This is a genomic window from Paenibacillus sp. FSL P4-0338 (assembly GCF_038002365.1).
In the GTDB taxonomy this organism is placed as follows: domain Bacteria; phylum Bacillota; class Bacilli; order Paenibacillales; family Paenibacillaceae; genus Paenibacillus_AQ.
Genome location: NZ_JBBOCG010000001.1, coordinates 1,845,487 through 1,960,829, shown reverse-complemented (window position 1 = coordinate 1,960,829; position 115,343 = coordinate 1,845,487). Strand labels below are relative to the sequence as shown.

The following is a 115,343-nucleotide window of genomic DNA, read 5'->3' as shown; positions in this document are numbered from 1 at the left end:
AGTTGCGGGTCAGGCGGAATTCACTGACGGCTACCGGATCATAACCGCTGAACAAGGTCTGAATATGATGGCGGATCACATCTTCAATGAATACGAATTGCCGTTTCTTGCTGTTCGCGCGGTGCGGCAAGGGAATGCAGCGCGGCAGATTGGACGGAATCTGCAGAATGGCGAAGTAAGGCTCTTCCTCCTGGCTGTTCTTGCGTGTCAGTACGACAGCCAGATAGATGAACTGGCTGTGGACCAGCGGGAACGGACGGCTCTGGTCGACTGCCATCGGAGTCAGCACAGGGAAAATAATATCACGGTAGTATTCCTCAATCGACTGCTCCTGTGCCGGTGTTAAGTCTTCATAATCAACGAACACAATGCCTTCTTTATGCAGGCTGCGTGAAATATCCTTGAAGGTGCGATACTGGTCTGCGACGATTTTGGTGACCCGTTTGCTGAGGCGTTTATAGAGGCCGGAGGGCGTGTAGCCGGTGAAATCTTTTTTGGTATATCCCGCCCGGATCTGATCCTGGATGCCCGCTACCCGGACACTGATGAACTCATCCAGATTACTGGACACGATGGCCAGGAATTTAGCCCGCTCAATCAGCGGGTTCTCCGGGTCTTGTGCCTCGCCGAGCACCCGGCGGTTGAACTCGATCCAGCTGAGGTCACGGTTAAGATAGGCTGTTGCAGGACTGATGGTGTTGATTTTTTTCTCATCTGTATTCACGTTCATGGACCCTCCAAGGTTGCTTCAATGTCTAGTTAAGATATCGTATTCTTTCATTCTACTATTTGCTTGAGTGAGAAATGTTAAAACTGTGTAAAATTTTTGCGAATATTCAGGAAACATGGCATATTTATACCGGGTCCCTTAATAATGATTAAGAATATGTAATATTTACATTCTTGATAACGCTTTATTTAGGATAATTATTTCCAATTGCCACAAAAACATAGCCAATGGTTACAAAGTTGTGATATATTCATTACTGTTAGTTTACAAACCTGGCGTCACCATTGAAGGAGGCAATTCATGAAACTCAAGATCAGAGCCATCACCGCCCTGGCGGCCGTACTGGGACTCGGCACCTTGCTTCACGCAGCTCCCGTTCAAGCCGACAGCGTACATATCGCTGGAGATACTACTACCTATTATACTCTATCCAATCATTATGGCATAAGCGTTGATGAGCTTATGAATGCGAACCCGCAGATTTCAGCGCTAAATATCTATCCCGGGCTGAAATTCACCATTCCGGGTGATGTTCAAGCCAAGACTGTGGCAGTAGCCAATACTGCAGCAGCTTCAGTAGAAGCTGTGGACGCAGCAGAAGTTCAAGCCCTGAGTGTGCAGCCGGCAACCAACACAGTTCAAGCCTGGGGCAAAGAATTTAATTATGCCAAAGTGCTGCAGGTCAAAGCTTCCGCCTATTCCTCGGCAGCCAGCGAGAATGGCAAGTGGGGAGCGGTCGATTATTTCGGCAATGCGCTGAAGCTCGGAACCATCGCCGTTGACCCGAGCGTGATTCCGCTGGGAACGAAGGTGCTCGTGACCGGGTATACCCATCCGGGCCTTCCGAAGCAAGCCTTCGTAGCGACAGCGACGGATATGGGGAGTGCGATCAAGGGCAACCGGATCGATATCTTTATTCCGGGCAGCCAGAGCTTTGTAGCCGATTTCGGTTATCAGTATGTACATTTATATATTATTGAATAAACCGATAATGAATCTTTGCACCATAGTAAGCGCAATACGTAATCATGAAAAGGAAACAAAACCAGGCAGCTTCCGCCGGTTTTGTTTCCTTTTTTAAATTATAAGAATTTATATGTTACACACGATAACTTATCCTTATATTTCTCGCTGAAACGATACCTTCCTTAAAAAGGACGGCAAAGCCGTTTCCGCTTGTTAGGACTCTAATGATCAAGCGGTTATTTGCTCTTGCTGACCTGGAGCATCTGGGGAACGGTCACGAAGCTGTATCCCCGCTGCCGCAGAATGCCGATGATCTCTGGCAGCGCCTGCAGCGTCCCTTGGAGGTTACTGCCTCTGCCGCCGCCCCCGTGCTGAAGGATAATAGCCCCTCTGCCGGCCCGGGAGAGGATATTGTGCTTGACTTGGGTTTTGGACAGTCCTCTCCAGTCGAGCGAGTCAACGTTCCAGTTCACCAGCTTATAGCCATGTGACTTCGCCCACTTCACCTGCGGCTCGTTGATATCGCCATACGGCGGGCGAATCAGCTTCGGCTTGTATCCGGCCAGCAGCTGCAGAATATTCTCCGTGCGGATAATCTGGATGCGGAAGGCATTCATACTCAGCTTACTGAACTGGGGGTGATTATAGGAGTGGTTGCCGATGGCATGGCCTTCGCGGATCATCCGTGCTACCAAGGCAGGGTGCTTCTCCGCACGGCTGCCGACCACGAAGAAGGTGGCTTTGACTTTATATTTACGCAGCACATCCAGGAGCTGCGGGGTGAAGCGCGGATCAGGCACATCATCGAAGGTAAGAGCGATCATTTTACGGCGGGGACCCTGGGTCTTGAGGGTCTCCGGGTATTTGCGCAGCAATTGGCTGAGGGAGAGGCCCTTGCTCTTTTTATGGCGGCTTACTGAAGATTGGGAGGCTGACGATCCGGCCGGCACCGCCGTTTCGTCTTCAATAGAAGCTCGGGGCCGGGAAGATGGCAGGATCTCTTGTGCCGGCACTGGCGCAGGACTATCTGCCGCTGCTGCTGCAGAGACAGATACTAGCTCAGCAGCAGGTGCAGACAGGGCCAAGGCAATGACAGATATAAACAGCACAATGCGGCGGAATATTGTCAGTTTCATCAGGACGATGCCTCCTCCAACCACGGGTCCGGTTAGTTTAGAATATAAGGGTTGTTATTTCCAAGCAGCCGTGAATTTATGCCGATGCCGTACCATCTGCAGAGTATTCAAAGATTTATCACTTTCCCAAATCGTTGTATACTGAGATGGATCATAGATACGGGAAGGATGAGACAAGCATGGCTGATTTGTTTACACCTTATGAACTTAAGGCTTTAACCCTGAAGAACCGCGTGGTTATGCCGCCGATGTGCCAGTATGCGGTTGAGAAGCAGGACGGTGTTCCCACAGACTGGCATCATGTGCATTATGTCAGTCGTGCTGTCGGCGGGACAGGCTTTATTATTGTAGAGATGAGTGGAGTTCACCCCGATGGACGGATCACCAATCAGGACACCGGGATCTGGGACGATGGACAGATTCCGGCGTACAAGCGGTTAACGGAGGCCGTTCATGCCTTTGGAGCGAAGATAGCGATTCAGCTCGGTCATGCCGGTCGCAAAGCTGTCGATGCCGCCCCGCCGGTTGCTCCTTCAGCGATTCCGTTCGACGGCAACTATGCTATGCCCAAGGAGCTTAGCCGTGAAGAGATTGCGGAGCTGATTATCGCCTTCCGGGAAGCGGCGCGGCGCGCGGTTGAAGCGGGATTCGATACTGTCGAGCTGCATGGAGCCCATGGATACCTCATCCACCAGTTCCATTCCCCGCTCTCCAACGTCCGGGATGATGAGTATGGCCAAGACCCCATCTTGTTCGGGGAACAGGTGGTAGAGGCAGTGCGTGAGGTACTGCCGGCTGAGATGCCGCTAATCATGCGGGTGTCCGCCAAGGAATATGTGGAGGGCGGTTATGATGAAGCTTATGCGCTGGAATTCTGCCGCCGCTATAAGGATGCAGGCGTAGACCTGTTCCATGTATCCTCGGGCGGGGAGGGGCCGATAGGCTCGAATGGCGGCCCTAATGCAGGATCAGCTTATCAGGTGGAGCTTGCCGAGTACATACGCAGTGGATTACAGGTCCCCGTTATCGCTGTAGGACGCCTGGAGTCCTATGAGGAAGCGCAGGCTGTGATAACGGAAGCGAAGGCAGAGCTTGTAGCTGTAGGCAGAGGCCTGCTCAGTGACCCGTACTGGACGCTTCATGCTGCTGAGGCGCTGGGCGGAATTGATTCGTCCGATCTGCCCGCACCCTATGTGCGCGGAATCTGGAACAAGAAATAGAGGGCATCATTTGTGAATAATGTCACAGATTTTAAGTTCCTTCTAAGGCATGGTTAATAAGATTAAATTTGAAGGAGCTTGATAACGTGGCGACGGTGATTAGTAATGAGCGGCTGGCTGAAGGAGTATACCACCTGGTAGTTGAAGGGGGGAACAGCGGGGAGATGGGTCAGTTCTACATGCTGCGGGCATGGGGAGCCTATCCGCTGCTGTCAAGACCCCTTAGCATACATCAGGTGAATGATAACGGTGTTGAATTCTTGTATCACATAGTAGGCGAGGGTACTGAGATCCTTGCCGGATTGAATCCGGGCGATCCGGTGGAGCTGGAGGGGCCGTTCGGTACAGGCTTCCCGCAGGTAGAAGGTAAGGTTGCGTTAGTGGGCGGGGGGATCGGAATTGCTCCGCTGTATTATTGTGCGCAGAAGCTTCCGCGAAGCGATATCTATCTCGGCTTCAGCCGTGAGCCATTCCGTACTGAAGCCTTCCGTCCTCTGGCTGCTGAGCTGACCGTCGATGTAGGCGGACTGATCCTGGACAGCGTGGATTTCTCGGCGTATGACAATATCTTCGTCTGCGGCCCGCATCCGATGCTGAAGGCTGCACAGCTCAAGGGCATAGCCCTAGATACCGCAGGTAAGCGCCCAGACGTCTATCTGTCCCTGGAGAACAGGATGGCCTGCGGCATCGGCGCTTGTCTGGTCTGCAGCGTCTCCTGCAAGGACGGGCAGCGCAAAGCCTGTGCAGACGGTCCTGTCTTCCTGGCTGAGGAGGTATTATTCCATGATTAATACAACTGCAACGATTGCCGGTGTATCCTTCAAGAACCCGATTGTGATGGCTTCCGGCACCTTCGGTTTCGGCCGTGAATATGGCCGGTTATATGATGTTTCACTGCTTGGCGGAATCTCCGGCAAAGGGCTTACGCTTCATGCCAAAGCCGGTAATCCCGGAATCCGCGTCTATGAGACCCCTTCCGGGATGCTGAACAGCGTAGGACTTGAGAATCCTGGTGTAGAAGCTTTTCTGGCCAAGGAACTTCCGTATTGGGAGACACTGGATACCGCACGTATCGTGAACCTTGGCGGCAACACGCTGGCGGATTACGTACTGGGTGCTGAACTGATTCAGCGTGATGCGGATGCCCGTCTTCTGGCCGGAAAGCCGGCCGTGGATATGATTGAGCTGAATATCTCCTGCCCGAACGTGAAGGAGGGCGGGATTGCTTTTGGCATCAAAACTCCGGCAGCCCAGGAAGTGGTTCGTGCGGTACGGGCGGCTACAAGCCTGCCGCTGGCCGTGAAGCTGTCGCCGAATGCCGAGGATATCGCAGAGATGGCAGTGATGTGCGAAGCAGAGGGCGCGGACGCCGTCTCTCTGATCAACACGATCTCCGGGATGAAGATTGATGTCCGCCGCCGCCGCAGTGTGTTCAATAACCTCTATGCGGGACTGTCCGGACCGGCGATTAAGCCGGTGGCTCTGCGTATGGTGCATCAGGTATCCCGCAGGGTAACCATTCCGGTAATCGGTATGGGCGGCATCACTTCGGCTACGGATATTATTGAATTTATTATGGCTGGGGCCACTATAATACAGGTTGGAACCTACAACTTCATGAATTTGCGGGCGGGCAGTACGCTTGTAGAAGAATTGCAGCAGTTTATGGAGGAAGAGAATATTTCCTCACTGGATGAGATCCGTGGTATTGTATAGGCAGCAAGCCGGTATACAATGATCTTTTTGCCGCAGAATGAGAGATCTCTACAGCCTATGGTTAATATAAAGGGAGGGGAGTTCAGCTTGCCAATGAATCCGGTGCATCCTGATGATATTGTGTTATCCGAGACCGAGGTGGGCCGTGATCTGCTGCTGCTGATTACCGGGGGTGTGCGCCATATCGGTGCCGCAAGTACAGCGTACATGGACGGAGACCTCGTGCGGGTGATGACCTCTGCCGTTCCCCATCATAAGGAGCATACGATCAGTGAAGCCATTGCGCTTAAGGCTGCTGCCGCATTGAACCGGACAGTCACGGTTGTGATGGGCATTCACTATGACGATCTGAGCAAAGAGGGCATCCTGGAGGTCGTAAATATTGTGAATGATAAGGTGGAGCAATATTTATTACAGAAGACCGGAACAAATTTTTGAAACGATCCTCTTCTCTCTGCGTAAAAGATACCATTGAACCACTAACTTTACTTTTGGAGGAATGAACCATGTCTATATTTAAAAGATTGCGTGATCTGACCATGTCCAATGTGAATGCGATTATTGATAAAGCAGAAGATCCGGTTAAAATGACCGACCAGTACATTCGTGACATGACGGAGGATCTGGAGGATGCCGAGAAAGCGGTAGCTGCCCAGATCGCTATTGAGAAGAAATTCAAACAATTGTACGAAGAGCAGGAAGCGCTGGTGAACAAGCGTAATCAGCAAGCTCATGCAGCCGCTCAAGCCGGTAACGCCGATCTGGCCCGCCGTGCTCTTGAAGAGAAGAAATCGGCTGAAGCCAAGCTTGTAGAGTACAAGGCCAGCTTCGACCAGAACAAGGCTTCCGCCGACAATCTGCGCGGCAAGCTCGACGAAATGCGCAAACAGCTTACCCAGATGAAGAACAAGCGGGAGACACTCGTTGCCCGTTACAACGCTGCGAAGGCGCAGACCGAAATCAACAAAGCGATGAGCGGCTTCAGCTCCGACTCTGCTTCTGCCGGACTCAAACGGATGGAAGACAAGATGCTGCAGGCCGAAGCACAGGCAGAAGCCAGCAACGAGATGAGCTCGGGCAACAAATCGCTGGATGATGAGTTCGAGAAGCTAGGCAAAGACCAGGCGGTTGAAGATGAGCTGGCTGCGCTGATGAAGCAATACGAGAAACAATAACATATTGGCATAAGCCGGACTTCAGGCAATTGTCCACAGGCGAAGGGGAGACAGAACCAGCGGTTTCTCCTTCGCTTTATGTTTGTCTTACCGGTTAGGAAATATGAACAAGCGGGGGCTGGAGTAATGGATTTCGATACCCTGGTGTCCATGGTAGTATGGACGGTCAGCGGCGCAGTGCTGCTGTGTGTGCTGATGCTCGTGGATTCGTTGTTTACCCGTTATAATGATATGGAAGAGCTGAAGGCGGGGAATATGGCCGTGACTACCCGGCTGGTGTTGAAGCTGCTGTCACAAGGCTATATTTTATCGGCATCCATTGCTGCGGCGAACCGGCTCGGGACCGCCCTTATAGTCTCTATAGTATCTTTTGTCCTGTTATTCGTGCTGGAGAAGACGGTAGAGCAGCTCCTGAGCCGGTGGGGGAATCTTGAACTGGATCATGGCACCCAGCTTGGCAAGGTCGGCTACGGCCTGATGGCAGGCTCGCTGCATGTGACCGGAGCATTGATTATTGCGGCCTTTATTCGCGGATAAGAAAGATTAACGTACCAATCTGTAGGAGGATGATGGCTTTGGGTCTTTGGAAAAGAATCGGCAATCTGTTCTCGAAGCCGGAGGCGCCTAAAGCGCCCGCAAGCATGCTGACTCTGTCTCCCGGAGATATCTGTGAGGTCTCCCTGGTCACCTATGAAGTGACGGGCCGGACGAAGACGAGCGGCCGTAATGCAGTTGTACTGACACTGCGCGACGGGAGCCGGATCGCCTATCTGTATATAGAAGAGCGGGAAGAGCTGCAATACAGATTGTATCACCCGATAGACGGGCGTCTGGACAGTCCTTCCGAGGTCCCGGCTACCCTGGAGCTGGATGACCGGACCTTCTACCTGGAGGAAGAATATGAAGGGTATGCCGCCGTTACCGGGCAGACGCCTTATATGAACGGCGGGGAGCAGCATGTCTGGCAATACCAGTCGGATGATTCGCGGCTGCTGCGCGTGGAATGGCAGAATGGACGGTTCATGCTGTATGAGGGTGAAAGTGTCCTTTCGGCTGACGTAAGAGTGATCCGCGCATCTTAAGCTTGAACTGGAGCAGGGCAGGGCTGCTGGCAGCAGACAATTGAATAGAATCGGGATTGAATAAGGGGTGCATGCGCTTGTTACAGGCCAGTGCATCCCTTTTGCCATGTCTTCATGTTAGAATGGGGCATAATTGGCTTAATGAGCAGCAAACCACCGGATGGAACAGAAGGAGTGAATTCAACAGTGATTAACCGAGAGAACCATAACAAGGACTATAGCAGGGAGAATAACAAGGAATTTAACAACGAATACAGTAATGATAAATTTCAGCGCGCAGCGCTTCAAGTTACAGTGGCGCAAGGCAGGCTTAAGCCTTATGCTGCGCTGCTTGCGCTGGAAGCTGTACCCCTGGATCGCAGCAGCGGGCGGTATCTGGGTGAATCTATTGCTGCACCGCATCCTTTTCCGGCATTTGACCGCTCCAGCATGGACGGCTTCGCCGTGATTGCGGCAGATACTTTAGCGGCAGGGGACCCTGACACGGTCTGGCTTGAAGTCGTTGATGTCATTCCCTGCGGCGCAGTAGCCTCCAGAGAGATTACGGCTGGCACTGCTGCGCGCATTATGACTGGCGCTCAGATTCCAGGCGGCGCAGACACCGTGATTATGATGGAAGCTACGGAGAGCCGGATGGAGGGCGGAGTCACTTATGTCGGTATCCGTAAGCCGCAAGAGCGGGGGTTGCATATTACCCCTTGCGGTTTGGAGCTTAGAACAGGTGATCCAGTGCTTCCTGAAGGGACTCTAATCGGCGCTGGCGAAATTGCTGTTCTGGCAGCGCTCGGGGTGGCGGAGGTTCCTGTCCGCCGCAGACCCAAGGTGGCTGTCTTCGCTACCGGAACTGAACTGCTGGAGGTGGACGAGCCGTTAGTCCCGGGCAAAATCCGCAACAGCAACTCTCCCATGTTGGAGGCGCTAATCCGGGAAGCGGGCGGTGAGCCCGTGATGCTGGGTGCGATCATCGATGATCTGGAGCTGGCCCGCAGTAAGGTGCAGATGGCACTGGAGAGCTACGATCTGGTGATTACTACAGGCGGCGTATCTGTCGGGGATTATGATATTATGGGGGATTTGGTCCGTGAGCAGAGTGGAGAGATGCTGTTCAATAAAATAGCCATGCGCCCCGGCAGCGTCACTACGGCAGCCGTTCGCGGCGGGAGCATCCTGCTCGCCTTATCCGGCAATCCGGGCGCCTGCTTCGTAGGATTCCAGCTGTTTGCCCGTCCGGTCATCGGACTGATGCAGGGGGCAGCACATCCGTATCTGCCGGAATGGACAGTAGTGCTGGGTGAAGATTATAAGAGAACCAACAGCTTCACCCGTTATGTCCGTGCCCGTCTGGAGATCCGCGAAGCAGTGCTCTATGCTTATCCAGCCGCTGTAGACGAGTCATCCGTCACGGTTACGATCAAAGACAGCGACTGCCTGATCGTCATCCCGCCGGACAGCGGACAATTATATGCCGGGGACAAGGTAACTGTGCTGAAGCTGCCGGGTGAGATCTGGGGGTGAGTTTTGACTAAATGAATTGGGGAGCATCAGAACTTAAGAGGTGAGTTCATTTAGAAGTGAGATGAGGCGATGGATGGACGGATGAATGACTGAATGAATGACTGGAAGAGGTTCGCTTGAGGCGAGCTTTCAGGGATAGATGTATTCTGTACAATTAAAAACGGTAAAAGCAAGGAGTTCCTTGACTAATTGTAGTCTGTACAACTAAATTTGCCCGTATGGGCGAGAATCGAGCAAAGAACTAACCAACTAAATCTTTATTATTTAATTTCATCATATGAAAAATTCATAATAGTTATTATGGATTAAGGTAACTAATTGTATTTTCTGCAATAGAAAACGCATAGTTGACCGTGAAATGAAATTCTATTGTACTTCATACATTAGAATGGTGTGTTTTGGATGAAAAAGGGCCTTTGTTCAACATTCGATTGTACGGAATACAATAGATTCTATTTTGAAGCCGTTATTACCGCATTCTATTGTACTAAGTACAGTTGCTATCTTTCCAGCGCCCACAGCATCCGACTAACTGCTGCTTTGAACTCAAAAGTATTTAAAAATTCAACACATGAAAAATTCACAATAGTAAGTTCAAAACACTAACCAGCACCCAACAAGCAGAATCACCCAATCGCGCGACAGCATCCAACGCCGTAACCGCAAAACCCGGTCACAAAGGTAACAAACAGAACCCTCCAGTATTCTATTAGGGGACAGTCCCTAGACAGAAACGGGAGGGCTTTTAGGATTCATAAGGGGACAATAAGGTCTAGCCTATGTGTTAAAGTCGACTACAATGATTACTGGGCCGTTAAAATCAGCGGTCCATCTGCGGTGATGGCAATGGTGTGCTCATACTGCGCGGATAGTTTGCCGTCAGCCGTTCTCGCGGTCCATTCATCATCGTCTATGGAGATCTGGTATGTGCCTTCGTTAATCATGGGCTCAATCGTAAACACCATGCCTTCTTTGAGGCGGATGCCTTTGCCTGCGGTGCCGATATGCACGTAGCTCGGCTCCTCATGCAGGCTTCGTCCGATGCCATGCGCCAGCAGATCACGCACAACCGAATAACCGTGTGCTTCGGCATGCTGCTGGATAGCCGATGTGATGTCACCCAGCCGTCCTCCCGGAACAGCCCGGGCGATGCCCAGGTCGAGGCATTCCTTCGTAACCTGCATTAATCTCTGCGCCTCCGGCCCGATCTCACCCACAGCGTAGCTCATGCATGAATCTCCGAACCAACCTCCGTATTGCGCCACAATGTCCAGCTTCAGCAAGTCACCTTCCTTCACGACCCGCTTGCTGGATGGAATCCCGTGAGCAACCACATCATTAATAGATATGCAGGTCTCGGCAGGGAAACCGTTGTAGCCTTTGGTAAACTGCTTGCCGCCGAGCTTGGTGATATGTTTGGCCACAAAATCATTAATTTCAAGCGTGGTGATACCGGGTACGATCCGTTTGGACACCTCACGGTAGCAGTCGGCAACAATTTGGCTGGCTTGCTTCATCTCTTCAATTTCTCTGGGGGATTTAAGAATAATCATGTTGTGTGTATCCGCTCCTTAATCTTTCAATAGTTTCAATATTTTATAGTTTAAGAATTCTGACGATCTCCGTTGCATCTTCATTAAGCTGCCCTCTGCGGAGGGACAATGCAGCACAGCCGACCAGAGCGGCTAACAGCATCTCCGTGTGCTGCAATTCATGCTGTGCATCGACAGTTGCTCGCTCATGAGACACTAAGACCTCCGTAAGTCCGGTGCCAAGCAACGTGGACAACGGGGTCAGCACCTCCCGGCGGAACTCGGCAATGAGCGGGGAAGAGCGGGCTTCAGGCAGAGTAGGGAATCCCTCACCCGCCTGCTTACACAACAGATAGATAGCGTGATCTTCCGCCCATAGCTGCAATAGCCGCACCCCGGCGGCAGAACTGACAAGCGGTATCTTTAACGGCAGCTCCGGCTCTGCCATATGCAGGGACTTCAGCCATTCCCCGGCCCGGTCGAGCGCATCCCATAACAAGTCGTGAAGCAAATCGCCCTTGTTGCTGTAATAATGATAGACCGTACCATAACCGAGACCGGCCTCCACAGCCACATCCCGGATTTCTAATAGAGGCCCTTTATTCAAAAATACGTCCGCTGCTGCCTTGCGGATCTGCACCAGCCGCCGCAGCCGGATATCTTCGTTCTGTTCCTTCGTGCGGGGAGTCATCTTATCCGTTCACCTCGTTTATTTTAGACCTGCTGTCATGTCAATATAAAACATCAGCAGGCAAATGGCAAGGGGAAAACGTTGAATAAATATGCTGAACATCACAAAAAAACCGGATAGAACATCATCCGGTTTATTCATCTCAAGCCCAGTGCTCTGGATGCCTTAAGGATTCTGGCAGCTTGGTGGACGGGCTGCCTTGCGCAGCTTGCAGCTGTGCCTGAGTCAGGAAGAGGCTGCCCCGCAGATCGGCTCCGCTTAGATTCGTGTCGCGGAAGTCCGCGCCAATCAGATCGGCGAACCGCAGGTCAGCGCCGCTGAGATCCGCAGCGATCAGATATGCGCCGCGTAAGCTGAGGCAACGGAGGTCGGCCCCGCGCAGCTTGGCCCCAATCAGATCGGCCCCGCGTCCATAGTTCTTCTGGCGCTTCGGAGCCGGGGCAAGCTGCTTGCGGGCAGCGGTGCGCGCTAGCTCGCTAGCACGCAGCAGCAGCTCGTTGACTTCAGCGCGGTGCACAGGCACTTCGAGCTGAAGCAGCTTTTCCGGACTGAGCAGGGTGAGAGCCTGTGTCTGATCCAACATTTTGATAAGTGAATCATGCAGGGTCTCGGTCCCGCGCAGCGCCAGTGCCTCGTGCAGATACCATAGCAACTCATGCAGCTGGCGCATAACAGGAAGAACCTCGAACATCTGTCCAGCAGTCTCGGGAGCCTGACGCCAGTCGCGTCCGCCATAGGTTAGATTGGAGATTTTCTGCCCGGCCCCGAAGCAGTCATATACCGTACATCCCCGGAAGCCGCGTTTTCTCAGCTCAGTATGAATGCCGCAGAGGAAGTCCTCCCGCAGATTGGGACAGGGCTGTCCGGCAGGCTTGTCTATGGCGAAGTCTGAGGAAGCAGAGAAATGAAGTGCTGCGCAGCATAGTCCGAAGCAGTTCAGACAATCCGATTGCAGCTCCGGCAGTCCGGGGTTCGTAGTATGGGATTCAGAAAATGAATGATTGTCTAACAAATGTATTCCTCCAAAAAATGAATAGGATTAACATAGCGGTTCATGCAGATTACTGCGGCGGTTCATTGTCCATACGGCGTTCAATCGCCTCAGACATCGTTTTATCCGTGAGATGGGCATAGATCTCGGTAGTCTCTGTAGAAGCATGGCCCAGTTGTTCCTTTGTCCGGTAGATGTCATTCTGCAGGTAATAATCGGTGGCAAAAGAGTGCCGCAGCTTATGCACCGTCAGATAAGGCTTGCCGAACCGTTTGGCGTATTTGATGATCATCTCCTGGATCGCCCGTTTGGTCATCCGTTTGCCTTCTTTGCTGCCGTTGGGCAGGGCAATGAAGAGGGCTTTTTCCCGTTTCGGCGTCTTATACCTATTCTGGCGGAGGCTTAGATACAAGCTGAGATCATCCTTCGACTGTTCCCGGAAATAGACCGGGGTCTTGAAGGTCTCGTCGTTATGACCCTTGCGGAATACATAGAGCAGCTTATTAGTGACATCTATATCATCCACGCTCAGATTAACCACCTCGGAGACGCGCAGGCCGGAATTCAGGATCAGACTGGCAATACAGGCATCCCGTTCACGGTTAAGCTGCCAAGAATAATAAGCCTGCTTATTGGCTTCCACATCTGTGCCATATCCTTCATAGATGTAGCCTACGAACTCCAGCAGCTCCTCGTCCTCCAGAATTTTACCTTTGAGCTTGGCGGCGGTATCCTTCGGTTTGTGAATGCGCTTGATCTCAACCTTGGCCATAATATTACGCTTCAGCAGCGGGTAAAAGTTCTCATCCTCAGCAATCTGGCTTAAGTAATGGAACAGGGAGCGCAGCGCAGACAGCTTACGGGATACGGTCACCCGCGAATTGGCATTCTCAGCCCGGGTGGACAAGTGCAGACGGTAGCCGACAATGCTGTCCATATGCAGGGTCTCAAGCTCAAGGAGTGTGATGTCAGCATTGCTGGCCGCAACAGACAGACCTTCACCCCGCAGCCAGCCGAAAAAGGATTCATAGTCACGGATATACTCCAGCAGCGTGGAGGGGGACAAATCCGGCCGTTTATAGTCGATAAACTGCTGGACAAACCAGGGCATTTGCGGCAGCCGCTGATCCAGGTTTGCCCGGTCGGCCGCTTTTTGAATACTGATGTGCTTCACCTTCTTTATAGTTTCCCCAAGGGGGAGGGCTGTCCTTCTATCTTACCATGTTTCTGGCAAACCTTGCTCCTGATGAGACATATAATATAGGCTAATTTTAAAGCTCTTGGAAAATCCTTGGAGACACTGAGAAATCTTGCTGTTAAAGGGTTTTTGTTAGAATTCTATTTACTGATTATTACTGATTAGTGACTAGAAGAAGGCCGTTTTGATTGCTTTTGTGACCTAGTTGTGATTTCTCATTTGAGTCAAGGCATGTGATAATGCTAGCTAAAAGCTTAATTTATCAGTTTTTTATTTGTGACTTTCCGAAGTGAAAAATGCATTGAAAAGTTGATAATTGAAAAGCGTTTTTCTTGATTGATATTTGTACATCTACCTTACAGATGCATGTACTTTTTTACTGGATTTAACGAATTTAAATAAAGAAAAAGCCCACTTGTGAGTAGGCTAATAAGAAGAGTTACTAATATTGTATGGTGGTAACAATCCCATCTTCTAAATAAATATATCTATAGTTTGAATAAACCCATTGCTCAGATACTCCATATTCCGTAATTGTTTTGTTTACATCTTTTGGTGAACCCCATCTCGAATTAATAACATCATTTGCAGTCATTCCGATAGAGGGGGTAGGAAATGTTGATTCGGCTTCTTTCTCACTTGTAGATTTAACCGATTTATATTTCTTTTGATTAAGATAATCTTCTTTCCATTCTTCTTTAGTTTTCATTTGAAGCTTTTGTTCTAAAATCAAGTCGGAAAATTTTCCATTATAATCTATTGGAATTTCGTTTAAATAATAAAACATCATATCATCATCACCATCTTGCCCACTAACAACTGATTCGGCAAAATTATATAGGGCAGAAAATTCTTTATTTGTATCTTTCAACATTACAGTTTCTGAAATAACAGTATTAAAATCACCTTGATTTATTGCATTTTTTATTTTGTTCCATGTATCCAATTCTATTTTTTTATTTTCTTTAACTTTTAGGGCTTCATTGATTTCCGTTAACGAATCATAATAATCAATTCGTTCCTTCTGGAACACTTCAACAAATTTGGTTATCTGATCTTTAAACTCACCAGAGTAATCTTCAAGTTTGAGTTTGTTTATCTTAGCCAAAATAGGTTCATACAATTTAAGTTCATCATTACTGTTACTTAACTCTGCAAATTCTATTCTGATATCAATATACGATTTTAACAATTCTAAATCTGCAACATTATGTGAAGTAATGTCCGTTGTGTACTTTTTTGCTTCTGCCCACTTTTCTTCAGTAATGTATTTATAAAGATTAATCTGCTCTGTAGAAGGTGGGGGAGCGGGGGCTATCGAAGATTTTGTTTTTTCATTAGTAGAAGTAGTTTCAATTATCTTGGTAGAACTATTATGTTTCTCTTGTTCGGTTCCATTGCATCCAGTTACCCCCATCAAAATTATCAATCCTATAACAGTTAAAGTGTTTTTATTTCTTAATATATCCAACCCTAAACCCCCAAGATATTTTTCCTAAATTCTACCACTCTAAATGTATTAGGTATATAGTATCTCATATTTTAAGTTCAAAATACACTGGCAACCAAATAATAGATGCTAACGTACTAATTTCCGAGGTAAAATATTACTATAATAGTCAAAGGGGGATGTTGTATGGGATCTGGCGTTAATGTTAGAGTTTCAAGTAATATTTATTGGACTCTGATGAAGTTTTTTTTAGTAGGAATAGCAATTGGGGAGATATCACTATTTTTTATTGAATTAGTTAATCATGTTAATTCAAAAGTATACCTTTATCAAGATTTATTCATATTGTGGATACTTAGTTGTATGTTATTTAATTGCTGGAATATTAATGATATTTAATAAGAGGGAAAGGATTATTATTTTTATTAATAGTCAGAGGTTAGATTTGCTTCTTATCCTCTTGATTGGCTTTTTTCTTGTTTTCTTCTTTGATACGTTTAGCAAGGATTTATATAGACAAAGCATTCAATGGCTATCGGCCACTTTTATCGTTAAACAAACCATAGCAATTGGATTCTTGCCATTAATATTTCTTTTATCTGTTCGTTTAAGGAAGCTACAACTACATAATCAAACAAAATCTCGTAAAGATAAGAAATCGCATTTTATGGATGATAGCGAAGTAAAGGATGTTGAAAATGATTATTTTGGGTTTAATATTCAAGCAAAGAAATTTGCAAAGAGTGTTTATAACTTAGGTTCTTCAAAAAGTTTGGTTTATGGGATAGACGCTCCTTGGGGAACAGGAAAATCTACTTTTATTAATCTATGTAAGATTTATTGGGATGAAAAACTGAAAAATGAGACCATAGTTTTTGACTTTACCCCTCTAAAATATGAGAATAGAGATAACTTATTTGAGAAATTTGTCAATGGGTTGATTATCGAACTTAAAAATCATGTATATTCTCCTGAACTTGAAGGACTTGTTTCAAAATATGCTAGGCTTTTAAAAGATACAAAGGCTACATATTCCCTTTTTGGAGTTAGATTTAACATCCCCTTTAGTAATGATTCAATAGATAAGGCATTTGAAGAACTAAAATCAGTTATAGAAAGTATAAATAAAAAGATAATTATTGTTGTTGATGATTTAGACAGAATAAGTTTCTCCAATATGATGGAGATATTATTTGTAATAAAGAAGGCATTCAATATACCTAATGTTTCGTATGTCCTCTGTTATGATACTGAAAGCTTGAATAAGCTTGATCAATATAAACTTGATAAAGAGAAAGTATCTGAGTTTCTTGAAAAATTTATTAATATTAAAACTAGTATTTTCCTTGATTACAACCTCCTTTTAAACTATTTTATTGAATCTCAAAAACAAGAAGTGCAAAAATCATCAGATTTCAAGCTAATAAATAGGTCGTTGGACGGGCTCAAGGAGATTTTTAAATCATTAGACTTCCATTCATATCTTCCATTTATAGGTGATGCTAGGAAGTTGAAGACATTTATAAATACCATCAAATTACTACAAATAGAAGAAACTGATATTGAAAATGCAGATTTCCATACCGGAGACTTTATCCATCTAATGTTAATTTATATAAATTACCCAAAAGTATTTAGAAAAATTTATAATACTGAAACAGATGGTAAAAATGAATTCTTTTCCGCGAAATATAATTTTGGTGGTGGGGATGGTAAGAGACTATATTTTAATTCAGATAAATATAAGGAATATATCCAGGGATTGAGTGAGAATGAGAAGTTTCTTTTAGATATGATTTTTGAAGTGGAGCAAAGATTTGGAAAAGTGGAAATTACTAAAGAAATTAGTTCTACACGCGCATGTTTTAATGGATCAGCATTAGGGAAAAGGAATCTTGAAACATACATTAAGCTTATTGTTACTAGCTATGAACCTCAAAAAACAGAAAGTTATATATTTTATGTTAATCTGAGAAAAAGTATCTTGAATGGAAAGAAAATAGAAGACGTTTTCCAAAATAGCGATTTTTCAGATAAAAATGGGGAAGAATTGCATAGGCAGCTATGGACTGAATTAGTCACAGCCCCTCCTAGTGATTATTCTGTTGAAAAAGCAATTGAAGTGATTAATTATTTAATACAAGTATTACCGAATTATTCAATACTTGAGCTAAATGGGGAAGGGGGACTTCGTAGAAGGTTGCCATATATGCTCGTGAAAATGCTTGATAGATTTGGATGGGTGGACAAAGCTGGGGTACGATTCCTGAATAATGTTGAAAATATCTCTCAAATTGCTGAATGGATCTTTGGAGAAGGAATTCATACTCAAAATGGTATATTAGACAAGGTCGGTGATGCAAGCCGGGGGGGCTTAGGTTTATACGATTTATTATCATTTAGACTTAGTTGTTGCCAAGACCGTGGAGGAGAGGTATTTAATCTTTCAAGAAGCTTGATTAACCATGGAAACGCTCGAAAAGATAGCCTTATTAATGAAATGCGTGAGATTTCTCAAAAAGTATTCAAAATGTTCAAGGAGCAATACATTGATAAAGGGAAGAATATTTTTTCCGAAATAGAACAGTTAACCTTTAATCAATTAACAGGTAAATATTCTGAGTATTATCATGAATTGCAAAATGATAGTAATAAAGAGATTTTCATCTCAAAAAACTCAATCATCAACTTTATGATATATCAATTAGGGAATACCATTATTGACCATGGTATAGGTTGTGGATATTACGATATCAAAGGAACTAACGATAACAATGGAATCAATGAACAAATGAATAGGTATTTGTTTGATATTTGCTTTAACCCAGATTCAAGCTCAGAAAGTTATATATATTTCATTGATTATTTACTGATGAATCTCCAACAATATCGTGATGATGGAGATAACTTAGAGTACATTTCAAACCTAGAAGGTTTTAAAAAAGTTTTAAAAGTTGAACAACTGTCTGCTTATTGGAAAGAACATGGGGAGTTGATAAAACAACAAGATTTTGGAGAACGAAAAATTTATACGAGAAACTATACTGCAACGTATAGAGACGATTTAGAGCATGTATTTAAAACACTGGATACATTGCATTAAAAAATAATTAAGGTACTTTTTATGAGTTGACAAAAAAGCCCTGAAACATGAACTGTGACCCACAAGAAAGACACTTTGAAAAAAGTGACCATCTTGTGGGTCTTTTGTGTTTTAATCAGAATATTGGAAAAGGAGCGGGATAAGGCTGTGGGAAACTTAAATCGAACCCTATTTACGGAAGATATCATCAGAAGATTAGAGAAGAATCCAAATGTTCAGCGAGTATCCGAGACGAATATTTCGTATACTGCTGAGTTTAAGTTGGCGGCAGTGAAGGCCTACAACGAGGGGACACCCCCGTCAGAAATATTTCTTAGGGCGGGCTTTGACCTGGATCTCATCGGTTCTAAAAAACCAAAGCATAGTTTGAAACGCTGGAGAGATAGCTTTGCTAAATATGGTGAACTGGGACTACTGGAAGAACGGCGTGGCAAAGGCAGCGCTGGGCGAAAGCCTGCAAGTCCCTTGTCTGCTGACGAAGAACTGAAGCGCGCAAAGGCGAAGATCAAATTACTAGAAGCTGAGGTCGACTTTCTAAAAAAGCTCGAAGCGCTCGAACGGAACAAAGGAAGACCTTAACACCTTCGGAGCGCTACGAGATCATTTATTACACCCTGAGAGCCCATGGACTCAGCCGCATGACGCGTTATTTCTGTGAAGTCGCCGCCGTGAGCACCAGTGGCTATTACAGATGGCTGGGCTCCGAGCAAAGACGCCAACTTCGTACAGCCGACGACGAACGTGACCTTGTTCTTATTAAGCAACACTTCGACGCATTACAAGGAAGAGCTGGCGCTTTGGTGATTAAGATGCGTTTGGAGCACCTCAGCGGGGTCACCATGAACCACAAGAAGATTCGCCGATTAATGCGTAAGTTTAACCTTGTCGCGGCCATACGGCAAGCTAACCCGTACCGTAAGATGGCAAAGGCTACGCAGGAGCATCAGACCTGTGCAAACTTACTGAAACGCCAATTTGACCAGAACGAGCCGGAGAAAGTCTTTCTAACCGATATCACGTATCTGCGGTACGGAAACGGACAGTGGGCTTATCTTTCGTGCATAAAAGATGGAGCAACGAGACAAATTCTTGCCGACTGTGTAGCAGGGACACTAGAGTTACCACTCGTTGAAAAGACGATTCGGCGCCTGCTGGAACGGCTGGATGGAAACCTTCATCCAGAAGCCATTTTCCACTCCGATCAGGGCATGCACTACACGCATCCTAAAACTCGTCTTCTCATTGAGCAGGCAGGTTTTCAACAGTCCATGTCCCGTAAAGGGAACTGTTGGGATAATGCATCGATGGAGTCATTCTTTGGGCATATGAAAGATGAAATGAGCGTTCGAGATTGTCAGAATCTTACGGAAGTCAGGGCTCGTGTTTCGGAATATATTGCCTACTATAACTCCGAGCGATACCAATGGACATTAAAAAAGATGACTCCTGACGAATTCAGGAGTCATCTCCTAGCGAGCTAGCTCTAGGGTGTTTCTTTTAAACCGTCCTCAAATCGGGTCACAGTTCAACACGTTCTTTAGGGCTTTTTCTTTATGCCTTCGTATTTACTTAGGAACATTAGCCATTCGTTACAAAGCTGTGAACGGTGTTACAGTATGTAATCTATTCGCTTTGGTGATTCCTCTTCAAACTGCATAAGGACAAATATATCAGCGATGTCTAATTACCTTATTCCTTTGATATTCAACTTAAATCTGACCTGCCAATCTATATGAATACTGTAAGTAAATCTGATGATAGCGAATTGATTAAACTTGACAAGAAACTTACCGCTGGTCAACTTTAAGGTCAGTATTTATAGGTATAAAAAAAGCCCACCCAAAGGTAGGTAAATGAATTTGTATTTGTATTAATTTTTGCTCAAGACATTTCCTGAAAGACCAATCATCGACATTGCTTCGGCTAGGTTATTGCTATTACTAGAAACATCGCCATAAAATGCATTAAGTGCAGAAATAAAATAGGTAGAACTGACAGAGACATCAAAGTTATTTGATTTCCAGTCTAAGATGACACCTTCCACAATATCTTTTTTTTGAGTATTGTTCATTTTCAGCCAATCAGACCCTGTAGTGCTACCAGCAGTCTTATTCCATGTTTCCTCAGAATAATCCTCATTAATATCTTTTTGTAAGGTTGAGGATGAAGTGTTTTTGCTTCCTGAACCGAATTCCTCTTCTAACTCATCATATTTCCAACGAATTTTATTATATTCCTTATTGAAACTAATCATGTCTTCCTTAAACACACCTTCGTAATCTATTAACTCATACCATACACCATCAATTTTATTGAATATTTCTTCATTATGTTTTTCATCATCGTTTATCTGTTCATAATTATATCTAGCATTTATGTATAAACTAAGATAATCAATGTCAATTATGTTAGTCACATTAGTATTCTTAATAAATAACCTCGCCTCTTCCCAGTTCGCCTCTCGAATATAGGAGTATAATTTTTCTTGATTTCTAAGAGTTATCCTCGTTGCCTTAATTTCTTTTTCATCCATATAATTACTATATAAACTACTTAACCCTGCTATTAATACTACTATTATGATTATTATTAGTGCTTTTACTGGAAATTTATCTTTCTCATTTTCAATGATATCATCAGGAATTCTTACACTTATAGGAATACTTCCTTCGTTATGTACTTCTAGTGGGATGATATTACCATTAATTAACTTTGACCCACAGTTATTACAAAACAAACTCTCCTCTGGATTCTCATGAGCACAATTGTTACAAAGCATCATGTGTATCCTCCAATACATTTTAAATTCATATGTTTTTTAAAGAATAAGCGTATAAACTAAAATATCCACCAATATCATTATCAGTCCCAAAATTAGCAATCCCTTGCCGATGCTTTGCTTTTCATAATCATCATTAAAAGCAAACATTCCACCAACTATTAATCCGACAATTGGAATAAAAAGTGTAGCAATATAGAGCAGTATAGTAGCAGAGACAAAGTTACTATCAGAGTCAACTTCAGGAACGTAATAATCTTTCTTAGACTTCTGTATAAATACTGTTCCACAATACTTACACTTAATATCATCAGTACCAACCTCTTCATTACAATGCGAACAAATTCGTTTTTCTTCTTTTTTTTCAATTGTTTTTAATGCTTCTGGTATTCCAAGAACTAAAGAGTCTTTAAGTGTGCTACTACATTGAACACAAATGAAGGCATTTTCGCTATTGCTCTCACCACAATTGTTACATATCTTTGATGCAATTTTAAGAGTCCTCCAAGACATTTTATCTAAATTCTACCACTCCACATATATCAGGTATATAGTAACTCTCACATTCAAAGATCACAATAGTTTAGCGACCAAAATTAGATGATGACATATTATTAGTGGTAAAATATTACTGATAAATATGATTAGATAAATGATCCGTAAGAATAATTATAGATGAGGTATTCCATTATGGATAATATATTCGGGATTGATCAAAACGTATTAGAAGTACAGGCTAATCTAGAGAAAGCAATTTTTAAGATGAGAATGGCGGGGTACAATGTTCCTAAAAATTGTAGGTTCGAAGAGTACAAAAATAAATGCTTTGTAGATTACCTCAATTAATTAAATTAGATGACTATAGTTCAGAAGTTGAAATCAAAAAGGAACTGATGTATGGCTATAAAGATTATTGGGAATTATTAGGCATTACTAACTCGAGGACAGTATTAAATTGTAGAGACAAGAACATAAGAGATGAAATTCATAACATTTTTAATGGTGGAATATTGGAGAGAGGGGACCATTCACCTTGGAACTATCAATTTCAATATTATCTTTCATCATGGTTTGAGGAATCAGGTTTTAAAGTATCACTTGAAGAGCCGGATTTTAAGTTTATACATAAAGGAAGGAGTTATGGGGTTGCAGCAAAAAGATTAAATGGGAAAGGAAACATTTCTGATAATATTAGAAAAGCAGAAAAGCAAATACAAGCGACAAGTCATTATGGATTTATTGCCCTTTGTTTAGATAATTTGCATAAACTGATTAATCAGAATATTTTATCTTTTAATAATCCTGACAAATCTATAAGAGACGCAGAGGATATTGTAAATACAATTCTAAGAAGTTACTTGAAAAGTAGTAATTTCACTTCTAGGACTAGCCAAATTCTTGGTATCATTGCAGTGGTCTCATTTCCCTACTATTTGTATTCTGGAAAACCGACATTTGAACTTGGTTATACTTCTTATTTGTCTTTCTTACCGATACAATCATACGATTCGCCTGAATGGAATGAGGTAATATCGATACAAAGCCATATAAAACGAGTCCGTTTGTCTTAGTGGAGTATAGTATGGAGTGAATTTTAGATAGTATAATGTTAAAATGCAGATTTATCACAATATCTGCTTGGATGAGGCTTACGGGTTACCGATTGCTTGAAACAACATATTTTATTGACGGTTATGTTCCGGTTATGGGCCAACAACTTGTACAGCCAATTCAGAGTCTCTTGTTAGACTCAAAAGTAGTAATGCTTGTGTCTCTACTATTGTCGTTATTATGCTTTACTGGATTATATGAGATGAATAAGAAATAAGTGAATGATTGGAAGCCCTTGTGTAAATACGTAAATATAAGTGTTAGATTCCGCAATTATAGTTATTCCTATGATAGGTAAAATGTAAAGGTAAAAGCTTTGATATATAAGGCTTTTTCTTTATTATGTATTTTATAAGGGTTTTTTAAGGTATGATATGTAGTAAACGAAAACGGCAGAGGTGAACCTTAATGGAACTTGGAATCGAGCTGGTTCCTAAAGAGCAGAAGCAGATGATAAGCAGATTGATGCAGTTCTATTTGTATGACTTTACCCGCTACCTGGAGCTGCAGGTGGACCGTGAAGGATTGTTCCCGTCCTATCCGGGACTTGAGGCTTACTGGAGCAGCGGTAAAAATAAATTCGTCTACCTGTTCACCGTAGACGGCAATGTCGCAGGCTTTGCCCTGATCGACCGTCTGCTGCGCGACCCGGAGGGCGAGTTCTATATGACGGAGTTTTTTGTGATGCAGCGCTACCGTCGCAGCGGTGTAGGAACCTGGGCGGCGCACCGGCTGTTCGACATGTTCCCGGGCAGCTGGAAGGTGTCGCAGATTCGTGCCAACATCCCTGCGCGGGATTTCTGGCACCGGGTCATCGGAGCTTATACCGGCGGTGATTTCCAGGAGCGGTTCAACTCCCGCCAAGGCAATCCCAGCCAATATTTCAGCACATTAAATACTAATAGAGTTAAGAAATAAATTCGCCTATTCCTGGAAGGATTTAGCGCAACTTTGGATCGTATCCGGCGTCTGGTAACTGAGGTGATTAAATTGTCCAAGCGAATGAGCTTATGGGGAGCGGGCTGTATAGCGGCTGCAATAGCAATCAGTACAGGCTGCAGTAATACTGCGGATCAGGGATCTTCGGTTGTTGAGCATACGGATCAGCCGTCAGCAACACCCTCAGCCGTTACGGCTACAATAGCTGCTCCTGCATCCGCGGTTCCGACTCCGTCTGCAACAGCCGCGCCTGCTGCTAAATCCGTGTCGCTGATTCCCGAAGAAGTACCGGAGTATTCAGGAAGCGGCAGTGGGTACGAGCTGGATGGCGTCAATGTCCAAGCAGATTACTCCGCAGACCAGACCTTACCGCTCGGGGTGTTTTTGCCGGAGACGATGATCCGTTTTGAACAGGATGGCAGAACGGCGTGGGGAACAGCGGACAAGCATAATTATATTACGTTAATTAAGCTAAGCTCAGCGAAGGATGTAACTGGCGGGAAGCATGAACCGGGCACAGACCGGGGACTGCTGAAGTTCAAGGAATATGAAGGAAGCAGGGTGGAGGGGGACCGGAGGGTTGAGGCATTTATTTTCACAGCCCACAAGGATTCTTTCCAGGCCGAGATCCATATTCAGGACGAGCAACGGGATAAGCTGCTTCCCCTCTTCACATCTATGCTGAGTGGTATGGAATACATGGAGAAGCAACCGCCGATTAAGCCGGGAGTGTTCTTCAAGGTCCCTGATGTAGGCTCCAGTCCGGGCAATAAGCAAGCGCTCCAGGAGACACTGGACTGTATTGCAGCCTGGGCAGCTAAGGACAAAGAAAAGTTCGCTGCCACGATGTATTCACCGCTGCTTAAAGACAACTTACAGTCCTTCTTACTGGACAATAAGAATGTCTACCGCTTCAATAAACTGACCCTAGTCGGAATTCCTATCGAGGGAACTAAGCGGGCAGGCTTCTATGTTGAGTTTACTCAGATGACCTCTGAGGGCTATATTACTGAGAGCACTTACGAGATTTCATTGCTGCCGAATAAGCAGGGGGAGTGGAAGATCGCTAATATTGATTAGGCAGAGCGCCTGCCGAAGCTCGAAAGCTTGAGACACCTATGGGGTTTCAGGCTTTTTTGCTGTATAAATAATCACAACCTTCCCAGGTCCTGACGTCTATAATCTATGTTGAACGGTGTTCAAAAACATTACAGTGTTCAATCAAGCGAACCAGCAGCACCTTAACAGAAGGAGTCTAACGATCATGAGCAAAGCAGAGAGACAAGAGCAGGAGCGCGAAGCGATGCGTAATCTGATTCTCACTACGGCTGGCGAGCTGCTGGCAGAGAAGGGGATCAGGCAGCTGTCGATCCGCAAAATCGCTGAACGGATGGAGTATTCGGCAGGCATTATTTATCACTATTTTCAGGGAAAAGAAGACATTGTGGAACAGCTTCTTCAGCGGGGCTACCGGGAGCTAATGGGCGGACTGATTGCCGGATCGGAAGCTTCACCAGATGAAAACTCTCCAGAAGAGTGCTTAAGACGCTCGCTGAGACAGTTCATTAAGGTCACAACCGCAGAAGGCTCACAGTACCGGAGTATGATGCTGAATGATTCGCCGTCCGTGCTTAGCCACACCGGGGTTTTGCATCAGGGAGCAGCCCTGGAAAGCAGCGGGATCGCCATGCTCTGTGATACGCTCCGTCAATTCAGCGGGATGGCCTCCTGTAAGCAGAGGGAGCTTGAACTCACCGCCCAAATCATCTGGAGCGCAGCTTTTGGACTGATAATGAGGCTGATGGTAGAGGGGAATCTGCCTGAGGTGCAGAAGGAGGCTCTGATTAATCGGCACATAGAAGCCATGGTGCGTATTGCACAAGGATAGGAGGACTAAGATGAGACATAGACGAACCATTACCTTTTTAACGTGGATGGTGATAGTGCTTGGGATTGTTGCGTCAGGAATCGGGCTATTTTCAGGTGAAGAATCTGAGAATGAGGGGAGCCATCCCATCTTCACCTCCATCCGGGGAGAACAGATTGAATTGTACGGAAGCGGCATCTACAAGGAAGATTCTTTGTCCGCAGCAGCCCAGGCGATCGCCCAAGATGGCATTACGCTAGCGGTGGGAATTCCTCTGCTGTTCGTATCTCTGCTCATGAGTCTCAGAGGAACGATCCGGGGGCGGCTGCTGCTGGCCGGAGCGCTCGGATACTTCACCTATACCTATGCTTCATACTGTTTTCTGGCCATGTATAATGATCTGTTTTTGGTCTACGTCTTGCTGTTCTCGGGCAGCTTATTTGCATTTATTTTGGTTTTTCGCTCGGTGGAACGGGACGGGGTGTCGATGAAGACGCAGCTTCCCGCGGTAAAAATTGGCTTCATCCTGCTGCTGATTGCTTTCCTGATTATCATGCTTTGGCTGGGACGGATTGCCGGCGGCTGGCGGCAGGGTACCTCACCTGAGGGGCTGGAGCATTATACCACGCTGGTGATTCAGGCACTGGATTTAGCTGTATTGCTTCCGGTCATGGTGCTAACAGGGGTATTGCTCGTCCGTAGGCAGTCTTACGGTTACCTTCTGGCTCCTGTTGTCCTGGTAAAAGCGGCAACCCTGCTAACCTCTATCTCCTCCATGATGATTGGGATGCTGAGGGCAGGAGTTCATGTCTCCATGGTAGAGTTGATCCTGTTTCCAATCTTCAATCTGGCAGTCATCTGGTGTCTCATTCTTGTACTTCGCAACGCGCAGGAACCCGCACCACCTGCAATCCCATTACCTATAGAATAGAGGCGGACTTCATGAGCAATCGGATCTTGATCGTGTATGCAAGCAAATACGGATGTACTGAAAAAGCCGCTTTACTGCTGCAAGCCAGGCTGGACGGGGCTGAGGTGGTGAATCTGAGATCTGGCAAGTTGCCCGATCTGACTGGCTACGACACAGTAATTTTAGGCGGCTCGATCTACTATGGAAGAATCCGTAAGGAGATGGCTGCATTTACAGCCCAGCACAAGCAAGAGCTTTTAACCAAACGGCTGGGATTGTACATCTGTGCAGGAATGACAGGGGAGAAGGGGGAGCAGGAGCTTAAGCAGGCATATCCCGGGATCATCTACAACAAGGCGCTTGCCAGAGAGATCATGGGCGATGAGATCTACCCGGACCGGATATCTGCGCTGGATAAGTGGGTTATACGTATGGTAAAAGGCAAGGAGCACAAGACAGGAGGCGGGCTGTCCATGGATAAGCTGGAACGCTTCGCGCATACGATGGCGGCAGGCGGGTAGGGTGGAGGAGAACGAAGGTTAGCGGCGATGTAATGAGGTGGAGCAGCAGTATTTTGAAGCGGAAATGTGTTAAATTGAAGGGTGAATTAGGTGACAAGAGTGATAGTAGGACATTGAGAAACATAACACAGATTATGTTAACTTATAGCCAATAACTATAGCGTATCAAAAAGAAAACTCTCAAAAAGAAACACACCAACGCTGCACACCTTAATTACTATATTTCATCATATGAAAAATTCATAATAGTAAAAGCAAAAATACAAGCTCCCCTTCATTACTACGCCTAAACCCAAACCTACATCTAACCTTAGTAACTAACTAAAGGAAAAAGAGAGCTGAACCCCTGCCAAAACAGATCATCGCTGTCAACCCATACGGGCGGGTTACGCATCTGGACTTGTCGTTGATCAGCCAGTACAGGGCTGCGGAGCGGAGCTAGTTGAAGGAAACACGTGGAAAAATGTATCTTTTTTCACCTGTATCAAGGTGGATCTCCTGAAGCAATTGGAAAAACAGCATCTACTGAAGGCGATGTTGCGTATTTGCCGGGAATGCGCCCGAAGAAGTGCCATTTTTCCAATTGTTATCTCAAAAGGGATGATTCGTTCATCAGCAAATGTAGAAAATCCAACTACTTCCGTTCCCCAAACTTCGCTTAGTACCGGGCGGCCCGATACGTGAAGCCTGCATTGGCCAGTTTCTGGCCGGCAGAATCACAAAGCTACTATACCCGCTGTAAGCTGATCTGTCATTTGGAAGGCCATGTTCAGAGACTTCAGCGCATGTCGCAGCGACAGCGTAGAATTTGTTCTGTCCCGGAGGCTCAGGAGGGCGTGGCGCAAGCTTTTGGCATAGGTATCACTCGGAATCAGCGGGATGGCCGCTTGCCCCTCGGAAGTATACGCGGCAAGGCTCGCCTGGATCACCCCATTCGCATCACTGCACTCACGGAACTCCAGCTTCGCCTGCTCGAAATAGGCTTCATACCCGATAGTAAAAGGATAACTCCCCGGCATCTGCGAAGAAACAGTGAGCTGTGCACTCCACTCAGGCTGCAGGAAGGAGGCCAGGACCAGCGCCTGTCCATCCTTGTCACCGGAGGTACCCCAGACCGCAGAAGGTACAGGTGAATCCATCAGCCAGGCGATGAAATCCAGCTCATGAATCATCAGATTGGCAGCGATGGCCGAGAGGCCCAGATCCCCCCAGAGCGGAGCGGTCTCCCGGCGCATACTCAGATGCAGAAGCTTCCCGTAGGTCTCCTCACGAACCGCCTGCTCCAGGTATTCATAGGCATAATCGAATTTGATGAATTGATTGACGAGGATTCTGCGGCCATACCGCTGTTCGGCGTCCAGCAGCTCCCGTCCTTCTTTAGGCTCCAGAACAACCGGCGTCTCGCAAAAAACATGTTTTCCCCGTCTCAGCGCCTCTAACGCATAGGTCTTATGTAGTGAAGACGGCAGACAGATATCCACTACGTCAATCGCGGGATCAGACAAAATGTCCTCAGCATTCATCGTGATCTCTACCCCCAGCTCTTCCTTCAGCTTCAACAGTTTGGCCTCATTTCTCCCGAAGACCACGATCCGGTTCACGAACTCCATTTGCTTGAACAGAGAGGCATGATACGCCCCGAATCCAGTTCCCAATATGCCAATATTCATTTGCAGCAGCTCCTTACATTTGATACATTCATCTTAACGCCCTATTGTTGACAACAGAGCGGCAAGAATAGATGACGAATATGAGACTTGGGGGAGACGCATGCGGCTGCACCGACTGATTGGAATACTTTTACTGCTTGAATCCCGGGGGAAAATGAAGGCCAAGGAGCTGGCCGAAGCGCTGGAAACCTCTGTCCGTTCGATCTACAGGGATGTTGATGTCCTGGCGGAATCGGGCCTTCCACTTGTGTCGGCCACCGGGCCGGACGGCGGGATTTCGCTCATGGAAGGCTATACGGTGAATCTGCGGAGGCTGCATGGGGAAGAGGTAGTACAGCTCTTTTTGACAGGGATGGGGATGCCGGCGGGCGGTTCAGGAGAAACCAGTCTGCTGCTCAAGAGTGCGCTTCTGAAGCTGGAAGCAAGCTTGCCGGCACCCTACCAGGATGATATCCGTACCGCGCAGCGCCGGTTTCTGTTCGATGCTACGCCGTGGTGGAGCGGTCAGACAGCGGTGCCGTATCTTGAGACTCTGCGCACTGCAGTGTGGAGGGGGCGGAAGATTACGGCAGATTACCGTAAGGTGAATGGGGAGAACTCACTGCGGAAGCTTCAGCCCTATGGACTCATCGTGAAGCGTGGGGAGTGGTATCTTGCCGCCTATTGCGAGCGCGCCGGGGATCTGCGGACATTCAAATGCGAACGGTTCACTGCCGTTACTTTGTTGGACGAGACCTATGCCATCCCTGAGCAGTTCTCTCTCCAGGCATACTGGAGTCAAGCAGAGCAAGCCTTCGTTCAGACCAGCAGAGCGCGGGAGTTCTATCCGGTGGTCATCCGTACTCGCGTTAAGAATGAGCAGATATTGCAGGGGCTGGATGTCATGAATACAGAATCTGATGGAGAAGCAAGGCTTGTAACGGTGAATATGTATGATCATAACTCGGCCTGTGCGAGGGTGCTGCCGCTATTGGTTCATGCTGAAATTGTGGGACCGCCGGAGCTGAGAGAGTATGTCAGCAATCAAGTACGAATGTGGGATAAAATGTATAATCACAGTTAGGTAAACATAATCAATATTATGTTAACCTAACTGGCGATCCAAGAGTGACAATAATAAACCCCAGACCTTGCTTGTCAGCAGGTTTGGGGTTTATTGACTTTGTTGAACCGTACCTTTTCCAAACATAAGAGGATAGAATTCAATTACAGAACATTATACGATAAACTGTACAGAGGTTTAGATGTCAGCTTACTTAACAAAAGGAGGACTTGAGATGCTGCAAGGGCTGATCCTACGGTTGAGAAGAAGTAAAATGCGCACCAGACTGCTGCTCTTGTTCACCATGCTGACGCTGCTGCCGTTAAGTGTACAGGGGATGGTGACGTACCGTCATTTCTCCTCCACCTTGAACGAGAAAACAAAGCAATATACAGTGGATGTGGCCGGACAGGCCAACGCCAATCTGGATAGGCTGCTGAAGGATCTGGAGCGGTTGTCGCTGATGCCACTGTATGATGAACAGGTGTTATCTATTCTGGCTAAATACGATGGTCCTATGGGCTCAGGCACATGGGCACTGTCTGATGATTATCAGAAAATGAAGCTATATACCTCTGCACAGGCCTATGACCGACCGGAAATCCGGGGCATTCACCTGCTGAGCAACAGCGGAACCCTGTTCTCCAATGTAGAACCGCTTGCGGTCAACACCTCGTGGGATGCCAGGCATGACGAATGGTTCAGCGCCCTTACGCGGTCGGACGGCGAGTGGATCATTCTTCCTCCGCATCGTCCGTCTTATTATGCCGGAACCGACCCTTCATCTTATATTTCGGTAGCCAGGGTTATCAAGGAACCCAGGACGCTAAGGCGTCTGGGTTACATCCTTATTGACGCTAAGCAATCGGCCTTTGGCTCTGTTTTTGCGAAGCTGAAGATTGAAGAGTCCACGAATCTGATGATCATTGATGGAGATCAGCGGCTGCTGTATGAGCAAAAGCCGGATAACGGGCAGTCGGCCTACGGCCAGCTTATGGGCTCCGGGCGGATTAAAGAGTTGCATGGCGGGGAGCGGGAGAGGCTGGGAGGTACAGATTATTTGTTTATCAGCCATAAGTCCCCGTATTCGGGCCTTTCCATCATCGGTCTGACCCCCATTGGAGTCATGCTGAAGGAATCACGCGCGATGATGATTTTCACGTTATGGCTTGCCCTCTTTTGCCTGGTGACGGTGCTGCTGCTCGCTTATGCGGTATCGTACCGGATTACCCTCCCGCTGGTGGAGCTCAAGAGTAATATGTCCAGGGTGGAGCGGGGAGATTTCAACAAGCGGGTCAGTCCGCTTGGGGGAGATGAATTCGGGCAGCTAGGGCGCGGGTTCAACAAGATGATGGACGAAATCAACCGCCTGTTTCATGAGGTGCTTGTGACCCGCCTCCGGGAAAAGGAGGCAGAGCTGTCCGCCCTGCAGAGTCAGATCAACCCGCATTTTATCTATAATACGCTGGAATCGATCAATATGATGGCCGTCCAGCGCAGGCATGATGAGGTATCGGATATGGTATCCGCACTGGGCAAGCTGCTTCGCTATACGATTGACAAGGCCGGCCGGCTCGTATCGCTGGGAGAGGAAATTGCGTTCGTAGACTCCTATGTGCGTATCCAGCAGATTCGTTTCGGCGGGAAGCTGACGGTGCATAACGAGATTGAAGAAGAAGTACTGCATTTGCGCATACCGAAGCTCACGATTCAGCCGCTGGTGGAGAACGCCATTGAGCACGGGATCGCGGGGCGCGAAGAAGGGACGATCTGGGTGTCAGCGCTGCGTTTTGACAACGAGCTATTAATTACGGTCCGCGACGACGGGAACGGATTAGAGGAGGAGGCACTCACGGAGCTGAACCGGGAGATCGAACAAGATCCCTCCATGGATTCGCTCCGGCGCAGCGAGGAGGAGAGTCTGGGGCTACGCAATATCGGCCAGCGGATCAAGCTGCTGTACGGGGAAGGCGGGAGTCTCACGGTTGACGGAAGTCCGGGGCAAGGGCTGGCCGTGACCATTACAATAACGATACCGGAATCAGGGGGAGAAGAGGATGTATAAAGTGCTGCTCGTAGAGGACGAAATCGTAATTAGACAAGGGATGCGTGAGCTGATTAGCCGGTCGGCGCCCTTTTTTGAGGTGACGGCTGAAATGCCGGGTGGACGGGAAGCGCTGCTGTACTTAAAGTCTGAGCTGCCGGACGTAATGATTACCGATATCCGTATGAAGGAAATGGACGGTCTGGCGCTGGCCGAAAAGGTGAAGTCGATGTATCCCGGGCTGCTCGTCATCATTGTGAGTGGATACGGCGAATTCGAATACGCCCAAAAAGCCATTGAATACGGCGTTCTTCATTACCTGTTAAAGCCGGTAGAACGTCATGAACTGGTTAGTGTGATGGAAAAAGCACGGTTGCTGCTCGATAAGCGTCATGGCATATCTTCCCTGGAACATACGCCAGGCCCGCTGCGGGTGGAGAGCGGGGGAGATACGCGCAAGATCATACGGGATGTTAAGGAATATGTCAGACTGCATATTGACGGTGATCTGCGGCTGCAGACGGTAGCTTCCCATGTCAATCTGAACGCTACGTATCTGAGCCAGCTGTTCAAGGGGGAGGCGGGCTGCAATTATTCAGACTATGTAACCGATTCCCGGATGGAACGTGCGAAATGGCTGCTCAGCCATACCCAGCTCAAAATTTATGATGTCGCCCGGCTATCCGGCCATCAAAGCCCGAAGCATTTCATGCTGGTGTTCAAGCAGCAGACGGGGATGACGGGTGGAGAATACCGCAATCAATTTAATAGTCAAGAATGAAATGTTAGTTAATCTAACGTAAAAACATAAATATAACGAACCATTCCTGTATTTTGGATGATTTCTACACCGGATACGTCTCCTTTATACTAAAAGAGTCATTAAAACTAACATATCAAAGGGGGATATTCATGAAAAAAGCAGGAGCAGTGCTTCTTTCAGCCATGCTGCTGGGTTTAACGGCAGGTTGTGCCAAGCCCACAGCAAGCGGAAATGCTGAGAGTCCCGGGAAACAGGGAGATGTGGAGTTAAAGTTTCTGATGTGGGGCAATCAAGGGCATATGGATGTTTACAACAAGCTGATCAGCCAATTTGAAGCAGATAATCCGGGCATTAAGGTGACCATGGATTCGGTGCCATTCACGGATTATCAGCAGAAAATATCCGTGCTGGCCGCAGGGAAATCCCTTCCGGATATCGCCTGGGTATCGGAGCGGATGATCCCGCAGTTCAAGGCCAACGGGATTCTGGCGGATGTCTCCTCCTTCAAAGACGATGCTTCCTTTAACCTGGATGATTATATTCCGAGCACGCTAGATTTGTTCCGGGACGGGGATCAATTGCTTGGCCTGCCGTTCTCGACACCGCCGGTGGTCATGTTCTACAACAAGACGCTGTTCGATAAGGCGAACCTGACCGACCCGAATACACTGGCCTCCGAAGGGAAATGGACCTGGAAGACCTTCGAGGAATCCGCCAAAGCAATTGCTGTCAAAGACGCTGGGGGCCGGGTATATGGCGCGAACTTCTTCCGTGACTGGAAGACCTGGGCCATTCTGTCTTCGTACGCCTGGTCTTATGGAAGCGGCCCGTTCAATGAGGATCTGACCGCTTTCACCTGGAACGACCAGTACGGCGTGGAGACCCTGGAGCTGCTGGAGCGGATGATGTATAAGGACGAATCCCACCCGAAAGCAGGCGAGCAGATCAGCTTCGATGCGGGGAATCTGGGAATGTTCTTCGACAACTACAGCTATGTCTCGAAAGCGCGTGACATTAAAGGGTTTGAATGGAGCATTGCACCGATGCCGTCCGGCTCCGCAGGCAGTGTTCCGATGCTGGGCCAAGCAGGCTATACGCTGTTCAAGGACAGCAAGCATCCGGAGGAAGCCAAAAAACTGCTCAAGCTGTTCGCCAGCCAGTCAGGCATTGAGGCGACTTCCACTTATTTCGTACCTCCGCGCACATCGGTGCTGAGTTCCGATGCGTTCCTGAATCAGCCGAACAACCCGCCAGCCGAGCACATCGTGCAAGCTGTTATCGATGAAATGCCGAAGGCGCGCATCATTCCAGGCCACATCCGCTGGCAGGATATCGACAATGCTGTGCTGCAAGGCTTTGACCGCCTGTTCGGCCAATCCGCGTCCGCCAAGGACAATATGGCGAAGATGCAGAGCGATGTCGAGGCTATTTTGAAATAAGACTCCGGGCAAGGGTCTGTCAACCGGCGTTCAACAGAGTGCAGCGTCCGGCTTGACGGACCGCCCGAAATGGGGAGCGAAATACAATGGGTAAATTGAAGCGCAGATTGGAGCAAAGCGGCCTGTCCTTGATCATCAGCCTTCCTGCCAATGATGTAAGACTGGCAAAGGCAGCGCTTGAGGAAGGCGCCGATGCTTTGAAGGTTCATTTTAATGTCGGCCACCGGGCCAGCGGTACGCATTTCGGTCCGCTTGAGGGCTATGAAGATATTTTTAGCGAGATCCGCTCTACCTTTGACGGTCCCTTTGGGGTAGTGCCCTCAGGCAGCTTAGGGGGTGTGTCGGAAGAAGAGATTAGGCGGCTTGCTCCGCTCGGGTTCGATTTCTATTCGATCTATGCCCATCATCTGCCGTCCTTTATGCTGGAGGATCACAGCTTTGACCGGACCTTTGCCATTAATGACACCTATGATCTCAGTCAGGTCCGGGAAGGGGCGCAGTTCGGGATCACAGCGCTTGAAGCTTCGATTGTACCTGGCAGCGAATACGGGACGGGTCTTAGCTTCGCAGATCTGCTGAAATACCGGTATTTGGCCGACCATTCCGGTCTTCCCGTCCTGGTGCCTTCCCAGCGTAAGCTGGTTACAGGAGATGTACCGTCCTTGCAGCGCGCGGGAGTGAAAGCGATCATGTTAGGTGCAGTGGTGACGGGCAAGACAGAAGATGAGCTGCGGCGTGCGGTTAGCTCGTTCCGTGGTGCCATAGACAAATTGAGCTAGGGGGCGGTGAATTCCGGCATGAACAGAAAGCTCAAGAGACGAAACAAGGGTCCGCTTGCCCGCGAGGCACAGGTGACCGGATGGCTTTTTATATCGCCAATGCTGCTTGGTTTCACGTTATTATTGTTATTTCCAATGGGGAAAGCGCTCTATATGAGCCTAAATGACTGGCCGCTGCTTGGCGAGCACCGGTTTGTCGGTCTGGAAAATTACAAGGATATTGCGGTGGACCCGCTGTTCTGGAAGGTCTTCGGCAACACGGCTTATTTCACACTTGGTCTGGTGCCGTTTAACATTGTGCTGGCTCTGATGCTGGCGCTGCTGTTATCCCGTAGCCTGAAGGGCATCGGCATCTTCCGTACCGCGATCTTCGTTCCCGTAATGACTTCGCTGATCGTCTGGTCCATCGTCTGGAAGTACATGTTCGCGACCGATTCCGGGCTGATCAATCAGCTCTTGATGCTCTTCAACATTAAAGGGGCAGCTTGGCTGTATGACGAGAGACTGGCAATGCCGGCTGTTATCGTGACAAGTGTACTGAAGAACGTGGGGCTAAATATGGTGCTCTTCATCGCTGCGATCCAGCAGGTATCGCGTTCGCTCTACGAGGCGGCTGAGCTGGACGGGGCAGGCAAGACCAAAACCTTTTTCAACGTGACCCTTCCCATGATTACGCCAACCGTATTTCTGACCGTGGTGATGACCGTAATTGGCTCGCTGAAGGTGTTCGGCCAGATCTATGTGATGACCCAGGGCGGGCCGAGTAACAGCACCAAGGTACTGGTCTATTACATCTGGGAAAAAGCGTTCAAGCTGTTCCAGATGGGCTACGCTTCGGCGCTTGCATTTGTGTTGTTCTTTGTGGTGTTGATCTTGACTCTGCTGCAGTGGCAGCTGCGAAAGAGGTGGGTATTCAATGAGAGCGATGCCTAGCGCCGGCAAAAAGTGGTCTGTAGCAGGAGTGTATGCTGCATTAACGGCGGTATCGCTGATTATGCTTATTCCGTTTCTGTGGATGCTGTCTACTTCCTTCAAACGGCCGCAGGATATTTTCACCTACCCGCCGCAGCTGATTCCGCCGGTATTTCAGTTTCAGAATTATGTGGATGTCTTTACGCTGATCCCGTTTCACCGCTTCTATTTTAACAGCATCTATATCTCATTTGTCGTCGTGGCGGGAACAGTGTTTTTCGCTTCGCTGGCCGGTTATGCGTTTGCCAAGATTCCCTTCACCGGAAGAAATGCCGTATTTCTGGTGCTGCTCAGTGCCATGATGATCCCGCATGAAGTGACGGCGATCCCGATGTTCCTGTTCATGCGCGACCTGGGCTGGATTGACACGCATCTGCCGTTGATTCTGTTGCCGATCTTCGGCGCAAGCGGTGTGTTCGGGATCTTCGTCATGCGCCAATTTTTCATCACTGTACCCACGGAGCTTGAGGAAGCGGCGATGATCGACGGCTGCAGCCGGTTCCGCATTTACTGGAAAATCATGCTGCCGATTGCCCGTCCCGGGATGGCAACACTGACGATTTTCACGTTCGTGTCCATCTGGAATGAATTCTTCGACCCGCTTATTTTCATTAATACGCGTGAGCTGATGACCTTGCCGCTGGGATTATCGTTGTTTACAGATGAAGTGGGCACTTCCTGGCATTATCTGATGAGCGCCACCGTCATGGCAACCGTGCCGCTGCTGATCGTTTTCTTCCTGGCGCAGAAGCGGTTCATCGAGGGCGTAGCTATGACGGGGCTGAAGGAATAGCATACCAGGAAGGAATAACATACCAGAGAGGAGTAGATGATATGAATCCTGCAATAGAGGCAGAGGTCGTTGTTGTAGGGGGAGGCCCGGCAGGAATCACGGCGGCTATTGCCGCCGGACGGCTGGGGGCGCAGACGGTGCTCATTGAACGATACGGGTTCGTAGGCGGAATGTCTACCGCTGCTATGGTCTATCCTTGGATGACCTTTCACACAGACTCAGGTGAACAGGTCATTAAGGGCATCGCCCAGGAAATTGTAGACCGGCTGCAGGCCAGCGGCGGTTCGCCGGGCCATCTGCGGGATACGGTCGGCTTCGTGCATACGCTGACGCCGTACCATCCTGAGATTTATCAGGTGGTAGCTACAGATATGCTGCGCGAAGCCGGGGTGAAGCTGCTGCTGCACAGCTTTGTGGATGAGGTGATGACCCGTGACGGCGTCATTTACCATGTCGTCGTGACTAACAAATCTGGACGCACGCCTGTTACGGGGCGTATCTTCGTGGATTGCAGCGGAGATGCCGACGTAGCCAAGCTGTCCGGGGCCGAAACGCTGCAGGGCCGGGAGGGGGATAACCGTTCCCAGCCGATGACGATGAAGTTCAGAATGCGCGGCGTTGATTTGCATAAGGTGAAGGCATATATGATCAGCCATCCCGAAGAGTTCTACAGCAAAACGCCGATTGCCGAGCTGCCGGACCTGCCGCTCACCGGGGTAAGCGGATTCTACTCGCAATGGAAACGTGCTGAGGTACCGATCAACCGTGATCAGGTTTTGTTCTTTGCCGGTCCGGCAGACGACGAGGTGCTGATCAACTGCACCCGCGTCCAGGGGCTGGACGCAACGAGCGCAGAGGATCTGACCTTGGCGGAACAGGAGGGCCGCAAGCAGGTTCTGCTCATGGCTGAGTTTCTGAAGCGCGACGTTCCGGGCTTCGAACGGACCTCGATCTCAGCAGTTGCGCCACAGATCGGCATCCGCGAATCGCGGCGGATCAAAGGCTATTACCAGCTGACCCAAGAAGATGTCGTAGAAGGCCGGAAGTTCAGTGATGTCATTGCCCGCAGCGGCTACCCGATCGACATTCATGATCCGTCCGGCAAGGGGGTAACAGCCTCCTTCATCGCCGGAGACGGCGCGTACGATATTCCGTACGGCTGTCTGCTATCCGCCAATGTGTCCAATCTGCTTGCCGCAGGCAGATGCATCTCGACTTCGCACGAAGCGCTGGCCACGACCCGCTTGACACCAAGCTGCATGGCTACGGGCCAGGCAGCCGGAACAGCGGCAGCGCTCGCGGCTGCCGCAGGGGTGAAGCCGCAGGCGCTCGATATTCCGCAGCTGCAGGAGCAGCTGAAGCGGGATGGGGTTGTATTGTAGAGCTATGGAGCGGGAATGTAATCGAAAAACCGACCACATTGGGCACTGGGAGGGTCCATGGGCGCTTTAGTTGCAGTATAATCATTATTTAGCAACATAACAAATATTATGTTAACTAATTGATTATTAGAGACGATCACAAAAGTTAAAAACAATGATAAGTATATATCAATAAACCCCACCCCCGCTTCACAGCAGGTCTGGGGTTTATCTTAGTCTCAAATACCTCAAGCACCAAGCTCACGCTGTGCACTTGCTTCGGCGGCTTCGCGGATGCGAAGTCTTTTATGCGCGGTAATCAGGAAAGGAAGACCGAACGCGGTGGTCAGCGCAAGCGGTACGAATACAGCGGGCCCGTTCAGAACGCCGAAATGATCCAGCAGCAATCCTCCGAGAATAGGCGCCATGACGCTGCCTATATTATTGAAGCCAATCGTACCGAAGTAAGTGCCTTTCCACTCCGGCTTGGCAATCCGGTCGATCAGCATATCCATCATCGTGAAGAGCAGGACTTCCCCGATAGTGAACAGAACCACGCTGAACATCAGTAGGGGTACCCCTCCAGGCATCCCGAACAGCAGCAGACTAAGGGCTACGCAGACATTGCCCAGAATCAGCGGGATAATTGGCGGGAACTTGCTGGCTGTACGCACAATAGGATACTGAACGACCAGCACCGTCACTGCATTAAGCGACAGCATATAAGAGAAAACTTGGCTGCCATTGCTGAAATGGGGGTTCATCGCGAGGTACTGCGCCAGTGTAGAGCTGAAATGGCCATACCCGAGTACGCAAAAGATGGTTCCCAGCAGAACGGGCAGAAATACCTTATCCCGGCCGGTGACTGCGAGCGCATCCAGCAGCTTCGGGGTCCGGGCTTCTCCATGCACAGGCAGGCTGGCACGGTGGACCGAGAATTGCAGGAAGAGAACAAGGCCATAGGCGATATAGACGATCCCGGCGATCATGAACGGGAAGGTGGACTTGGCGGAGCCGAGCTGGAGGCCGATAATCGGGCCGAAGACCACACCCAGATTTACTGCCGCATACCGCAGATTGAAGACCAGCAGCTTCTGTTCCGGCGGGGTAATATCCGACAATAATGCCCGTGAAGTCGGTTCAAATACGGCGCGGCACAGTCCGTTGAGCGTGTTCACCAGGAAGAAGACCCACAGATGCTGCGCTGCGGCGAAGCCGAAGAATACGCAGGCCCAACCGAACACAGAGACCAGCATGACGATCCGGCGCCCGATCACATCCGAGATATAACCGCCGTAGAAGCTAATCATTACCCCTGCCAACGAGCTGACGGCCACCGTGAACCCGGTCTGGGTAGCGGACGCGCCAAGCACCTGCGTGAGATAAATAGAGAGAAAAGGAATACTCATTGAAGTAACCAGCCGGCCGAACATCGTTCCGATGATGATGGTCCAGGCCAGCGGGTGAATGTGGCGCAGATGTTGTTTCATTTGAATCCCCGTCTCCTAGTCCATGTTTTTGATTATGAAGCATGCTTCATATCGAATGATTATGTATAATTGTATAGAACAAAGGGGGAAGTAAAAGTGTAAGGTTTATATGTAACTTTTCACCTTTTAAAAGGAGATTGAGATTATGGACACCAGCAGCACGCATTATCTCTGTTTGGCCGCAGCCCTGGCTCCCGTATATAGCCTCCAGCAGCCGATTCCGGTGACGATTGAGCAGTTGACCGGTATCCTGTGCTGCACACCGCGCAATGTGAAGTTTATTCTGCGGAAGCTGGAGGAGCAGCAGCTGATTGCCTGGATACCTGGGAGAGGGAGAGGGAATCACTCGCTAATGACTTTTTTACGTCATGTGGATGAGGTGCTGGAGGAGAGATTTCAGGAGCTGGTCAACAAAGGCCGGATTAAGCCTGCCATCGAATTGATTGGTCAATACCCGGTTAACGAGCCGCTCAAAGAACGCCTGCTGGCGGTTCTAGATAAGCAAATGGGCTTCTGGAGCGAACCCGGCTCCACTTCCGGGCAGGAGGTGCTGCGGATCTCCCGTAACCGTGCGATGGAAAAGCTGGACCCGGCTACCGTATACACCGCTTTTGAGACCTATTTGCTGGGGCATATTTGCAGTACCTTGATTACCTATGATGCACAGAACGGGGTTTTCCTGCCGGGGCTGGCCCACACGTGGGAGGCTAACGAGAGCAGTACGAGTTACCTGTTCTATCTGCGCAAGGGGGTGCGCTTCCACCACGGCCGCATGATGACTTCCCGGGATGTAAAAGAAACCCTCCAGCGTCTGATCGGACTTAAAAGTCCGGCGATCTGTCATTTTGAGGATATCAAGCATGTGGAGCTGGAGGGGGATTACGTTATCCGGTTTGATCTGGTGCAGCCTAATTTCTTCTTCCTGCATCTGTTCAGCTCGATCTATATGTCGATTGTTCCGTACGATGTGGATTTCGCCGCGCATCCGGTCGGCACGGGGCCCTATCAGGTAGTGGATCTGAGCCAGGATGTGCTTGTACTCAGCGCTTACGATCTTTACTACGGAATCCGCCCACTGCTGGACCGGGTCGAGATCTGGTACCTGCCGCATTTGGCCTCGGGGGTACGTCAATATCAGCTGACGGGTGCCAGTACCAGTCTGAGCAGTGTGGCCGCAGCAGAGGAGGGGAGGAGCCACAGTATCGATTATCCGGCTGTCGGGTGCAGATACCTTCTGTTTAATTTTCGAAAAGAAGGCGTACACCATCATCCCGCAGTCCGGCAGGCCATGCGTATTCTCTACAATCAGCTCGCGCTGATCCGTGAGCTGGGAGGCAACCGGATTATGCCGGCAGACAGCTTCCTTCCCTGGCAGAGCAGTAAGCGGGAGTTCGTAGAAACGTTATTAGAGGAAGCGAAGGTGCTGCTTCAGGACGGCGGATACAGAGGAGAGGTAGTGAAGCTGGCCTACCGGCCCTGTAAAGAGGATCGGGATGAGGGAATTTGGCTGCAGGAGCGCAGCAGGAAGATTGGATTACAGCTTGAGCTGTATCCTTTAGCAGATTATGAACTGCCGGACTTGGTGAGCCATGCGGATCTTGTGATCTGCGAAGAAGTGCTGGAGGATGACTGGCAGTGGGGGATGATCAATTATTTTCGCAATGAGTCCAATTATCTGCATCACCTGCTGCTGGACAGCCAGAAATCTGAGCTCACAGAGGTGCTAAAGCCTTTCGCCCGGTTGGCCGCCGGGGAGAGGGCAGAGGTGCTGGAGCTGGCCGAAGGCAAGCTGCGTGATAACGGATGGGTACTGTATGGCTGTCACATGAATAAAAAAGCGCAATTAAGTCAGAATCTGTTTGGTCTACAGGCTGGCTCCTTCGGATTTCTGGATATCTCCAAGCTGTGGGTGAAATCGGGGTTTCAGTAATTTGTCTCTAGCCGACTTGCTTAATTGTGAAACGGCTGCTGTCATGAAGGGCAAGGCAAGCAGCCGTTTCTTTGTGCTTGATGCTGGCGGTTAGCGTTATGCTAATGCCCCTGAATTCGCAGAAAGTCGGCGCGAGGCGGGAATGAGGGGCATTAGTTCAGACCGCTTGCTGCTGCTTGCCGTCACATTTTTTGCAGACTGTCAGCTTCTCACCCGCCGGGCCCTTGCCGAAATACAAAAGCTTGATTCGGGTGCTTCCGCAAATCGGACAGGTGCCCCTGGCCCGCGAGGGGGTAGTGTAAAGTGCTTTGCCACGCTTATTTTTGGACATGTGAGTTCCCACTTTCATCAGTAATACTCTATCCTATGCCTTATTTAGCTAAAAAATCATTCGAAGGAGGGCATTATGAAAAAGCTTGTCATCGTAAACGGAACCATGGGAGTCGGAAAAAGTACGATTGTCAGTAAGCTATATAAAGAATTACAACATTCGGTGTGGCTTGATGGAGATTGGTGCTGGCAAATGAACCCTTGGAAGGTTACCGAAGAGAACAAAACTATGGTAATGAATAACATTCATTATATACTCAATCAGTACCTTGACAATTCTATGTTCGAGTACGTATTCTTCTCTTGGGTGATTCATAAGGAAAGTATATTAGAGGAAATTCTTGCAGGCTTAAAGGGAAAGGGATATGAGCTAATAAAAGTTACGCTAATGTGTTCTGAAGAAGAGTTAATAAAGCGTATGCGTCAGGATGGAAGAAGCGAGAGTGAAATCGAGAATAGCATCAACCGGTTAGAGAACTACAAAGAACTGAATACACATAAGCTGAATACGAATGGGAAGGATGTGGATGCAATCATAAAGGAATTTCTACCTATAATAAGAGATCTCAAATCAACAGAGGAGGACAAATGAATCCATTATCTTTTACCCTTTGGAATGATTTGGAGCGGTTTGAATGGGGAGACTATAGCGTCCGCACGGGAAGCTATAAGGGCCGTCAAGCGGCATATCTCGAACAAGCAGGTTCCGCCGTGTTTCTTCGCGAGGACATTACTTTTCCCTGCTATCGTCTTCAAGCTGAGGTTGCGATTCCTGGAGAAATAGGTTTTGTTGGACTTCTATTCGGTGCTAAAGATGCCTGTAATTATGAGCTGGTCTATCTGGCTCCAATCGAAATTCAATACGACCCCGTTATGAATGGCTCAATGACCTGGCAAATTCACAATGGCCCTAAGTATCAGAAGCCGTTACCCAATACGACGGGGAAATGGGTGAATTTTGCCGTGGAGGTGCAGCCGGAAGGTGCAAGGGTCTATATGGGTGAAGATTCCGCTCCTCAACTGGTGATTCCTAATCTTCAGCACGGAGTTCCTGCCGGAAGGATAGGGTTCTGGGGATTCGCCCCTTGTTACATACGCAATCTTGTATTCGAAGAAATACAACCAGCCCCAATCCCGCGAAGGGAAACTGATCTAAAGCAGCTGTCCGCCGATACCTTTGTAACCGAATGGATGGTTTCTGCAACAACTGGGGACGACTGGAATAAAGCCGTTGTAGAAGAAAATGGAATCCTGAACTTCAATCGCCGCTTCACTGCTAAGCAAGGGAGTGTGGTGCGGGCAAGAAGTACTTTTCATCTTGCTGAAGAAGCAGAGAGTTATATAACGCTCAGTTTCAGTGACCAAGTTCGTTTGTGGGTTAATGAAGAAGAAGTTTATCAGGGAACCTGGTGTTGGAATCCTCCTGTGAGTGATGGGCGGATCTATTCAGATTATGCCAGGGTGCCTGTTCAGTGGAAAGCCGGAATGAACACCATTCGCGCTGAGGTGATGAACACAGAGCAGTTTGGCTGGGGACTTTGTGTACGAACAGGACTGTCCAACATGGATTACATAACTGAAGAGGCTGAATGAATTCATACTGAATCAACAAATCATATTTGTTCAGCAGAAAAACGGCCCTTTCTACTCTGAAAAAACAGCGTATAACATAAATTATACGCTGTTTCACTTCAGATCGACTTTTATATGTCTTCTCGCACTAGTTGTCACCTTAAATAGAGTGCTTTTAGTAGAATAATATATTATTAATGGTATTATAATCCATGTAAAGAGTATTGCAGAGAATGTGTCTGTTCTTTCTCCTCTTCGGATTGGAACCCATGCTATACTATTTAAAAAAACATTCGCTGGAGGGAGTCCATTGATTCAAAGCAGCAAGCAGCATAAATGGAGATCAGACAAGCTGGCTCATCTGGGATCATCAATCTTTGCCGAGGTGGCTGCCTGGAAGTCGGAAGCCCGGCAATCGGGACTTAACATCATCGATCTTGGAATTGGCAGTCCGGACCGGGGGCCTCTGCCCGGGATTCGTCAGACATTAAGCGATGCGGTACTGCGGGAGGATAGCTATGCTTATCCGTCGTCCAAGGGAAGTGCGGCGTTCCGTAATCAGGCGGCGAGATGGATGCAGTGGCGATTTGGCGCGGAGGTAGATCCGGAGGAGGAAATCGTCTCCCTGATGGGATCGCAGGATGGACTCTCGCATCTGGCCCTGGCCATCTGTAATCCCGGCGATCTGGCGATTGTGCCGGACCCTGGTTATCCCATTTATTCAGGGGCGCTCGCCATAGCAGGGGTTAGGTCTTGGATGCTGCCTCTCTTGGAGGAGAATACGTTTCGGCCGGATCTGGACAGTATTCCTGAGGAGGTCTGGCGCGAAGCGGCTTTTATCCTGCTCAGTTTTCCCGGCAATCCAATTTCGGTTACGGTGAATCTGGCATATATGGAGCGGCTTGTGGAGCTTGCCCGTAAGTGGGATGTGCTGGTTGTGCATGATCTGGCGTATTCAGAGATGGGGTTCGATGGATATCAGCCGATCAGCATCCTCCAGGTGCCTGGGGCGCGGGACACCGCTGTTGAATTTCATTCCTTCTCCAAAAGCTTCAACATGGCTGGCTGCCGCATCGGCTTCATGACGGGTAATGCTCAGGCCGTCGGGGCGCTGCGGGAGCTGAAAAGCAATGTAGATTACGGCGTCTTCGAGCCGATTCAGGAAGCGGCGGTTGTCGCGCTGGAGCAAGCGATGGTCTCCGGGCCAGAACAAGGAGTGGCTTCGCTATATGAGCGGCGGCGGAATCTTGTGGTAGAGGCGCTACACATTGAAGGTTGGGCGGTACCCTCGCCGGAAGCTACTATGTTTATTTGGGCAAGACTGCCGGATGCCTATGGAAGTGCAGGAGAAGCCGGAAGTTCGCGCCGCTTCGCGCATGATCTGCTGCAGAGAACCGGAGTAGCGGTCATTCCGGGAGATGCTTTTGGCAGCCAAGGGGAAGGGTATGTGCGGATCGCACTGGTTGAGGAAGAAGAACGCCTGTTAGAAGCCACCCGGAGGATCGGGGAGTTTCTGCGTTCAGGCAAGTGAGGTTGAGAAGTGCCTTCGAGTAACATAATCAATATTATGTCAACCTATATAATTCGCTGATCTGAATTCGGGGTAATAAGGATCAACTACAGTTATTCAGGAGGTTGACCTTATGGGATTTAACATTGGAGGCTTAGGCGATAAAATACAAGGAGTAGTCGGTTCCCTTAAAGAAGGACGTGCCTACGAGCTGCTGCAGAAATTACCGCTGGACAAGCTGCCTGTCGAGCAACTGCTGCAGAAGCTGCCGCTGGAGCAGCTGCTATCGAGTTCTTTTCTGCAAAAGTTCACTCCCTTCGAGTCCTTGAAGGATCTGCTGCAAAAAGGAGGATTCTCTGCCGGCTCGGCAGAGGAGATAAAATCGCTCCCGCAGGGTCAGCTCGATGAGCATGTATCGAAGACTACTTCCTTCGGTTCACTGAAGGATATGCTGATCAAAGCAGCGGAGTTCTATTCCCAGCGGAAATAAACGGACCGCAGGTTGTTCTCAATCGGACTGCTGCCGGTTCCGGCAACCTCATATATGTAATCAAGCCCGCACTGGAATTCTCCGGTACGGGCTTGAATTTTTTTTTTTTTTTTTTTTTTTTTTTTTGAAATATAAGGCGTGCCCAGAAAGCGCGTATCTTCTAACCGGTGAAAGTCCGGTCACGGGAGGGGCCAAGCCCCCGTGTAGCTAGGATGCCTGCGTACGGCGAAATCCGTGCGTAGAAGCGCATCGACAAAAGTCCGGTCAGAGACAGGGCGAGCAACCCGCCAGGCCGTAACATGAAGTGAATCCTGCCGCGTCGTCATAAAGGCCCCGCAAGGGGGAAGAGAGGAAGTCGAACCTCGCTTATATGGGTGAAGACCATGGAAGCTGCAGAGAACTTGGAACGGCAGTGAAGAATCCTCCGGCGTATGGGGATCGGCATGGAAGGAAAGAAGACATAGTGAACTGGGGAGACCCTCCCCCACACGGGAGGATTTTTTTTTTAGAAACCCGTAAAAAGACGCTCTATAAGTCCAAAAGATGAAATGAACCGTCTGTGGGAAGGGAGTCCGAGGGGCTCATAGTACCGAGGAACCTAAGGACAACATAACCTTAGGGAGAGAAGGAGCCCTGCTTTGTTTATGCTTTTGGAGGAGGTACGAGTGAGTGAATGCCAGTAGGCTAACGACACCTAAGGAAAAAGTTCAAGAACTCCAAGAAAAGCTAGGTCATGCGGCCAAGGAGAACAACAAGCGTAAATTCCATGCACTGTACGACAAAGTCTACCGCTGGGATGTGCTGAGTGAAGCCTGGAAACGGGTGAAAGCGAACAAGGGGGCTGCCGGAGTAGATACGGTGACGCTCGCGGATATTGAGAAACAAGGAGAAGTGCAATTTCTCAAAGACTGCGAGCGAGCATTAAAGGATGGTAACTACCACCCACAGCCCGTACGGCGGCACTATATCCCAAAGAAAGACGGGAAACCAAGACCGCTGGGCATACCCAGCGTGCGCGACCGAGTGGTGCAGATGGCAACCAAACTCGTCATTGAACCGATCTTCGAAGCGGATTTCGAAGAAGTATCCTTCGGATTTCGCCCGAAGCGAAGTGCGAAAGGAGCACTGGATCGAATCCGGAAAGCCTGCAACCGCAAAGGAAACTGGGTAGTCGACGTCGACATCCAAGGTTACTTCGACAATATTAACCAGGAGAAACTGATGAAATTGGTACAAATGCGTATCAATGACAGACGAATCCTGAAGTTAATCCGGAAGTGGCTTCAGGCGGGAGTCATGGAAGAAGGAAACGTAAGACGTTCCGATTTAGGCACACCACAAGGTGGAGTGATCTCACCACTTTTGGCGAACATCTATCTGAACTATTTTGACCGACTGTGGGAAAAACACGGGAAAGGAGTAGGTGAACTCACGAGGTATGCAGACGATCTTGTGGTGGTCTGTAAAACTAAAAAGGACGCCGGACATGCGTATGAACTCATACGCAGAATCATGGAACGTCTGGAGCTGACGCTACACCCAACCAAAACCCGTATTGTCGGCTTATGGACAGGAGACGAAGGATTCGACTTCTTAGGAATGCACCACCGGAAAAAGAAGGCAGAAACATCCCAAGGCAAGGTGTATTACACCACGCAGCAGTGGCTAACGAAGAAGGCGGAGGAACGAATTCGAGGCGTGGTTAAAGAAAGATTAGCACCGCCCAGCATGCGTTCGAAATCGTTTGCGGAACACGTGGAATGGCTCAATCCCAAGATTCAAGGATGGAGAAACTACTATTACACAAAGTACAGCCAAAAGAGGTTAGCAAAACTGGATTGGTATATTCTGCAACGATTTACCCGGTGGTATGCGAAGAAGAGACAACGAGGAAGATGGATGAGATCCCGGTCAGAAGTTAGATATTTGACCATCCAATATGGACTAAAAACGCTATTGTAATCTGCATGCCGATGAATGACAAACATCGGAAAGCCGTATGAGGGAAAACCTCACGTACGGTTTGATGAGGAGGGGCTGGGTTGCACCAGCCCTTTACTCTAGAATTTATATGTTTCACACGATAAATTATCCTTCTATTTCTCGCCGAAACGGTACCGTCCTTTAAAAGGACGGTACCGTTTCGGCTTGGATAACGATATATTCTAGTAACTTAATGCTTCAACCAAGCTGTAGCCAGCAGAAAAGCTCCTTGGTTAGCCTTAGTATCTGCCAGAGCGTTCAGCATCAAGAAATCGTGGATGATGCCCTGGAAGCGTACGGCTGTGACAGGGACTCCTGCTTCGCGGAGCTTATTCGCATAGGCCTCCCCTTCATCACGAAGCACGTCGGCTTCACCTGTGATAATCAGGGCTTCCGGCAGACCGCTAAGCTGGTCCAGACTGGCCCGTAGCGGAGAGGCCGTAATCTGTGCCCGCTCCTCAGGATCGGTGGTATATTGATCCCAGAACCATTTCATCCCTTCGCGCTGGAGGAAATAGCCTTCCGCGAACTGATGATACGATTCGGTATCGAAGGAAGCATCTGTAACCGGATAGAAAAGCAATTGCTTAGAGATAGCCGGACCGCTGCGTTCTTTGGCCATCAGGGTGATGGCAGCAGTCATGTTGCCGCCGACACTGTCTCCGGCCACACTCAGTCTGGTTGCATCCAGTCCGTACATGGAGCCTTCACGGGTAATCCATTCCAGGACCGCGTAGATTTCTTCAATGGCTGTAGGATATTTGGCTTCCGGGGACAGGCTGTATTCCGGGAATACCACGGCAGCGCCCGTACCCACAGTCAGCTCGCGGATGAGCCGGTCATGCGTGTGGCTGTTGCCGAATACCCAGCCTGCTCCATGAATATAGAGAATCACCGGCAGGGAAGTGCCGGAAGTTCCTACTGGACGAACAATGCGGACCTTCACTTCACCGCCGGGGCCGCCGGTTACGGTCAGATCCTGAAGATCTGCCTCGGGTTTTTCGATATCGTCAGCCTGCACGGTGTTGACCGTTTCGCGGCCTTTTTCCGGACCCAGATCGGTCAGGAAGGGAGGCTTGGCATTATCATCGGCGAATTTCTGAGCTGCTGGTTCAAGAATCACTCTTTTATAATCAGACATAGGTTACAGTCTCCTTCTTCTAGCAGATTAGGTCTAGCTCTCCTCATCCATAACCGCCTGACAAGTTTCTGAAACGTAAAGCGAACGGATAGCCCGGGTCAAAGCGTATATCCAGTATGAAAGGGGGAAGCGAGCGTGAAGGATTATCCCATCACAGAACAACAGGCCAAGGACATGTTTGAAGTACACTCCTCTTATATTTATGGGATTGCCCTTATGATGACCAAGCAGCGGGTGCTGGCCGATGATATTACCCAGGAGACTTTTCTGCGTGCTTTTGCAAAATACCATTTGTACGATCCCTCCAGGCCGCTTCGGCCTTGGCTGTACCGGATTGCCGTCAATACGTCCCGTAATCTGTTACGCAGGAAGACGTGGATACAACTGCTGGCGGGCGTTCCTATAGAGGGAAAAGAGCACTCCGCCGAGAGCTTCGCTCTGCATAGTGAGAATCAGCTGGAATTATGGCAGGCGGTCAGCCAACTGTCCGCGAAGCTGCGCGAAGTGATCACCCTGCACTATTATGCCGGATTATCGCTTCCAGAAACCGCAGAGGTATTAAGTATTCCGCTGGGAACCTGTAAATCCAGGCTTCATGCGGCACTGCGCAAGTTGAGAGAATGCGGTGAACTTGACCCCTGCGTGCTGATGATGAAGGAGGGTCTTAAATGACGACAGCTAAGGACAGGCTGGATGTTGAATCTGAGGCAGTAATCGTACAATTACAAAAGGAAGCTGAACACATGATACACAGTATGCCTTCTTCTGTTCATTTTGATGAATTGTGGCAACTACATACAGGAGGAGTAAAGCAAGCTCCAAGGGGCAGACACCAGTTATCATCATACAAGAAGTGGATCATCAGTGTCACAGCTGCGCTGACGGTTACAGCCGGATCAATTATTGGGATCGGATTCATCTCGCCCACGGTAGCAGAGGCGCTACGCGTCATTCCGTTCTTCGATTATCTGTATGCCAAAGGTGCGGATCGAGACGAATTGAAGCCCATTGAAGAGAAGCAACTCAGTAATCCGGCAGGCGCCTTGGTTACCGATAAAGGCATTACCTTCAATCTGGTAGAGGAATACTATGACGGTATTTCATTGGTGCTTAATTATGAGGTGACCTACCCATCATCCTCAGAGCGCATTACCGGCAAGGAAGCGGCAGTTTTCTATAAGCTCAATTTCGAAGGACATCATCCGCAAAGAATCTCGAGCCACGATTTTACGATTACAGGAGATCATACCTTCGTAGGTACAACCCGTCTAAGCTTTGGGGACAAGGATCTGCCGGATCAACTTAGGCTTAATATGAGTATTGATTGTATCGGGACAACGAGGGGGAACTGGGATGTATCTGTCCTGCTGGATAGGGGGAAGAGTGCTGCGATAAGTACAACCGTCTATCCCAAGGACTTGAATTTCATGTACGATAACTCAATGTATACTGTAGACAAGCTGACTCTTGGTCCAGTAACTTCGCAAGTTATTGTGATGAAAAGATATCCTCATCCAATTCTTTATGCAATGCTTGAAGATGATATTGGGACCTTGTATACGAATCAAGGTGGAGATGGAGCGACTGAAGAGTACTATTATTTCAACTTCTCGCCGCTGACAGAATTTAATCCCAAACCGGAATATATGACACTGGTTATCGCTGAGACAGAGAAAAATAATCAAGTTAAATCGTATGAAGATCGTCAGCGCTTGAGCGGTTCACTCCCGCTGACTCTAAAGGGGAATGAGGGAGGAAACGTTACAATTACGGCTGTTGAATATGAGGAGAAGCAGACGGTTGTATACTATGAGGCCAGTCAGGTGATGAGCCAGTTAACTTCAATAACCCTACAGGAAGGACACGATCAGTCGATTTCACAGATAGGAACGCGGGTACGTATGAGCAAAGATAAACTGGCGTTTAAGCTGATTTTTCCGCCCGTACAGCCTTCTGATAAGCTTGAGATTATAACCGGGTACTTCTCATTTCCAGAGGATATGCAGCAATTCCGTCTGCGGATTCCGGTTCAGTGGACCCCATAGCTGCTGAAATTCATCGCCTATAAAAGAAATGCCGCGCCTGTCCTGCCATGGATGGGTGCGGCCTGTTTGTGTTGGAAGGAAGTGACTTTAAATTCCCCTCACGGCTCCCCCACACGCCTTACCCCGTATCTCAAATAGTCCACCCCGGCAAAGACCACCGTAATCAGCAGCGGGTAGAGGATCGCCCAGCCTGTAAACGGGAACACAGCCAGTGTGGCGGCAAAAGAAATGAAGCTGATCGTTACGCCCGTACGGCTGCCGCGCAAGAGGCGGATTCCGGCGGCGCAGCCTCCGATATAGGTAAGAATGAAGGTGGCGTTGGGGAAAGTGATCAGCGTGGTTATCGAGAGTGCTCCGCTGCCGTAGAGCGACAATATCAAGGTGAAGCAGAGCGTTAGGAAGCCGATTGCCCCCACAGGCGTCTGATAACGACTCGATAAAAGGCCCATCCAGCCCGGAGCATAGCCTTGCCGGGACAAGGCATAAGCCACGCGTGAAGCTGCGCCTGCATAGGCAATGATTGTCGCCGTGCAGATGAAGAGACCGGTAAGCCCGGCGATGAAGCCACCCCATGCCCCCAGCGGCTGGCTGATGATCCAGAGCAGGGAGCTATCTGCCCCGCCGTGCAGATAGCTCTGCGTACCTACGGTAGCAAGTGCCGAGAGGAAATACAGGATGCCGACAATGATGGCCGCGATGGTTACACCCTTGACCGCAGCCCGTTCAGGGTCCTTGAACTCTTCGGACAGATGCGAAACAGCTTCCCAGCCGATGAAGCACCAAAAGAGGATAGCCGCCGCCTGCCCGACACTCATCCAGCCATGCGGCGCAAATGGAGTGAAGTGAGCACGCTCCATCCCCGGAAGCGCAGCGGCAAAAGAGAAGACCAGTACGGCAATAATTGCAATCACCACAGCGATCTGTACTTTACCGGCGACCTGCATACCAATCCAGTTCGTTAGAAGTCCAATCATCAGCATCCCGGCGGCAAGAGCGATTCTCGTCGGATCGCCCCAGCCCATCGCTGCCGTCATATATCCTGCACCAGTCAATGCGGCGACTGGCGCGCCGATCGGAACGGACATCAGGAAGAACCAGCCGACCAGGGCCCCGGCCTTCGGCCCGAAGGCTAGTGTAACGAAGTGGGAGACGCCCCCGGCGTTAGGGAACTTGGCAGAGAGCAGGCCCATGGATAAGGCAAGCGGAAGAATGAGTAAGGTCATGAAGCCCCAGGCCAGCAGCGAAGCAGGGCCAGCTATCTCGGCTGCCAGTCCGGGTACAATCAATACCCCCGAGCCAAGGACGGCTCCGATGTATAAGGCGATTGCCTGAGGCATGCCGATGGTACGCCCTAAAGAAGTGTGTTTCTTCATATGTATAATCCCGCTTTCCTTGTATTTAGTTATAGAGTATCAGATAATAGATCCATTGGAAAAACGGAATTATCAAATAACATCCATTCGAAAAACCGATGGATCAAAGGAGGTCCGCCATGGAATCTAAGCATCTGTTCACCTTTCTCGTTGTGGTAGAGACCGGCAGCTTCACCCGCGCTGCGCAGAAGCTGGATTATGCCCAGTCCAGCATTACCGCTCAGATACAGGCGCTGGAAGCAGAGCTGGGGCAACCCCTGTTCGACCGGATCAGCAAAAAGATTATGCTTACCGATGCAGGCCGCCGCCTGCTGCCATATGCTCAAGAAATCTCCAAAATGCACACGATGGCTGAGAATGCCCTCCGCTCTGACAGCGAAATTGCCGGTTCGCTGCGGATTGGCGCACCGGAATCCCTGGCGGCCTTCAGGCTTCCCGGCATTATTAAGGATTTCCGCAGCCGTTATCCGCAGGTGCAGATTACCCTGAAGCCGGGGGCCTGCTGGGAGCTGACCGAATTCATCCGCTCCGGGGAGCTGGATCTGGCCTTCCTGCTGCAGCCGGAAACAGAGTATAAGGATATGTACTGTGAGACGCTGATCCATGAAGCTATGGCTCTGGTGGCTCCGCTGGATCATCCGCTGCTGGAGCTTGCTGAAGTGGAGCCGCATCAGTTGAAGAACGTAACCATTCTGCATACCGAGGCGGGCTGCACCTACCGCACCTTGTTTGAACGTCATCTGAACAGCCACGGCGTCTTTCCTGATCCGAAGCTGGAGTTCTGGAGCATTGAAGCAATCAAGCAGTGCGTGATGGCCGGTCTCGGCCTCTCTTTTCTGCCGCAGATTACGGTGAAGCGCGAGCTGGCGGAAGGCAAGCTGGGCCGGCTGAACTGGAATGACCAGTCGCAGCGGGTAGCTACCCAGATCGCTTACCATAACAAGAAATGGAAGTCTCCTGCGCTCAGCGAGTTCCTCGGAATGGTAGAGAAGCATGCTGCCGGATGGAGAGAAGCTGCTGCGGAGGAATGATATAATAGTTGTACTTAAGAGGGAGGGGGACAGATCATGAACGAGCTGGAACTAACATACGAAGAAGAGCTGGAGGCTTTCCTGATCTGGATGAAGGATGCCGGTTATACAGCACACACCCAGAAATCCTACCTTGCCGATGTGCGGGAATTCTTGGACAGCCTGAACGGCAGGGAGCTGGGGACGGTCAAAAAGCTTCATGTGGTGTCCTACCTGACTTCGGTCCGTGAGCGGGGAGTCAGCGATTCCACCCGTAACCGCAAGCATGCCTCGGTCAACTGTCTGTTCAAGGCATTGTCGGAGCTGGAGCTGTTATCTATTAACCCGGCGGCAGGAATCAAGAAATCCAAGACCGACAAAAACCGTGAGCCGGTCTATCTGGAGGAGCAAGAGCTGGAGCGGTTCCTCTCGGCGGTTGACGGCAAGTACAGAAGCCGCAATCTGGCGGTCTTCCTCCTTATGTCCTACATGGGGTTGCGGGTAGGGGAAGTACATACGCTGAATTTGAGTGATTATAATGTAGACAGACGTTCCCTGCGGGTCTTCGGCAAAGGGCGCAAATGGCGGGGCATTCCGGTTCCGGAGGATGTAGCCCCTTATCTCGATCAGGCGATTGCCGACCGGCTGGTCCCTTGGCGCAGCCAAGAGGAGGCCATGTTCATCTCGCAGAAGGGCCGCAGACTGTCGATCCGGGGAATTCAAGGCATTGCTGCGGATACCTTCAGCCGCTTCCAGAGTGAACTGCCCTCTTCCCAGCAGCGTACCTATTCGAGCCATAAGCTGCGGCATTCATTTGCCACCATGCTGCTGCGAAAGGGTGCGGATCTGCGGACGGTGCAAGAGCTGCTGGGTCACTCGTCCATTCAGACAACTACAGTATATACGCATATCACGAGCCGGGAGAAGGAAGAGGCGATGTCCCGACTGCAAATCAGCAGCGCTGATAAGCTAAGCGGCAGCCTGTAATCTGCCTGTCCAGCATTCATATCACTTGAACTATGAACTTTTGTTCATACCCTAACGCATAAATTACATGGAATGTGCATTTTTAGGATGACAACTTGTCTATGAATTGCTACCATGAGAAAGGGAAAAACGGATTGTGAAATCAACCGCATAATCACTTTAGTCGCTTAACGCGTCTTCGCGGCTTGTAAATGCTTGGATGCTTGGATGTCAAAAAAAGGCCGCCAATCCTGCGGATTGGCGGCCGGCTTGTTTCGGCTGAAATTATAGCTCCAGCTTGGCAATTTCACTCTTGAGCTTGTCAGCGGACTGCTGGAATAAGCTCTGTTCTTCTTCGCTGAGCGGAAGATCCAGTACCTCACGCACCCCGGAGCGGTCCACAACACACGGAGCGCCGAGGAACACATCGGAGACGCCGTTGTAGTTGTTCAGCAATGTGGATACATTCAGAACGGAGCCTTCATTGTTCAGGATGGACGCTACAATGCGGTCCAGTGCGAGCGCGATGGCGTAGGAGGTCGATCCTTTGGCATCGATAATCTCGTAAGCGGCATTCTTCGTATCCTCGAAGATTTCTTTGCGTTCGGCTTCATCGAAGCCCAGATCAATCCCGGCGACATTGGCGAGACTCCAGACCGGCAGCTCGGAATCGCCATGCTCCCCGATGATCTGTCCATGAATGCTGCGCGGATCAATCTCCTTATGCTTTCCGATCAGGTACCGGAAGCGGGCGCTGTCCAGTACCGTTCCTGAGCCGATAACCCGTCTGCGGTCGAAGCCGCTGATCTTCAGGGTAGCGTATGACAGGATATCGACCGGATTAGTCGCAATCAGCAGGATCGCATGATGGTTGTATTTCGTGATTTTCTGAATGATATCTTTGAAGATCGAGATGTTCTTGCGGAGCAGGTCGATCCGGGTTTCACCAGGCTTCTGGGAGGCTCCGGCTGTGACGATAATAATGTCGGCTTCGCGGCAATCCTCATAGGTACCGGCCCATAGCTTCACGCCTCCTACAAAAGGCATACCATGGTTCATATCCAGCGCTTCACCAAGCGCCTTCTGGTGGTTCACATCGATCAGAACAAGCTCGGGCATGCGCTTACGCAGCAGCAGCGTATAGGCTGTAGTGGTTCCGACTGCACCGGTACCGATGACTACAACACGATTGGGCTTAAATGGGGCCATGGTTAAATCTCCTCCAGCATTTGTATTTTGGTAGTATAAGGAAGGCAGAGCCATTCCACTTGCTGTCCAATCTAATCCATCATAATCGCTAGGGATAGTGTTTTCAAGCTGTCCGCTTTTCATCCATTACCCGAAATAGGGTAAGCTAACAAAAGTTTTTCTATTATCCACTCAACCACTTGACAGGAGCGAACTGAAGTATGGATTTATTCCGCAAAAAACCGCTGGCCATTCCCCAGAATGCCGGAGCGGAGAAGCTTAGCAAGACACTGGGCGCCATGGATTTGACGATGCTTGGAGTAGGAGCCATCATCGGCACCGGGATCTTTGTAATGACGGGTGTGGCTGCTGCGGAGCATGCCGGCCCGGGACTGGTGCTGTCCTTCATCATCGCAGGGATTGCCTGTGTGTTGTCCGCCTTGTGCTACTCTGAATTTGCTTCGACACTGCCGGTATCCGGCAGTGCTTATGCTTACAGCTATGTGGCCTTTGGTGAATTACTAGCCTGGCTGCTCGGCTGGGATCTTGTACTGGAATACGGGGTTGCTGCCGCGGCGGTAAGCAGCGGATGGTCCGGTTATTTCCAAGGGCTGCTGGAGGGCTTCGGTATACATTTGCCGACAGCTTTGTCTGGAGCGTATAATGCGGATAAGGGAACGTTTATCAATCTGCCTGCCGTCATCATTATCCTGCTGATTTCCTATCTGCTGACACGGGGAGTTAAGGAGACAGCCCGTTTTAACGCAGTGATGGTTGTAATCAAGATTTCCGTGGTGCTGTTATTCATCATCACCGGTATTTTCTATGTGAAGCCGGAGAACTGGACGCCGTTCCTGCCGTTCGGGATTCATGGCGTGATGAACGGCGCGGCTACTGTGTTTTTTGCCTATATCGGCTTTGATGCCATTTCAACCGCCGCAGAAGAAGTTAAGCGTCCGCAGCGCGATCTTCCGATCGGGATTATCTCATCCCTTGCTATCTGTACAATCTTATATATCGCCGTATCCTTGGTTCTGACGGGTATTGTGCCTTATCAGAGCCTTAACGTCAGTGATCCGGTGTCATTTGCACTGCGTTTCGTCGGGCAGGATAAGATTGCCGGGCTGATCTCGATCGGAGCTATAGCCGGGATGACCACCGTACTGCTCGTTCTGCTATTCGGCCAGACCCGGCTATTGTTCGCGATCTCGCGTGACGGGCTGCTGCCGCAGAGCTTGTCCAAGGTTAGCGCCAAGACGCATACTCCGGTGCGCAGCACCTGGATGGTCGGCAGCCTGATCGCTGTGCTTACCGGCCTCGTTCCCCTGGACAGGCTGGCAAATTTGACGAGTATCGGTACCTTATTTGCCTTCCTGGTTGTGTCACTCGGGGTCATTATGCTCCGCCGGACGAAGACAGATCTCAAGAGAGGCTTCCGGGTTCCTTGGGTTCCGCTGGTTCCACTCCTTAGTGCGGCAGCCTGTGGCTACTTAATGTATAATCTCGGCAGAGAGACCTGGATTGGCTTCATCATCTGGGTTGCAATCGGGCTGGTCATCTACGCACTGTACGGCTATAGACGCAGTAATCTGAATACGAAGAAATAATCTTTTAAACAATCATTATTATAGAAGAAAAGGAGAGAGCGCATTGTCAGCCAAAGCTTCATATTCCAAGGTTCTAAGAGTGGCATTGATGCTTCTTATGGCTCTGCTGGTTCTCTCGGCCTGCTCGTCCGCCCCTAAACCGGAGGCTACCCGGCCTCCTCAGCCGACTGAAGCGCCGGAAGAAGGGCAGATGATTACGGTCATCACCCCGGATAACAAGAATGTGGAACCCGAAAATGCAAAGAAATATCAGATTCAGACGCGGCTGACAGACTTCCGGCTGCTCACCTCCTCGGCAGGACTGGCCTGGGGGGTAACGCGCAACGAGCTGCGAATGTACATGACGCTCAATAACGGCAAGACCTGGGCGAATATCTCACCAGCTACGAATGTACAGTTTCTGAACAATCCGGTCTACGGCAAAGAGATTTTCTTCACCGACCCCGAACATGGCTGGATTATCCGCAGTTCGTTCGGCTCCACCGAGACCGTGGTGCTGCGTACCACAGACGGGGGACACAGCTGGCAGATCTCTGCGTTCCCCGATTCCAACAAGCTGTCCTCCATATACTTCAGCTCTGGTCTGAACGGCTGGCTTATGACCAAGTGGGATGCTAGTGCCACCAAAGAGAGCAAAGCCTTGTATGCTACCAAGGATGGCGGAGCCACCTGGAGTCTGATGATGCAGAATGAGCAGTATAATCCGAATCTGCCGAGTAATTCGATTCCGCATGCCGGGGTCACGACCGGGATGATCTTTAATGATGAGAGCCGCGGGTTTGTTATGCTGCAGACTGGCGCTCTGCCCAAGATCTATATGACCAGGGATGGAGGGGCGACCTGGGTACCCGGTTCGGAATTCCTGGTCAATGATAGCTTTGCCGGATGTGACCGGGTGGTTACGGGTGTCCCTGAATTCTTCGGGGAGAATGCGGCCGGGGGCTGGATGCCGGTCGGCTGTCAGAAGGACAAAGAAGACAGTATGAGCTTTAACGGTTATTTTACCGCCAATGGGGGAGAGAATTGGAAGTTCACCACATTCGGGCGGCCGGTGCTCTCTGGGATGAACCGGAAGGTGGCACCCGACTTCCTGAATGCCATGACGGGCTGGTCGCTGGAAGGCAACCTGCTCTATAAGACGGTGAACCAGGGAGTGACCTGGACGGCCCTCCCGGCCAGCACGGTGCTGCAGTCCAAGCTCCTGGAGTATCCGGAGGTAGTGAAGCTGCAATTCATCTCAAGTGATGTAGGCTGGCTGCTGATCTCTAAGGAAGAAGACCGCAGGTCGATCCTGCTTCAGACCACCAATGGCGGCGAGAGCTGGCGTGTAATGTAATACTCTGCAAGAGGTTATCCGTTCTGACGGATAGCCTCTTTTTTTCACATTAAATCCGCTTAAAGTCCTCTACAATATAAGGAAAAATCTTATTTAAAATTTTCTTTAAAAATGTGAAAAAAATCACATGACAAACTCTGATTCCTGTGATATATTTAACACATAGAAAGCAAGTTCATTTTTTCACAAACTTTCAAACAAACCTTCAACCCGAATAGGAGAGATTACAATGACAACTTTTGAAACGGATTATATGACTAGAAACCTGATGCAACTGTGCTACAACTGCGATGACGCTCACCTGTGCCAGACTGAAGAACAATGCAAAGCCTGCTGGGCAGAGAACGGCATGATGCCGGAAGAAACGAACGAAACCAGACAACTGTTAGACCTCGTACATGCTTAATGTAACCGCCACTCGGGTATTATAGAAGGCCATTTAAGTTCCCGGCAGTACTGGAACCTGAATGGTCTTTTTGCAAATATAAGACCTTATATGTTTAACACGATAACTTATCCTTCTATTTCTCGCTGAAACGGTACCATCCTTTCAAAGGACGGCGAAGCCGTTTCTACTTGCGTTTCTACCGGTGCTGTCTTGCAGACAAGGGGCATATACATGTAGAGAAGCCTATAGGGGCAGGTGTGCTAACTACTTGGGAATAAGGGGGAAGAGACAATGGGAACGGGGAGTGATCCATCCTGGCTGTTCGATTTTACAGGAACGGTATTGCCGGTCTTTCTCGCTCTGGTCGTGGGGATCATCGCTGTGTCTGCTGGCCGGGGATTGCTTCAGTGGAGCCGGAACAACAAAGCCCCCCTGCAGTCCATTCCCGCCCGTATCGTGAGCAAGCGGACCGAAGTACGCCAACAGCAGTCCCAGGAGGATAGCCTCTCCAGCCGGACCAGCACCACCTACTATCTGACCTATGAAGCTGAAGATGGGGTGCGCAGAGAATTCAAGGTGGAGGGACAGGAATACGGGATGAGCGCTGAGGGGGATCAAGGTATACTGACCTATCAGGGCACACGGTATCATGGCTTTCAGCGGCGCCCTCATTACTCCACGGCGGAGTAGATAAGAAGATGGAAATGTAATATAGATGGTTATTGTGACCCCCTAGTTCCCGTTGTGGAGCAAGGGGGTTTTTGGCGTGTCGCCAACATAGGGACGGATGAGGAAGCGGCAGAAAATTGGGTGCAGACTGTCACCTCCTGGGCGAATACACATACAATACAGCGAGCAGCAAAAGAACAACGGAGAAAACAATAGTCTGCATAGCCTCACCCGTCAATGAAATGTATGCAAGGAGGAGAGCGCGTGGCTGTCATCAAAACAAACTCGGAGGACGTAAGAGTGCTTGCACGGCTGATGCGGGCAGAAGCTGAAGAGGATGGGGAGTCAGGCATGCTGATGGTCGGCAATGTCGGCGTGAACCGGATTCTCGGCAACTGTCTGGATTTCAACAACATCCGCAGTGTGAACGACATGGTGTACCAGAGCCCCGGGGGCTTCGAAGCCCCGCAAAAGGGATATTTCTATCAGCGGGCGCGGGAGGCTGATATCCGGCTGGCGAAACGAGCGATTAACGGGGAGCGAACCTGGCCGGCCTCGAATGCGCTCTGGTTCTTCCGCCCGGTCGGTGATTGCCCGGCGACCTGGTACAATCAGCAGAATACCGGACGCTACAAGGCCCACTGCTTCTTCACTCCGACACAGGGAGATTGTCCGGCAGTATACTAGGCAAGACAAGGCAATTATTACACTTTAGGAGGTATTCCGTACATGATCGTTCAACCGTACCGCCCAGTTCCTTATATGATGGGCAGCAATCCCGCAGGCAGCATGAACAATATGGATAACATGAACAACATGAATAACATGAGCAATATGAACAATATGAACAATATGAATAACATGGGACACATCGGGAATATGGGTAAAATGGGAAACATGGGAAACATGGGAAACATGGGAAACATGGGGAATATGGGCACCATGGCCGCCATGCCGCCTCAGGTAAGCAGCGGAAGTCCCATGATGCCCGGCGGCACGGTGGTCTCCACAGCTGCACCCGTGTTTGAACAGTCCTATGTGGAGAATATTTTCCGCCTGAATCTTGGCAAGGTGGGCACCTTCTATTTCACATATGAGAATAACAAGGACTGGAATGCCAAGGTCTACACCGGGGTGCTTGAAGCTGCGGGCCGTGACCACCTGATTATCAGCGACCGGGCTACCGGACAGCGGGTGGTGCTGCTGATGGTTAACTTTGATTACGCCACTTTCGAAGAGCCGCTTGTCTATCAATATCCGGGTGTAATCGGGAATCCGCTGGGAGTACGCAACTGCTAAACCGCTTTTCCGGGCATTTATCCATAGAATCATCCAAAAACGGCTGTCCGCCTTGGTTTGAAGGCGGTCAGCCGTTACTTATGCTCCCGTACGTACATATGCTGTATTTTTCGAGGGGACACGCATGCTTGCTGTTTCACCTAATATATTTATATAATGAAAGTATTATTTATAATCCGTGATTTTGTATAGGAGATGAGGGCATTGGGGAATTGATACGCAAGGGTTCTCTTAGCGTAATCGAGTCTGACATTTTGAGCAAACGAAGGAGGTGGGCCTATCCAGCCGTACAGATTACGGTGGATAGGAGTATAAATTGAGCGACCCTTTACCCGGTATATTACATGTAGGACTTATTATTTTGCTTGTGCTGCTTAACGGTTTTTTCGTTTCGGTGGAGTACGCGATGGTGAAGGTGCGCAGCGGGCGCATTGAATCGCTGATTGAGGAAGGCAGCAAGAGAGCGCTGGCGGCAAGGAACATTGTCCATAATCTGGATGGATTTCTGTCGGCCTGCCAGCTTGGGGTAACCCTTGCTTCACTTGCACTGGGCTGGCTGGGAGAACCGGCCGTGGCCACGATTGTGGGGCCGCTGGTCAGAGGTCTGGGCTTTGATGAAACGACCGTATTTGTCATCTCCCTGATTATTGCCTTCATGTTCATCACGGTTCTCCATATCGTACTCGGCGAGCTTGCACCGAAGACCATTGCTGTGAATAAGGCTGAGGCGGTGCTTCTGTTAACTGCGGGACCGATGAATGTGTTCTACCGGATCATGTTTCCATTCATCTGGGTGGTTAACGGGCTTGCCCGGGGACTGCTGAGGATCTTCCGTCTGACACCGGCTTCCGAGCTGGCTACTGCGCATACGGAGGAAGAAATCCGCATTCTGATGCAGGAGAGTAACAAAAGCGGCTTGATCGACAACACAGAAATGACACTGGTGGATAATATTTTTGGATTTGCCGACACGATGGCCCGGGAGATTATGATTCCGCGTACCGAGATGATCTGTCTGAACACGCATCTGGAGACGGAGGAGAATCTGGAGATTGCCTTCGATGGCATGAGAACCCGTTATCCGGTCTGTGACGGTGACAAGGACCATATTCTTGGTTTCATTCATATCAAGGATATGATTCGGGAGAAGGCACCGAGCTATAATGAACTGATCCGTCCGATATTGACGGTACCGGAATCGATTCAGATCAGCAGCCTCCTGAAGGTCATGCAGCGTGCCAAGACCCAGATCGCCATTCTTATTGATGAATACGGCGGTACCTCGGGGATGGTTACACTGGAGGATATTATGGAAGAGATTGTCGGTGAGATTCAGGATGAGTTCGACGAGGAGCGGCCCGGCATTGAGCAGCTGGGAGAGGATGAGTTCTCTTTAGACGGACTGATGCTGATTGAAGAGATTAACGACAAGCTCGGAATCCATATGGAGACTGATGATTATGATACGATCGGCGGCTGGCTGTATTCCAAGCTGGAGGTCAATCCGCCGCAAAAGGGCCAGTCTATTGAGTTCGACAATCATTTATTCGTGGTCGAAGAAACCGATAATAAGCGGATTTCCCGGATTAAGCTGCTGAAGCTGCAGTTATTGACGGAAGAAGCCGGAGCATAAGCTGTTGCATATACTATAAGCATGGCGCTACTACAGCGCTGTGCTTTTTTGTCATTATAAGGTTCTTTGTCATTATATGGATGAATGGTTCTGGCGTTATTGCGATTCGGCTGGATTTAAGGCGGGTAAGGGAGTGTAAATACATGTAATATATCCGACTCAAGAAAGGGGCGGGAGCGTTGGAGCATCCTTTGAACACTTACAATGATCTGCTTGTCCTCTTGTCGGTTGCGGTAGCCTTTCTCTCCTGCTTCACGGCGCTCGATCTGACGGAACGCCTGCTTCGCGGCCAGCGGAGCTCCCGGTTCATTCTACTCATCTCGCTGGTGCTTGGCACAGGCCTGTGGAGCATGCATTTCATCGGGATGCGGGCAATGGAAATGGGCGTTCCGGTATCGTATAATCTGCCTCTGCTGGCGTTCTCTCTAGTGATCCCCATCGCAGCTTCTTATATGCTGTTAGTTATGCTGAATAACCCGCACACCCGCAGCAGGGTCTATCTGGCTCTGGGCGGCCTCTTGTTCAGCAGCGGCATCCTGATTATGCATTTCAGCGGCATTCTGTCGATGAGACTTACGGCAACGTATGAGCAAGGCGCCTTCTCTATTACACTGGCGGTGTTGTTCGCCCTGATCGTCCCGGTGGTCACCGCATCCTATGATCCGAAGTGGCTGGAGCAGGCCTACAATATGTTCAGCTTCAAAAAACTGCTGCTTGTCCTGACCCTGACCGGCGCGTTCACAGGCATCCATTACGCTGCCATGGCGGGCGCTTCATTCCCGATAAGAGAACAGACCAGTGCTGCCGGACAAGTGCTCTATTTGCAGGATTCCATACTGGGAATGATTCTCTGCGGCTCTTTCCTGTTCATTGTGTCGATCGTCCTTGCTCTGCTGTACAGGGACCGGCAGCGGATACTCCAGTCAGCAGCTTTTAATGAGCAGCGGTATACTGCGCTGTTTGAGCATAACCCTGATATGGTGATCTGTATTGATCCTGCACGCAAGAAGATTATCAGTGCTAATCCTGCTCTGCGGGACATTACCGGATATAGCAGAGAGGAACTGGGGAATTATAAGGCGATACTGTACAGCGAACGGGATGAAGCGGCTGTTCGGGATGCCGTAACACGTGCGTCACGGGGCCAGTCCTCTAAGCTTGAGCTGAAGGTCCGGAGCAAAGGCGGGGAGCAGCTGATTTGCAGTGTCACCGTCTTTCCTTTGCTGCATCATACGGAGCAGTGGGTCTATATTGTGGCCGAGGATGTGACAGCCCTTATGAAGTATCAGTATGAGCTGCTGGAGGCCAGGGATGCCGCGGAGAGTGCTGTGACGATGAAGAGCGAGTTCCTTGCCACCATGAGCCATGAGATTCGCACACCGCTGAACGGCATTATCGGTGTCAACCAGCTGCTGGCCGAGGATATCAGCAATCCCGAGCATCTGGAGCTCCTGCGGCTTCAGAGTACAAGCAGCCACGCTCTGCTGCATGTGATGAGCGATATTCTCGATATCTCCCGGCTGGAGGCGGATAGTCTCTCGTTGACCAAGGATACATTCGGGCTGAAGGCGCTTCTCCAGGGCTGTATGGATCTGTTCGTGGTGAGCACGCAAGACAAGCCGTTATCCCTGGAGCTTGTGATCGAAGAGGGGCTTCCCGACAAGTTCACCGGGGATGCTGCGCGTATCCGCCAGATTCTGATCAATCTGATCGGCAATGCGGTGAAATTCACGCCATCCGGCACGGTAACGGTTAAGGTGGAGTCCTATGGCGTCAGGGAGACCGCTCAGGCGCTGCAATTCATGGTGCGCGACACCGGCATTGGCATCTCCCCGGATAAGCTGCAGCTGCTCTTCCAGTCCTTCTCGCAGGTGGACGCGTCGCATACCCGCAAATACCCCGGAACGGGTCTGGGCCTTGCGATCTGCAAGAAGCTTGTAGACCTGATGCAAGGAGAGATCTGGGCAGAACCGGCAGAGGGAGGCGGTACACAATTCTTCTTCAGAATTAAGCTGCAGTCGCAGGAGCATTCCCCGGAGGTATTCTTCGGCAAGGATACAGGGGGCGGGGAGTCAGCAGAGGAGAACGAAGCCGTATAAGCAGCGATTGCCAACAAGAGAGTTAACATTATATAATTTGAAAGTAACTATTCTTTTATCACGACAGTCCTGAGGACGGAAAGGAACTCTCTTTGAGCAAAACAAAAAAGAACAATGTCATGGCTCCCCAAATGAGCAAGCAGGAGAAGCGCAGGGCAGAGCAGGAACAGCAGAAGCAGAAAACGAGAATTCTGATCGTGAGTACGGTGGCTATCGTCGTTATTATTTTTGTAGGCTTATTCATACTTGCTTCGAAGGACTCTTCTCCTGCCGGTACAGACAGTAAGCCGGTTGCCTTCAATTACAGCGAAATGATGCGGCTTGGCAAGGAGGATGCTCCGGTTAAAATTGTGGAATTCGGCGATTTCAAATGTCCGGCTTGCGCCCAGTTCACCGGTGTGATCAAACCGCAGATCGTTCAGGGTTATGTAGATCAGAATAAAGCAGCCTTCTATTTCGTGAATCTGGCCTTCATCGGCAAGGATTCCAGAACGGCCTCCCTGGCAGCGCTATCGGTGTATCATCAGAACCAGGAAGCGTTCTGGAAATACTTCGATGCGATCTATGCCAACCAGGGGAATGAAGACAAGGAGTGGGCTACGCCTGACTTCATGGTGAGTCTCGCCAAGCAGCTGGAGCTGCCGGTCGATTATGACCTGCTGCGCAAGGATATTGACGACCGCACCTATGCGAAGGAGCTGGACCGGGATATTCAGCTTGGCACGGATGCGGGCGTAACGAATACACCTTCCTTGTTCGTGAACGGCATCAAGGTGAAGGAGCCTTTCAATATGGAGGAGATTGACGCTCAGATTCAAGCAGCTACAGCAGCAGCGGGAGCTGCCCAATGACAGCCTTCTCTGCCTTCTGCCGGCGAAATTGTCTCTACTTGGCCTGGTTCGTCTGTGTGGTGGCTGTAGCGGGAAGCCTGTATCTCAGTGAGGTCCTGCATTACGAGCCGTGCAAGCTGTGCTGGTTCCAGCGGATCTTCATGTACCCGCAGCTGTTCTTGCTGGGGATCGCCACCTACCGGGCGGACAAGCGGATCATTCCTTATGTGCTTCCCCTTAGTCTGATCGGCGGCTGTATCTCTATTTATCATTATGCAGAGCAGAAAATTCCGGCGCTCAGCAAGGTGCTTCCCTGCACCATCGGCGTACCGTGCAACAAGGATTATCTGAATTGGTTCGGATTTGTTACGATCCCTCTGCTTGCACTTATAGCCTTTGTCTTAATCTCCATTCTGCTCTGGACAGGACGGAAAGAGGAGCCTGCAGAGTAAGAAGCTGACGGGCAGAAGGAAGAGAAGAGAATCCCCTTAATTTTAGCGAAAAATAATATACAAAAACCCTGTAAAATCACGTGTTAAAGGGATAATGAAAGAGAATGAAAGATCAAGACATACCGGATGATGAATTTGGTTGTTTTGAGTGCTTTTCATTCTTTTTTCATTTGTTTCCACGCTTTACGGAAGACGTATTGTAGCTTAATATTAGTCCTTGTGAGAAGTTGAATATGCGCTGAATTTTCCGGAAGGAAAAACGGGGGAACCACACTTTGGCCAAGGCCAAAAGGGGTGAATCGGAGCAGGCCGCAAGGGCTGTAACCGTAGGGCTACCACAGTCCGAATCCGCCAGCTAACCTCGTAAGCCACTAGTGGGATAATGACCATGCACATTAGGCATGCGGATCATTTCCGTATGCTTATTTTGGTGCCTGCATTTATGAAATCCACTTATGAAAACAGCGCAGGGAAACCCCATTTTCAACTTAACCAAGAGAGGAACTGTTACTACAATGGTAAGCAAGGTAAAACGACTATTGATCGGGCGTCCGATGAAGTCGAACGAACTCGATCATGAAAAGTTATCCAAGGTGAAAGCACTGGCTGTCCTGTCTTCTGATGCGCTCTCGTCTGTAGCCTACGGAACAGAACAAATTCTAATCGTACTGGTGGCCGCCGGGTTCACCGCCATCTGGTACTCCTTGCCAATTGCATTAGCCGTACTGGGCTTGCTGGCTATTCTGATTCTGTCCTATCGGCAGACGATATTCGCTTATCCGCAGGGCGGAGGAGCTTATATTGTAGCCAAAACCAATCTTGGAGTGCATACTGGGCTTCTGGCCGGCGGCTCGCTGCTGGTGGATTACATTCTGACGGTGGCGGTAAGCGCCTCGGCGGGGACGGACGCGATCACTTCAGCTTTTCCAAATCTGCATAATCATAGTGTCCTCATAGCGGTATCTGTTATCGTACTCTTAACGATTGTTAATCTGCGCGGGGTGACCGAATCGGCTTCGTTCATCGCCATCCCGGTCTATCTGTTCGTCGTCTCCATCTTCGTGCTGATTATCGCAGGGATCTTCAAATATGCAACCGGCGGGGCTCATGCACACGTTCCTGAGATTGGTACGGCAGTCTCCAATGTCAGTATGTTCCTGCTGCTGAAGGCATTCAGCTCCGGTTGTTCGGCCCTAACCGGGGTAGAGGCGGTCTCCAATGCCATTCCTAACTTCAAAGCGCCGGCGGAGAAAAATGCAGCCAAAACGCTGATGCTCATGGGCCTCATTCTCGGAGCTATGTTCACAGGCATTACGCTGCTGGCTTACTGGTACGGCATCATGCCCGATGAGAAGGCCACCGTGGTCTCACAGATTACCGAGTCTACCTTCGGCCGTGGCGGGCTGTACTTCTTCATTCAGGGGATTACGGCGGTTATCCTGTTCCTGGCAGCCAATACGGCGTACTCGGCCTTCCCGCTGCTGGCGTTCATGTTCGCCAAAGACAAATATCTGCCCCATGCCTTCATGGTGCGCGGCGACCGGCTTGGCTTCTCCAACGGCATTATTTTCCTCGGCGTCATGTCGGCAGTGCTCGTAGCTGCATTTCACGGGAATACGGAAGGACTCATTCCATTATATGCAGTAGGGGTATTCATTCCGTTCACGCTGTCGCAGCTAGGCATGATGGTCCAATGGTACAGAACGAAGCCGCAAGGCTGGCAGAGCAAGTTCGCCGTGAATACGGTCGGGATGCTCACCACGTTAACGATCACCATGATCTTCATTATCACCAAATTCTCCAGCGTGTGGATGGCCTTCATCTTCCTGCCGGTCGTCATTATCGTGTTCCACCGGATTCACCGCCATTATATGAATATTGCCGATCAGCTGCGGATCTGTCCCGCTACCGATAAGCCTTGTATCAAAGGAAGCACCGTAGTCGTTCCGGTCGCCGGTGTGACCCGCGCAGTACTACATTCGATCAGCTATGCGAAGTCATTGACTGATAATGTGGTCGCTGTATATGTAGGCTTTGATGAAGAAGAGATTCACAAGATGGAGCAGAAGTGGGAGGAGTGGAACCCCGGAGTACGCCTGATCGTACTGCGCTCCCGCTACCGCAGTATTATCCGCCCGCTGGTGAAATTCATCGATACAGTAGAATGGAAGACCTCTTCAACGGATCATATTACCGTCCTGATTCCGCAATTCGTTACCAAGCATTGGTGGCAGGCGGTGCTGCATAATCAGACCAGCTTGTTCATCCGCTCTTATCTGATGAATCAGAAGGATATTGTCATCGCCACGGTTCCTTTCCATCTGCATAAATAATATAGAAGATTATAGAAAGACGGCTGTTTCTGCTTCATGCGGAGGCGGCCGTTTTTACGTTTTAGTTGACAGAGATAATGAGAATCAATATCATCAATCTATAAGCAATAATTGAGCTTGTCTGTTTCATAGCCATATTTATAATAGAGGAGCCTTGCTCCATTACATTTATACGAGGAGTGTTATCATGTCGGAACGTTTAAATACAGAGCAGCTGAGCATCGGATATGCGGAGACAATGATTGTAAAGGGGCTGAATCTGTCGCTTCCGACAGGGAAGATTACGGCGCTCGTCGGAGCGAACGGCTCCGGGAAGTCCACGATTCTGAAGACGATGGCCCGGATCATGAAGCCGAAGAGCGGCAATGTCATGCTGGACGGGAAGTCTATTCACAATCTGTCCACCAAAGAGGTGGCCCGCCAGTTGGCGATTCTGCCGCAGAATCCTACTGCCCCGGACGGGTTAACGGTATCTGAGCTGGTAGGGTACGGTCGGTATCCGCATCAGAAGGGCTTCGGCAGCCTGACGCCTGAAGACCGCAGCATTATTGCCGAGGCGATTGAATTGACCGGCATGAATGAATTCCGTGACCGGCCGATTGACCGGCTCTCCGGCGGACAACGGCAGCGGGCCTGGATCGCCATGGCGCTGGCACAGCAGACGGAGATTCTGTTCCTTGATGAGCCGACGACTTTCCTGGATATGGCCCATCAGCTGGAGGTGCTTCAGCTGCTGCAGAAGCTGAATGAGCAGGAAGGCCGGACGATCATTATGGTTGTCCATGATTTGAACCATGCCTCCCGTTACGCGCAGCATATGGTAGCGATCAAATCCGGCAATGTGATCAGTGAAGGCGCTCCGAATGAGGTAATGACACCGGCAGTGCTGCGTGAGGTATTCGGCATTGAGGCGGATATTGTGCCTGATCCGCGTACAGGTGTGCCGCTCTGTCTGCCTTACGAGCTGGCTGCGTACAAAGTTGCCGGGCTGTAGGAGAGGAACATGAATGAATTCCTGAGGCAAGAATATAGTTCCAAGTTCGATCTCCATGCTAAGGTACCCGAAGGAGCCGTGTATTCCTTCGCCGCTGCAGAACTGGCAGAAGAGGCGGGGATGAGGACCTTCATGGAGGCTTACCGGCCGCTGATGAAGGCGCTTGACGATAAAGCGGCCGGTGCGTATTTCGGTGGTTATCTGAGCATTATTGCACTCGCGGTCCAGTATTCCGTGACCGGCTACCTATGTGTACCGGACTTCAGCTTACGGAACCTTCAGCTGCATCTCGTTCCGGCAGACGGCTACTGCCGTGTTGCCTTCTCGCTTCGTGAATGGGGGATGGGACAAGCTCCTGCGGATGAGCCTGAACGGAAGGCCTGGCGCAATGAGGTGCTCACCAGCTTCTACCAGAGCACAGCCGTGCCGCTGATCCGCATGGCTTCACAGGTGAGCGGCCTTTCGCATGGGGAGATCTGGGGACAGATGCCGACCAAATTCAATTATTATGCGGAAGCCTTTGCTGCTGAGCTTACAGATCCGCTCCAGCTACGCCGGCTGGAGGAGGATTACGCCTATCTGAAGGATGAGCTGCCTGCTGCCGTATTCGGGATGCCGCGGAATCCGTTCCAGGTGAAGGTGCGGAGAATCGAATCGCTCGCGGACCCGCAGCAGACGGTTCAGATGCGTAACCGCTGCTGCATGTATTACAGGACTGAGGGCGGGCGGCTGTGTTATACCTGTCCCCGGATGAAGGAGGAGGAACGGTCCGCACGGCGGGAGGAATTCCGTTCCGAGAGCACGGCGGCTGTCAAATAGGGTATAATTGGGAATTTCGAAGCATAATATTGCTATATGCAGCTTCTTAACAGGCTCCTGTCATTGACAAGGGAGCCTGTTCGTTGTTAAAGTTGTGGTTGCTGAAGCCGTGATGGCCCGGCAATAAGCACCACCATTATCTTGTTCATAGAGTTAGGAGTATGAAGAATGAATATTGACAACATATATGAGGATTTGCAGCCGCTAGTAACAGCAGGCTCGCTGAAGCGCCGTGAGAGCCTTAAGGATCTGGTCTATACCCGCATGGGCGGCGAAGCGGATATCTTGGCTGCCCCGGTTACATATGAAGAGATCCAGATCATCTCTGCCTATGCCCTTGATCATCAGATCCCGCTTACGATTCTCGGCAACGGCTCCAATGTCATTATCCGGGACGGAGGCATCCGCGGCATCGTGCTCCAGACCTCGGATCTGTCCGGGATGGGCATCCGTGACGGGCTGCTGTATGCGCAGTGCGGGGCGAAGATTATCGATGTCTCGCGCTATGCGCTGGAGCAGGAGCTGACCGGTCTGGAATTCGCCTGCGGCATCCCCGGCACGGTAGGCGGGGCTCTGTATATGAATGCCGGAGCCTACGGCGGTGAAGTGAAGGATGTCCTGCACAGTGCGCTTGTGATCGATCAGAATGGCCAGCTCCTCACCCTGCACAGCGATCAGCTGGAATGGGGATACCGCAGCAGCATCTTCGCCAGCGGACAGTATATTGTACTGGAGGCGAGATTCAAGCTTCTTCCAGGCGATCCTGCCGCGATTAAGGCGTCCATGGATGAGTTAACCTATCTGCGGGAATCGAAGCAGCCGCTGGAGTATCCGTCCTGCGGCAGTGTCTTCAAGCGGCCGCCGGGCCGGTTCGCGGGGCAGCTGATTCAGGAGAGCGGACTCCAGGGTACGCGCATCGGAGGCGCAGAGGTCTCGCGTAAGCATGCGGGCTTCATTGTCAACGCCGACAATGCAACGGCCAGTGATTATATCGGATTAATCCAGCATGTCCGCTCAGCGGTGAAGCACAAGTTCGATGTAGAGCTGGAGACGGAAGTGGAGATTATCGGGGAAGAATTATAGGCGATAGTTTTTGCCAAGTGGAAACGATTTTGCTGTCCTTTTATAGGACGGTGCCGTTTCGGCGAGAAATAGAAGGATAATTTATAGCGCAAAAAACATAAATTCTTATATTTGAAAAGAGGGTGCAGTCCTAAGCCGGTATGTTGGCTTAGAGCTGCACCCTCTTTAGATTCTTACGGCCGGAGCCGCCGGATAATCAGCTTACAGCCAGCGAATATATCGCCCGGCTCGTCTGCAGGTCCACCTTGGCTTCGGACACTTCATGAAGCTGTAGCCCGCTCACTGCCAGCTCATATCCCGGCTGCGGCAGGGGCACCAGCTCACCATCGGCATTCAGGGTACTGCCTGTACCGCGCAGAATGACCGCACTGTCCAGATAATCATCAATGACATCGTCAGCGTTCCGGTAGTCTACGGTCTCCAGCTTGAAATGGACAGTGTCCAGATCCTCCAGCTCCCGTTTTTCGATGACCAGTGTTGTATCCTTGCGGGCTTCCAGCCAATCGATAAGCTTCTGTACGTTTGCTTCCATAGTATGATCCCATCCTTCGGTTAATAGAGATTGTTATTTCTAAGTTACCCCTTTCAATACAAATGAATCCGTGCAATTTAGTTGTACTATGCAGGGTGTTTGCCTTTCTTCATTCGTGTGTAAACTATTCTTATGCATTGTAATGATGCCAATATCTTATAAGAAGGTGAATCGAATGGGGAACGCATTATTATGGGGCGCAGTCTCCGGCTCGGCGGTCTTGATTGGCGCTCTCTTGGCGTTATTCCTGCGTATTCGAAGCAAGCTGATCGGCTTCATTATGGCGTTCGGTACCGGGGTGTTGATCGGCGCGGCGGCGTATGAATTGTTAGAGGATTCTGCCAGTGACGGCGGGCTGGCCCCGACGATTATCGGGTTCACCGCCGGGGCACTGGTGTTCACGGTGTTCGACTGGCTGATCTCGCGCAAGGGCGGAGCCGGACGCAAGCGCTCAGCCAGAGCCTCATCAGGGAAGAGCGACGCCAAGGGCGGAGGTCTGGCTATTTTTGCCGGAACGGTACTGGATGCAATTCCTGAATCGATCATGATCGGCGCAAGTCTCATTGCGGGTCAGGGCGTTAGCGTACTGCTGGTCATTGCTATCTTCATCAGCAATATTCCTGAAGGCTTATCCAGCACAGCTGGACTGAAGCAGGACGGTTATGGCAAAGGCAAGATTATGCTGCTGTGGCTCGGCGTGCTCGCTATCTCCACACTGGCCTCAGGGGCTGGGTATGCGTTCATGGATCACGCAAGCAGTTATACGGAAGCGGTGATTGCCTCTTTTGCCGGAGGAGGAATTATTGCCATGGTGTCCTCCAGCATGATGCCCGAAGCCTACGAAGAAGGGGGGCCGCTCACGGGGTTCATCGCTGCGATGGGACTGCTGTGCTCGCTGATTCTGGATCAGCTGTGAGGGTTGTCAAGCCCGCTGCAATCATGGTATAGTTCAAGACGCACCAAGATAAAGAAGGAATCTGCGCCGCGCGCAGGAGAGGTTCGCGAACTCCCTCTATAAAAAACTAAGCTATCTTAGTAGAGCCAGGTTTTCGAAATCTCGTTCTTCTTTCCAGTTCAGGCCATGAGCCTAGGGAAAAGAGAGGGGTTTTTTGTCATGTTAGAAGGTAGAAGGCAAGAAGAAATGCAGGAGGTTACCCTGCTGGGCAACCAAGGCACGCAGTACAAGTTCGGCTATGATCCGGGGATTCTGGAGGCGTTCGATAACAAACATCCCGGCCGCGATTATTTTGTCAAATTCAACTGTCCCGAGTTCACCAGCTTGTGTCCCGTGACCGGTCAGCCGGATTTCGGGGTGATGTATATCTCGTACATTCCTGATATCCGAATGGTAGAATCGAAGTCACTGAAGCTCTATCTGTTCAGCTTCCGTAATCATGGGGATTTCCATGAGGACTGTGTCAACATTATTATGAATGATCTGATCTCGCTGATGGAGCCGCGTTATATCGAAGTGTGGGGCAAATTCACGCCGCGCGGCGGTATTTCCATCGATCCTTACTGCAACTGGGGGCGTCCGGGAACCAAATATGAGGCGATGGCCGAGCACCGGCTGATGAATCATGATCTGTATCCCGAGAAAGTGGACAACCGTTAATCCGCAGGAACCAACTTCACAGAGCCATCAGGAGGAGAGATCATTATGGTAAATAGAAAAGCATTAGTCGTCTTCAGCGGCGGCCAAGACAGTACGACCTGCCTGGCGTGGGCGTTGCAGGAGTTCCATGAGGTTCAGGTGGTCACGTTCAATTATAATCAGCGCCATGCGGCCGAGATTGAAGTCGCCAAGGCAATTGCCGCGAGGTTCGGTGTGAAGCAGCATATTCTGGACCTGGGGCTGCTGAACCAGCTTGCTCCCAACGCCTTGACCCGGGATGATATTGACATTACCGCAGGCGAGGGAGAAGAGCTGCCCAGTACGTTCGTGGATGGACGTAATCTGCTGTTCCTGTCCTTCGCGGCCATTCTGGCCAAGCAGCTTGGCTACTCCAACATTATCACCGGGGTCTGCCAGACGGACTTCAGCGGGTACCCGGACTGCCGTGATGTGTTCGTGAAGTCGCTGAATGTCACGCTTAATCTGTCGATGGATGTGGAGTTCGTCATTCATACCCCGCTGATGTGGCTGGACAAAAAGCAAACCTGGAAGCTGGCAGACGAGCTGGGCCAGTTCGATTATGTCCGGGAGCAGACCTTGACCTGCTATAACGGGATCATTGGCAGCGGCTGCGGCACCTGTCCGGCATGTCTCCTGCGTCAGCGCGGTCTGGAGCAATATGAGGCAGAGCGTCAGGAGGCGGGACTATAATGCGGGGCGAAGTAGCCGTCTGCAAAATCTTCACCTTCGACGCTGCCCATCAGCTCATCGGACACAAGGGGAAATGCAGCAATCTGCATGGGCATACCTACAAGCTGGAGGTAGTGCTGAAAGGAGTGCCGTCCGCTGAGGAAGGGCAGTCGGATGAAGGTTTCGTCATCGATTTCAGCGATATTAAGGCGGCTGTACAGGCGGCGGTGATTGAACGGCTGGATCATGCTTTTCTGGCGATGGGCAATGAACCTGTGCTGGAGACACTACTCTCGACAGGCTCCAAAGTCGCGCTGCTCTCCTTCCGTACCACAGCAGAGAATCTGTCTGCTTACATTGCCTATGAGCTGAAACGGGCGGCGCTGCCGGTGTACTCAGTCAAGCTATGGGAGACTCCTACCTCCTGGGCTGAGGTGCTGGCAGCAGATATTCCCGAGGAGGGACCGGCTTACCGGCTGTATGGTGGCTGCGATCATGAGTAAAATCCCTGTGATTGAAATGTTCGGCCCGACGATTCAGGGGGAAGGCGCGGTCATTGGCGTCAAAACGATGTTCGTCCGCACCTACGGCTGCGACTACCGCTGCGGCTGGTGTGATTCCGCCTTCACCTGGGACGGCTCGGCCAAGGATAAAGTAACGATGCTTACGCCGCAGGAGATTCTCTCCGGGCTGCTGGAGCTGGCCGGGGAGAATTTCAATTGTGTCACCATCTCCGGGGGGAACCCGGCACTGATCGGGGAGGCGATGGGAGAGTTCATCTCCTTACTCCACGAGCGAGGCATTCAGGCGGCGATTGAGACGCAGGGCAGCCGGTGGCAGGACTGGTTCCATGAGGTGGATGTGTTGACGATCAGCCCCAAGCCGCCCAGCTCCGGGATGCAGACGGACTGGGATAAGCTGGATGAGATTATGCATAGAGTCGCTGATAACGGCAAGGCTTCACATAGCCTGAAGGTGGTTGTTTTTAATCAGGAGGATTATGAATATGCCCGTAAGATACATTTCAGATACCCTGAGGTTCCGCTATTCCTGCAGCCGGGCAACGATAACGTCACCGAGGAAGGCGACATCTCAGGCCGCCTGCTGGGGAGGCTGGAATGGCTGTTCCAGCTAGTCATTGCCGATCCGCAGATGAACCGTGCACGGGTGCTGCCGCAGCTGCATGCCCTGATCTGGCATAATAAGCGGGGGAAGTAAGATTTTCTCATAAAAATTAGCTATACTTAAGACTGGGCTTCCTGAGCAGGGAGGCCCGGTCTTTTACTATTTGCAGGAAACAGAGGAGGAATTATAATGGAGAATGGTTATTACGCAGGCTGGGGTACACTGGCTCTGATTAATGCCGGACTGGCGCAAGGAAAGAACCGGAGCGGAATGAACTGGTTTCTGTTGTCGTTGCTGCTGGGACCGCTTGCTACATTTATTCTGGTAATCTCTGAGAAGCTTCCAGAGTAGAAGGGTAATATAATTATAGAATCGGCACAATAGCTACACGGGGGAGGTAGAAGCAATGACGATGCAGGCTATGAAGCCCATCCGGCGGTCCAAGCTGCGTTTGTTTGCAGGGAAGCGGTATTTTACCTGGAAAAGATACTGGAGATGGATCACAGCCAGCGGCCGCCTGGCTACAGAACAGCGCAGTGAAGCTCTGCCGTACGAAGCGGCCAGCCATGCTACACCGCTGCTGCGCAAATTACGCAATGTCGATATGCAGCTTCAGCACAACAAAATCGTGAACCTGAGGCTCGCGGTGGCGAAGCTTGACGGGCTTGTCATACAACCAGGCGAGAGCTTCTCTTATTGGCGCAGGATCGGCAAACCGACGCGAAGAAAAGGCTACCTGGACGGAATGGTGCTACACTATGGCGGGTTCCGTTCCGGCACAGGCGGCGGGCTCTGCCAATTGTCCAATCTGATCTACTGGATGACGCTGCATACCCCGTTGACCGTTACCGAACGACACCGGCACAGCTATGATGTCTTTCCCGATGAGCAGCGGACCCAGCCCTTTGGCAGCGGGGCTACCTGTGCCTATAATTATCTGGATCTTCAGCTGCGCAATGATACAGAGCATGCTTATCAGCTTAAGCTGCATCTGGATGAGACGCATCTGTACGGGGAATGGCGCTGTGCAGGACAGCAGCTCTACCATTATGAAGTCTATGAAGATGGGCACCGTATCAGCCTGGAGCCATGGGGCGGGTATATCCGGCGCAACGCAATCCGCCGCAGGGTGCTGACGCATAGCGGAGAGCTGGCCGGTGACGAAGCGGTGGCCGAGAACCACGCACTGATGATGTATTCCCCGCTGCTGCACGGATAAGGACAAGTGGAAACGGCATTGCCGTCCTTTTAAAGGACGGTACCGTTTCAGCGAGAAATAGAAGGATAAGTTATGGTGTGAAACATATAATTTCTTATATTTGAACAAATATAAGGCATGGAACCCGTCAGAGGCGGATTCTGCGCCTTTGTTTTGCGTTGGAAATGAAAAAATGCTGCATTTTTCTCCGATTTACGTTAAATTAACATAATGAGTCTTACATCCTATGAAGGGGCGTTCTGTTATGCGTACTAATAAACCGCCCGTTCCCGTGCCTCTCTTGATGGTAATCGGAATTGTGGCCATCTCTTTTTCTTCTATCTTCATTAAATGGTGCTCCGCGCCCGTATCGGTCCAAGGGATGTACCGGCTGCTGTTCACCTCGCTGCTGATGCTGCCGTTCGCCCGTCCCTATAGCGGGGCACTCTTTCAGCTGCGGCGGAAGGACTGGCTGCTGCTGGGAGTGTCCGGTGTCATGCTTGCCCTGCATTTTCTGCTGTGGATGGGTTCGCTGAGTTATACCTCGGTAGCCAGCTCGACGATGATTATGGCGCTGGAGCCGTTATTCATTATGTTCGGTGCGTACATACTGTATAAAGAGCGTAATTCGATCTTTGCCATTCTGGGGATGGCGATTGCCATCTTCGGCGTTACTTTTATCGGCTGGGGAGACATTGGATTGTCTGCTGAGAATCTGAAGGGCGACATGCTGTCGGTTGGCGGAACCGTAGCGGTAGCCGCGCATATGCTGCTTGGACAAAAGCTGGTGGCGCGTATGCCGTCCTATCTGTACAGCCTGATTGTATTTATCGCTGCGGCCATCGTATTTGCCGTCTACAATCTCGTGACCGGCATACCGTTCTTCGATTATCCGGCCCGGGAATGGGGCATCTTCGTCCTGCTGGCGGTAGTGCCAACCGTCTTCGGCCATATCCTGTTCAACTGGCTGCTGCAATATACGTCTGCGACTACTGTCTCGATGAATATCCTGGGAGAGCCTGTCGGCGCGAGCATTCTGGCATTCCTGCTGCTGGGTGAGCAGCTTAGCGGCCTGCAGTGGGCTGGCGGGGTGCTGGTCATGGCCGGGCTGGGCGTCTATCTGTATGCCGGGCGCAGGAAAGCGCTGAAGCTCCGGCAGTCTCTGCCGAATGCTTCCTAGGCGGTTTGATTACATTTTATAGAACATAGATAAAGGGGTAACGAAAGCAATGAATGAACCTAATCAGAATGAACCGGATGGCCTTAATAAGGAAGCGCCACCTACCAGCGAGGAGCTGTGGAATGAGGATACCTATGCGGCCTGGACCAGCCGGTTCGGAACCCCTGCCGAGGCTGCGGAGAAGCTGTCTAAGGACCCTGCGGGGAAGCTGTATCCGCTGAATACCTATCTCGGTGAAGTGAAGGGCCGGAGGATCATGAATCTGATGGGCTCTAACGGCATGAAAGCGGTGGCGCTGGGACTGCTGGGCGCTGAGGTGACTGTCGCGGATTTCTCGGAGGCCAATGCCCGTTATGCCGGTGAACTCGCGCAGGCGGCCGGGGTACAGCTTGATTATATCGTGTCGGATGTCCTGGAGCTGCCGGAAGCGTATCTTAACGGCTCTTATGATACGGTTTTTGCCGAAATGGGGATTGTTCATTATTTTACGGATTTGGCTCCGTTCATGGCTACGGCATACCGCTTGCTGGCACCCGGCGGGACGTTCGTGCTGCGGGATTTCCATCCGGTAACGACCAAGCTGATCTCCTCCAAGGGGTCGACGGCCAAGGTGCGCAAGCATAAGGTGAGCGGGGATTATTTTGATACGGCGCTTGAAGAGAAGCAGGTGTCCTATTCCAAATATATGCCGTCCTCAGGAGCAGCGGCGGAGGCGGTCAAGCCGAATGTCGTCTACTGGCGGCGCTGGACGCTGGGCGAGCTGGTTACTGCTGCCGCAGCCAGCGGACTGGTGATAAGAGAGCTGGTGGAGGAGCCTAATCTGTCGTCGGATGTGTACGATAAGGGAATTCCCAAGACCTTCACCCTGGTCGCTGTCAAAAGATAATAAGGTTCACCACTACACGGTATCCCCGTTAGCGCAGTTACACAGGCGCTCAGGGGATACCGTTTTTTCATACATAACCCGCCGCCATCCCGGCAAAAGCCTGCTGGAGCGGAGAGAGTGTATAATCCTTGCGCCAAGCCAGCACAAAAGACCCGTCAGCCGGAAGCATTCCCGGCAGCTTGGCGTAGGCCAGACGGCCCGCCGCAACTTCAGCCTCAATCCCGGAACGGGAGAACACCCCCACCATTTGGCCTGTGTACAGCATCCCCTTGACTGCCTCCGGCGAGCCCAGCACCGCATGGTTCCAGACCCTAACATTATTAAGCTGTGCCCACTGGTCAGAGATTCCGCGCAGGAAGGAGGCGGCTTCATGCTGCACCCAGGGCTCGCGGGCTACGGCTTGGGCGGTCAGCTCCTGCTCCCCGGCAAAGGGATGCTCCGGCGCAAAGACCAGCACCGTCTCCTCATCAGCAATCACTTGCGTATGGAAGGTATCGTCTTGCCCCTCTGCACTGTGCAGTACGGCGAGCTGGATCTCCCGGCTGCGCAGACGCTCCCGGATGACGTCATCCGGGAGCACGGACAGATAGATATCGATCCCGTCATGCTGCTGTGTGAATTGGGACAGCAGTTTGGGCACAAGATAACTGGCAGGGATATCGCTGGCGGTAAGCTCCAGATTCCCCGAGGCGAGTGAGGTGAACTGCTTGACCGTCCGCTCGGCCTCCGCGCTTAGCGAGACAATGCGGACCGCATATTGATACAAGGCCCGTCCGGCATCCGTCAGCAGGACCCGGCCGCTCCGGTACTGGAACAGGGAAGCGCCCAGCTCACTCTCCAGACTTTTCATATGGAAGGAGACGGTAGGCTGCTTAAGGTTCATCTCGGCAGCTACATCTGTTACTTTTTTATATTTTTCGATGAGAACTAAGATTTGCAGCTTTACAAGGTTCATGAAGATTCCTCCGGGGATGGGGCAAAAAAAAACCTATTGTTGTTTCGATATAGATTTTATCTATTTAACTATTTAATTTATATTATAACTTTTATCCTCCGGTTTACAAACTCAGTACTTTTATCTAACGAACGGGTCCTAGAATAAGAAGAGTCAGAAGAGACGCTGATAGACACACAATAATGCTTCCCGAGTGAGTTTTGTACGAAGCAGATGGAACGCAGCAGACACTCACAAAACCTTTAGGAGGAAAAAAAACAATGCAATTCAAAAAATCGTGGATCATGGCTTTGACTCTTACCAGCGTACTGGCACTTTCAGCATGCGGCAACGGAAACAACGGGGGAAATAAGGCAACAACCAATACCGGAGGAAATACACCAGCTGCCACAAACACAGAATCCAGCAGCGGTACGAAGCTAAGCGGTTCGGTCCTGGCGTCAGGCTCCACAGCACTTCAGCCGCTCGTAGAGCAGGTAGCTGAGGAGTTCATGAAGACTAATGCAGGCGTAGACATTCAGGTTCAAGGCGGCGGCAGCGGAACCGGCTTGACGCAGGTCTCTGAGAAGCAAGTCGATATCGGGAACTCAGATGTATTTGCTGAAGAGAAGCTGAAGGATGCGGCAAAAGCGGCTGAGCTTGTTGATCATCAGGTAGCGGTTGTAGCGATTGCAGCAGTTAGCAACCCGAAGGCAGGCGTAGACAGCTTGACCAAGCAGCAGCTGATCGATATTTTTACAGGTAAAATCACGAACTGGAAAGAGGTCGGCGGCGCAGACCAGGCCATCCAGATCATCAACCGTCCGGCAAGCTCAGGTACCCGTGCTACCTTCGAGAGCTTCGCTCTTGGCACCAAAACCGAGGATCTGAAGGGCTCGATTCAAGAGGATTCCTCCGGTACAGTTAAGAAAATGATCGGCGAAACACCGGGAGCGATCGGTTATCTGGCACTGTCCTACCTCGATGATTCTGTAAAAACCTTGAACTATGACGGCGTTGAGCCTTCTGTAGACAATGTAGTGGCCGGTAAATATCCGGTGTGGGCTTACGAGCACATGTACACTAACGGTGAACCTAATGAGACTGTAAAAGCGTTCCTGGATTACTTCCTGACGGATGAAGTACAGACTGGAGACGTTGTAGAGCTTGGCTACATCCCGGCTTCCAAAATGCAGGTATCGCGTGATGTGGCAGGTACTGTAACACCTAAATAAGCTTCACCGGTTCACAGTTAGGATTGGATTTAAACTTTAATGTGATTAGAGGCGGATCTCTTCTGCCTCTCTTTTCACTTTAGAAAGAGGGAGCATCTTGAGGGGACAACCAACTAACAAGCGGCTGGAAAAACATCATATAGAAAATTTAATCGGACGTATTTATATGTCCTTTTGCGTGCTGCTGCTCATTGTCATCATTGTATCCATGGTCTATTTCGTAGCCTCCAAAGGCGTGGCCAACTTCGTGAGCGGTGAGGTCAAGGTCTCAGAATTCCTGTTCGGCACGAAGTGGTCGCCTGAAGCAGACACGCCATCCTATGGAGCCTTCCCGTTCATCTCGGGTTCCTTCCTGGTTACCCTGCTGGCTGCGCTTATCGCAAGTCCGCTCAGCATCTGCGCGGCGCTCTTCATGACGGAGATTGTACCGGGCTGGGGTAAAAAGCTGCTGCAGCCGGTCATTGAGCTGCTGTCAGGTATTCCATCCGTTGTCTACGGCTTCGTAGGCTTAAGCGTCATTGTTCCATTTCTGCGGGATACGCTGCCCGGACAGGGCATCGGGGTGGCTGCAGGCGCGCTAGTGCTGTCGGTCATGATTCTGCCGACGATTACCAGCGTGGCTGCAGACGCGCTTGCTTCATTGCCGCAAAACTTGAAAGAATCATCCTTTGCGCTCGGTGCCACACGCTGGCAGACGATCTCCCGGGTCATTCTCCCGACGACCTTCCCTGCGATTATGACGGGTGTAGTGCTTGGTATGGCCCGCGCCTTCGGCGAGGCTCTTGCTGTGCAGATGGTTATCGGTAACGCGCCGTTCGTGCCTCACTCACTATTCGAGTCTGCGTCCACACTTACCAGTGTCATCACGCTGGGTATGGGGAATACAACGATGGGTTCACCGCAGAACAATGCGCTGTGGAGTATGGCGCTAGTGCTCATGCTGATGACCTTTGTATTCGTCCTGCTGGTGAGAATGCTCGAAAGGAGAAATAAAATTTGAAGCCTAGAACTGCTGACAAAGTAGCCACTGCCGTTATAGTAACCCTGGCCTTGCTGATCGTAGCCATCCTGGTTAGCTTACTCGGATATATCCTGATCCGCGGTTTCAATCATATTAGCTGGGACTTCCTGACCTCGGCGCCGCAAAAGATCCGCGCAGGCGGAGGCGTCGGGCCGCAGCTGTTCAACTCCCTGTTCCTGCTGGTGCTGACCTTGATCATCACCGTGCCGCTGGGGCTGGGTGCCGGAATCTTCATGGCGGAGTATGCGCGTCCCGGCAAGCTGACCAACTTCATCCGTCTGGTTGTGGAGGTATTGTCTTCCTTCCCGTCGATCATCGTGGGTCTGTTCGGTCTCTTGCTGATCGTCAACACCTTCAATCTCGGTTTCTCCCTGATCTCGGGCGCGCTCGCGCTAACCTTCTTCAACCTTCCGCTGATGGTGCGTATTACGGAACAAGCCTTCCGCACAGTGCCTAAGCAGCAGAAGGAGGCGGGCTTCGCGCTCGGATTATCCAAGTGGAAAATCGTTACCTCGGTCTTGCTCCCGGTAGCGCTGCCGACTATCATCACCGGTACGATTCTGTCGGCTGGCCGTGTGTTCGGCGAAGCGGCTGCGCTGATGTTCACCGCAGGGATGAGCAGCCCGCGCCTGGACTTCAGCAACTGGAATCCGCTGAGCCCTTCCTCACCGCTCAACCCGTTCCGTCCGGCGGAGACGCTGGCGGTGCATATCTGGAAGGTCAACAGTGAAGGCCTGGCACCGGATGCGCTTCAGATCGCAGCGGGCGCTTCAGCCGTCCTGGTGCTGACCGTATTAATCTTCAATCTGGCTGCCCGTTATTTCGGCAGATTCATCTACCGCAAGCTTACTGCATCCAAGAGAATGAGCTAGGCTTGTTAGGCAGAGGGAGGACACAGGCTTCCGAAGCGGGTTTTGCGTAGAAGAGTCGGAACGTGTAAGCTATCAGAACTTTTAGGAGGAGTAAGAGATGGGAATAGCGGAACCAGTGGTGCGCGAATCATTTCAAACGGAGGATCTGAGTATTTATTATGGGACGTATGAGGCGGTGAAGGGGATTAGCCTTCCTTTTGCGCAGAATACGGTTACCGCATTGATCGGCCCGTCGGGCTGCGGGAAATCCACCTTTCTCCGTTCATTGAACCGGATGAATGACGATATCTCCGGCTCTACGACCAAGGGCAGCATCTGGATTGACGGTGTCGATATCAATGCTACAGGCACGGATGTAATCAAGCTGCGGCAAAAGATCGGCATGGTCTGGCAGAAGCCCAATCCGTTCTATAAATCAATCTACGACAATATCGCCTTCGGCCCGAAATATCATGGCATCAAGGGCAAACAGGCGCTGGATGAAATCGTGGAGAGCAGCCTGCGCCGCGCCGCCCTGTGGGACGAGGTCAAAGACCGCTTGAAGGATTCCGCTCTGGCGTTATCTGGCGGACAGCAGCAACGTCTGTGTATCGCCCGCGCGCTGTCGGTCAACCCGCAGATCCTGTTGCTCGATGAGCCGGCTTCGGCCCTTGACCCGGTATCAACCGGTAAGGTGGAGGAGCTGATCAAGGAGCTGAAGGAGGAGCTGCGCATCGTGATCGTCACCCATAACATGCAGCAGGCCGCGCGGATCTCGGACTACACCGCCTACTTCTATCTCGGCTCCCTGGTGGAATATGACAAGACCGAGAAGGTCTTCACGAACCCCGAGAACCAGATGACGCAGGAATACATTATGGGCCGGTTTGGCTGATCGGGAGACTGGTACAGACGGGCATAGACAAAATCGATAACACTGATCGTTCAGGACACCATCCGTTGCGGGTGGTGTTTTTGGCTGTTCAGAAGATAATGGGCCGGAAAGGGATACGTGGGGCAAATGTAATCGGAAAACCAACCACAACGTGCATGAGCAGAGATATTCGCCACACTGCTGTCTAACCAGTTCACTTCGTATGAGTAAATATCTCTTGCGAAACTAATCTTATTAGTTTATATTTAAACTAATAAGATTAGTTTTGAGGAGGAAGTTACAATGAGAGTGACAAAAGAAGGCGGTTTGCATCAGCTTACGTGGCTGCCGCGTATTTTTCCAGTGAATTGCTATTTGATTGAAGAAGAACAGGAGCTTACCCTTATAGACGCGGGAATGTCCTACAGTCTGCAAGGCATTCTAAGTCAGGTCGCCAAGCTAGGTAAGCCACTGACCCGCATCATCCTGACTCATGGTCATATGGATCATGTCGGGGCGCTTGATGCCTTGAAGAAGCAGGTGCCGGAGGCTAAACTCTATATTTCGGAGCGGGATGCTGCATTGTTGGCTGGTGACCGCTCGTTAAGAGCAGGTGAGCTACAGACTCCTATTAAGGGCAGTGTACCCGCCAAAATAGTAACCAGGCCCGACATTCTGCTGCATGACGGCGATAGGATCGGTTCGCTGATGGCGTTCAGCACTCCCGGACATACGCCGGGATCGATGTCTTTTCAGGACCGGCGCAGTGGAGCGCTGATCGTTGGTGATGCATACCAGACCTTCCGGGCCACGGCGGTGTCCGGCAAGAAGGTCGCCTGGTTTCCTTTTCCGGCCATGGCGACTTGGAGTCCCGAACAGGCCCTGGTCAGTGCTTACAGGCTGATTGATCTTGCCCCTCCTGTACTGGCGGTAGGACACGGTGACCTGCTTATAGCTCCGGTGGAGGCGATGAAGCGGGCGGCTGCGGAGGCTGAAGGGCAATTCAAGAGAGGAGAGAGGATACATGGCTAGAGCAGGTCTGGACACACACACGCTGGTGCTGGCTGCCGCAGAACTGGCGGATGAATACGGGATCGAAGAAGTGACGCTGGCTGCACTTGCCGCGAAGCTGGGTGTCCGTTCCCCGTCACTCTATAATCACATCAACGGGCTGGCGGGGCTGCGTACACTGATGGCGGTATATGGCCTGGAGCAGCTGTATAAGATCATATCGCAGGCAACGGAGGGGCTCAGCGGAGAAGCAGCGGTACATGCCATGAGTCAGGCCTACCTCGGATTCACCAGAGCACACCCGGGGCTGTACCAGACGACGCTCCAAGCACCCGAACAGGGGGACACCGCTCTGGAGGCGGCGAGTGCAAAGATCCTGTCGCTCATCATTCAATTGATATCTGCGTTCGGCTTGGATGAGGAAGGCAATTTGCATGCTGTCCGTGGACTTCGGAGTATTCTGCACGGATTGTCCACCCTGGAGCATCTAGGCGGATTTGGAATGCCGCTGGACCTGAATGTCACTCTTACCCGGCTGATCAACACCTATATTGCGGGAATCCGCTGTATGGGATCGGACGCAGCAAGCCTGAAATAACAACAAAGAGCAATCTCCGAGTGAGGTTGCTCTTTGTTGTTACGGCTGATTTGGCCTAACGGTGTAAATGCAGTTTCTTCCTCCTTTTAAAATGTATTCCCCTCGTTCTATATGAACATCATCCCCTAGAACGGTTTTAAATAAATGCAATTCATTCTTGCATAACCCGGTACATACAGCCGCCGCTTCACAGATCGGGCAATGTTTCTCAATGAATAAGAGACTGCCATCCTCCTGCTCCTTAACCTCGGCCATATAACCCTCATTCGTTCGAATCTCGGCCAGTTTCTCCAATTTCTCTCTAACATCCGATGCCGCACCAAGATGCTGGAGATATTGTGCCTGCATCTTTTTATTTCGAACATCCAGCAGCTTGTCCAACCCTTCGTTACCAAAAGCTTCTTTCATCGACTGAATGAGACTGATGGATAAATCCGAATAGCCGGTTGGAAAAAAACGATTAGCCGCGGGTGTTAATATCCATAGCTTGGTGGGCCGGCCCATGGGACGCGCTTCTTCCACATTCGTAACCAATCCTTCTTCCTTCAGCGCATTCAAATGTTGGCGAATAGCCATTCCAGACAGCGAAAATTGAGAGGAGAGGGTCATAACATCCAAGCCCCCACGCTCTTTTAACAGATTAATGATCGCTCTTCGGGTACTGGTGGAGACATCCTTTTTGATTTGATTCGGGCTCATGGTGCGCCTCCTTTTTGCAGCTATTGAAGCTGCATCACTCCCTACATTTTAAATAAAAATGTTGACAAAGTCAAAGGCGGACTGTAGCGTAGACATTATAAACAAAAATGTTTACTAAGTATCCGGATACGATGTATACATACCAAACTTTCTTGGAGGTCACCATTCATGCCGTCTAATCATCAAAGTATTTTCAGCCCTCGTTACTTTGCACTATCCATAGGAATTATCTTGTCAGTGATGGCCGTGGGATTCGAAGGTCTGTCCGTAACCACCATTGCTCCCTCGATTGCTGGAGACTTGAACGGTCTTAGCCTGTTCGGGTGGATATTCAGTACGTATCTGCTTGCGCAGATTATCGGAACGCTGGTCGTCGGTCGAATCATAGATAAAAGAGGCCCTGCTGCACCATTCACTTATGCACTTCTATTGTTTATCGCAGGACTGGTCGCTGCGGCAACAGCAGGAGATATGTATATCATGATTGGATCACGGGCCCTGCAAGGTTTGGGTGCCGGCGCTATGATGACTTGTGTGTATACGGCTATTTCCTTAAGTTACCCGGATGAATTACGTGCCAAAATACTTGGAGCCTTTGGAACAGCCTATGTTCTTCCGTCTATGCTCGGTCCATACGTAGCAGGTCTTATAGCAGATCAGTGGTCCTGGCGGTTTGTTTTCTGGGGGATTTTACCTGTACTGGTTGTTTCAGCGGTGCTTAGTTTACCGGCTTTCAGGAAATTGAAAGTGCAGCAGTCGGGAGGGGCTAGCGGATCTTCATCTACTTGGATGGCGTTACTCTTAACGATGGGTACTGGCCTTTTCCTGGTTGGTCTAAGTATGCTTCCGGGTATGAAGGGATTTGTCTTCGCCCTGATTGGCCTCGCAGGTATGATAGTACCGCTCCGTCAATTGCTGCCGAGGGGAACACTTACGCTGCGGAGAGGGATGCCGGCGATTCTGGCAACACGCGGATTGTTCTTCGCTGCCTATGCCAGCACACAGAATTTCCTGGTATTGGCCCTCATTGAGGTGAAAGGAATAACCCCTTCTCAGGCGGGTTTAATCGTAGCGAGTGCAGCATTAAGCTGGTGTATCATTTCATATCTGCAAGGACGTTGGGATGCGGCAGATCAGGGCCGGGGACGTCATATGAGAATCATTCTGGGGGTATTTCTGCTTGCCGTAGGGATTGCCATCGTTTTTTGGATACCGGTTGTTTCTGTTGCCGTTGCCGTTATGGGTCAGATTATCGCCGGGGTCGGTATTGGATTGGCACATCCGGTTAGCGGTGTTGTAGCCTTTTCCCAAGCCGGGGAAGGCGGTGCGGGCCAAACCTCGGCAAATCTGCAATTTGCGGATTCTTTTACACCCGGTGTAGTGATCGGGATTGGGGGTTCGATCCTTGTCGTATGTCAGGCTGCTGGAATGTCACTGCAATCCGGCTTAATTGTAGCCATGGGCTTCCATCTCTTGTTGATCGTTATAAGTATGATTGCCAGCACCCGGATTTCACCGCAATCTATCAGGAAAGCTGCTCCTAAGAAAGAGGGTGTAAATATCATTGTCCACTGAGGATACGGAGAAACTTTTTATAGCCTATGACATCATCGGGTCTAAATGGACTATCCATATCTTATTCACTCTTTCTTACGGTCCGAAGAAATTCAGCGAAATGACCCGGAGTATTCCTTCTATTACGCAAAGAATCCTTTCTCAGCGTTTAAAGGAGCTTCAACATCATAATCTGGTCAAGAGAACCAGTCCGCAGCGTCCTACACGAACCATGTATGAACTTACACCAAAAGGAGCGGCTCTCGCGACATTCATACCTTGTCTAATGGACTGGGGTAGCCAAGACTAAATTAAGCTTGTATAGGAGGAATGAAGATGAACATTGAGGTCAGTGAGATCGCAGCAGAGAAAATTGCCGAAATCTTGTTAAATGCTGATACAAGGCACTCTTTTCTTAGAGTAGGCGTTGAAGAAGGGGGATGCAGCGGATTATCTTATACCCTTGTTTTGGATGAGCAGCAAACAGAGGAGGATGTGGTGTTCAATAAAGATAAATTCCGTATATTAGTTCACACGAAGAGTATTCCATATATTAACGGTCTTGAAATTGACTATGAACAAAGCGGAATGATAGGCGGATTCACCATGAATAACCCTAATGCCAAAGCCTCTTGTGGATGCGGTGCCAGTTTTAGAATGGCTAACTATCGGGGGGAAGTTAAAAAATGTGATTAACCTTTCATTTCTTTGTTGAAAAAACAGATGCCTGGATTTTACAGGACCATCATTTCCAGATTGGCTGTGATGAGAATGGTATATTTTTAAAACAAATTACTTTGAAGTGAATTTGCTCGTCTATAGTGATAAGCTTAATTTGGTGTACAAGCCAGATTGATTTAGGAGGCTGAATTACGTGGGCGAAGCAGATAAGCAAGAGAATGTAACCACCTTTGAAGAGATGGCTGAGGTAGTCGCCAGACTGGGGATTGTGCCGCTAGCCCCTCTGATCCCGGAGCATCCGTCCGTGAACGGGCTGACGCTGGCGGAGAATTGGCATACCGATACAGAGCTGGACCCCTGGCGCTGGCGGGTCAGATTTCCCGGAGAAGGCTTAGCCGGTTACGGAAAATTCATCAAGAAAAAAGCCGTGCTCGTATCCCGCGAGTGGCTTCCGGCGTACTTGGCAGCGGCCGGGCCTCAGCAGTCTCTCGAGGAGCGGTATAAGAGCGGCCTGTCCACGAGAGAAGCGCTGACCCTGCTGGAGATTATCCGGGCGAACGAGGGAATAGAGACACGCCAGTTGCGCTCCATGGCGGATATGAAGGCCAAGGAGAAGAAGACGGCTTTTGACAATGCGGTGACGGAGCTGCAAGGGTCTCTGGATATCGTAATCTCCGGCGTGAAGCAGCGGGTGAATGCGGACGGAGAGCCGAATGGCTGGAACAGCACCTCTTTTGAAACCTCGGGGCACTGGATGCATGAAGCTGGCATTCCGCCCTTTGAGGGATCGAGAGAAGAGGCGATAGTCTGGCTGCGTTCACGTATGGAAGAGGCATGGGCATTGGAGGCGGTTGCCTGGATCAACAAAGCGCTGGGCTGGAAATAAGTAAAAATGCCTTTGCTATCCATTTAAAGAACGGTAGTCCTCTACGTGAAGAGGGCTGCCGTTTTTGACTTTTTATGATGGTGAACAAATAAAAACGGCTAATCTCATTCCCGCAGGAGCAGACCGGCCGTAAGCGCTTACGAATATATGATTGTCCTGCATATCTTGTGTATATTGAAGCAGCCTTACAGCATAGGGCCAAGGTAGGCAACCAGGAAGTACAGGAATCCGAACAGCAGCATGATATAGGCGGTGTACTTGATGGCGTCGGAGGCGACGATACTTAAGTCTTTGGGAGTCTGGACTTCCAGACGTTCTGTTTCCGTAGAATCGGTGTTGTCATGATTGAAAGATTCTTTCATCAGAATTCCCTCCTTAGATTTTTCATGGACTACAATCTTCCTCATTTGGCACTGTAAACACTATCTATAAATGTATTGTGACATATTTGTGAACTAATTTCAACAATATTGTGAAAATTCTTTGACGGAATGTTCACATTTGGGCTGTTTGGGTTGCTTTTATCTCAGTTCAACTCAAAGACCCCGCCATTCCTCAAGAGGAAATAGCAGGGTCTCATTCATAGTACAATGATTTAGCTTACGCCCAGTCTCCATTACGGAAGATCGGGCCCTTGGAGCCGTCATCGGCAATTCCGTCGATGTTCATCTCCGGGGAGCCCATCATGAAGTCGACATGGGTGAGGCTTTGGTTCATGCCCTTGTCCACCAGCTGTTCCTTAGTCATGTTAATGCCGTCCTGCAGGGTGAAGGCGTAGGAAGCGCCAAGTGCCAGATGGCAGGAAGCATTCTCGTCATATAGGGTGGTGTAGTAGAGAATACCGCTCTCCGAGATCGGGGAGTGGAAGGGCACGAGAGCCACTTCACCGAAGTAGGCAGCACCTTCATCCATTGCCAGCAGGGAAGCGAGGGCTTCCTGGCCCACTTCAGCAGTAAAGTCTGTAACTTTACCATTCTCAAGAGTCAGGCTGAAGCGGTCGATGATGTTGCCGCCATAGCTAAGCGGCTTCGTGCTGCGGACTGTGCCGTTCGCACCACTCTTCAGCGGAGCGGTGAACACTTCCTCGGTCGGAATGTTCGCCAGGAAGGACATTCCGCGGCTGTTCACCGCACCGGCCTGACACCAGATATGGCCTTCAGGCAATTCGATCGTCAGATCAGTGCCCGGAGCCGTGTAGTGCAGCTTGCGGTATTTCTTGGTGTTCAGCAGCTCACAGCGCTGCTTCAGGCCCGCCAGATGGACACTCCAGGCCTGCACCGGATTCTCCTGGTCTGCGCGCACAGCCTTGAAGATGGCGTCCCAGAGCAATTCGATCTGCTGCTCAGGCGCAGCGTCCGGGAACACCTTTGCGGCCCAAGAGGCGGATGGGAAGGCTAGGCCGGTCCAGCTGACCTGATTAGCCATCAGCATCTCGCGGTAAGGAGCCATAGCTTGACCGGCGGTCTTCTGATGGTTCGCAATACGGCTTGCATCAACACCATTAAGCAAGTCCGGATTCGCGGAGATGATTGTCAGGAACGCCGCGCCGCCCCGTGCCAGATCCTCCAGCTCATCAGCCTGCCACTTCGGCGGCTCAAGGAAACTCTCGGACGGTGCGAGATCATAACGGGTACGGGTGACGAATTCATCGGAATAGTTAACCTTGACGAGCTTCGCACCTGCTTCATAGGCCTGGCGTACAATCAGGCGGACCAACTCAGCCGATACGATATCCGCATTCACGACAAGGGTCTGGCCGGGTTGAATATTAACGCCGATCTTTACAGCGAGCAGTGCATAATTCTCCAGCTTTTGGTTGAAATCCAGCAATAGCTTCAGCTCCATTCGTTATCTAATGAAATGCATTAGTCTATAAGGGGGTTTAAAAGGCCCAGTTGCCCTTCTGGAAGACCGGCTCGCGCGTACCATCAGCGGTAATTCCGTAGATATCCATCTCGGCTGAGCCGATCATGAAGTCAACGTGAGTCACACTGTTGTTGAGGCCGCGGGCGTTCAGTTCATCCTGGTTCATTTCTTTGCCGCCTTCCAGACAGAAGGCATAGGCGGTGCCGATAGCCAGATGGTTGGAGGCATTCTCGTCGAACAAGGTATTGAAGTAGAGAATGCCTGATTCCGAGATCGGCGACTTATGCGGCACCAGTGCGACTTCCCCCAGATATTTGGCACCTTCGTCCAGGCTGATCAGATATTCGAGAGCTTCCTGGCCCTGCTCAGCGCTTACACTGGTAATCCGGCCTTGCTCAAAAGTGATCGAGAAGCCATCAATCACATTCCCGCCGTAGCTAAGCGGCTTCGTACTGCGGACCGTACCATTCACGCCGGTTTTCAGCGGAGCTGTGAACACTTCTTCCGTCGGCATGTTGGCGACAAAAGAATGACCTTTGGCATTGATGCTGTCCCCTTGCGCCCATAAATGGCCTTCAGGCAGTTCAATGCTAAGGTCAGTTCCAGGTGCTATGTAATGCAGGCTGGCGTACTTTTTCGCGTTAAGAACATTTGCCTTCGACTCAAGTGTGTCGAGATGCTCCTGCCAGGCGGCAACAGGGTCCTCACGGTCCAGACGGACAGTATGGAAGATGGCCTCCCACAGCTTGTCTACACGCTGGTCAGCAGGGACTTCAGGGAAGACTTTGTCTGCCCAAGGCTGGGACGGGATCGCTACAATGCTCCAGCTAACCTTGTCGGACATCTGCAATTCACGGTATTTCGTAAGCGCTGCGCCCCGGGTCTTCTGGAAGTTCGCAATCCGCTCAGGATCAATGCCTTTGAGGGCATCCGGGTTCTCGGCAATGACCGACAAGAAGGCGGCTCCGTTCTCGGCAAACTCGGTCATTTCACCGGCAAACCAGGTTGGGGCCTTGGTAAATACTTCGGGTGCGGCATGTTCGAACTGCTGGCGGGTGATGAACTCGTCACTCCAGTTCACCTTAACCTGGCTGGCGCCGATGGCATACGCCTTGGCCGTAATCAGGCGGACGAACTCGGCTGCAGTGATCGGGGCGTTCACGACCAGGATTTGTCCCGGCTGAACATTCACACCGATTTGTACTGCTAAATCAGCGTATTTACTTAGCTTGTCCTGAAGCTCTGTTTCAGTCATTGACATTTCCTCCATTACCATTATTTTTAGCTCTATATAAGCATTGTACTAAATTATTAACCGCCGGATGAAAAAAGTCAATTACAGCGCAAAAGGAAAGAGAATTGCTGACATATCAATGTTATACTGGATATTGTGGGCATGATCAGATGAAAGGAAGGAAAGAGGATGAACCTGGAAATCACCAAAGCAGAAATGAAACGGGTAGAGGATAGAAGTTTTGTGGGGAGAACGGTATTTACATTAGAGAATCACCGTTCCCCTTATGAGATTACTTTCTACAGTTCCCGTGGAACCGAATGGGATTACAGCCTGAGCTTCGCCGGTGAGCCGGGGAGTGAGGAGCAGTTCCTGGAAGTGGATGCGCTGCTGGAGAATGACGATGATCTGTACAATCAGCTGCTGGATGCAGCGCTGGATACCCAGGAGATCCCGGAAGAGGAAGCTTAAGCTTACTTGCGGATATAAAAATGCGACCCCCGTCCCGGCAGATTGCCTTGGACGAGCAGGGTCGCATTTTTTCAATAGTTACCGTCCCTTAGCCGATGGTGATATTGCCTTCGGGGTAACGGTACAGCTCCTTGCTGTTCTTCGGCTTGAGCGCATAGGCCAGGGTAAGCGGCCCGGTCCGGCCCACGAACATAAGAATGATCACCAGCACCTTGCCGATCGTGGTTAGCTCTGTGGTCAGTCCCATGGTGATGCCTGAGGTGCCAAAGGCGGACACTGCCTCGAACAGTACGCTCAGGAAATCTGCGCGCTCTGTTACGGACAGAAGCATCGTGGAGATAACCACCAGCATCAGTGAGAGCAGTGTCATGGTAATGGCTCTGTAGACATTCTCCTTCGAGATCCGGTGGCGGAACATGACGATATCCTCTTTGCCCCGCAGCTTGGCGTAGGCGGTGCTGGCCAGAATGGCAAAGGTGGTAATCTTGATTCCGCCTCCGGTAGAGCCGGGAGCCGCCCCGATGAACATCAGCAGAATCATCAGGAACTGGGTAGATTCCCGCAGCAGCGGAATCTCGATGGTGGTCACGCCGCCAGAACGGGGCGTAATAGCCTGCAGGAAGGAGGCCATAATCTTGCCTCCGGCATGCAGCGGCTTCAGTGTAGCGTTCAGCTCCAGCCAGAAGAAGACAATGGCTCCGACCAGAATCAGCACGGCTGAGGTCGCCAGCACGACCTTCGAGTGCAGCATCAGCCGCTTGCGCTTAGGATAATCAATCACATCGGATAAGACGATGAAGCCAATTCCGCCAAGGAAGATCAGCAGCATGGAGGTAATATTCACAACAGGATCTTCTACATAGCGGGTTAAGCCGCTGAACGGCCCGTGAATATCGCCGAACAAATCGAAGCCCGCGTTGTTGAAGATAGAGATACTATGGAAAAGTCCATAATAAGCTGCTTTGCCTATCGGCATATCCACTACAAATCGGGCAGCCAGCAGAATGGCCCCGGTTAATTGAATCACCAGGGAATAGATCAGAACCCGGCGGATCAGCTTGACGATCCCCTGCATGGAGTTCTGGTTCATGGATTCCTGTAGCAAGAGGCGTTCCTTCAATGAAATTCGTTTGTTCAGCACCAGAGTGATCAGCGTCGCCATCGTTACGAAGCCGAGACCGCCGAACTGGAACAGTACGAGAAGCACAATCTGTCCGAAGGTCGAGAGCTGTGTTCCCGTGTCGATAACGGCAAGACCGGTTACGCAGGTCGCCGAGGTTGCCATGAACAGCGCATCAATGAATGAGATTCTTCCGCCGGTGGAAGCAGCGGGCAGCGATAACAGCAGGGTTCCGGCAGCGATTAGGACCACAAAGCCGAGAGATAGTATTTTGGGCGGCGTCAGCTTCAGATGCCCAAAGAAAAGGTTAGCCAAGTTCATTCTCCTGACAATAGGGATAGGATCTGACAAGATTATAGCATAACATCTATTCCCTTCACCAAGCAGGCAGGATATTGACATATTTTATCGAAATCATTATAGGCTATAGGATTCAACAACTTGCACTTATATGAGGAGGCTATACTGCTGTGACAAGTCCGATACGCAATCAGGTTGGCGCTGTCTTCATTCCGGTTAGTGATATCGAAAGGTCCAGAAACTGGTATTGCAGCCTGCTGGGGCTGCCGCTGGACGGCGAGGTATTATTCGGGCATCTGTATGATGTGCCGATGCAGGGACCGGGGATCGTGCTGGACAGCATTATTTTCACAGCCGAGGCCGTACTGAAGGTACCAACCTTCCATCTGCTTACAGAGGACATCGATGCCGCCTATGATTATGTCAAAGCCAGCGGAGCGGAGATCCTTACGGATATTGAGAATGACCATTGGTTTAACTTCAAGGACCCGGACGGAAATGTGCTGATGATCTGCCGCTCCGCCACTTAGTTAATCGGGTTAATTATATTTGTTAATCACGTTAATTATACAAAGATATGATTCGCTCTTTATTGCAGGAGGAAAGGGAATGAACGTAAAACTAAGGGAACTGCTCCCGGGGGATGCAGCGGCGCTGTTGACCCTCCAGCATCGTCTGGACGGGGAAACCTCCTTTATGCTCCTGGCCCCGGGCGAGAGGCAGAGCGCCATTCCCCAGGTGGAAGACATGATTAGAGGCTTACATCAAGCGGAGAACTCGCTTATTCTGGGAGCAGAAGCAGACGGTGAGCTTGCAGGATACCTGTCAGTCGAAGGAGGGAGCTTCAGCCGCAATAGACACAGTGCTTATATTATTACCGGTATCCTGAAGCAGTATCAGGGCAGGGGCATCGGCAGCGCATTGTTCAAAGAAATGGACCAATGGGCCAGGCAGTGCGGCTTGGTGCGTCTGGAGCTTACGGTGATGCAGCATAATGAACAGGCGGTTGCGCTGTATAAGGGGCAGGGCTTTGAAATCGAGGGCTTGAAGCAAAAATCGCTACTGGTAGACGGGCAATGGGTGGATGAATACTATATGGGTAAAGTATATAGTTAATTGCATTAACTATAAGAATGAAGTAAGGCGCTCCCCAGTAACTCAAGGGGAGCGCCTTACTTGTTGCAGCTTATCTGTACGCCTTAATCGTTGTGTACATCCGAATCTTCGGTGACCGGAAGATCGATCAGGATCTCCACCTTGCGGATACGGTGGCGGTTCATCTCACGGACAGTCAGGGTGACATGCTCGTATTGATGGCTTTTGCCGACCACAGGCTCTTCCAGGTGACTGTACAGCCATCCGCCGATTGTGGTGACTTCTTCATCATGGAAATCAAGTCCCGTAAGATCCTTGACCTCCAGCAGAGAGACATTGCCGTCGAACAGATAATGAGTGTCGCTCAGCTTCTCTACATTTCTGCGTTCATCCTCGTCGAACTCATCGCGGATCTCACCGACGATCTCTTCCAGAATGTCCTCAATCGTAATCAGGCCGGAGGTGCCGCCGTATTCATCCAGCAGCAGGGCGATATGCACGCGCTCCTTCTGCATACGGGTCAGCAGGGTCTTCACTGGCGTAACTTCCGATACGGTCACTAGAGGCAGGATCAGGCTTTTGAAATCGAAATCAGGATTGTTATCGTATTGCAGGTAGAGCTGCTTGGTATTGATCATACCAATGATATTGTCTTTGCTGCCGTCAGCTACAGGGAAGCGGGTATACTGCTCCTTGCGGATAATATCGAAATTCTCCTGCAGCGAATGATCGGTGAACAGGCATACCATATCTGTCCGGGGAACCATAATTTCTTTGGCGAGCATCTCATCAAAGGTGAAAATCCGGTTAACATAACCGTATTCCGCTTTGTTGATTTTGCCGCTCTCATAGCTCTCGGACAGGATCAGGCGGATCTCGTCTTCGCTGTGCGCGTCGCCGTGTTCACTGGCAGGCTTCATGCCGAACATACGGACGAGCAGGTTGGCGGAACCGTTCATAATCCAAATCAAAGGGTACAATATTCTGTAGAACCAAATAATCAGCGGTGCGGTAATCTGACCAATTTTCTCCGGAATATTAATAGCGGCGGTCTTCGGTGCAAGCTCTCCGACCACGACGTGGAGGAAGGTGGCGATAATGAAGGCCAATGCAAAAGCAATGGGCTTACTAACGTTATGGCTCACACCAGCCAGATCAAACAATGGAATGAGCAGCTGCTCAAAAGCAGGCTCTGCCAATGCCCCGATCCCGAGTGCAGTAATCGTGATACCGAGCTGGCAGGCGGACAAATATCCATCCAGGTTAGCGGCTACCCGCTGTACTGCCAGTGCGTTCTTCTTGCCGTCCAGCACCATTTGGCTGACCTGGCTTCCCCGTAATCTCACTACTGCAAACTCCGTCGCTACAAAAAATGCGGTTAAAATAATCAAAATTGCCACGAGCGTCAAACTAAGTCCTATACCCATATAATCTTTACCATCCCTTTCGTCCCTAAAATAGGTTATACTCATATTATGAGTTCATATGAACCTATTGTACGAACTTTTCAGTGAAATATCAAATGGTGGAGGGTTGCCAGCTATGGAAGCTTTTACACTTAGCCGGATAGAGATGTCCGGACTATTACTGTCTCTAGGGCCAAACTCGGAGCGGAAGCCGCTCCATATTCTGCAGGAAGCCTGGACGAAGTTCCACCGTGACGAGGTGCGGGAGGGGACAAGTCTGCCCGCTTTTCTGTCTACGGATATCCCCCCGATTCTGCAAAAGCTGATCAAAGGCAGCGGTGTCAAAGGGCTGTCCCTGGGTGAAATTGCTTCGCTTGGCGGACTGATTGAGTATTCCACGTTATCCGTCTCTGCTATGCAGAATTGGGTGAAGCGGGATTTCAAGGAATATCTCGGGTCCCCGCGTGAAGGGAAGAAGTACTCCATTAATCAGGCGGCCATTCTATTTATAATAGATGATCTGAAGGCTGCGCTTGATTTCGAGAGCATCAGGCAGCTCTTCCGTATGCTGTTCCTGGCGCCTGAACGTGATGACGACGATCTGGTGGAGCCAGCCCAGCTGTATCACGGGTATGCCGAGCTGTTCGAGGAGATTAAGAGCCGTTCCCCGATGCCGGCTGAGGGACAGGCTTTGACCGGGAATCCCAAGGAATATCAGTGGAGATCGGACAGCGGAATCAAGTCGGCCATGGACGGAATGATGAAGCGGCTCAGCCACCTGAGCAGAGGGCAGCGGGATGCAGTGCAGAATATGCTGCTGATCGCTGCGATCTCGGTGCAGACCTGTTATTTTCAGGCGATGGCCCGGCAATATTTCAATGCGGTGTTATTCCTTGATTTTTGAACCATCCGCTTCTAGAATGTGTAAGTGATACTATTCAGGAATTATTGGATTAGCGGGAATCAGGGGAGAGGGGCCTTAAGTCATGTGGAATCAAATGTCGCTGCTGCAGAATCCGAAGCAGCGGAAGCTGCTCTTCAGTGCAGGTCTAAGCTGGATGTTCGACGCGATGGATGTAGGGATGATCTCGTTCGTCGTGGCTGCACTGGCCAAGGAATGGTCGCTGGGACCGGAAAAGATCGGCTATTTAACCAGCATTAACTCAGTGGGGATGGCCGTCGGTGCAGCTGCAGCCGGGATTATGGCGGACCGCTTCGGCCGCAAATCAGTGCTGCTCTGGACGCTGCTGATCTTCTCGATTGCAAGCGGACTGTCGGCCTTCGCCGCAGGCTATGCAGTACTGTGCGTGCTGCGCTTCATTGCCGGCTTCGGGCTGGGCGGAGAGCTGCCGGTGGCTTCGACACTGGTATCCGAGAGCATGCCGGTTAAGGAAAGAGGCAGGGCTGTTGTGCTGCTCGAGAGTTTCTGGGCGCTCGGCTGGATTCTGTCGGCGCTGATTGCGTACTTCGTCATTCCGGATTACGGCTGGCGGGTCGCCTTCGCCATTGGGGCGGTACCGGCGCTATATGCGCTCTATCTGCGCAGGGCAATCGATGACTCACCGAAGTTCGCGGAGATCAAGAAAGCTCCTCCAGTGCCGTTGAAGAAGCGTATAGCGGCAGTCTGGTCGGCAGAGCACCGCCGCTCGACCATCATGCTGTGGATTCTGTGGTTCACCGTGGTCTTCTCTTATTATGGAATGTTCCTGTGGCTGCCGACGGTGATGGTGCTGAAGGGCTTTAGTCTGGTCAAAAGCTTCGAGTATGTGCTGATCATGACACTCGCCCAATTACCGGGTTACTTCACCGCCGCCTATTTCATCGAGAAATACGGCCGCAAATTCGTACTGGTCATCTACCTGCTGCTGACAGCCGTCAGCGCGGCTTGGTTCGGGAATTCAACGACCGAGGGCATGCTGATGGCTGCCGGGATCTGCCTGTCGTTCTTCAATCTGGGAGCCTGGGGCGGGATGTACGCGTATACGCCTGAGCTGTATCCGACTAAGATCCGTTCCACAGGTGTGGGACTCGCCACCTCCTTTGGACGTATTGGCGGTATTATTGCTCCTACGCTGGTCGGCCTGATGGTCGGCAAGGCAGTCGGGATCGGCTCCATCTTCATGATTTTCTTCGTTACCATTGTAATCGGCGCCCTGGCGGTACTGTTCCTGGGGAAAGAAACGAAGGGACTGGAGCTAGAGTAGACTGCTACGGAATAGATGCATACTTAACAGAGCTAACCAGGACTAACAGGCCAGCCGGAATCTTCCGGCTGGCTTTTGTCTTACTTATTTGATATAACCCCTTACTTTTCTGGATTTACCCTATGCAGGACGTTCCGTATAATCATTTATGTAACCGCTTACTTCACAAATTTGAGGAGGCAACAGATGACAATCAAGGGGACAAAAGGACTTGTACTGCTTCTAAGCTCAATATTGCTGATGACTACGGCTGCATGCTCATCCGGCGGTGCGAATGCACCGGACGGAGCCAAGGCTTCTTCCAAATCAGAGGGTTCGGCACCTGCAATTGAGCTGCGCATGACCTGGTGGGGCTCACAGACACGCCACGATCTGACCACCAAGATGATCAAGCGCTTCGAGGAGAAGAATCCGGGCATCACGATTAAGCCGGAATATTCCGGCTGGGACGGTTATTTCGATAAGCTGTCTACTCAGGTAGCAGGCTCGAATGCTCCGGATATCATTCAGATGGACTATGCGTTCCTGTCCGATTACGCCAAGCGCGGCACCTTGCTTGACCTGACGCCTTACACCCAGGATGGAACACTGCGGACCGGGGACCATGACAGCAGCATGCTCTCGGCAGGAAGCATTGACAACAAATTGTATGCCGTTACCCTTGGAGTGAACGCTCCCGGCGTCATCTATAATGCTTCTGTGCTTCAGGAGCTGGGAATTGCGGAGCCGCAGGAGTCATGGACGTGGAAGGATTTTGCGGAGATGTCAAATGCGATTGCTAAGAAGAAGGGCGACGGCTACTATGGGACGCCGGATATTTCAGGCACCACGAACATCTTCGAGGTATTCGTCCGCCAGAACGGGAGCGGCCTGTTCGCCGGGAACAAACTTGGTGTCTCACAGGAGGTCATCGATGAATGGTTCAATTACTGGCAGGGGCTGCGGGACAGCGGCGGTGCTACAACGGCAGAGGTGACTGCCGCGATGACGAATGCGCTGGAGACCCGGCCGCTGTCCGTTGGCCAGTCCGCCCTTGATTTCGCCTGGTCCAACCAGCTGATTACCTATCAGAATGTGCTGAAGGACCAGAGCCAGAAGCTGAAGATGCAGGTGATTCCCCATATGGAAGGCGAGCAGAAGATCGGCGAATATCTGAAGCCCGGCCAGTTCATCTCCGGGAATGCCAAGACCAAGTATCCCAAGGAGGTAGCGAAGCTCATCGACTTCATGGTCAATGACCCGGAAGGCACTGCTATTCTGGGGGCTGAACGGGGAGTGCCGGTCAATTCCGCAGTCCGGGAGCAGCTGAAGCCGTCGCTTACAGCAGAAGAGCAGTTAATCTTTGATTTTATCGATGTGGTCTCCAAGCATTCCAGTGATATTGACCCGCCGTACCCGCAGGGCTTCTCGGAGATTGATAAGAACTTCAAGAGTGCCAGCGAGCAGATCTCCTTCGGTCAGGCCGGCATTCCGCAGGTAAGCGAACAGTTCATCTCCGGTGCTAACGCCATACTGGACAAGGCCAAATAAATATAGAGGAGCGAGAGAGCCATTGAGTGCAGATCTGATGACAGTAGATAGACCAGCAGGCATGAATCGGCGTAAAACAAAGCTGCGCTATAACCAGAACGGGGTTGCCCTCCTGTTCCTGTCGCCCTGGCTGCTGGGGCTAGTGTGCCTGACACTGGGGCCGATGGCGGCCTCACTCTATTTTTCTTTTACAGATTACAGTATTCTGGAGAGCTCCAGATGGATCGGTCTGGATAATTTCACCACAATGCTCACTGCAGATCCGCTATTTATTCAGTCGCTTAAGGTGACGTTTATCTTCGTATTCGTGTCGGTGCCGTTGAAGCTGATGTTCGCCCTTGCGGTGGCCCTGCTCCTTAACAAAGGAATACGGGGCCTCGGCATCTACCGGACGGTCTACTACATCCCTACTCTGCTTGGAGGTAGTGTCGCTATTGCGATGCTGTGGCGCAAGATGCTGGGCGGCGGCGGGCTGGTGAATCAATTGTTAGCCATGGTGGGAATACAGGCGCCTGACTGGGTATCGAATCCGAAATACTCGCTGTATTCGCTGATCCTGCTGTCGGTATGGCAATTCGGCTCGTCGATGATCATTTTCCTGTCCGGGCTGAAACAGGTGCCGCCGGAATATTATGACGCTTCTTCGGTGGACGGTGCAGGCAAGGTAGGGCAATTCCTGCATATTACGCTGCCTGTGCTGTCTCCGGTAATCTTTTTCAATGTCATCATGCAGACGATCACCGCCTTCCAGTCGTTCACCCAAGCATTCATTATCAGTAACGGCAGCGGGGGACCGGTGAATTCCACCTTGATGTATTCCCTGTACCTGTACAAGAAGGGCTTCTCGTTCTTCCAGATGGGCTATGCTTCGGCGATGGCCTGGGTACTGGTGCTGCTGATCGGGATATTCACACTCCTGCTATTCGGCAGCAGCAAGCTGTGGGTGCATTATGAAGATGGGGGGAAATAAGCTATGGATACAGGCAGCACATCGAAAAGTGCCGTTTGGCTCAAGCACTTCATCATCTGTCTGATCGCTTTTGTCATGCTGTACCCGGTGCTGTGGCTGGTGGGCAGCTCGTTCAAGCCGGCGAATATGATTTTCTCGGAAATCTGGTTCTGGCCCCGGCAGTGGAATTTCCATAATTATGTCAGCGGCTGGTTCGGCTTCCAGGGCAGCTCCTTCGCCAAGTTCCTGCAGAACTCGGCTCTGGTCTCTCTGGGGGCAGTACTCGGCAATGTCATCACCTGCTCCATGGCGGCTTATGCGTTCGCGCGGCTGAATTTCCGGTTCAAGGCACTGGGCTTCGCGCTGATGCTGATGACGATTATGCTGCCGCTGCATGTGACCCTTATCCCGCGCTACATCCTGTTTAACAGCCTGGGCTGGGTGAACACCTTCGCGCCGCTGATTCTGCCCAAGTGGATGGCGACGGACGGCTTCTTCATCTTCCTGACGGTACAGTTCATTCGCGGCTTACCGAAGGAGCTGGACGAAGCGGCAACGATTGACGGCTGCGGCCCGGTGCAAATCTTCAGCCGGATTATTATTCCGCTGGCGTTGCCTGCGCTGATCACGACGATGATTTTCACCTTTATGTGGACCTGGGATGATTTCTTCAGCCAGCTCATCTTCCTTAGCGATATCGGGAAATACACCGTACCGCTCGGGCTGCGGCTGTTCCTGGACTCCAGCTCGCAGTCGGATTGGGGGCCAATGTTCGCCATGTCGGTATTGTCGCTGGTGCCGTGCTTCATTCTCTTCATCACACTGCAAAAGTATTTCGTGGAAGGAATTGCGACATCCGGCCTGAAAGGATAGAATCGTGGGAAAAGCATAGGGATGGGGCAGATGCAAAAAAGAATGCTCGGCACCTGGCTGCTGCGGATCAGGCGGAGCAAGCTCTCCACGCTGATGGCGGCCAGTATTATTACGTTCAATCTGATCTTTCTCGGGTTCATTGTCCTGCTGGCGTACCGGACCTTCTCGGACGTAACCTTCAGCGAGATCAGCACGACCAGGCTTGCCCTGCTGAATGAGAGCACGAAGCGCGGCTTCGACTTCATGACCAATGTGTCGGGCACCGCCTACTCCATTGCAGCGAACAAGAGCGTGATTGAGGGGCTGGAGAACACGCCTGCCTCCAAGTATCAGATGATCTCCAGAAGGCGGGAGATTACGGAGATTCTCCAGCATTCGCTGGTCCTGAACGAAGGGGTAAGCTCGATTGAGATTTACAGTGATTTGTTCAGCGGGGTGCCGCAAAGCTCCACGGACCTTGTCTTTCCGGTCTCTTCGATTAAGAACGAGAGCTGGTATCCCCAGCTGAAGCAGGCGGATTCGCTCTGGGTTCCCCTGGAGGGCAGCGGCGGCGAAGATGAGCCTTATCTGATTGGCCATATTCAGCATCTGTTCGGAAATGAAGGCAAAACGATCGGCTACCTTTATATCCGGCTGTCCGCAGACGATATCCTTAAGCAGTTCAAGGATATTCCTGCTGTGCTGGACGGCCAGATCCATCTGGTGGATACAAGCGGCAATCTCTTGCTGCTGGTGAACAAGGAGAATGGCTCTGCCGGTAAGGCTGTATTGGAAGCTGACTGGCTCTACCAGCATACGTATGAGGGCAATGAAGGCTATGAGCTGCTGAAAAAGGACGGGCAGTCCTATCTCGTCCTGTTCTCCAGACCGAGTACTATCTCCTGGCGGCTGGTTCAGGTCATCCCGACGCGTGAGCTGCTGCAGGAGGTTCGTAAGGCGGACAGGCAGGTGATCGGGATCGGCTTGCTCTGTCTGCTCCTGTCGGCGCTGCTGGCATATTTCTTCATCCGTAATATGATCCGTCCGGTGCGCAGGCTGATTCAGGAGATGCGGAAGCTGGAGCGCGGAGATTTCCGGGCCAGTATGAGTGAATCACTGACGGAGGAATATACGCAGATGTCTTACGGCTTCAACCACATGGTGAACCGGCTGCAGGAGCTGGTGCAGAGCGAGCGGGAAGCAAGCGCGGCGAAGCGGGAGGCGCAGGCCGGACTGCTGGAGGCCCAGATCAAGCCGCATTTCCTGTACAACACGCTGGATATGATTCACTGGAAGGCGATGGATTACGACGCTCAGGATATCAGCTACATGATTACCCAGCTGGGCAAAATGCTGCGCATCGGCCTCAGCGGCGGCAGAATGCTCATCCGTCTGCGCGACGAGCTGGAGCATGCGCGGTGTTATGTGAGCATCCAGCAGGAACGGCTCCGATTGCCATCGAGTATACGGAGTCGATTGCGGACCCGGCGGTCCGGAGTTATTTCATTCCGAAGGTTATTCTCCAGCCGCTGATTGAGAATTCAATTATTCATGGCAGCCGGGAGCCTGGTTCTGGCCCTTTGCAGATTCATCTGGAGGTACAGGAGATTAAGACGCCGGGAAGGCAGCCTTACTTGCAAATCACACTGCTGGATAACGGCCTGGGCTTGGAGGAAGGCTGGTCGATGGAGCAGGTGAGCGGCATCGGCACCCGCAATGTGATGAGCCGGATTCAGCTGTATTGCGGGGAACCGTACGGACTATACTTGGCCAACCGGCCGGAGAAGGGGGTCGCGGCTATGATTACGCTGCCAGTTATTGAGACGGAGGAGCAGCTGGAGCGGCTGCTGCGCGATCAGCTATGAGCCGCTCTATTCTGCTGGTGGATGACGACCCGCATATTCTGAAAGCCCTTACGAGACATGTCGGCTGGGAGAAGCTGGGCCTGACCCTGGCTGGAACAGCGGTCAACGGCCATGAAGCGCTGGAGCTGTTCCGCAGGCTCTCCCCCGATCTGGTGATGACCGATGTCTATATGCCGGGCATGGGCGGGCTGGAGCTTACAGAGGCGCTGAGGGAGCTGGCACCGGAGCTGCCGGTTATTATACTAAGCGGCTACGAGGAATTCGAGAATGCCCGGCAGGCGATGCGCTGGGGCGTCAGCCATTTCCTGCTGAAGCCGGCCCGGGTACACGAGATCGAAGCTGTGCTCCGCGCTGTACTGCTGGATCTGGATGCCGGCGAGCAGAAGAAGCGGCTGGAGGAGCGTTATCAGCAGGAAATCGGCCGCACGCTTCCTTTTCTGCGGGAACGCCTGCTTATGGAGCTGCTGACCACCCGCTACAGTGCGGAGGAATGCTCCGAGGAACGGCTCGGATATCTGCAGATTACCCGTCCGCAGCGGCTGGCGGCGGCCAGCATCCAGCTTAACCGCCCTTCGCCGCTGCATAAGCTGAAGGAGCGCGAATGGCAGCTGCTGCGCTTCGGAGCCGGTAATATCTGCCGGGAGACGCTGCAGCACAAGCTTGCAGGTCATCTCTCTGTGCAGGGGCATGTACTGGACTACTCCGACGATCTGCTGGTGGTACTGGTGCTGGACCGTGAGGCGGGAGAGCCGATCCCCGTGCTGAAGGAAGTGGTTCAGGAGACGATGGATAAGATCCGGAATTACATTCAGCTTCAGGCCTATGCCGGCATTGGTTCGGTCAAGTCTGCCATCCATGAACTGATCGATTCGTATCTGGAGAGCAGAGAGGCGCTTGCTTCCGCAGAGTTTCAGGAGACCAGTCCCATCTACGCCTATGAGCCGTGTGCAAGCAGCAACCCGTGGACGCTGGAGGACTATTCCCGGCTGCTCCAAGAGTGGAATGAAGTGCTGCTGTGCCGGGATTCCTCAAAAATATGGGAGACCTGGGAGATCATCTTCGGCAGGCTCCGGCAGGATGACCAGAATAACATTCAGGATATTCAGACGGTGTGTGTCGGTCTGTTCACAACGCTAATGTACTATTGGAATGCCTGCTGCCCAGGCCGCACTCCTCCTATGAGTATGTCCGAATTCCTGCAGGCGGTGACGGGCTACTATACCTGGAGAAGCTTGACAGAGTGGATGGGCCAGATGATCCCGGCTTTTCTGACCGCAGCTTTTACTGAAATGAACGTCAAGAAGAACCGGCTGGTAGAGAGCGTCAAAAGCTATGTGGAAGCCCACTATACCCAGGAGATCAGCTTCATGGGCCTCGCGCAGGAGCTGCATGTGCATCCGAAATATCTAAGCCAGCTGTTCAAACGGATCAGCGGTGAGAATTTCGTCAGTTACCTGAACCAGTACCGGGTGGACCGGGCCATTGAATTCCTGCAATCCGGCCAGCATATGGTGTATGAGATCAGTGAGATGGTCGGCTTCAACAACCCCGCCTATTTCAGCCAGGTGTTCAAGATGATTACCGGGCGCAGCCCGAGTGATTATTTGAAGGGGTGAGGCTGCAATAGCTGAGCAAGGGCAGGTGCAAGTACTATATAAATTGAACTACTGGTTTTTATGTTTTGGGAATAGCCGTGACTCCAAAGAAGTTTTGGACTTCCGGCCGCTGTTGTATTTGAATTTCCTGAATTAAACCGCATTACGCAGTAGAAATTCAAACACAAAGGCGGTCGCTTCCGCTCCTACAGTTCCAAAATTCCCCTCCGCCCCTTTTCCTTTAACTTGAATTTTTTAGTTCAATCTATATCGTAAACACCTGTTGCCTTGCTCCGCTATTGCAGCCCGCAGGGTGAGTATAGTATATTCTTATGGAGACACAAACGAACGTTCTCATTGCCCGGCAGGCAACATTAAGTTGCGGTGCGGTGACAGGCGCTCTCATCCAAGATCTTGAAGAGATAGTCTCTCAAGGTCTTTTTATTGATTTATGGCAGGATGCTGGAGGGTGGGCGTATTCCTGTTGTGAGACTGTGCGACTACATAGATGGGGTCGGGCATCTCGGATATTTTAGCAGTGATGTGGATTGAGAATCCCTTATTTATTCAAAAAGCTACTTTATGAGACCCGAGCGGACTGAAAAGCGCTTATTTGGGTTGTTCGGCCCTGAAATGAGACGGTATTGTCTAATTAAGGGATTTTGAGTCCGCTTGACCGTCATATTTGCCTGATTTGTTCTGAATAGCGGAATCTCAGTCCGGCAGAGCGGGTGGGGAGTAAGAGTCTGGAACGGCTGCATCCGCTGCATAAGGTATATGATATAATGTGAGAATTACGAAGACATACGGGTGGGGCGATGAAGCATGGCTAAAGACAGGCAGGGCCTGCATTTCTCGGAGCTGGTCTGGGAGAGTACGGAGCAGAATGTGGCGATTCCGCCGCGCGGTACTGTAGATGAAGGCAGCCGGAAGCCTAAGTCAGAGCCGGTTAAGAAGAAGACGTCCGGTTCCGGTTACGATACAGTCCAGCTCCAGCTCTGGGATATGGAAGAGAGTGCGGAGCCGGTAACCACTACAGAGAGTGAGTTCGTCCAGCGTGCACGTGAGCTTGTAGAGCATAAGGAGCCTGCGGCGCTGTTTGTCCCGTTCAAAAGCTATTGGCCCACCTACGGGCATATGACCGGCGCGCAGAGCCGATGGTACTTCTTTTGGCGGGATGAAGTCCGGCAGGGGAGATATCCGAAGACCGATCTCTCTTATGTCTTTCTGCATATCTATGAGCTGATTAACGGTGTGGGCTGGGACGAGCCTCAGGAGGGCTGCCGTCAACTCAACCTGCTGTGGGAGGCCTATCGTGACAGTTACAAACGTCTGGATCAGTACCTTGGCGGGTGGATTGCGGATTTCTCTTTTGTCCATAAGCTGGATATTCCGCTCTCGGAGATCGTGGCCCGTTCGCGCGGGCTGGCCGGGGATCTGGCTGAGCTTGAGCTAGTCCGCTGCCTGTCTACTGCCCCGGAGCAGCTTAGCATCGAGGTACTGAGTGTAATGTCGGACTATGATATCAGCAAGTCGAAATTCTATTCAGGCGAGGGTAAAATCGCTGCGGATCGTTATATTCCCCAGGTTGTAGCTCTAATTGATGCTTATGTCGCGCGGAAGCACGGCTCGAATCTGATCACGATGTTCCCGCCCGCCCCGCCTGTCGTCCGTGAACGTTATTTGTTCCGCAGCGCGGTATACGATATCTCCCTGTATGGCTATTCTGTTCTTGTGCCTGTCATCCGGGTGAGCAAATCCCCACCGCTGCGCAGCCTGATTACCCGATTGTTCCGGCTGACCGAGAATAAGCTGCGGGCGCTGATGGGCTACCGGGGAAGACTGAAGGATGTACGGGTCGATGCCGATATGGATGATCTCATCACCCGGTTCCTGGAGCGTGAATTCCGCAAGGCGGAGCAGGAAGAGAAGGGACCGGTGGTGGTCATTGACCAGCAGAAGCTGGAGCAGCTGGCAAGCGACTCCGAGGTGGTGCGTTCCTTGCTTACGGTGGAAGACACCAGGGAACGGGGTCAGGAAGATGACGCGGAATGGATAATTGAGTCTGAAGGAGCACTTGGAGGAGCTGGATTGTCCGGTGCCGGAAGTGATGCGGATGTACATGAAAGCACCGGATCAGCAGATGTAACAAGTGATGCGGAACTACAGGGAAGAGCTGAATCAGCGGGCGAGAAAAGTGTTGCGAATACGGATGTAAGAGTTGCACCAGCTGTATCAGCAAATGCGGAAAGTATTTCCGATAGCTCTGCAAGAGCTGAAGAGCAGGTGGTCGCGATGATTGGTGGTGAGCGAATAGAGCGGGGTCATGAAGAGCTTCCAGGTAAACACCTGTCAGCTGGTCAGAAGCTTACCGCTTCCCTACCGCCTTCTTCTGATAGCGAAGCAGACCGCTGGATACTGTTCGCTTCAGAGCTGACTCCGCTGCAACGGCAGGCCGTGCTGGCTCTGGCAGAGGAGGACGGTTCTACGAAGGTGCAGCGGCTGGCTGCGGGAGCAGGGACGATGGCAGAGCTGCTCTACGATGAGATTAATGAGCTGGCAATGGACAGTCTGGGAGACCTCATCATTGACGGGGAAGAGCTGACCGAAGAATGTCTATCCATGCTGGACTATATAAAGAGGTGAAATTCGTAAAATGAACCCACTCAAAATACCGAAGCGGATGACCACCGCGCTCGTCAACTCGCTGACCGCGGGAGTTGTACCGCGGATCGGGCTTGAACATATCGCCGTCGGCCGCCGGCCGGAGGTGGAAGCGATTCTCCGCGATATGGAGAACATCGCTGATGGCGGAGCTGCCTTCAAGCTGATTACAGGCAAATTCGGCAGTGGCAAAAGCTTTCTGCTCCAGATCATCCGCAACTATGCGATGGACCGTGACTTCGTGGTTGCCGATGCCGACCTGTCACCGGAGCGGCGGCTGGTCGGCACGAAGGGCCAAGGGCTCGCCACCTACCGCGAGCTGATGAGCCATCTCTCGACCCGGACCCGCCCGGATGGAGGGGCGCTGGAGATTATGCTGCAGAAGTGGATCATGACGCTGCAGCAGGCAGTGATGCAGGAGAAGGGCTACGGCCCTGATGCGCCGGAGCTGGGCGATGAGGTTGAGCAGCGTATCTATTCGGTAGCTTCCGAGATGCGCGGGCTGGTGCATGGCTTCGACTTCGCCAAGGTGCTGGCTACCTACTGGAACGGGCACAAGCTGGCCGATGACGGACTGAAGCAGGATTCCCTGCGCTGGCTGCGGGGAGAGTTCCCGACCCGAACGGAAGCGCGGAAGGCGCTCGGCGTTGGTGTCATTATCGATGATGACAACTGGTATGACTACATGAAGCTGTGGGCGGAATTCACCGGAGCCATCGGCTATAAGGGCTTGCTGCTGTTCATCGATGAAGGGGTGAACCTCTACAAGATTACCAACAGCATCTCGCGTCAGAGCAATTACGAGAAGCTGCTGACCATGTTCAATGATACGATGCAGGGGAAGGCAGAGCGGCTGGGCATCTTCGTTGGCGGGACGCCGCAGTTCGTGGAGGACCACCGGCGTGGACTATTCAGCTATGAGGCGCTGCGTTCGCGGCTGGTGGCCGGACGGTATGCAGGCAGCGGGCTGAACAATTACACAGGGCCGATTATCGCGCTGGAGATGCTCTCCCATGAAGAGATTCTGATTTTGCTCCAGAAGCTGCGGGATATCCACGCGCTGCACTACGGATACGAAGCAAGACTGACGCAAGAGCAGCTGGTGCATTTCATGGAAGAGGCGGTCAACCGGCTGGGAGCTGATGAACTGCTCACTGCACGCGAGGTGGTGCGTGACTTCATGGATCTGCTGCATACCCTGCACCAGCATCCGGAGCTTTCATTCGAGAAGCTGGTCGGAGAGCGGACTTCGCGGCCCGCTGAGACAGAGCAGAATGAGTTGGACGGCTTCCTGGCGGAGTTCGACCTATGAGTGATAACCCGTTCTACCGGCTGGCCCCGTTCATCAAGGAATTCATCTACAAGAACCGCTGGGATACGCTGCGCGAGGCACAGGTCGATGCCTGCCGGGTGCTGTTTGACACGCCGCATCATCTGCTGATCGCTTCAGGGACGGCCTCAGGTAAGACCGAAGCGGCCTTCTTCCCGGCGCTGACGGAGCTGCATGAGCGTCCGTCTGTCTCTGTAGGCATCCTGTATATCGCGCCGCTGAAGGCGCTGATCAACGACCAGTTCACGCGGCTGAACGATCTGCTGCGTGAAGGGAACATTCCGGTCTGGCATTGGCATGGCGATGTGCCGCAGGCGGACAAGACCAAGCTGATGCAGAACCCTTCGGGAGTGCTGCAGATTACCCCGGAATCCCTTGAGGGTCTGCTGATGAACCGCCCGAATGCGATCCCGGCCCTGTTCCATGATCTGCGCTTCATCGTCATCGATGAAGTTCATGCCTTCATGGGTGCGGACCGCGGCATTCAGGTGCTGAGCCAGCTGGCGCGGATCTCGCGGATGGCGGGCTGTCATCCGCGGCGGGTCGGCCTCTCTGCGACCTTAAGCGACTACGCCTCCGTTACGGAGTGGCTGGCGGCAGGCACGCGCGAGAGCGTGGAGGTCAGCGCCCCGCAGGGCGGACGCAAGCTGCGGCTGAGCGTGGAGCATTTCTCGTTCCCGGATGCGCGGAATGAGGAGGAGGCTGAACACCTGGAGCGGGCGCGACAGGCGTATTACGGGTTCATCTACGATCACACGCATGTCAAGAAAGCGTTGATCTTCACGAACAGCCGCAGCGATGCCGAAGAGGCCATCCTGGAGATGCGGCGCATTGCCGCTAAGCGCGGCGAGCGGGATGTCTTCCATGTGCATCATGGAAGCATCTCCGCTATGCTGCGCGAGGAGACCGAGGCCACGCTCCGTGAGGGCGCGGGGCCGGCAGTAGCTGCAGCGACTCTGACGCTGGAGCTGGGAATTGACCTGGGCGAGCTGGAGCGGGTACTCCAGCTCGGCGCGCCTTACAGCTGCGCGAGCTTCGTGCAGCGGCTGGGCCGCTCGGGCAGGCGTGGAGACGCCGCCTCCGAGATGATCTTCGTCACGCCCGAGGAGGAGGACGAGGAGGCGCAGCTCCCGGCGCGCATGCCGTGGACGCTGCTGCGGGCCATTGCCGTAATCGAGCTGTACGTGCGCGAGAAATGGGTGGAGCCGCTGGTCGTGCGCCAGCTGCCGGTCGGTCTCCTGTATCATCAGACGATGAGCATTCTGAAGAGCATGGGGGAAGCAGAGCCGGAGGACCTGAAGGAGGCTGTACTTAGCCTGCCGTCCTTCCGCAGCATCGATCCCGCGGATTATGATGACTTCATGGAGTACATGCTGGGCATGGGCCATATCGAGCAGATGGATGAGGGCAGCCTGCTGATCGGAATGGCAGGCGAGAAGATCGTCAACAACTTCCGCTTCTATGCGGTATTCAAAGACGATGAAGAGCATGTCGTCTATAACGGGACGGAGGAGATCGGGTCCATTACCACCGTGCCTCCTCCGGGCTACTGCTTCACACTGGCAGGCAAGCTGTGGAAGGTTGAAGAGGTGGACAATCGTCACAAGGCCGTCTATGTCAAAGGCTCACGCGGCAAAGTGGACACCTTATGGCTCGGTGCAGGCGGAGATGTCCATACCCGGATTATGACGAAGATCCGCGAAGTATTAGGATCTACGGCCCTATACCCTTACCTTGCGCCAAGCGCGGCCGCCAGACTGGAACGGGCGCGGAGGCTTGCCAAGGAGAGCGGCTTGCTGACGCGTTCAGTTCTGCCTGCGGGAGGAGACTCCATGTTCATCCTTCCGTGGGCTGGCAGCCGCCAGTTCCGTACGCTGGAGCGCCTGCTCAAGAACAATCTGAAGGAGCCACTGGGGTTGCGTTCAGTCGTGCCGATGGAACCATATTATATGGTGGTCGCCGGTAAAGTGGATGCAGAGAAGCTGGAGGATGAGATCATCGCCGAGACCGCTGCGGCTTCGGATGCACTCACGCTCCTGAAGCCGGATGAAGCCCCTTACCTCGGCAAATACGATGAGTTCATCCCGCATGACCTGCTGCGCAAAGCTTTTTCGCTCGATGGCCTTGATGTGCCGGGTCTGGTCCATGTCATCAAACAGTGGCGGCAGCCTCCGGCATAAATTGATATAGCGATAGCCAATATGCGGAGATGTATCCCGCTTATACAACAAGAAGCAGTCGATCCTATCGTGATCAGCTGCTTCTTGTTTATCCACGGAAGTTATTATAGGGTGGGTGAGGAATCTATGGAAGCAAATGCGTTAGAGCGTTTACCGGATCCAACAATTTTACAAAAGCTAATGAAAATCCAAGCTTCACTGAATATTATTCTTTGTCAGGAGGAATGGCTTCGTTACCATAGTTTCAATCAAGAGTGGAATGATGGTGTGTCTATGGCGAAAATAGATAATGGATCAGGGGATCATTTATTTATTTTGTTTTCCAATGAAGGCTCCATCATAAAAGGTTTCGATCACGAATCTGAATTAAGTCCATACGCACAAGATGAACATAAAGTATGGCAAGGAATTTATGATGACGTCCCAAAGGGATTATTACCATTACTTGATGATGCTGCGATTGAAAAAGAAGATGTGACTTTTTGCATTTGGCGTAAAAGCAGTGACACTAGCTGGCACAAAGGAAACGTTGAGATTCCAGAAGGTGAAAGCGATGGTTCTGATTTTTTACTGGGCTGTATATTCCATACACCAGAGGATTTTGTGGAATTTGCAACAGATTATTTTGAATTATCCCTATCCTTAGAGGTTGTTGCAAAAATCTACGAGGATCTCCCCATTACGGAAGAGATGATCCATAGCTTGAATTCCAGCTGTGACGTAAAGGAAGTTCTTCAAGAATTAGAGCTATTACGCTTAAGAGGTTAGTAAGATTCGCTGGTATTACCCAGAATCGTGGAACCACACCTTCACTCTGACGTATAGACGTATAATCATTTTCAATTTATTCCATTATCACGCATACAGGCGGAGGTGAACCGGACTGGAGCATTTCTATGACTTGATTCAATTGGCATTCTCCATCGCTCTGATCTATTCGATAGTGTCGATTCCCTTTACCTACTTTTCTGTGCAGGAGATCCACTGGGGTCATGAACTTACTGCACCCGGTTTAACTTGGTCGGTAGCGGTCAGACTGACGCAGCCGAGCAGTATTCAGCGCTGGATCGCACGAACCGCCAGGCGAAGAGAAGCACCTGATGACGAAGATAACCGTCCTTTCCCACATTGAGATCCATACATTCAATTAGGGAGGACAACAATGAACAAGATGAACCTGTATCCAAAATGGGCCAAGCCCATTCTCGTCCTAGCAATGGGACTTATTACGGCCATATTGCTTAGCGGCTGCTCAGCAGCCTCCCAGGCCAGCCCGATTCTGGCGGATTCACCGGGGATATTCAACCACTTCTTTATTTATCCGTTCTCGTACTTAATCCAATTCTTTGGAGATGCATTCCAAGGAAACTACGGCTTATCGATTGTGCTGATGACTCTCATCATCAGGCTTGCGATCCTGCCGCTAATGATGAAGCAGACGAAGAAGCAAATAGCCATGAAAGCCAAGATGGCCGTCCTCCAGCCGGAGTTAACGGAGCTGAAGGAACGGTATAAGAACAACGTCAGCGCCGATGCCGCAAAACAACAGCAGGCCGAAATGATGCAGCTCTACCAGAAGCATCAGTTCAACCCGTTAAGTATGGGGTGCTTGCCGATGCTGCTCCAATGGCCGATCACCCTGGCATTTTATTACGCCATCCGCCGTACCCCCGAGATTGCCGCACACGATTTCCTGTGGTTCAACCTGGGGACCGCAGATATGATTCTGCCGCTTATTGCCGCTGCGGTCTATTACGTGCAGTTCCGTGTATCGCAATCTGCAGCTGTACAGAATCAGCAAAGCCCGGGCAACCAAATGGCTTGGATGGGATGGTTGTCGCCGGTCATGATGGGACTGTTCTCGTTTCAGGTACCCGCAGCCTTGCCGTTATATTGGGTGGTTGGCGGGATATTCATCATCGTGCAGACAGCCATTCTGAATAAAATGTACGCGAAGCCGGACTTAGCAGGTAAGAATCTATCTGCCGGTGTAGAAGAATAATTTTGAATTTCGCTTAAACAGCGGAGCGTCCACCCAAGTGCTTACGTAAATCTTACTCCTATTTAAGAGCTGTCCCAAGCAGTCAATTCATGGCTTCTGGGACAGCTTCTTGTCGAGCAAACATAAATGACTATATATAAACAAACGAGGTGACTCCAAATGAATTCACTTATAAGTGTAAGGCTGGCGTCCATAGCAGATGCTGAGGCACTGTCGGGACTCAACCAAGAGTTCAACGGCGGCGTCCGCAGACCCCCGGCCCAAATTGTTGAACATCTACATACTAACCGTAACGAATGTATTGCCGTAGCCGAGTTGAACGGTGCCATCGTGGGTTTTGGCTGCGCCCAAAGCCTGTATTCCTTTTGCTATGAGGAGCCTTATGGAGAAATTACAGAGCTTTATGTGCAAGATACCGCCCGGAGAAAAGGAGCTGCCAGAGCCATCATCACTTGTCTGGAAGACGAGCTTTGAGTGCGCGGAGTGAAACGGGTCAAGGTATTGACGGGTAGAAAGAACGCTGCGGCCATTCAGACCTACGAAGATTGCGGCTATGTGAAAGACGATGAGCAGATGTTAGAGAAAGAGCTGATGAATGAAGCCTGCCCAAGCATACCCTAGAAAAAACAAACCTCATTTCTGCAGTTCCCACCTTGCCCGAAACGCTCCGCCTGATGATAATTAGCTTATCACGACAGAGGGGGCTTTAATGAATGGTCAACAGAAAAATGAAGCAAACCGCCACCGTCGCGTTCGCCGCGCTAATGGCAGTAAGCCTTGCCGCATGCGGGAACTCGGACAACAACGCCAATTCCAAGGCTAAGGACACCGCCGCACCGAACACCGCCACAGGCAGCGGCAATGCCGCAGCTACAGACGCACCGAAGGACAAAGCGGTAACGATTACCTTCCAGAACATCTACCCTGACCCTGCAACACCATCTTACAAAATGATCCACGAGCTGACGGACCAGTACATGAAAGAGCATCCTAATGTAAAGATTGAGCTGGATACGCTGAACACGGACCAACAGAAGGTGAAGCTGAAAACACAAGCAGCCTCCAAAGAAATACCTGATATTACGATGGTTAACCCTGCTGCCCAAATGAAGCCCTTTGTAGATGCAGGATTATTAGCCCCGCTGAATGATGTACTCGATCAGAATGGACTGAAAGACACGTACCAATCGGGCCTGCTCGATTATTACAGCTTCGACAACAGTGTGTATGCGCTTCCTGACGGCAACAATATCGAAGTGGTCTACTATAACAAAGACTTGTTCGCCCAAGCTGGAATTGCAGCGCCTCCGGCTACCTTTGAAGAATTACTCCAGGACGTTAAGCTCTTAAAAGACAAAGGGATTACTCCACTGGCCATCGGTGAGAAGGATTCCTGGACCGGCTCGTTCCTGTTCATGAACATTCTGCTGCGCACTAACGGTGGCCCCGGCTTCCTGAAAGACGTAGTTGACGGTAAGAAAACATTTGAAGATCCTGCCTTTGTTGAAGCGGTAGACGCGTTCCAGCAACTGGTAGCGGCAGGCGCATTCCCTGACGGGGCGACTTCCATCGATGCGAATGCCGGCGGGAATATTTTCAGATCCGGTAAGGCGGCCATGTGGGTTATCGGTACTTGGGAGACGGGAGCTAATGATGCTTCTTCTGTAGCCGGTAAAGTGGGAGCCTTCCAATTTCCTACCGTTAACGGTAAAGGCGATCCGAACGAATTCATGCTTGCACCTGGCAGTGCATTTGCCGTGTCTGCAAACAGCGAGCATCTGAAGGAAACGAAGGATTTCCTGAACTTCTTCGCTTCTGAATACCCTAAAAAACAGTTCGAGCTGAAGAATGCTGTAGGTATCGGGCAAAAGGTAGACGGTGACCTGAAAGCTGCCGGTTACTCCGAGCTGGCTATCACTGTTGCCGGTCTGTTCAACCAAGTAAAAGGCGGCGATCTGTCCTTCGACAACACGATGAATCCAGCAACTTCACAAGTCCACCTCAGCAGCATTCAGAACCTGTTCGTGCAGAAGATGGATTCCAAGGCGGTAGCCAAAGAGCATCAGGCCGCATTTGAAGCGAATAAATAAGCTTAAGTCCTTAGTGGTTTTGTCCAACCTAACGCATTTCCTGTAATCGTACAGCTGTTCTACTCGATGCGAAGCAAGCCGATCAGGCTACTTCGCATCGGGTTTATCATGCACTTTAATAAGTTAATAACATTAATTATTAATTGGATGAATTAATAGACAAAGAAGAATCTGCTTGATTAGGAGGCGGGAAAGATGAAAGTTCTTAAGGTGCCGGCATACACAATCGCCGTCTTCATAGTGCCATGTCTGCTGCTCTATGTGTGCCTGGTATTCGTTCCCATACTGGTCTCATTCTACACGGGCTTATTGAAGTGGGACGGTCTAACGACCGCTCAGTTCGTCGGCTTCGGCAACTTCAAGAATATGTTCTGGCATGACCCGGTGTTCTGGCCCTCTGTGCGGAGAACGCTGCTGTACGCCGTGGCATCCATGCTGGAAATCCCGCTCTGTCT

111 protein-coding genes and 2 riboswitches (2 of these 113 only partly in view) are annotated in these 115,343 nt (G+C 50.9%); of the genes, 88 read left to right on the top strand and 23 right to left on the bottom strand.

The window, feature by feature from the left end; translation table 11 throughout:
- Positions 1-730 carry the 5' portion of a polyphosphate kinase 1 gene (ppk1, locus tag MKZ07_RS08550; protein WP_036695423.1) on the bottom strand. 1,391 nt of this gene lie to the left of the window's left edge, so only the first 730 of its 2,121 coding nucleotides appear in the window; it begins with the start codon at positions 728-730; its stop codon lies beyond the left edge, outside the window.
- 300 nt (positions 731-1,030) lie between these two features.
- Here ppk1 and MKZ07_RS08545 point away from each other — a divergent pair, with 300 nt between their 5' ends.
- Entirely contained in the window at positions 1,031-1,714 is a 684-nt protein-coding gene (locus MKZ07_RS08545; RefSeq protein ID WP_036695422.1) for a 3D domain-containing protein, read from the top strand.
- Between the two features lie 218 nt (positions 1,715-1,932).
- Here MKZ07_RS08545 and MKZ07_RS08540 read toward each other — a convergent pair whose 3' ends face one another.
- Positions 1,933-2,832 (bottom strand): polysaccharide deacetylase family protein, encoded by a 900-nt coding sequence (locus MKZ07_RS08540; RefSeq protein ID WP_445670276.1) that lies wholly within the window; start codon positions 2,830-2,832, stop codon positions 1,933-1,935.
- A 179-nt stretch (positions 2,833-3,011) separates the two neighbouring features.
- Between MKZ07_RS08540 and MKZ07_RS08535 the strand changes: the two genes are divergently transcribed.
- From MKZ07_RS08535 to MKZ07_RS08500, 8 genes are all read left to right on the top strand, one after another.
- On the top strand, positions 3,012-4,052 hold the full coding sequence (locus MKZ07_RS08535) for an NADH:flavin oxidoreductase/NADH oxidase (RefSeq protein WP_036695420.1): 1,041 nt from the start codon (positions 3,012-3,014) through the stop codon (positions 4,050-4,052).
- Between the two features lie 86 nt (positions 4,053-4,138).
- A complete protein-coding gene (locus MKZ07_RS08530; protein WP_036695419.1) occupies positions 4,139-4,843 on the top strand; it encodes a dihydroorotate dehydrogenase electron transfer subunit in 705 nt (234 codons plus the stop codon).
- Positions 4,836-5,768, top strand: coding sequence for a dihydroorotate dehydrogenase (locus MKZ07_RS08525; RefSeq protein ID WP_036695418.1), 933 nt, complete (start codon positions 4,836-4,838; stop codon positions 5,766-5,768). The genes MKZ07_RS08530 and MKZ07_RS08525 overlap by 8 nt, the downstream gene beginning before the upstream one ends.
- 93 nt (positions 5,769-5,861) lie before the next feature.
- Complete coding sequence (lpdD, locus tag MKZ07_RS08520) at positions 5,862-6,206, top strand: prenylated flavin chaperone LpdD (RefSeq protein WP_341027940.1); 345 nt, start codon at positions 5,862-5,864, stop codon at positions 6,204-6,206.
- A 68-nt stretch (positions 6,207-6,274) separates the two neighbouring features.
- Positions 6,275-6,943 carry a PspA/IM30 family protein gene (locus tag MKZ07_RS08515; RefSeq protein WP_036695416.1) on the top strand — a complete coding sequence of 223 codons (669 nt, stop codon included), beginning with the start codon at positions 6,275-6,277 and terminating at the stop codon, positions 6,941-6,943.
- Positions 6,944-7,069: 126 nt separating this feature from the next.
- On the top strand, positions 7,070-7,480 hold the full coding sequence (locus MKZ07_RS08510; RefSeq protein WP_036695415.1) for a DUF350 domain-containing protein: 411 nt from the start codon (positions 7,070-7,072) through the stop codon (positions 7,478-7,480).
- A 38-nt stretch (positions 7,481-7,518) separates the two neighbouring features.
- A complete protein-coding gene (locus MKZ07_RS08505; protein WP_036695414.1) occupies positions 7,519-8,025 on the top strand; it encodes a DUF4178 domain-containing protein in 507 nt (168 codons plus the stop codon).
- A 294-nt stretch (positions 8,026-8,319) separates the two neighbouring features.
- Positions 8,320-9,540, top strand: a complete 1,221-nt coding sequence (locus MKZ07_RS08500) for a molybdopterin molybdotransferase MoeA (protein WP_445670301.1) — start codon at positions 8,320-8,322, stop codon at positions 9,538-9,540.
- 803 nt (positions 9,541-10,343) lie between these two features.
- On the opposite strand, the gene map is transcribed toward MKZ07_RS08500, so the two are convergent.
- The 5 genes from map to MKZ07_RS08475 form a co-directional block, all read right to left on the bottom strand.
- A complete protein-coding gene (gene map, locus MKZ07_RS08495; protein ID WP_036695413.1) occupies positions 10,344-11,093 on the bottom strand; it encodes a type I methionyl aminopeptidase in 750 nt (249 codons plus the stop codon).
- 43 nt (positions 11,094-11,136) lie between these two features.
- Complete coding sequence (locus MKZ07_RS08490) at positions 11,137-11,763, bottom strand: TetR/AcrR family transcriptional regulator (protein ID WP_341025534.1); 627 nt, start codon at positions 11,761-11,763, stop codon at positions 11,137-11,139.
- Positions 11,764-11,905: 142 nt separating this feature from the next.
- On the bottom strand, positions 11,906-12,775 hold the full coding sequence (locus tag MKZ07_RS08485; protein ID WP_036695411.1) for a pentapeptide repeat-containing protein: 870 nt from the start codon (positions 12,773-12,775) through the stop codon (positions 11,906-11,908).
- A 49-nt stretch (positions 12,776-12,824) separates the two neighbouring features.
- Positions 12,825-13,919: a tyrosine recombinase XerS gene (xerS, locus tag MKZ07_RS08480; protein ID WP_341027936.1), complete on the bottom strand. Its 1,095-nt coding sequence runs from the start codon at positions 13,917-13,919 to the stop codon at positions 12,825-12,827.
- A gap of 475 nt (positions 13,920-14,394) precedes the next feature.
- Positions 14,395-15,423 (bottom strand): hypothetical protein, encoded by a 1,029-nt coding sequence (locus MKZ07_RS08475; RefSeq protein ID WP_341025533.1) that lies wholly within the window; start codon positions 15,421-15,423, stop codon positions 14,395-14,397.
- 283 nt (positions 15,424-15,706) lie between these two features.
- Here MKZ07_RS08475 and MKZ07_RS08470 point away from each other — a divergent pair, with 283 nt between their 5' ends.
- Both MKZ07_RS08470 and MKZ07_RS08460 read left to right on the top strand, forming a co-directional pair.
- The gene (locus MKZ07_RS08470; protein ID WP_341025531.1) at positions 15,707-18,505 is read left to right on the top strand and encodes a P-loop NTPase fold protein; all 2,799 of its coding nucleotides are present in this window, start codon (positions 15,707-15,709) and stop codon (positions 18,503-18,505) included.
- Positions 18,506-18,652: 147 nt separating this feature from the next.
- A protein-coding gene (locus MKZ07_RS08460) for an IS3 family transposase (RefSeq protein WP_442792484.1) occupies positions 18,653-19,986 on the top strand; the annotation gives its coding sequence in 2 pieces (ribosomal slippage) (positions 18,653-19,034 and positions 19,034-19,986; 1,335 coding nt in all).
- A 389-nt stretch (positions 19,987-20,375) separates the two neighbouring features.
- Here the strand turns inward: MKZ07_RS08460 and MKZ07_RS08455 are convergent.
- A complete protein-coding gene (locus MKZ07_RS08455) occupies positions 20,376-21,287 on the bottom strand; it encodes a zinc ribbon domain-containing protein (RefSeq protein WP_341025530.1) in 912 nt (303 codons plus the stop codon).
- Between the two features lie 36 nt (positions 21,288-21,323).
- Positions 21,324-21,797: a double zinc ribbon domain-containing protein gene (locus tag MKZ07_RS08450; RefSeq protein ID WP_341025529.1), complete on the bottom strand. Its 474-nt coding sequence runs from the start codon at positions 21,795-21,797 to the stop codon at positions 21,324-21,326.
- Between the two features lie 308 nt (positions 21,798-22,105).
- On the opposite strand from MKZ07_RS08450, the gene MKZ07_RS08445 reads away from it, so the two are divergent.
- The 6 genes from MKZ07_RS08445 to MKZ07_RS08420 all read left to right on the top strand — a co-directional run bounded on the left by MKZ07_RS08445 (position 22,106) and on the right by MKZ07_RS08420 (position 27,132).
- Positions 22,106-22,855, top strand: a complete 750-nt coding sequence (locus tag MKZ07_RS08445; protein WP_341025528.1) for a hypothetical protein — start codon at positions 22,106-22,108, stop codon at positions 22,853-22,855.
- Positions 22,856-23,303: 448 nt separating this feature from the next.
- Positions 23,304-23,813, top strand: coding sequence for a GNAT family N-acetyltransferase (locus MKZ07_RS08440; protein ID WP_036695410.1), 510 nt, complete (start codon positions 23,304-23,306; stop codon positions 23,811-23,813).
- A gap of 33 nt (positions 23,814-23,846) precedes the next feature.
- A complete protein-coding gene (locus MKZ07_RS08435) occupies positions 23,847-24,914 on the top strand; it encodes a hypothetical protein (protein ID WP_036695409.1) in 1,068 nt (355 codons plus the stop codon).
- Positions 24,915-25,098: 184 nt separating this feature from the next.
- Complete coding sequence (locus MKZ07_RS08430; protein WP_051493550.1) at positions 25,099-25,722, top strand: TetR/AcrR family transcriptional regulator; 624 nt, start codon at positions 25,099-25,101, stop codon at positions 25,720-25,722.
- Positions 25,723-25,732: 10 nt separating this feature from the next.
- Positions 25,733-26,632 carry a hypothetical protein gene (locus MKZ07_RS08425; protein WP_341025527.1) on the top strand — a complete coding sequence of 300 codons (900 nt, stop codon included), beginning with the start codon at positions 25,733-25,735 and terminating at the stop codon, positions 26,630-26,632.
- Positions 26,633-26,643: 11 nt separating this feature from the next.
- Positions 26,644-27,132 (top strand): flavodoxin domain-containing protein, encoded by a 489-nt coding sequence (locus MKZ07_RS08420; protein ID WP_036695408.1) that lies wholly within the window; start codon positions 26,644-26,646, stop codon positions 27,130-27,132.
- 716 nt (positions 27,133-27,848) lie between these two features.
- On the opposite strand, the gene MKZ07_RS08415 is transcribed toward MKZ07_RS08420, so the two are convergent.
- Entirely contained in the window at positions 27,849-28,802 is a 954-nt protein-coding gene (locus MKZ07_RS08415) for a Gfo/Idh/MocA family protein (RefSeq protein ID WP_036695407.1), read from the bottom strand.
- 100 nt (positions 28,803-28,902) lie between these two features.
- Here MKZ07_RS08415 and MKZ07_RS08410 point away from each other — a divergent pair, with 100 nt between their 5' ends.
- The 8 genes from MKZ07_RS08410 (at position 28,903) to MKZ07_RS08375 (ending at position 38,016) form a co-directional block, all read left to right on the top strand.
- Positions 28,903-29,865, top strand: a complete 963-nt coding sequence (locus tag MKZ07_RS08410) for a helix-turn-helix transcriptional regulator (RefSeq protein ID WP_036695406.1) — start codon at positions 28,903-28,905, stop codon at positions 29,863-29,865.
- 214 nt (positions 29,866-30,079) lie between these two features.
- Positions 30,080-31,909, top strand: coding sequence for a cache domain-containing sensor histidine kinase (locus MKZ07_RS08405; protein WP_036695405.1), 1,830 nt, complete (start codon positions 30,080-30,082; stop codon positions 31,907-31,909).
- Positions 31,902-32,669 (top strand): response regulator transcription factor, encoded by a 768-nt coding sequence (locus tag MKZ07_RS08400; RefSeq protein WP_036695404.1) that lies wholly within the window; start codon positions 31,902-31,904, stop codon positions 32,667-32,669. The genes MKZ07_RS08405 and MKZ07_RS08400 overlap by 8 nt, the downstream gene beginning before the upstream one ends.
- A gap of 131 nt (positions 32,670-32,800) precedes the next feature.
- Positions 32,801-34,090 (top strand): ABC transporter substrate-binding protein, encoded by a 1,290-nt coding sequence (locus MKZ07_RS08395; RefSeq protein ID WP_036695403.1) that lies wholly within the window; start codon positions 32,801-32,803, stop codon positions 34,088-34,090.
- Positions 34,091-34,176: 86 nt separating this feature from the next.
- Entirely contained in the window at positions 34,177-34,869 is a 693-nt protein-coding gene (locus MKZ07_RS08390) for a hypothetical protein (RefSeq protein ID WP_341025524.1), read from the top strand.
- An 18-nt stretch (positions 34,870-34,887) separates the two neighbouring features.
- Positions 34,888-35,802, top strand: a complete 915-nt coding sequence (locus MKZ07_RS08385) for a carbohydrate ABC transporter permease (RefSeq protein WP_341025522.1) — start codon at positions 34,888-34,890, stop codon at positions 35,800-35,802.
- Positions 35,786-36,634, top strand: a complete 849-nt coding sequence (locus MKZ07_RS08380; RefSeq protein ID WP_143804320.1) for a carbohydrate ABC transporter permease — start codon at positions 35,786-35,788, stop codon at positions 36,632-36,634. Before MKZ07_RS08385 ends, MKZ07_RS08380 begins: the two co-directional genes overlap by 17 nt.
- A gap of 14 nt (positions 36,635-36,648) precedes the next feature.
- Positions 36,649-38,016, top strand: coding sequence for an FAD-dependent oxidoreductase (locus MKZ07_RS08375; RefSeq protein WP_341027931.1), 1,368 nt, complete (start codon positions 36,649-36,651; stop codon positions 38,014-38,016).
- 227 nt (positions 38,017-38,243) lie between these two features.
- Here the strand turns inward: MKZ07_RS08375 and MKZ07_RS08370 are convergent, their stop codons facing one another.
- Positions 38,244-39,485, bottom strand: coding sequence for an MDR family MFS transporter (locus tag MKZ07_RS08370; protein WP_036695399.1), 1,242 nt, complete (start codon positions 39,483-39,485; stop codon positions 38,244-38,246).
- A gap of 145 nt (positions 39,486-39,630) precedes the next feature.
- On the opposite strand from MKZ07_RS08370, the gene MKZ07_RS08365 reads away from it, so the two are divergent.
- Positions 39,631-41,415, top strand: a complete 1,785-nt coding sequence (locus tag MKZ07_RS08365) for an ABC transporter substrate-binding protein (RefSeq protein ID WP_036695398.1) — start codon at positions 39,631-39,633, stop codon at positions 41,413-41,415.
- Between the two features lie 157 nt (positions 41,416-41,572).
- On the opposite strand, the gene MKZ07_RS08360 is transcribed toward MKZ07_RS08365, so the two are convergent.
- Positions 41,573-41,746 carry a hypothetical protein gene (locus MKZ07_RS08360; RefSeq protein WP_179090462.1) on the bottom strand — a complete coding sequence of 58 codons (174 nt, stop codon included), beginning with the start codon at positions 41,744-41,746 and terminating at the stop codon, positions 41,573-41,575.
- A 75-nt stretch (positions 41,747-41,821) separates the two neighbouring features.
- On the opposite strand from MKZ07_RS08360, the gene MKZ07_RS08355 reads away from it, so the two are divergent.
- The 5 genes from MKZ07_RS08355 (at position 41,822) to ltrA (ending at position 47,279) form a co-directional block, all read left to right on the top strand.
- The gene (locus MKZ07_RS08355; RefSeq protein WP_051493546.1) at positions 41,822-42,337 is read left to right on the top strand and encodes an AAA family ATPase; all 516 of its coding nucleotides are present in this window, start codon (positions 41,822-41,824) and stop codon (positions 42,335-42,337) included.
- A complete protein-coding gene (locus MKZ07_RS08350; RefSeq protein WP_341025520.1) occupies positions 42,334-43,338 on the top strand; it encodes a hypothetical protein in 1,005 nt (334 codons plus the stop codon). Before MKZ07_RS08355 ends, MKZ07_RS08350 begins: the two co-directional genes overlap by 4 nt.
- A gap of 289 nt (positions 43,339-43,627) precedes the next feature.
- Positions 43,628-44,848: an aminotransferase class I/II-fold pyridoxal phosphate-dependent enzyme gene (locus MKZ07_RS08345; protein ID WP_051493545.1), complete on the top strand. Its 1,221-nt coding sequence runs from the start codon at positions 43,628-43,630 to the stop codon at positions 44,846-44,848.
- A gap of 112 nt (positions 44,849-44,960) precedes the next feature.
- Entirely contained in the window at positions 44,961-45,317 is a 357-nt protein-coding gene (locus MKZ07_RS08340; protein ID WP_076158104.1) for a hypothetical protein, read from the top strand.
- Between the two features lie 669 nt (positions 45,318-45,986).
- A complete protein-coding gene (gene ltrA / locus MKZ07_RS08335) occupies positions 45,987-47,279 on the top strand; it encodes a group II intron reverse transcriptase/maturase (protein WP_036694821.1) in 1,293 nt (430 codons plus the stop codon).
- Between the two features lie 211 nt (positions 47,280-47,490).
- On the opposite strand, the gene MKZ07_RS08330 is transcribed toward ltrA, so the two are convergent.
- Complete coding sequence (locus MKZ07_RS08330; RefSeq protein WP_341025518.1) at positions 47,491-48,441, bottom strand: alpha/beta hydrolase; 951 nt, start codon at positions 48,439-48,441, stop codon at positions 47,491-47,493.
- Positions 48,442-48,576: 135 nt separating this feature from the next.
- On the opposite strand from MKZ07_RS08330, the gene MKZ07_RS08325 reads away from it, so the two are divergent.
- Both MKZ07_RS08325 and MKZ07_RS08320 read left to right on the top strand, forming a co-directional pair.
- The gene (locus MKZ07_RS08325; RefSeq protein ID WP_051493541.1) at positions 48,577-49,113 is read left to right on the top strand and encodes an RNA polymerase sigma factor; all 537 of its coding nucleotides are present in this window, start codon (positions 48,577-48,579) and stop codon (positions 49,111-49,113) included.
- The gene (locus MKZ07_RS08320; RefSeq protein WP_341025516.1) at positions 49,110-50,486 is read left to right on the top strand and encodes a DUF4179 domain-containing protein; all 1,377 of its coding nucleotides are present in this window, start codon (positions 49,110-49,112) and stop codon (positions 50,484-50,486) included. The genes MKZ07_RS08325 and MKZ07_RS08320 overlap by 4 nt, the downstream gene beginning before the upstream one ends.
- 98 nt (positions 50,487-50,584) lie before the next feature.
- On the opposite strand, the gene MKZ07_RS08315 is transcribed toward MKZ07_RS08320, so the two are convergent.
- A complete protein-coding gene (locus MKZ07_RS08315; protein ID WP_341025514.1) occupies positions 50,585-51,859 on the bottom strand; it encodes an APC family permease in 1,275 nt (424 codons plus the stop codon).
- A gap of 119 nt (positions 51,860-51,978) precedes the next feature.
- On the opposite strand from MKZ07_RS08315, the gene MKZ07_RS08310 reads away from it, so the two are divergent.
- A complete protein-coding gene (locus tag MKZ07_RS08310) occupies positions 51,979-52,890 on the top strand; it encodes a LysR family transcriptional regulator (protein WP_076158094.1) in 912 nt (303 codons plus the stop codon).
- Positions 52,891-52,926: 36 nt separating this feature from the next.
- Positions 52,927-53,856, top strand: coding sequence for a tyrosine-type recombinase/integrase (locus MKZ07_RS08305; RefSeq protein ID WP_051493539.1), 930 nt, complete (start codon positions 52,927-52,929; stop codon positions 53,854-53,856).
- A 264-nt stretch (positions 53,857-54,120) separates the two neighbouring features.
- Here the strand turns inward: MKZ07_RS08305 and MKZ07_RS08300 are convergent, their stop codons facing one another.
- Complete coding sequence (locus MKZ07_RS08300) at positions 54,121-55,044, bottom strand: L-lactate dehydrogenase (protein ID WP_036695389.1); 924 nt, start codon at positions 55,042-55,044, stop codon at positions 54,121-54,123.
- A gap of 200 nt (positions 55,045-55,244) precedes the next feature.
- On the opposite strand from MKZ07_RS08300, the gene MKZ07_RS08295 reads away from it, so the two are divergent.
- The 14 genes from MKZ07_RS08295 (at position 55,245) to murB (ending at position 70,565) form a co-directional block, all read left to right on the top strand.
- Complete coding sequence (locus MKZ07_RS08295; protein WP_036695388.1) at positions 55,245-56,630, top strand: APC family permease; 1,386 nt, start codon at positions 55,245-55,247, stop codon at positions 56,628-56,630.
- A gap of 43 nt (positions 56,631-56,673) precedes the next feature.
- Positions 56,674-57,966, top strand: coding sequence for a WD40/YVTN/BNR-like repeat-containing protein (locus tag MKZ07_RS08290; RefSeq protein ID WP_051493537.1), 1,293 nt, complete (start codon positions 56,674-56,676; stop codon positions 57,964-57,966).
- Between the two features lie 229 nt (positions 57,967-58,195).
- Entirely contained in the window at positions 58,196-58,372 is a 177-nt protein-coding gene (locus MKZ07_RS08285; protein ID WP_179090460.1) for a hypothetical protein, read from the top strand.
- Between the two features lie 273 nt (positions 58,373-58,645).
- Positions 58,646-59,044, top strand: coding sequence for a DUF2500 domain-containing protein (locus tag MKZ07_RS08280; RefSeq protein ID WP_036695387.1), 399 nt, complete (start codon positions 58,646-58,648; stop codon positions 59,042-59,044).
- Between the two features lie 243 nt (positions 59,045-59,287).
- A complete protein-coding gene (locus tag MKZ07_RS08275) occupies positions 59,288-59,710 on the top strand; it encodes a cell wall hydrolase (RefSeq protein WP_036695386.1) in 423 nt (140 codons plus the stop codon).
- A 210-nt stretch (positions 59,711-59,920) separates the two neighbouring features.
- Complete coding sequence (gene gerQ / locus MKZ07_RS08270) at positions 59,921-60,322, top strand: spore coat protein GerQ (RefSeq protein WP_235218446.1); 402 nt, start codon at positions 59,921-59,923, stop codon at positions 60,320-60,322.
- A 316-nt stretch (positions 60,323-60,638) separates the two neighbouring features.
- Positions 60,639-61,955, top strand: coding sequence for a hemolysin family protein (locus MKZ07_RS08265; protein WP_036695384.1), 1,317 nt, complete (start codon positions 60,639-60,641; stop codon positions 61,953-61,955).
- Positions 61,956-62,134: 179 nt separating this feature from the next.
- Positions 62,135-64,054 (top strand): ATP-binding protein, encoded by a 1,920-nt coding sequence (locus MKZ07_RS08260; RefSeq protein ID WP_341025512.1) that lies wholly within the window; start codon positions 62,135-62,137, stop codon positions 64,052-64,054.
- 92 nt (positions 64,055-64,146) lie between these two features.
- Positions 64,147-64,905, top strand: coding sequence for a DsbA family protein (locus MKZ07_RS08255; RefSeq protein WP_051493533.1), 759 nt, complete (start codon positions 64,147-64,149; stop codon positions 64,903-64,905).
- Positions 64,902-65,336 carry a disulfide oxidoreductase gene (locus tag MKZ07_RS08250; RefSeq protein ID WP_036695382.1) on the top strand — a complete coding sequence of 145 codons (435 nt, stop codon included), beginning with the start codon at positions 64,902-64,904 and terminating at the stop codon, positions 65,334-65,336. The genes MKZ07_RS08255 and MKZ07_RS08250 overlap by 4 nt, the downstream gene beginning before the upstream one ends.
- A 226-nt stretch (positions 65,337-65,562) precedes the next feature.
- Positions 65,563-65,722: riboswitch (cyclic di-AMP (ydaO/yuaA leader) on the top strand.
- A 129-nt stretch (positions 65,723-65,851) separates the two neighbouring features.
- Complete coding sequence (locus tag MKZ07_RS08245) at positions 65,852-67,669, top strand: APC family permease (RefSeq protein ID WP_036695381.1); 1,818 nt, start codon at positions 65,852-65,854, stop codon at positions 67,667-67,669.
- Between the two features lie 187 nt (positions 67,670-67,856).
- Positions 67,857-68,663: an ABC transporter ATP-binding protein gene (locus MKZ07_RS08240; protein WP_036695380.1), complete on the top strand. Its 807-nt coding sequence runs from the start codon at positions 67,857-67,859 to the stop codon at positions 68,661-68,663.
- A 9-nt stretch (positions 68,664-68,672) separates the two neighbouring features.
- The gene (locus MKZ07_RS08235) at positions 68,673-69,482 is read left to right on the top strand and encodes a (2Fe-2S)-binding protein (RefSeq protein ID WP_341025510.1); all 810 of its coding nucleotides are present in this window, start codon (positions 68,673-68,675) and stop codon (positions 69,480-69,482) included.
- A gap of 168 nt (positions 69,483-69,650) precedes the next feature.
- Entirely contained in the window at positions 69,651-70,565 is a 915-nt protein-coding gene (gene murB / locus MKZ07_RS08230) for a UDP-N-acetylmuramate dehydrogenase (RefSeq protein ID WP_036695378.1), read from the top strand.
- Between the two features lie 196 nt (positions 70,566-70,761).
- Here murB and MKZ07_RS08225 read toward each other — a convergent pair whose 3' ends face one another.
- Entirely contained in the window at positions 70,762-71,097 is a 336-nt protein-coding gene (locus MKZ07_RS08225; RefSeq protein ID WP_036695377.1) for a hypothetical protein, read from the bottom strand.
- A 175-nt stretch (positions 71,098-71,272) separates the two neighbouring features.
- Between MKZ07_RS08225 and MKZ07_RS08220 the strand changes: the two genes are divergently transcribed.
- From MKZ07_RS08220 to MKZ07_RS08180, 9 genes are all read left to right on the top strand, one after another.
- On the top strand, positions 71,273-72,013 hold the full coding sequence (locus MKZ07_RS08220; protein WP_036695376.1) for a ZIP family metal transporter: 741 nt from the start codon (positions 71,273-71,275) through the stop codon (positions 72,011-72,013).
- A gap of 72 nt (positions 72,014-72,085) precedes the next feature.
- Positions 72,086-72,129, top strand: a riboswitch (PreQ1 riboswitch).
- Between the two features lie 82 nt (positions 72,130-72,211).
- Positions 72,212-72,712, top strand: coding sequence for a preQ(1) synthase (gene queF / locus MKZ07_RS08215; protein ID WP_341025507.1), 501 nt, complete (start codon positions 72,212-72,214; stop codon positions 72,710-72,712).
- Positions 72,713-72,757: 45 nt separating this feature from the next.
- A complete protein-coding gene (gene queC / locus MKZ07_RS08210; protein ID WP_341025506.1) occupies positions 72,758-73,423 on the top strand; it encodes a 7-cyano-7-deazaguanine synthase QueC in 666 nt (221 codons plus the stop codon).
- A complete protein-coding gene (locus MKZ07_RS08205) occupies positions 73,423-73,905 on the top strand; it encodes a 6-pyruvoyl trahydropterin synthase family protein (RefSeq protein ID WP_341025505.1) in 483 nt (160 codons plus the stop codon). The genes queC and MKZ07_RS08205 overlap by 1 nt, the downstream gene beginning before the upstream one ends.
- Positions 73,898-74,620: a 7-carboxy-7-deazaguanine synthase QueE gene (gene queE, locus MKZ07_RS08200; protein WP_341025503.1), complete on the top strand. Its 723-nt coding sequence runs from the start codon at positions 73,898-73,900 to the stop codon at positions 74,618-74,620. The genes MKZ07_RS08205 and queE overlap by 8 nt, the downstream gene beginning before the upstream one ends.
- A 96-nt stretch (positions 74,621-74,716) precedes the next feature.
- Positions 74,717-74,878, top strand: coding sequence for a hypothetical protein (locus tag MKZ07_RS08195; protein WP_179090458.1), 162 nt, complete (start codon positions 74,717-74,719; stop codon positions 74,876-74,878).
- Positions 74,879-74,933: 55 nt separating this feature from the next.
- On the top strand, positions 74,934-75,746 hold the full coding sequence (locus tag MKZ07_RS08190) for a VanW family protein (RefSeq protein WP_036695372.1): 813 nt from the start codon (positions 74,934-74,936) through the stop codon (positions 75,744-75,746).
- A 244-nt stretch (positions 75,747-75,990) separates the two neighbouring features.
- Positions 75,991-76,905 carry a DMT family transporter gene (locus MKZ07_RS08185; RefSeq protein WP_036695371.1) on the top strand — a complete coding sequence of 305 codons (915 nt, stop codon included), beginning with the start codon at positions 75,991-75,993 and terminating at the stop codon, positions 76,903-76,905.
- A 49-nt stretch (positions 76,906-76,954) separates the two neighbouring features.
- Complete coding sequence (locus tag MKZ07_RS08180; protein WP_036695370.1) at positions 76,955-77,791, top strand: class I SAM-dependent methyltransferase; 837 nt, start codon at positions 76,955-76,957, stop codon at positions 77,789-77,791.
- Between the two features lie 67 nt (positions 77,792-77,858).
- Here the strand turns inward: MKZ07_RS08180 and MKZ07_RS08175 are convergent, their stop codons facing one another.
- The gene (locus MKZ07_RS08175) at positions 77,859-78,746 is read right to left on the bottom strand and encodes a LysR family transcriptional regulator (protein ID WP_051493531.1); all 888 of its coding nucleotides are present in this window, start codon (positions 78,744-78,746) and stop codon (positions 77,859-77,861) included.
- 260 nt (positions 78,747-79,006) lie between these two features.
- Between MKZ07_RS08175 and MKZ07_RS08170 the strand changes: the two genes are divergently transcribed.
- The 6 genes from MKZ07_RS08170 (at position 79,007) to MKZ07_RS08145 (ending at position 84,315) form a co-directional block, all read left to right on the top strand.
- The gene (locus tag MKZ07_RS08170; RefSeq protein ID WP_036695369.1) at positions 79,007-79,960 is read left to right on the top strand and encodes a phosphate ABC transporter substrate-binding protein PstS family protein; all 954 of its coding nucleotides are present in this window, start codon (positions 79,007-79,009) and stop codon (positions 79,958-79,960) included.
- 166 nt (positions 79,961-80,126) lie between these two features.
- Positions 80,127-80,960, top strand: coding sequence for a phosphate ABC transporter permease subunit PstC (gene pstC, locus MKZ07_RS08165; RefSeq protein WP_442792440.1), 834 nt, complete (start codon positions 80,127-80,129; stop codon positions 80,958-80,960).
- Positions 80,957-81,853, top strand: a complete 897-nt coding sequence (gene pstA / locus MKZ07_RS08160; protein ID WP_036695366.1) for a phosphate ABC transporter permease PstA — start codon at positions 80,957-80,959, stop codon at positions 81,851-81,853. Before pstC ends, pstA begins: the two co-directional genes overlap by 4 nt.
- 97 nt (positions 81,854-81,950) lie before the next feature.
- Positions 81,951-82,727, top strand: coding sequence for a phosphate ABC transporter ATP-binding protein PstB (gene pstB, locus MKZ07_RS08155; protein WP_036695365.1), 777 nt, complete (start codon positions 81,951-81,953; stop codon positions 82,725-82,727).
- Between the two features lie 282 nt (positions 82,728-83,009).
- A complete protein-coding gene (locus tag MKZ07_RS08150; protein WP_036695364.1) occupies positions 83,010-83,738 on the top strand; it encodes an MBL fold metallo-hydrolase in 729 nt (242 codons plus the stop codon).
- The gene (locus MKZ07_RS08145) at positions 83,731-84,315 is read left to right on the top strand and encodes a TetR/AcrR family transcriptional regulator (protein ID WP_341025501.1); all 585 of its coding nucleotides are present in this window, start codon (positions 83,731-83,733) and stop codon (positions 84,313-84,315) included. Before MKZ07_RS08150 ends, MKZ07_RS08145 begins: the two co-directional genes overlap by 8 nt.
- 39 nt (positions 84,316-84,354) lie before the next feature.
- On the opposite strand, the gene MKZ07_RS08140 is transcribed toward MKZ07_RS08145, so the two are convergent.
- On the bottom strand, positions 84,355-85,014 hold the full coding sequence (locus MKZ07_RS08140; RefSeq protein WP_341025500.1) for a helix-turn-helix transcriptional regulator: 660 nt from the start codon (positions 85,012-85,014) through the stop codon (positions 84,355-84,357).
- Between the two features lie 168 nt (positions 85,015-85,182).
- Here MKZ07_RS08140 and MKZ07_RS08135 point away from each other — a divergent pair, with 168 nt between their 5' ends.
- The 4 genes from MKZ07_RS08135 (at position 85,183) to MKZ07_RS08125 (ending at position 88,135) form a co-directional block, all read left to right on the top strand.
- Positions 85,183-86,589: an MFS transporter gene (locus MKZ07_RS08135; protein WP_341025498.1), complete on the top strand. Its 1,407-nt coding sequence runs from the start codon at positions 85,183-85,185 to the stop codon at positions 86,587-86,589.
- Positions 86,579-86,878 (top strand): winged helix-turn-helix transcriptional regulator, encoded by a 300-nt coding sequence (locus MKZ07_RS33540; RefSeq protein WP_036695359.1) that lies wholly within the window; start codon positions 86,579-86,581, stop codon positions 86,876-86,878. Before MKZ07_RS08135 ends, MKZ07_RS33540 begins: the two co-directional genes overlap by 11 nt.
- A gap of 26 nt (positions 86,879-86,904) precedes the next feature.
- Positions 86,905-87,264: a HesB/IscA family protein gene (locus MKZ07_RS08130; RefSeq protein ID WP_179090456.1), complete on the top strand. Its 360-nt coding sequence runs from the start codon at positions 86,905-86,907 to the stop codon at positions 87,262-87,264.
- Positions 87,265-87,442: 178 nt separating this feature from the next.
- Positions 87,443-88,135, top strand: a complete 693-nt coding sequence (locus MKZ07_RS08125) for an AlkZ-related protein (RefSeq protein WP_341025497.1) — start codon at positions 87,443-87,445, stop codon at positions 88,133-88,135.
- 185 nt (positions 88,136-88,320) lie between these two features.
- Here MKZ07_RS08125 and MKZ07_RS08120 read toward each other — a convergent pair whose 3' ends face one another.
- The 3 genes from MKZ07_RS08120 to MKZ07_RS08110 form a co-directional block, all read right to left on the bottom strand.
- Positions 88,321-88,497, bottom strand: coding sequence for a hypothetical protein (locus MKZ07_RS08120; protein WP_156949635.1), 177 nt, complete (start codon positions 88,495-88,497; stop codon positions 88,321-88,323).
- Between the two features lie 238 nt (positions 88,498-88,735).
- Complete coding sequence (locus MKZ07_RS08115) at positions 88,736-89,965, bottom strand: aminopeptidase (RefSeq protein WP_341025495.1); 1,230 nt, start codon at positions 89,963-89,965, stop codon at positions 88,736-88,738.
- 52 nt (positions 89,966-90,017) lie between these two features.
- Complete coding sequence (locus MKZ07_RS08110; RefSeq protein WP_341025493.1) at positions 90,018-91,262, bottom strand: aminopeptidase; 1,245 nt, start codon at positions 91,260-91,262, stop codon at positions 90,018-90,020.
- Positions 91,263-91,424: 162 nt separating this feature from the next.
- On the opposite strand from MKZ07_RS08110, the gene MKZ07_RS08105 reads away from it, so the two are divergent.
- The gene (locus MKZ07_RS08105; RefSeq protein ID WP_036695355.1) at positions 91,425-91,706 is read left to right on the top strand and encodes a hypothetical protein; all 282 of its coding nucleotides are present in this window, start codon (positions 91,425-91,427) and stop codon (positions 91,704-91,706) included.
- A gap of 88 nt (positions 91,707-91,794) precedes the next feature.
- Here the strand turns inward: MKZ07_RS08105 and MKZ07_RS08100 are convergent, their stop codons facing one another.
- On the bottom strand, positions 91,795-93,147 hold the full coding sequence (locus tag MKZ07_RS08100; RefSeq protein WP_036695354.1) for a TrkH family potassium uptake protein: 1,353 nt from the start codon (positions 93,145-93,147) through the stop codon (positions 91,795-91,797).
- A gap of 149 nt (positions 93,148-93,296) precedes the next feature.
- Between MKZ07_RS08100 and MKZ07_RS08095 the strand changes: the two genes are divergently transcribed.
- Positions 93,297-93,656: a VOC family protein gene (locus MKZ07_RS08095; protein WP_341025491.1), complete on the top strand. Its 360-nt coding sequence runs from the start codon at positions 93,297-93,299 to the stop codon at positions 93,654-93,656.
- A gap of 79 nt (positions 93,657-93,735) precedes the next feature.
- Positions 93,736-94,242 carry a GNAT family N-acetyltransferase gene (locus MKZ07_RS08090; RefSeq protein WP_036695352.1) on the top strand — a complete coding sequence of 169 codons (507 nt, stop codon included), beginning with the start codon at positions 93,736-93,738 and terminating at the stop codon, positions 94,240-94,242.
- An 83-nt stretch (positions 94,243-94,325) separates the two neighbouring features.
- On the opposite strand, the gene MKZ07_RS08085 is transcribed toward MKZ07_RS08090, so the two are convergent.
- Positions 94,326-95,648, bottom strand: coding sequence for a hemolysin family protein (locus tag MKZ07_RS08085; protein WP_036695351.1), 1,323 nt, complete (start codon positions 95,646-95,648; stop codon positions 94,326-94,328).
- A 115-nt stretch (positions 95,649-95,763) separates the two neighbouring features.
- On the opposite strand from MKZ07_RS08085, the gene MKZ07_RS08080 reads away from it, so the two are divergent.
- The 17 genes from MKZ07_RS08080 to MKZ07_RS08000 all read left to right on the top strand — a co-directional run.
- Complete coding sequence (locus MKZ07_RS08080) at positions 95,764-96,531, top strand: DUF1836 domain-containing protein (protein WP_036695350.1); 768 nt, start codon at positions 95,764-95,766, stop codon at positions 96,529-96,531.
- Positions 96,532-96,613: 82 nt separating this feature from the next.
- Complete coding sequence (locus MKZ07_RS08075) at positions 96,614-97,831, top strand: MFS transporter (RefSeq protein WP_036695349.1); 1,218 nt, start codon at positions 96,614-96,616, stop codon at positions 97,829-97,831.
- 186 nt (positions 97,832-98,017) lie between these two features.
- Complete coding sequence (locus MKZ07_RS08070) at positions 98,018-99,361, top strand: ABC transporter substrate-binding protein (protein WP_036695348.1); 1,344 nt, start codon at positions 98,018-98,020, stop codon at positions 99,359-99,361.
- Positions 99,362-99,422: 61 nt separating this feature from the next.
- Positions 99,423-100,331, top strand: a complete 909-nt coding sequence (locus tag MKZ07_RS08065; protein ID WP_341027928.1) for a carbohydrate ABC transporter permease — start codon at positions 99,423-99,425, stop codon at positions 100,329-100,331.
- A 3-nt stretch (positions 100,332-100,334) separates the two neighbouring features.
- Positions 100,335-101,183: a carbohydrate ABC transporter permease gene (locus MKZ07_RS08060; RefSeq protein WP_341025489.1), complete on the top strand. Its 849-nt coding sequence runs from the start codon at positions 100,335-100,337 to the stop codon at positions 101,181-101,183.
- A gap of 30 nt (positions 101,184-101,213) precedes the next feature.
- A complete protein-coding gene (locus tag MKZ07_RS08055) occupies positions 101,214-102,695 on the top strand; it encodes a sensor histidine kinase (RefSeq protein WP_341025488.1) in 1,482 nt (493 codons plus the stop codon).
- The gene (locus MKZ07_RS08050) at positions 102,581-103,027 is read left to right on the top strand and encodes a sensor histidine kinase (protein WP_341028096.1); all 447 of its coding nucleotides are present in this window, start codon (positions 102,581-102,583) and stop codon (positions 103,025-103,027) included. Before MKZ07_RS08055 ends, MKZ07_RS08050 begins: the two co-directional genes overlap by 115 nt.
- Positions 103,024-104,643 carry a response regulator gene (locus tag MKZ07_RS08045; protein ID WP_341025487.1) on the top strand — a complete coding sequence of 540 codons (1,620 nt, stop codon included), beginning with the start codon at positions 103,024-103,026 and terminating at the stop codon, positions 104,641-104,643. The genes MKZ07_RS08050 and MKZ07_RS08045 overlap by 4 nt, the downstream gene beginning before the upstream one ends.
- A gap of 804 nt (positions 104,644-105,447) precedes the next feature.
- Positions 105,448-107,268, top strand: a complete 1,821-nt coding sequence (locus MKZ07_RS08040) for a TerB N-terminal domain-containing protein (RefSeq protein WP_341025486.1) — start codon at positions 105,448-105,450, stop codon at positions 107,266-107,268.
- A gap of 10 nt (positions 107,269-107,278) precedes the next feature.
- On the top strand, positions 107,279-108,598 hold the full coding sequence (locus MKZ07_RS08035) for an ATP-binding protein (protein WP_341025484.1): 1,320 nt from the start codon (positions 107,279-107,281) through the stop codon (positions 108,596-108,598).
- On the top strand, positions 108,595-110,796 hold the full coding sequence (locus MKZ07_RS08030) for a DEAD/DEAH box helicase (RefSeq protein WP_341025482.1): 2,202 nt from the start codon (positions 108,595-108,597) through the stop codon (positions 110,794-110,796). The genes MKZ07_RS08035 and MKZ07_RS08030 overlap by 4 nt, the downstream gene beginning before the upstream one ends.
- 126 nt (positions 110,797-110,922) lie before the next feature.
- Positions 110,923-111,564: a hypothetical protein gene (locus MKZ07_RS08025; protein ID WP_036695341.1), complete on the top strand. Its 642-nt coding sequence runs from the start codon at positions 110,923-110,925 to the stop codon at positions 111,562-111,564.
- Between the two features lie 394 nt (positions 111,565-111,958).
- The gene (yidC, locus tag MKZ07_RS08020; RefSeq protein ID WP_036695340.1) at positions 111,959-112,798 is read left to right on the top strand and encodes a membrane protein insertase YidC; all 840 of its coding nucleotides are present in this window, start codon (positions 111,959-111,961) and stop codon (positions 112,796-112,798) included.
- A 159-nt stretch (positions 112,799-112,957) separates the two neighbouring features.
- On the top strand, positions 112,958-113,272 hold the full coding sequence (locus tag MKZ07_RS08015; protein WP_235218445.1) for a GNAT family N-acetyltransferase: 315 nt from the start codon (positions 112,958-112,960) through the stop codon (positions 113,270-113,272).
- Positions 113,273-113,419 (top strand): hypothetical protein, encoded by a 147-nt coding sequence (locus tag MKZ07_RS08010; protein WP_235218444.1) that lies wholly within the window; start codon positions 113,273-113,275, stop codon positions 113,417-113,419.
- A gap of 92 nt (positions 113,420-113,511) precedes the next feature.
- Positions 113,512-114,888 (top strand): extracellular solute-binding protein, encoded by a 1,377-nt coding sequence (locus MKZ07_RS08005; protein ID WP_036695339.1) that lies wholly within the window; start codon positions 113,512-113,514, stop codon positions 114,886-114,888.
- 195 nt (positions 114,889-115,083) lie between these two features.
- Positions 115,084-115,343 carry the start of a carbohydrate ABC transporter permease gene (locus tag MKZ07_RS08000; RefSeq protein ID WP_036695338.1) on the top strand. It continues 631 nt past the right edge of the window, so 260 of the gene's 891 nt are visible here — the first part of the coding sequence; it begins with the start codon at positions 115,084-115,086; its stop codon lies off the right edge, out of view.

Excerpts from the sequence above, each read along its gene's own strand:
- MKZ07_RS08025 (WP_036695341.1), top strand. The coding sequence starts at position 110,923 with ATGGAAGCAAATGCGTTAGAGCGTTTACCGGATCCAACAATTTTACAA.
- MKZ07_RS08440 (WP_036695410.1), top strand. The coding sequence starts at position 23,304 with ATGGAACTTGGAATCGAGCTGGTTCCTAAAGAGCAGAAGCAGATGATA.
- MKZ07_RS08350 (WP_341025520.1), top strand. The coding sequence starts at position 42,334 with ATGAATCCATTATCTTTTACCCTTTGGAATGATTTGGAGCGGTTTGAA.
- MKZ07_RS08235 (WP_341025510.1), top strand. The coding sequence starts at position 68,673 with ATGAATGAATTCCTGAGGCAAGAATATAGTTCCAAGTTCGATCTCCAT.
- MKZ07_RS08090 (WP_036695352.1), top strand. The coding sequence starts at position 93,736 with ATGAACGTAAAACTAAGGGAACTGCTCCCGGGGGATGCAGCGGCGCTG.
- MKZ07_RS08105 (WP_036695355.1), top strand. The coding sequence starts at position 91,425 with ATGAACCTGGAAATCACCAAAGCAGAAATGAAACGGGTAGAGGATAGA.
- MKZ07_RS08450 (WP_341025529.1), bottom strand. The coding sequence starts at position 21,797 with ATGTCTTGGAGGACTCTTAAAATTGCATCAAAGATATGTAACAATTGT.
- MKZ07_RS08515 (WP_036695416.1), top strand. The coding sequence starts at position 6,275 with ATGTCTATATTTAAAAGATTGCGTGATCTGACCATGTCCAATGTGAAT.
- MKZ07_RS08340 (WP_076158104.1), top strand. The coding sequence starts at position 44,961 with ATGGGATTTAACATTGGAGGCTTAGGCGATAAAATACAAGGAGTAGTC.
- MKZ07_RS08470 (WP_341025531.1), top strand. The coding sequence starts at position 15,707 with ATGTTAATTCAAAAGTATACCTTTATCAAGATTTATTCATATTGTGGA.
- MKZ07_RS08445 (WP_341025528.1), top strand. The coding sequence starts at position 22,106 with ATGCTTTGTAGATTACCTCAATTAATTAAATTAGATGACTATAGTTCA.
- MKZ07_RS08100 (WP_036695354.1), bottom strand. The coding sequence starts at position 93,147 with ATGAACTTGGCTAACCTTTTCTTTGGGCATCTGAAGCTGACGCCGCCC.
- MKZ07_RS08185 (WP_036695371.1), top strand. The coding sequence starts at position 75,991 with ATGCGTACTAATAAACCGCCCGTTCCCGTGCCTCTCTTGATGGTAATC.
- MKZ07_RS08240 (WP_036695380.1), top strand. The coding sequence starts at position 67,857 with ATGTCGGAACGTTTAAATACAGAGCAGCTGAGCATCGGATATGCGGAG.
- MKZ07_RS08315 (WP_341025514.1), bottom strand. The coding sequence starts at position 51,859 with ATGAAGAAACACACTTCTTTAGGGCGTACCATCGGCATGCCTCAGGCA.
- map (WP_036695413.1), bottom strand. The coding sequence starts at position 11,093 with ATGATTATTCTTAAATCCCCCAGAGAAATTGAAGAGATGAAGCAAGCC.
- MKZ07_RS08035 (WP_341025484.1), top strand. The coding sequence starts at position 107,279 with ATGAACCCACTCAAAATACCGAAGCGGATGACCACCGCGCTCGTCAAC.
- MKZ07_RS08170 (WP_036695369.1), top strand. The coding sequence starts at position 79,007 with ATGCAATTCAAAAAATCGTGGATCATGGCTTTGACTCTTACCAGCGTA.
- MKZ07_RS08175 (WP_051493531.1), bottom strand. The coding sequence starts at position 78,746 with ATGAACCTTGTAAAGCTGCAAATCTTAGTTCTCATCGAAAAATATAAA.
- MKZ07_RS08415 (WP_036695407.1), bottom strand. The coding sequence starts at position 28,802 with ATGAATATTGGCATATTGGGAACTGGATTCGGGGCGTATCATGCCTCT.
- MKZ07_RS08410 (WP_036695406.1), top strand. The coding sequence starts at position 28,903 with ATGCGGCTGCACCGACTGATTGGAATACTTTTACTGCTTGAATCCCGG.
- MKZ07_RS08075 (WP_036695349.1), top strand. The coding sequence starts at position 96,614 with ATGTGGAATCAAATGTCGCTGCTGCAGAATCCGAAGCAGCGGAAGCTG.
- MKZ07_RS08040 (WP_341025486.1), top strand. The coding sequence starts at position 105,448 with ATGGCTAAAGACAGGCAGGGCCTGCATTTCTCGGAGCTGGTCTGGGAG.
- MKZ07_RS08365 (WP_036695398.1), top strand. The coding sequence starts at position 39,631 with ATGGACACCAGCAGCACGCATTATCTCTGTTTGGCCGCAGCCCTGGCT.
- MKZ07_RS08120 (WP_156949635.1), bottom strand. The coding sequence starts at position 88,497 with ATGAAAGAATCTTTCAATCATGACAACACCGATTCTACGGAAACAGAA.
- MKZ07_RS08245 (WP_036695381.1), top strand. The coding sequence starts at position 65,852 with ATGGTAAGCAAGGTAAAACGACTATTGATCGGGCGTCCGATGAAGTCG.
- MKZ07_RS08430 (WP_051493550.1), top strand. The coding sequence starts at position 25,099 with ATGAGCAAAGCAGAGAGACAAGAGCAGGAGCGCGAAGCGATGCGTAAT.
- MKZ07_RS08545 (WP_036695422.1), top strand. The coding sequence starts at position 1,031 with ATGAAACTCAAGATCAGAGCCATCACCGCCCTGGCGGCCGTACTGGGA.
- MKZ07_RS08490 (WP_341025534.1), bottom strand. The coding sequence starts at position 11,763 with ATGACTCCCCGCACGAAGGAACAGAACGAAGATATCCGGCTGCGGCGG.
- MKZ07_RS08295 (WP_036695388.1), top strand. The coding sequence starts at position 55,245 with ATGGATTTATTCCGCAAAAAACCGCTGGCCATTCCCCAGAATGCCGGA.
- MKZ07_RS08540 (WP_445670276.1), bottom strand. The coding sequence starts at position 2,832 with ATGAAACTGACAATATTCCGCCGCATTGTGCTGTTTATATCTGTCATT.
- MKZ07_RS08250 (WP_036695382.1), top strand. The coding sequence starts at position 64,902 with ATGACAGCCTTCTCTGCCTTCTGCCGGCGAAATTGTCTCTACTTGGCC.
- gerQ (WP_235218446.1), top strand. The coding sequence starts at position 59,921 with ATGGGAAACATGGGAAACATGGGAAACATGGGGAATATGGGCACCATG.
- MKZ07_RS08195 (WP_179090458.1), top strand. The coding sequence starts at position 74,717 with ATGGAGAATGGTTATTACGCAGGCTGGGGTACACTGGCTCTGATTAAT.
- MKZ07_RS08400 (WP_036695404.1), top strand. The coding sequence starts at position 31,902 with ATGTATAAAGTGCTGCTCGTAGAGGACGAAATCGTAATTAGACAAGGG.
- MKZ07_RS08205 (WP_341025505.1), top strand. The coding sequence starts at position 73,423 with ATGCGGGGCGAAGTAGCCGTCTGCAAAATCTTCACCTTCGACGCTGCC.
- MKZ07_RS08305 (WP_051493539.1), top strand. The coding sequence starts at position 52,927 with ATGAACGAGCTGGAACTAACATACGAAGAAGAGCTGGAGGCTTTCCTG.
- yidC (WP_036695340.1), top strand. The coding sequence starts at position 111,959 with ATGAACAAGATGAACCTGTATCCAAAATGGGCCAAGCCCATTCTCGTC.
- MKZ07_RS08310 (WP_076158094.1), top strand. The coding sequence starts at position 51,979 with ATGGAATCTAAGCATCTGTTCACCTTTCTCGTTGTGGTAGAGACCGGC.
- MKZ07_RS08455 (WP_341025530.1), bottom strand. The coding sequence starts at position 21,287 with ATGATGCTTTGTAACAATTGTGCTCATGAGAATCCAGAGGAGAGTTTG.
- MKZ07_RS08425 (WP_341025527.1), top strand. The coding sequence starts at position 25,733 with ATGAGACATAGACGAACCATTACCTTTTTAACGTGGATGGTGATAGTG.
- MKZ07_RS08130 (WP_179090456.1), top strand. The coding sequence starts at position 86,905 with ATGAACATTGAGGTCAGTGAGATCGCAGCAGAGAAAATTGCCGAAATC.
- murB (WP_036695378.1), top strand. The coding sequence starts at position 69,651 with ATGAATATTGACAACATATATGAGGATTTGCAGCCGCTAGTAACAGCA.
- MKZ07_RS08405 (WP_036695405.1), top strand. The coding sequence starts at position 30,080 with ATGCTGCAAGGGCTGATCCTACGGTTGAGAAGAAGTAAAATGCGCACC.
- MKZ07_RS08030 (WP_341025482.1), top strand. The coding sequence starts at position 108,595 with ATGAGTGATAACCCGTTCTACCGGCTGGCCCCGTTCATCAAGGAATTC.
- MKZ07_RS08370 (WP_036695399.1), bottom strand. The coding sequence starts at position 39,485 with ATGAAACAACATCTGCGCCACATTCACCCGCTGGCCTGGACCATCATC.
- MKZ07_RS08015 (WP_235218445.1), top strand. The coding sequence starts at position 112,958 with ATGAATTCACTTATAAGTGTAAGGCTGGCGTCCATAGCAGATGCTGAG.
- MKZ07_RS08420 (WP_036695408.1), top strand. The coding sequence starts at position 26,644 with ATGAGCAATCGGATCTTGATCGTGTATGCAAGCAAATACGGATGTACT.
- MKZ07_RS08300 (WP_036695389.1), bottom strand. The coding sequence starts at position 55,044 with ATGGCCCCATTTAAGCCCAATCGTGTTGTAGTCATCGGTACCGGTGCA.
- MKZ07_RS08220 (WP_036695376.1), top strand. The coding sequence starts at position 71,273 with ATGGGGAACGCATTATTATGGGGCGCAGTCTCCGGCTCGGCGGTCTTG.
- MKZ07_RS08145 (WP_341025501.1), top strand. The coding sequence starts at position 83,731 with ATGGCTAGAGCAGGTCTGGACACACACACGCTGGTGCTGGCTGCCGCA.
- MKZ07_RS08355 (WP_051493546.1), top strand. The coding sequence starts at position 41,822 with ATGAAAAAGCTTGTCATCGTAAACGGAACCATGGGAGTCGGAAAAAGT.
- MKZ07_RS08320 (WP_341025516.1), top strand. The coding sequence starts at position 49,110 with ATGACGACAGCTAAGGACAGGCTGGATGTTGAATCTGAGGCAGTAATC.
- MKZ07_RS08395 (WP_036695403.1), top strand. The coding sequence starts at position 32,801 with ATGAAAAAAGCAGGAGCAGTGCTTCTTTCAGCCATGCTGCTGGGTTTA.
- MKZ07_RS08085 (WP_036695351.1), bottom strand. The coding sequence starts at position 95,648 with ATGGGTATAGGACTTAGTTTGACGCTCGTGGCAATTTTGATTATTTTA.
- lpdD (WP_341027940.1), top strand. The coding sequence starts at position 5,862 with ATGAATCCGGTGCATCCTGATGATATTGTGTTATCCGAGACCGAGGTG.
- MKZ07_RS08390 (WP_341025524.1), top strand. The coding sequence starts at position 34,177 with ATGGGTAAATTGAAGCGCAGATTGGAGCAAAGCGGCCTGTCCTTGATC.
- MKZ07_RS08150 (WP_036695364.1), top strand. The coding sequence starts at position 83,010 with ATGAGAGTGACAAAAGAAGGCGGTTTGCATCAGCTTACGTGGCTGCCG.
- queC (WP_341025506.1), top strand. The coding sequence starts at position 72,758 with ATGGTAAATAGAAAAGCATTAGTCGTCTTCAGCGGCGGCCAAGACAGT.
- MKZ07_RS08140 (WP_341025500.1), bottom strand. The coding sequence starts at position 85,014 with ATGAGCCCGAATCAAATCAAAAAGGATGTCTCCACCAGTACCCGAAGA.
- MKZ07_RS08110 (WP_341025493.1), bottom strand. The coding sequence starts at position 91,262 with ATGTCAATGACTGAAACAGAGCTTCAGGACAAGCTAAGTAAATACGCT.
- MKZ07_RS08005 (WP_036695339.1), top strand. The coding sequence starts at position 113,512 with ATGGTCAACAGAAAAATGAAGCAAACCGCCACCGTCGCGTTCGCCGCG.
- MKZ07_RS08070 (WP_036695348.1), top strand. The coding sequence starts at position 98,018 with ATGACAATCAAGGGGACAAAAGGACTTGTACTGCTTCTAAGCTCAATA.
- MKZ07_RS08330 (WP_341025518.1), bottom strand. The coding sequence starts at position 48,441 with ATGTCTGATTATAAAAGAGTGATTCTTGAACCAGCAGCTCAGAAATTC.
- MKZ07_RS08380 (WP_143804320.1), top strand. The coding sequence starts at position 35,786 with ATGAGAGCGATGCCTAGCGCCGGCAAAAAGTGGTCTGTAGCAGGAGTG.
- MKZ07_RS08180 (WP_036695370.1), top strand. The coding sequence starts at position 76,955 with ATGAATGAACCTAATCAGAATGAACCGGATGGCCTTAATAAGGAAGCG.
- MKZ07_RS08225 (WP_036695377.1), bottom strand. The coding sequence starts at position 71,097 with ATGGAAGCAAACGTACAGAAGCTTATCGATTGGCTGGAAGCCCGCAAG.
- MKZ07_RS08285 (WP_179090460.1), top strand. The coding sequence starts at position 58,196 with ATGACAACTTTTGAAACGGATTATATGACTAGAAACCTGATGCAACTG.
- MKZ07_RS08080 (WP_036695350.1), top strand. The coding sequence starts at position 95,764 with ATGGAAGCTTTTACACTTAGCCGGATAGAGATGTCCGGACTATTACTG.
- MKZ07_RS08360 (WP_179090462.1), bottom strand. The coding sequence starts at position 41,746 with ATGTCCAAAAATAAGCGTGGCAAAGCACTTTACACTACCCCCTCGCGG.
- MKZ07_RS08385 (WP_341025522.1), top strand. The coding sequence starts at position 34,888 with ATGAACAGAAAGCTCAAGAGACGAAACAAGGGTCCGCTTGCCCGCGAG.
- MKZ07_RS08065 (WP_341027928.1), top strand. The coding sequence starts at position 99,423 with ATGAATCGGCGTAAAACAAAGCTGCGCTATAACCAGAACGGGGTTGCC.
- MKZ07_RS08510 (WP_036695415.1), top strand. The coding sequence starts at position 7,070 with ATGGATTTCGATACCCTGGTGTCCATGGTAGTATGGACGGTCAGCGGC.
- MKZ07_RS08055 (WP_341025488.1), top strand. The coding sequence starts at position 101,214 with ATGCAAAAAAGAATGCTCGGCACCTGGCTGCTGCGGATCAGGCGGAGC.
- queE (WP_341025503.1), top strand. The coding sequence starts at position 73,898 with ATGAGTAAAATCCCTGTGATTGAAATGTTCGGCCCGACGATTCAGGGG.
- MKZ07_RS08045 (WP_341025487.1), top strand. The coding sequence starts at position 103,024 with ATGAGCCGCTCTATTCTGCTGGTGGATGACGACCCGCATATTCTGAAA.
- MKZ07_RS08190 (WP_036695372.1), top strand. The coding sequence starts at position 74,934 with ATGACGATGCAGGCTATGAAGCCCATCCGGCGGTCCAAGCTGCGTTTG.
- MKZ07_RS08060 (WP_341025489.1), top strand. The coding sequence starts at position 100,335 with ATGGATACAGGCAGCACATCGAAAAGTGCCGTTTGGCTCAAGCACTTC.
- pstC (WP_442792440.1), top strand. The coding sequence starts at position 80,127 with ATGTCCTTTTGCGTGCTGCTGCTCATTGTCATCATTGTATCCATGGTC.
- queF (WP_341025507.1), top strand. The coding sequence starts at position 72,212 with ATGTTAGAAGGTAGAAGGCAAGAAGAAATGCAGGAGGTTACCCTGCTG.
- pstB (WP_036695365.1), top strand. The coding sequence starts at position 81,951 with ATGGGAATAGCGGAACCAGTGGTGCGCGAATCATTTCAAACGGAGGAT.
- MKZ07_RS08280 (WP_036695387.1), top strand. The coding sequence starts at position 58,646 with ATGGGAACGGGGAGTGATCCATCCTGGCTGTTCGATTTTACAGGAACG.
- MKZ07_RS08535 (WP_036695420.1), top strand. The coding sequence starts at position 3,012 with ATGGCTGATTTGTTTACACCTTATGAACTTAAGGCTTTAACCCTGAAG.
- MKZ07_RS08135 (WP_341025498.1), top strand. The coding sequence starts at position 85,183 with ATGCCGTCTAATCATCAAAGTATTTTCAGCCCTCGTTACTTTGCACTA.
- MKZ07_RS08525 (WP_036695418.1), top strand. The coding sequence starts at position 4,836 with ATGATTAATACAACTGCAACGATTGCCGGTGTATCCTTCAAGAACCCG.